The organism is Nostoc commune NIES-4072 (genome assembly GCF_003113895.1).
Lineage (GTDB): Bacteria > Cyanobacteriota > Cyanobacteriia > Cyanobacteriales > Nostocaceae > Nostoc > Nostoc commune.
The window spans coordinates 4,800,456-4,915,798 of sequence record NZ_BDUD01000001.1 but is presented as its reverse complement, the minus strand read 5'-3'; the positions used below and the strand labels follow the sequence as shown (position 1 = coordinate 4,915,798).

The 115,343-nt window shown below is 40.8% G+C and carries 103 protein-coding genes and 6 pseudogenes (1 of these 109 only partly in view); 51 read left to right on the top strand and 58 right to left on the bottom strand.

Annotated features, from left to right (window positions below; genetic code table 11):
- Positions 1–316 carry the 3' portion of a heavy metal translocating P-type ATPase gene (locus tag CDC33_RS21860; protein ID WP_109010652.1) on the top strand. The gene continues 2,012 nt to the left of window position 1, outside the view, so the window shows 316 of its 2,328 coding nt (coding positions 2,013–2,328); its start codon lies off the left edge, out of view; its stop codon occupies positions 314–316.
- A 19-nt stretch (positions 317–335) separates the two neighbouring features.
- Entirely contained in the window at positions 336–563 is a 228-nt protein-coding gene (locus CDC33_RS21855; protein ID WP_109010650.1) for a hypothetical protein, read from the top strand.
- Between the two features lie 173 nt (positions 564–736).
- On the opposite strand, the gene CDC33_RS21850 is transcribed toward CDC33_RS21855, so the two are convergent.
- Both CDC33_RS21850 and CDC33_RS38990 read right to left on the bottom strand, forming a co-directional pair.
- Complete coding sequence (locus tag CDC33_RS21850; RefSeq protein WP_109010649.1) at positions 737–1,171, bottom strand: heavy metal-responsive transcriptional regulator; 435 nt, start codon at positions 1,169–1,171, stop codon at positions 737–739.
- A gap of 163 nt (positions 1,172–1,334) precedes the next feature.
- Positions 1,335–1,475 carry a hypothetical protein gene (locus CDC33_RS38990; protein ID WP_181374102.1) on the bottom strand — a complete coding sequence of 47 codons (141 nt, stop codon included), beginning with the start codon at positions 1,473–1,475 and terminating at the stop codon, positions 1,335–1,337.
- Positions 1,476–1,519: 44 nt separating this feature from the next.
- Between CDC33_RS38990 and CDC33_RS21845 the strand changes: the two genes are divergently transcribed.
- The gene (locus tag CDC33_RS21845) at positions 1,520–2,608 is read left to right on the top strand and encodes an aromatic ring-hydroxylating dioxygenase subunit alpha (RefSeq protein WP_109010648.1); all 1,089 of its coding nucleotides are present in this window, start codon (positions 1,520–1,522) and stop codon (positions 2,606–2,608) included.
- A 929-nt stretch (positions 2,609–3,537) separates the two neighbouring features.
- Here CDC33_RS21845 and ebsA read toward each other — a convergent pair.
- Positions 3,538–3,918, bottom strand: a complete 381-nt coding sequence (ebsA, locus tag CDC33_RS21835) for a type IV pilus biogenesis protein EbsA (RefSeq protein WP_109010645.1) — start codon at positions 3,916–3,918, stop codon at positions 3,538–3,540.
- Positions 3,919–4,534: 616 nt separating this feature from the next.
- Between ebsA and CDC33_RS21830 the strand changes: the two genes are divergently transcribed.
- On the top strand, positions 4,535–5,941 hold the full coding sequence (locus tag CDC33_RS21830) for a glycosyltransferase family 2 protein (RefSeq protein WP_109010643.1): 1,407 nt from the start codon (positions 4,535–4,537) through the stop codon (positions 5,939–5,941).
- A 65-nt stretch (positions 5,942–6,006) separates the two neighbouring features.
- On the opposite strand, the gene dnaX is transcribed toward CDC33_RS21830, so the two are convergent.
- Entirely contained in the window at positions 6,007–9,348 is a 3,342-nt protein-coding gene (gene dnaX / locus CDC33_RS21825; RefSeq protein WP_109010642.1) for a DNA polymerase III subunit gamma/tau, read from the bottom strand.
- Between the two features lie 406 nt (positions 9,349–9,754).
- On the opposite strand from dnaX, the gene CDC33_RS21820 reads away from it, so the two are divergent.
- Positions 9,755–10,438 carry a hypothetical protein gene (locus tag CDC33_RS21820; RefSeq protein WP_109012666.1) on the top strand — a complete coding sequence of 228 codons (684 nt, stop codon included), beginning with the start codon at positions 9,755–9,757 and terminating at the stop codon, positions 10,436–10,438.
- A 188-nt stretch (positions 10,439–10,626) separates the two neighbouring features.
- The gene (locus CDC33_RS21815; RefSeq protein ID WP_109010641.1) at positions 10,627–14,466 is read left to right on the top strand and encodes a CHAT domain-containing protein; all 3,840 of its coding nucleotides are present in this window, start codon (positions 10,627–10,629) and stop codon (positions 14,464–14,466) included.
- 13 nt (positions 14,467–14,479) lie between these two features.
- Here CDC33_RS21815 and recR read toward each other — a convergent pair whose 3' ends face one another.
- Both recR and CDC33_RS21805 read right to left on the bottom strand, forming a co-directional pair.
- The gene (gene recR, locus CDC33_RS21810; protein WP_244919309.1) at positions 14,480–15,037 is read right to left on the bottom strand and encodes a recombination mediator RecR; all 558 of its coding nucleotides are present in this window, start codon (positions 15,035–15,037) and stop codon (positions 14,480–14,482) included.
- Between the two features lie 157 nt (positions 15,038–15,194).
- A complete protein-coding gene (locus tag CDC33_RS21805) occupies positions 15,195–15,545 on the bottom strand; it encodes a histidine triad nucleotide-binding protein (RefSeq protein ID WP_109010638.1) in 351 nt (116 codons plus the stop codon).
- Positions 15,546–15,891: 346 nt separating this feature from the next.
- Here CDC33_RS21805 and CDC33_RS21800 point away from each other — a divergent pair, with 346 nt between their 5' ends.
- The 4 genes from CDC33_RS21800 (at position 15,892) to CDC33_RS21785 (ending at position 20,148) form a co-directional block, all read left to right on the top strand.
- The gene (locus CDC33_RS21800) at positions 15,892–16,497 is read left to right on the top strand and encodes a Uma2 family endonuclease (RefSeq protein ID WP_109010636.1); all 606 of its coding nucleotides are present in this window, start codon (positions 15,892–15,894) and stop codon (positions 16,495–16,497) included.
- A gap of 186 nt (positions 16,498–16,683) precedes the next feature.
- On the top strand, positions 16,684–17,043 hold the full coding sequence (locus CDC33_RS21795) for a type II toxin-antitoxin system RelE/ParE family toxin (protein WP_109010635.1): 360 nt from the start codon (positions 16,684–16,686) through the stop codon (positions 17,041–17,043).
- A complete protein-coding gene (locus tag CDC33_RS21790) occupies positions 17,040–17,345 on the top strand; it encodes a helix-turn-helix domain-containing protein (RefSeq protein WP_109010634.1) in 306 nt (101 codons plus the stop codon). Before CDC33_RS21795 ends, CDC33_RS21790 begins: the two co-directional genes overlap by 4 nt.
- Before the next feature lie 856 nt (positions 17,346–18,201).
- Positions 18,202–20,148 carry an APC family permease gene (locus CDC33_RS21785; protein ID WP_109010632.1) on the top strand — a complete coding sequence of 649 codons (1,947 nt, stop codon included), beginning with the start codon at positions 18,202–18,204 and terminating at the stop codon, positions 20,146–20,148.
- A 709-nt stretch (positions 20,149–20,857) separates the two neighbouring features.
- Here CDC33_RS21785 and CDC33_RS21775 read toward each other — a convergent pair.
- From CDC33_RS21775 to CDC33_RS21765, 3 genes are all read right to left on the bottom strand, one after another.
- A complete protein-coding gene (locus tag CDC33_RS21775) occupies positions 20,858–21,742 on the bottom strand; it encodes a hypothetical protein (RefSeq protein WP_109010629.1) in 885 nt (294 codons plus the stop codon).
- Between the two features lie 73 nt (positions 21,743–21,815).
- The gene (locus CDC33_RS21770; protein WP_109012665.1) at positions 21,816–22,406 is read right to left on the bottom strand and encodes a DUF1517 domain-containing protein; all 591 of its coding nucleotides are present in this window, start codon (positions 22,404–22,406) and stop codon (positions 21,816–21,818) included.
- A gap of 334 nt (positions 22,407–22,740) precedes the next feature.
- Positions 22,741–24,315 carry a pentapeptide repeat-containing protein gene (locus CDC33_RS21765; protein WP_109012664.1) on the bottom strand — a complete coding sequence of 525 codons (1,575 nt, stop codon included), beginning with the start codon at positions 24,313–24,315 and terminating at the stop codon, positions 22,741–22,743.
- 67 nt (positions 24,316–24,382) lie between these two features.
- Here CDC33_RS21765 and CDC33_RS21760 point away from each other — a divergent pair, with 67 nt between their 5' ends.
- Positions 24,383–25,222 (top strand): prephenate/arogenate dehydrogenase, encoded by an 840-nt coding sequence (locus CDC33_RS21760; RefSeq protein WP_109010627.1) that lies wholly within the window; start codon positions 24,383–24,385, stop codon positions 25,220–25,222.
- A gap of 119 nt (positions 25,223–25,341) precedes the next feature.
- A complete protein-coding gene (locus tag CDC33_RS21755) occupies positions 25,342–25,632 on the top strand; it encodes a hypothetical protein (RefSeq protein ID WP_109010626.1) in 291 nt (96 codons plus the stop codon).
- A gap of 164 nt (positions 25,633–25,796) precedes the next feature.
- Here the strand turns inward: CDC33_RS21755 and tnpA are convergent, their stop codons facing one another.
- Positions 25,797–26,222: an IS200/IS605 family transposase gene (tnpA, locus tag CDC33_RS21750; RefSeq protein ID WP_109010624.1), complete on the bottom strand. Its 426-nt coding sequence runs from the start codon at positions 26,220–26,222 to the stop codon at positions 25,797–25,799.
- A 78-nt stretch (positions 26,223–26,300) separates the two neighbouring features.
- Between tnpA and CDC33_RS21745 the strand changes: the two genes are divergently transcribed.
- Complete coding sequence (locus CDC33_RS21745) at positions 26,301–27,647, top strand: IS200/IS605 family accessory protein TnpB-related protein (RefSeq protein WP_244919308.1); 1,347 nt, start codon at positions 26,301–26,303, stop codon at positions 27,645–27,647.
- 142 nt (positions 27,648–27,789) lie between these two features.
- Here the strand turns inward: CDC33_RS21745 and CDC33_RS21740 are convergent, their stop codons facing one another.
- The gene (locus CDC33_RS21740; protein WP_244919307.1) at positions 27,790–28,302 is read right to left on the bottom strand and encodes a DUF3122 domain-containing protein; all 513 of its coding nucleotides are present in this window, start codon (positions 28,300–28,302) and stop codon (positions 27,790–27,792) included.
- 655 nt (positions 28,303–28,957) lie between these two features.
- Between CDC33_RS21740 and CDC33_RS21730 the strand changes: the two genes are divergently transcribed.
- Positions 28,958–29,878, top strand: coding sequence for a polysaccharide deacetylase family protein (locus CDC33_RS21730; RefSeq protein ID WP_244919306.1), 921 nt, complete (start codon positions 28,958–28,960; stop codon positions 29,876–29,878).
- 630 nt (positions 29,879–30,508) lie between these two features.
- On the opposite strand, the gene CDC33_RS21725 is transcribed toward CDC33_RS21730, so the two are convergent.
- Positions 30,509–35,902 (bottom strand): translocation/assembly module TamB domain-containing protein, encoded by a 5,394-nt coding sequence (locus tag CDC33_RS21725; RefSeq protein ID WP_109010619.1) that lies wholly within the window; start codon positions 35,900–35,902, stop codon positions 30,509–30,511.
- A gap of 800 nt (positions 35,903–36,702) precedes the next feature.
- On the opposite strand from CDC33_RS21725, the gene CDC33_RS21720 reads away from it, so the two are divergent.
- From CDC33_RS21720 to CDC33_RS21710, 3 genes and pseudogenes are all read left to right on the top strand, one after another.
- Entirely contained in the window at positions 36,703–37,290 is a 588-nt protein-coding gene (locus CDC33_RS21720; protein ID WP_109010618.1) for a Uma2 family endonuclease, read from the top strand.
- A gap of 18 nt (positions 37,291–37,308) precedes the next feature.
- Positions 37,309–38,130 (top strand): NADP-dependent oxidoreductase, encoded by an 822-nt coding sequence (locus CDC33_RS21715; RefSeq protein ID WP_109010616.1) that lies wholly within the window; start codon positions 37,309–37,311, stop codon positions 38,128–38,130.
- A gap of 385 nt (positions 38,131–38,515) precedes the next feature.
- A pseudogene (locus CDC33_RS21710) lies at positions 38,516–38,791 on the top strand (collagen-like protein); the annotation flags it as partial.
- Positions 38,792–39,094: 303 nt separating this feature from the next.
- On the opposite strand, the gene CDC33_RS21705 reads toward CDC33_RS21710, so the two are convergent.
- Positions 39,095–39,655 (bottom strand): ABC transporter permease, encoded by a 561-nt coding sequence (locus CDC33_RS21705; RefSeq protein ID WP_109010615.1) that lies wholly within the window; start codon positions 39,653–39,655, stop codon positions 39,095–39,097.
- A 277-nt stretch (positions 39,656–39,932) separates the two neighbouring features.
- On the opposite strand from CDC33_RS21705, the gene CDC33_RS38985 reads away from it, so the two are divergent.
- Entirely contained in the window at positions 39,933–40,103 is a 171-nt protein-coding gene (locus tag CDC33_RS38985; RefSeq protein ID WP_181374101.1) for a hypothetical protein, read from the top strand.
- Positions 40,104–40,126: 23 nt separating this feature from the next.
- Positions 40,127–40,531: a DUF4112 domain-containing protein gene (locus CDC33_RS21700; protein ID WP_109010613.1), complete on the top strand. Its 405-nt coding sequence runs from the start codon at positions 40,127–40,129 to the stop codon at positions 40,529–40,531.
- A gap of 103 nt (positions 40,532–40,634) precedes the next feature.
- On the opposite strand, the gene CDC33_RS21695 is transcribed toward CDC33_RS21700, so the two are convergent.
- Positions 40,635–40,934, bottom strand: coding sequence for a hypothetical protein (locus tag CDC33_RS21695; RefSeq protein WP_109010612.1), 300 nt, complete (start codon positions 40,932–40,934; stop codon positions 40,635–40,637).
- Positions 40,935–40,978: 44 nt separating this feature from the next.
- A complete protein-coding gene (locus tag CDC33_RS21690) occupies positions 40,979–41,554 on the bottom strand; it encodes a TIGR04376 family protein (RefSeq protein ID WP_109010610.1) in 576 nt (191 codons plus the stop codon).
- A gap of 149 nt (positions 41,555–41,703) precedes the next feature.
- On the opposite strand from CDC33_RS21690, the gene CDC33_RS21685 reads away from it, so the two are divergent.
- Positions 41,704–43,212, top strand: a complete 1,509-nt coding sequence (locus CDC33_RS21685; RefSeq protein ID WP_181374100.1) for a DUF3131 domain-containing protein — start codon at positions 41,704–41,706, stop codon at positions 43,210–43,212.
- Positions 43,213–43,312: 100 nt separating this feature from the next.
- On the opposite strand, the gene CDC33_RS21680 is transcribed toward CDC33_RS21685, so the two are convergent.
- From CDC33_RS21680 to CDC33_RS21665, 4 genes and pseudogenes are all read right to left on the bottom strand, one after another.
- Positions 43,313–43,855: a Uma2 family endonuclease gene (locus tag CDC33_RS21680; RefSeq protein WP_109010609.1), complete on the bottom strand. Its 543-nt coding sequence runs from the start codon at positions 43,853–43,855 to the stop codon at positions 43,313–43,315.
- A 503-nt stretch (positions 43,856–44,358) separates the two neighbouring features.
- Positions 44,359–44,571: a CopG family transcriptional regulator gene (locus CDC33_RS21675; protein WP_109010607.1), complete on the bottom strand. Its 213-nt coding sequence runs from the start codon at positions 44,569–44,571 to the stop codon at positions 44,359–44,361.
- Positions 44,572–44,621: 50 nt separating this feature from the next.
- Positions 44,622–44,732 carry a winged helix-turn-helix domain-containing protein gene (locus CDC33_RS41530; protein ID WP_244919426.1) on the bottom strand — a complete coding sequence of 37 codons (111 nt, stop codon included), beginning with the start codon at positions 44,730–44,732 and terminating at the stop codon, positions 44,622–44,624.
- Positions 44,733–44,959: 227 nt separating this feature from the next.
- Positions 44,960–45,235: pseudogene (locus CDC33_RS21665) on the bottom strand (beta-eliminating lyase-related protein); the annotation flags it as partial.
- A 1,072-nt stretch (positions 45,236–46,307) separates the two neighbouring features.
- Here CDC33_RS21665 and CDC33_RS21660 point away from each other — a divergent pair.
- Together CDC33_RS21660 and CDC33_RS21655 are read left to right on the top strand one after the other, a co-directional pair.
- Entirely contained in the window at positions 46,308–47,090 is a 783-nt protein-coding gene (locus CDC33_RS21660) for an ABC transporter ATP-binding protein (RefSeq protein ID WP_109010606.1), read from the top strand.
- Between the two features lie 90 nt (positions 47,091–47,180).
- Positions 47,181–48,626 (top strand): MlaD family protein, encoded by a 1,446-nt coding sequence (locus tag CDC33_RS21655; protein ID WP_109010604.1) that lies wholly within the window; start codon positions 47,181–47,183, stop codon positions 48,624–48,626.
- A gap of 3 nt (positions 48,627–48,629) precedes the next feature.
- Here CDC33_RS21655 and CDC33_RS21650 read toward each other — a convergent pair whose 3' ends face one another.
- Together CDC33_RS21650 and CDC33_RS21645 are read right to left on the bottom strand one after the other, a co-directional pair.
- Entirely contained in the window at positions 48,630–49,226 is a 597-nt protein-coding gene (locus CDC33_RS21650) for a TetR/AcrR family transcriptional regulator (RefSeq protein ID WP_109010603.1), read from the bottom strand.
- On the bottom strand, positions 49,223–49,423 hold the full coding sequence (locus CDC33_RS21645) for a hypothetical protein (protein ID WP_219930053.1): 201 nt from the start codon (positions 49,421–49,423) through the stop codon (positions 49,223–49,225). The genes CDC33_RS21650 and CDC33_RS21645 overlap by 4 nt, the downstream gene beginning before the upstream one ends.
- A 116-nt stretch (positions 49,424–49,539) precedes the next feature.
- Here CDC33_RS21645 and CDC33_RS40600 point away from each other — a divergent pair, with 116 nt between their 5' ends.
- The 8 genes and pseudogenes from CDC33_RS40600 (at position 49,540) to CDC33_RS41365 (ending at position 54,925) form a co-directional block, all read left to right on the top strand.
- A complete protein-coding gene (locus CDC33_RS40600; RefSeq protein WP_244919305.1) occupies positions 49,540–49,905 on the top strand; it encodes a Tudor-knot domain-containing protein in 366 nt (121 codons plus the stop codon).
- A gap of 164 nt (positions 49,906–50,069) precedes the next feature.
- On the top strand, positions 50,070–51,188 hold the full coding sequence (locus CDC33_RS21630; protein ID WP_109010601.1) for a phosphotransferase enzyme family protein: 1,119 nt from the start codon (positions 50,070–50,072) through the stop codon (positions 51,186–51,188).
- Positions 51,185–51,724 carry a DOMON-like domain-containing protein gene (locus tag CDC33_RS21625; protein ID WP_109010599.1) on the top strand — a complete coding sequence of 180 codons (540 nt, stop codon included), beginning with the start codon at positions 51,185–51,187 and terminating at the stop codon, positions 51,722–51,724. Before CDC33_RS21630 ends, CDC33_RS21625 begins: the two co-directional genes overlap by 4 nt.
- Positions 51,725–52,140: 416 nt before the next feature.
- A pseudogene (locus CDC33_RS21620) lies at positions 52,141–52,302 on the top strand (DUF1902 domain-containing protein); the annotation flags it as partial.
- A gap of 56 nt (positions 52,303–52,358) precedes the next feature.
- On the top strand, positions 52,359–52,700 hold the full coding sequence (locus tag CDC33_RS21615; RefSeq protein WP_244919425.1) for an isoaspartyl peptidase/L-asparaginase: 342 nt from the start codon (positions 52,359–52,361) through the stop codon (positions 52,698–52,700).
- 185 nt (positions 52,701–52,885) lie between these two features.
- Positions 52,886–54,154 (top strand): ATP-grasp domain-containing protein, encoded by a 1,269-nt coding sequence (locus CDC33_RS21610; RefSeq protein ID WP_109010598.1) that lies wholly within the window; start codon positions 52,886–52,888, stop codon positions 54,152–54,154.
- Positions 54,155–54,333: 179 nt separating this feature from the next.
- Positions 54,334–54,786, top strand: a complete 453-nt coding sequence (locus CDC33_RS21605; protein WP_280524431.1) for a DUF72 domain-containing protein — start codon at positions 54,334–54,336, stop codon at positions 54,784–54,786.
- Complete coding sequence (locus CDC33_RS41365) at positions 54,746–54,925, top strand: DUF72 domain-containing protein (RefSeq protein WP_280524430.1); 180 nt, start codon at positions 54,746–54,748, stop codon at positions 54,923–54,925. The genes CDC33_RS21605 and CDC33_RS41365 overlap by 41 nt, the downstream gene beginning before the upstream one ends.
- An 83-nt stretch (positions 54,926–55,008) precedes the next feature.
- On the opposite strand, the gene CDC33_RS21600 is transcribed toward CDC33_RS41365, so the two are convergent.
- Positions 55,009–56,475, bottom strand: a complete 1,467-nt coding sequence (locus CDC33_RS21600; RefSeq protein WP_109010596.1) for an MFS transporter — start codon at positions 56,473–56,475, stop codon at positions 55,009–55,011.
- A 938-nt stretch (positions 56,476–57,413) separates the two neighbouring features.
- Between CDC33_RS21600 and CDC33_RS21595 the strand changes: the two genes are divergently transcribed.
- The 7 genes and pseudogenes from CDC33_RS21595 (at position 57,414) to CDC33_RS21560 (ending at position 62,629) form a co-directional block, all read left to right on the top strand.
- Positions 57,414–58,241: an IS982 family transposase gene (locus tag CDC33_RS21595; RefSeq protein WP_109006873.1), complete on the top strand. Its 828-nt coding sequence runs from the start codon at positions 57,414–57,416 to the stop codon at positions 58,239–58,241.
- Between the two features lie 295 nt (positions 58,242–58,536).
- Positions 58,537–60,309 (top strand): KAP family NTPase, encoded by a 1,773-nt coding sequence (locus CDC33_RS21590; RefSeq protein ID WP_109010594.1) that lies wholly within the window; start codon positions 58,537–58,539, stop codon positions 60,307–60,309.
- Positions 60,310–60,496: 187 nt separating this feature from the next.
- Positions 60,497–60,754 (top strand): annotated as a pseudogene (locus CDC33_RS21585) (FAD-dependent oxidoreductase); the annotation flags it as partial.
- A 295-nt stretch (positions 60,755–61,049) separates the two neighbouring features.
- Positions 61,050–61,205, top strand: a pseudogene (locus CDC33_RS21580) (high light inducible protein); the annotation flags it as partial.
- Positions 61,206–61,446: 241 nt separating this feature from the next.
- On the top strand, positions 61,447–61,623 hold the full coding sequence (locus tag CDC33_RS38980) for a hypothetical protein (RefSeq protein WP_181374099.1): 177 nt from the start codon (positions 61,447–61,449) through the stop codon (positions 61,621–61,623).
- 456 nt (positions 61,624–62,079) lie between these two features.
- Positions 62,080–62,211: pseudogene (locus CDC33_RS40595) on the top strand (SDR family oxidoreductase); the annotation flags it as partial.
- Complete coding sequence (locus tag CDC33_RS21560) at positions 62,183–62,629, top strand: serine hydrolase domain-containing protein (protein ID WP_369694337.1); 447 nt, start codon at positions 62,183–62,185, stop codon at positions 62,627–62,629. The pseudogene CDC33_RS40595 and the gene CDC33_RS21560, both read left to right, overlap by 29 nt.
- Positions 62,630–62,832: 203 nt before the next feature.
- On the opposite strand, the gene CDC33_RS21555 is transcribed toward CDC33_RS21560, so the two are convergent.
- From CDC33_RS21555 to CDC33_RS21445, 23 genes are all read right to left on the bottom strand, one after another.
- Positions 62,833–63,945, bottom strand: a complete 1,113-nt coding sequence (locus CDC33_RS21555) for a glycosyltransferase family 4 protein (RefSeq protein WP_109010590.1) — start codon at positions 63,943–63,945, stop codon at positions 62,833–62,835.
- An 85-nt stretch (positions 63,946–64,030) separates the two neighbouring features.
- The gene (locus CDC33_RS41980) at positions 64,031–65,464 is read right to left on the bottom strand and encodes a glucose-6-phosphate isomerase (protein ID WP_109010589.1); all 1,434 of its coding nucleotides are present in this window, start codon (positions 65,462–65,464) and stop codon (positions 64,031–64,033) included.
- 76 nt (positions 65,465–65,540) lie between these two features.
- Entirely contained in the window at positions 65,541–66,467 is a 927-nt protein-coding gene (locus tag CDC33_RS21545) for a glycosyltransferase family 2 protein (protein WP_109010587.1), read from the bottom strand.
- Positions 66,385–67,587: a glycosyltransferase family 4 protein gene (locus CDC33_RS21540; protein WP_109010586.1), complete on the bottom strand. Its 1,203-nt coding sequence runs from the start codon at positions 67,585–67,587 to the stop codon at positions 66,385–66,387. The genes CDC33_RS21545 and CDC33_RS21540 overlap by 83 nt, the downstream gene beginning before the upstream one ends.
- Before the next feature lie 128 nt (positions 67,588–67,715).
- Entirely contained in the window at positions 67,716–68,708 is a 993-nt protein-coding gene (locus CDC33_RS21535; protein ID WP_109010584.1) for a glycosyltransferase family 2 protein, read from the bottom strand.
- Positions 68,709–68,767: 59 nt separating this feature from the next.
- Positions 68,768–69,967, bottom strand: a complete 1,200-nt coding sequence (locus tag CDC33_RS21530) for a glycosyltransferase family 4 protein (protein WP_181374098.1) — start codon at positions 69,965–69,967, stop codon at positions 68,768–68,770.
- A gap of 68 nt (positions 69,968–70,035) precedes the next feature.
- The gene (locus CDC33_RS21525) at positions 70,036–70,875 is read right to left on the bottom strand and encodes a hypothetical protein (protein WP_109010583.1); all 840 of its coding nucleotides are present in this window, start codon (positions 70,873–70,875) and stop codon (positions 70,036–70,038) included.
- 85 nt (positions 70,876–70,960) lie between these two features.
- A complete protein-coding gene (gene hepA, locus CDC33_RS21520) occupies positions 70,961–72,802 on the bottom strand; it encodes a heterocyst formation ABC transporter subunit HepA (RefSeq protein WP_109010581.1) in 1,842 nt (613 codons plus the stop codon).
- A 96-nt stretch (positions 72,803–72,898) separates the two neighbouring features.
- Positions 72,899–73,609 (bottom strand): heterocyst development glycosyltransferase HepC, encoded by a 711-nt coding sequence (gene hepC, locus CDC33_RS21515; RefSeq protein ID WP_109010580.1) that lies wholly within the window; start codon positions 73,607–73,609, stop codon positions 72,899–72,901.
- Positions 73,610–74,192: 583 nt separating this feature from the next.
- Complete coding sequence (locus tag CDC33_RS21510; RefSeq protein ID WP_109010578.1) at positions 74,193–76,421, bottom strand: GumC family protein; 2,229 nt, start codon at positions 76,419–76,421, stop codon at positions 74,193–74,195.
- A 171-nt stretch (positions 76,422–76,592) separates the two neighbouring features.
- Positions 76,593–77,693, bottom strand: coding sequence for a glycosyltransferase (locus CDC33_RS21505; RefSeq protein WP_109010577.1), 1,101 nt, complete (start codon positions 77,691–77,693; stop codon positions 76,593–76,595).
- A 172-nt stretch (positions 77,694–77,865) separates the two neighbouring features.
- On the bottom strand, positions 77,866–79,179 hold the full coding sequence (locus CDC33_RS21500; RefSeq protein WP_109010575.1) for an NAD(P)H-dependent oxidoreductase: 1,314 nt from the start codon (positions 79,177–79,179) through the stop codon (positions 77,866–77,868).
- Positions 79,180–79,289: 110 nt separating this feature from the next.
- Positions 79,290–80,534 carry a glycosyltransferase gene (locus CDC33_RS21495; protein ID WP_109010573.1) on the bottom strand — a complete coding sequence of 415 codons (1,245 nt, stop codon included), beginning with the start codon at positions 80,532–80,534 and terminating at the stop codon, positions 79,290–79,292.
- Positions 80,535–80,625: 91 nt separating this feature from the next.
- Positions 80,626–81,183: a dTDP-4-dehydrorhamnose 3,5-epimerase gene (gene rfbC / locus CDC33_RS21490; protein WP_109010572.1), complete on the bottom strand. Its 558-nt coding sequence runs from the start codon at positions 81,181–81,183 to the stop codon at positions 80,626–80,628.
- 179 nt (positions 81,184–81,362) lie between these two features.
- The gene (locus CDC33_RS21485) at positions 81,363–82,235 is read right to left on the bottom strand and encodes a phytanoyl-CoA dioxygenase family protein (protein ID WP_109010571.1); all 873 of its coding nucleotides are present in this window, start codon (positions 82,233–82,235) and stop codon (positions 81,363–81,365) included.
- 49 nt (positions 82,236–82,284) lie between these two features.
- Entirely contained in the window at positions 82,285–83,292 is a 1,008-nt protein-coding gene (locus tag CDC33_RS21480; RefSeq protein WP_109010569.1) for a glycosyltransferase family 2 protein, read from the bottom strand.
- Positions 83,293–83,518: 226 nt separating this feature from the next.
- Positions 83,519–84,787, bottom strand: coding sequence for a class I SAM-dependent methyltransferase (locus tag CDC33_RS21475; protein WP_109010567.1), 1,269 nt, complete (start codon positions 84,785–84,787; stop codon positions 83,519–83,521).
- A gap of 109 nt (positions 84,788–84,896) precedes the next feature.
- On the bottom strand, positions 84,897–85,925 hold the full coding sequence (locus CDC33_RS21470; RefSeq protein WP_109010565.1) for an NAD-dependent epimerase/dehydratase family protein: 1,029 nt from the start codon (positions 85,923–85,925) through the stop codon (positions 84,897–84,899).
- Between the two features lie 432 nt (positions 85,926–86,357).
- Complete coding sequence (lhgD, locus tag CDC33_RS21465; protein ID WP_109010564.1) at positions 86,358–87,572, bottom strand: L-2-hydroxyglutarate dehydrogenase; 1,215 nt, start codon at positions 87,570–87,572, stop codon at positions 86,358–86,360.
- Positions 87,573–87,802: 230 nt separating this feature from the next.
- The gene (gene rfbF / locus CDC33_RS21460) at positions 87,803–88,576 is read right to left on the bottom strand and encodes a glucose-1-phosphate cytidylyltransferase (protein WP_109010562.1); all 774 of its coding nucleotides are present in this window, start codon (positions 88,574–88,576) and stop codon (positions 87,803–87,805) included.
- A 483-nt stretch (positions 88,577–89,059) separates the two neighbouring features.
- Entirely contained in the window at positions 89,060–91,228 is a 2,169-nt protein-coding gene (locus CDC33_RS21455) for a tetratricopeptide repeat protein (RefSeq protein WP_109010560.1), read from the bottom strand.
- A 56-nt stretch (positions 91,229–91,284) separates the two neighbouring features.
- The gene (locus CDC33_RS21450) at positions 91,285–92,067 is read right to left on the bottom strand and encodes a PP2C family serine/threonine-protein phosphatase (RefSeq protein WP_109012660.1); all 783 of its coding nucleotides are present in this window, start codon (positions 92,065–92,067) and stop codon (positions 91,285–91,287) included.
- 50 nt (positions 92,068–92,117) lie between these two features.
- Entirely contained in the window at positions 92,118–92,792 is a 675-nt protein-coding gene (locus tag CDC33_RS21445; protein ID WP_100898244.1) for a vWA domain-containing protein, read from the bottom strand.
- Between the two features lie 755 nt (positions 92,793–93,547).
- Between CDC33_RS21445 and CDC33_RS21435 the strand changes: the two genes are divergently transcribed.
- The 6 genes from CDC33_RS21435 to CDC33_RS21410 all read left to right on the top strand — a co-directional run bounded on the left by CDC33_RS21435 (position 93,548) and on the right by CDC33_RS21410 (position 99,908).
- The gene (locus tag CDC33_RS21435; protein WP_109010556.1) at positions 93,548–94,933 is read left to right on the top strand and encodes a response regulator; all 1,386 of its coding nucleotides are present in this window, start codon (positions 93,548–93,550) and stop codon (positions 94,931–94,933) included.
- 54 nt (positions 94,934–94,987) lie between these two features.
- Positions 94,988–95,188: a type II toxin-antitoxin system VapB family antitoxin gene (locus CDC33_RS21430; protein WP_109012659.1), complete on the top strand. Its 201-nt coding sequence runs from the start codon at positions 94,988–94,990 to the stop codon at positions 95,186–95,188.
- Positions 95,185–95,589 carry a type II toxin-antitoxin system VapC family toxin gene (gene vapC / locus CDC33_RS21425; RefSeq protein WP_109010554.1) on the top strand — a complete coding sequence of 135 codons (405 nt, stop codon included), beginning with the start codon at positions 95,185–95,187 and terminating at the stop codon, positions 95,587–95,589. The genes CDC33_RS21430 and vapC overlap by 4 nt, the downstream gene beginning before the upstream one ends.
- Before the next feature lie 449 nt (positions 95,590–96,038).
- On the top strand, positions 96,039–96,533 hold the full coding sequence (locus CDC33_RS21420) for a hypothetical protein (protein WP_109010552.1): 495 nt from the start codon (positions 96,039–96,041) through the stop codon (positions 96,531–96,533).
- A 461-nt stretch (positions 96,534–96,994) separates the two neighbouring features.
- Positions 96,995–99,445, top strand: coding sequence for a phenylalanine--tRNA ligase subunit beta (gene pheT, locus CDC33_RS21415; RefSeq protein ID WP_109010550.1), 2,451 nt, complete (start codon positions 96,995–96,997; stop codon positions 99,443–99,445).
- Positions 99,446–99,638: 193 nt separating this feature from the next.
- Complete coding sequence (locus CDC33_RS21410; RefSeq protein WP_100898250.1) at positions 99,639–99,908, top strand: YciI family protein; 270 nt, start codon at positions 99,639–99,641, stop codon at positions 99,906–99,908.
- On the opposite strand, the gene CDC33_RS21405 is transcribed toward CDC33_RS21410, so the two are convergent.
- Complete coding sequence (locus CDC33_RS21405; protein ID WP_109010548.1) at positions 99,883–100,233, bottom strand: hypothetical protein; 351 nt, start codon at positions 100,231–100,233, stop codon at positions 99,883–99,885. The genes CDC33_RS21410 and CDC33_RS21405 overlap by 26 nt on opposite strands.
- A 209-nt stretch (positions 100,234–100,442) precedes the next feature.
- On the opposite strand from CDC33_RS21405, the gene CDC33_RS21400 reads away from it, so the two are divergent.
- The 3 genes from CDC33_RS21400 (at position 100,443) to CDC33_RS21390 (ending at position 102,117) form a co-directional block, all read left to right on the top strand.
- Positions 100,443–101,237, top strand: a complete 795-nt coding sequence (locus CDC33_RS21400; RefSeq protein ID WP_109012658.1) for a Tab2/Atab2 family RNA-binding protein — start codon at positions 100,443–100,445, stop codon at positions 101,235–101,237.
- A gap of 303 nt (positions 101,238–101,540) precedes the next feature.
- The gene (gene mazE / locus CDC33_RS21395) at positions 101,541–101,771 is read left to right on the top strand and encodes a type II toxin-antitoxin system MazE family antitoxin (protein WP_109010547.1); all 231 of its coding nucleotides are present in this window, start codon (positions 101,541–101,543) and stop codon (positions 101,769–101,771) included.
- A complete protein-coding gene (locus CDC33_RS21390; RefSeq protein ID WP_109010545.1) occupies positions 101,758–102,117 on the top strand; it encodes a type II toxin-antitoxin system PemK/MazF family toxin in 360 nt (119 codons plus the stop codon). Before mazE ends, CDC33_RS21390 begins: the two co-directional genes overlap by 14 nt.
- Before the next feature lie 139 nt (positions 102,118–102,256).
- On the opposite strand, the gene psbA is transcribed toward CDC33_RS21390, so the two are convergent.
- Positions 102,257–103,339, bottom strand: a complete 1,083-nt coding sequence (gene psbA, locus CDC33_RS21385; protein WP_109007839.1) for a photosystem II q(b) protein — start codon at positions 103,337–103,339, stop codon at positions 102,257–102,259.
- A 259-nt stretch (positions 103,340–103,598) separates the two neighbouring features.
- On the opposite strand from psbA, the gene CDC33_RS21380 reads away from it, so the two are divergent.
- Positions 103,599–103,964, top strand: a complete 366-nt coding sequence (locus CDC33_RS21380) for a VOC family protein (protein WP_109010544.1) — start codon at positions 103,599–103,601, stop codon at positions 103,962–103,964.
- Between the two features lie 116 nt (positions 103,965–104,080).
- Here CDC33_RS21380 and CDC33_RS21375 read toward each other — a convergent pair whose 3' ends face one another.
- The gene (locus CDC33_RS21375) at positions 104,081–105,361 is read right to left on the bottom strand and encodes a hypothetical protein (protein WP_109010542.1); all 1,281 of its coding nucleotides are present in this window, start codon (positions 105,359–105,361) and stop codon (positions 104,081–104,083) included.
- A gap of 52 nt (positions 105,362–105,413) precedes the next feature.
- A complete protein-coding gene (gene murG, locus CDC33_RS21370; RefSeq protein WP_109010541.1) occupies positions 105,414–106,487 on the bottom strand; it encodes an undecaprenyldiphospho-muramoylpentapeptide beta-N-acetylglucosaminyltransferase in 1,074 nt (357 codons plus the stop codon).
- A gap of 85 nt (positions 106,488–106,572) precedes the next feature.
- Between murG and CDC33_RS21365 the strand changes: the two genes are divergently transcribed.
- Positions 106,573–107,412: a DUF8623 domain-containing protein gene (locus CDC33_RS21365; RefSeq protein WP_109010539.1), complete on the top strand. Its 840-nt coding sequence runs from the start codon at positions 106,573–106,575 to the stop codon at positions 107,410–107,412.
- A 138-nt stretch (positions 107,413–107,550) separates the two neighbouring features.
- Positions 107,551–108,324, top strand: a complete 774-nt coding sequence (locus CDC33_RS21360) for an SDR family oxidoreductase (protein WP_109010537.1) — start codon at positions 107,551–107,553, stop codon at positions 108,322–108,324.
- A gap of 166 nt (positions 108,325–108,490) precedes the next feature.
- Here CDC33_RS21360 and CDC33_RS21355 read toward each other — a convergent pair whose 3' ends face one another.
- The 3 genes from CDC33_RS21355 to CDC33_RS21345 all read right to left on the bottom strand — a co-directional run bounded on the left by CDC33_RS21355 (position 108,491) and on the right by CDC33_RS21345 (position 110,575).
- Positions 108,491–109,264, bottom strand: a complete 774-nt coding sequence (locus CDC33_RS21355) for a hypothetical protein (protein ID WP_109010536.1) — start codon at positions 109,262–109,264, stop codon at positions 108,491–108,493.
- 340 nt (positions 109,265–109,604) lie between these two features.
- Positions 109,605–110,261 carry a hypothetical protein gene (locus tag CDC33_RS21350; RefSeq protein ID WP_109010534.1) on the bottom strand — a complete coding sequence of 219 codons (657 nt, stop codon included), beginning with the start codon at positions 110,259–110,261 and terminating at the stop codon, positions 109,605–109,607.
- Positions 110,262–110,326: 65 nt separating this feature from the next.
- On the bottom strand, positions 110,327–110,575 hold the full coding sequence (locus CDC33_RS21345; RefSeq protein ID WP_109010533.1) for a helix-turn-helix domain-containing protein: 249 nt from the start codon (positions 110,573–110,575) through the stop codon (positions 110,327–110,329).
- 362 nt (positions 110,576–110,937) lie between these two features.
- Here CDC33_RS21345 and CDC33_RS21340 point away from each other — a divergent pair, with 362 nt between their 5' ends.
- Positions 110,938–111,120, top strand: coding sequence for a hypothetical protein (locus CDC33_RS21340; RefSeq protein WP_109010531.1), 183 nt, complete (start codon positions 110,938–110,940; stop codon positions 111,118–111,120).
- A gap of 54 nt (positions 111,121–111,174) precedes the next feature.
- Here the strand turns inward: CDC33_RS21340 and CDC33_RS21335 are convergent, their stop codons facing one another.
- The 3 genes from CDC33_RS21335 to CDC33_RS21325 are packed head-to-tail and all read right to left on the bottom strand — an operon-like array spanning position 111,175 to position 112,040.
- Complete coding sequence (locus CDC33_RS21335) at positions 111,175–111,366, bottom strand: DUF6887 family protein (protein WP_109010530.1); 192 nt, start codon at positions 111,364–111,366, stop codon at positions 111,175–111,177.
- A complete protein-coding gene (locus tag CDC33_RS21330) occupies positions 111,363–111,614 on the bottom strand; it encodes a DUF6888 family protein (protein WP_109010528.1) in 252 nt (83 codons plus the stop codon). Before CDC33_RS21330 ends, CDC33_RS21335 begins: the two co-directional genes overlap by 4 nt.
- 18 nt (positions 111,615–111,632) lie before the next feature.
- Positions 111,633–112,040 (bottom strand): hypothetical protein, encoded by a 408-nt coding sequence (locus tag CDC33_RS21325; RefSeq protein ID WP_109012657.1) that lies wholly within the window; start codon positions 112,038–112,040, stop codon positions 111,633–111,635.
- Between the two features lie 152 nt (positions 112,041–112,192).
- Here CDC33_RS21325 and CDC33_RS21320 point away from each other — a divergent pair, with 152 nt between their 5' ends.
- Entirely contained in the window at positions 112,193–112,465 is a 273-nt protein-coding gene (locus tag CDC33_RS21320; protein ID WP_109010527.1) for a hypothetical protein, read from the top strand.
- A 97-nt stretch (positions 112,466–112,562) separates the two neighbouring features.
- On the opposite strand, the gene CDC33_RS21315 is transcribed toward CDC33_RS21320, so the two are convergent.
- From CDC33_RS21315 to CDC33_RS21305, 3 genes are all read right to left on the bottom strand, one after another.
- Entirely contained in the window at positions 112,563–113,057 is a 495-nt protein-coding gene (locus tag CDC33_RS21315) for a hypothetical protein (RefSeq protein ID WP_109012656.1), read from the bottom strand.
- Between the two features lie 358 nt (positions 113,058–113,415).
- Positions 113,416–114,516, bottom strand: coding sequence for a D-alanine--D-alanine ligase family protein (locus tag CDC33_RS21310; protein WP_109010525.1), 1,101 nt, complete (start codon positions 114,514–114,516; stop codon positions 113,416–113,418).
- A gap of 123 nt (positions 114,517–114,639) precedes the next feature.
- A partial coding sequence (locus tag CDC33_RS21305) for a hypothetical protein (protein WP_244919303.1) occupies positions 114,640–115,343 on the bottom strand: 704 nt, incomplete at its 5' end.

The window sequence follows — 115,343 nt, the reverse complement described above, 5'->3', positions numbered from 1 at the left end:
TGTGGGAATTGCTATTGGGACGGGAACAGATGTAGCGATCGCAGCTAGTGATATCACCCTCATTTCTGGCGATTTGCAAGGAATTGTCACAGCAATTCAACTTAGTCGCGCCACCATCAACAATATCAGGCAAAATCTCTTCTTTGCCTTTATTTACAACGTTATTGGTATTCCCATTGCGGCTGGAATTTTGTTCCCCATCTTTGGTTGGTTACTCAATCCAATTATCGCCGGGGCTGCGATGGCTCTTTCTTCGCTCTCTGTTGTTAGCAATGCCCTCAGATTGCGTAACTTTCAACCAAAAACTATCTCATAATTTCAGGATAATTTCGGAAATGTTCAGTAAAAAAATGCTTTGGGGAAGCCTTACAGCTTTAGTGCTTCTCGCTGGAACATCACGTGTAGCATTAGCAGAAATGCCAGCCCACTCGCCAGAGCAAAACAGCCAATTTCACCGGATCGAGCAACCTTTGGGGTTGAAAGTTGGAGTTGCGATCGCAGGTTTAGCCTTGATTGGACTAGAGTTGTGGTGGTTTCTTCTTTATAAAAGTCCTGAGTCCTAGATGAGGAACAAAAAAATTGCTTGATTTTTTAATTTTTAATTCCGCCTTGCCTAGCATTTTTTCAAGTTTAAATTGATGGATAAACAATTTCGTAGTAAGGACTTTAGCCCTTATTTTATAAACACTAAAGTGCTTACTACAAACACTAAAAACTATTACGAATTATAAATTATTTAATTCCGCGCTGCGGTACTAGTGTTTTGAATGATCGGACAAATTGTATCTTCATGCTGTCCGCCCGTATTCTTCCAGCCTGAAAGTAATCCCTTTATTTCAGATCGTAAAGTTAACAACTGATCAATTTGATGATCAATTTGCAAGAGCTTCTCTTCGAGCTTTTCTTGAATTTCACCACAAGGAGTTTGTCCTTGGTCATACACCTGAAGAATATTTCCAATCTCCTCTAAGCTAAGACCAAGATTTTGTGCCCTTTTAATGAACGCTAAACGAGTCAGCACATCCAATGAAAACTGGCGGAAGCCTCCCTCTGTTCGTTTTGATGATTTAATTAAGCCTAAACTCTCGTAATAGCGAATTGTTCTAATGGGGATTTTGCTTATATCTCTTACCTGACCAATTAAAAGCAGTTTTGTTTCCTGAGTTAACACGGCATATTTTCCCAACTATTGTAATTATTATTACATATTTTTCTATTTATCAACTCATTTGAGAGTTTAGCAAAATGTTAGCGTCAGTAGTTGAAATTTTGATCTAATTAGAGATATTACTAAGTTGTGATTTTTCAAATATCTATTTTTAATGGATTTTAGCTTACATAGTCTGAGATTTAGCTAGCATAATTTTAACATTTTCAAGAAACTTAACTCGATATTTTGTTTCTCTAATTTGCTCCATTGATTGGGTAACTGTTTGTCCTGGTACTGAAAGTAACTGTTTTATTCTAGTTCTCATGTTACTTCTAGATTAACAGCTTCACCTCAAGTGAAACCATAAAAATGAATCTCAACTCGCAGACTTTTAGCTCAAGCCGTAAACCTAAAAACTTCAATAATCCAGAGCATTTTATTGAGGGATGGTATTGGATAATACCCTCTCGAAATCTGCGGGTAGGTCAAGTAAAACCTGTCACGATTTTGGGCAGAGAACTAGTGATTTACCGTGGTAAAGACAAAAGAGTGGCTACCTTTGATGCCTACTGTCCACACATGGGCGCTCACCTTGCTGAAGGAAAAGTTGAGGGTAATGCACTACGTTGTTTTTTCCACCACTGGAAGTTTGATGCTGAAGGAATGTGTATTGATATTCCATGTTTAGATACACCGCTTTCCTTGAAATTACAAACTTGGCCCACTGCTGAGAAGTACGGGATGATTTGGGTTTGGACTGGAGAAATCCCACAACAACCTCTACCTTTTGTTCCAGAATTGGAACAAGAAGAGTGTGATGTCGCTATCCATTCTCACTTTTTAATGAACTGTCACCCCAGTGTGGTGATGATTAATGCGATTGATGCTCAACACTTTAATACAGTTCACGAACTACCAATAGAAATTATTTTTGACGGACAGGAACTGAACGAAAATGCAATTATTTTCAGTAATATTACACCTATCAAAGACAATCCCTTTTTCATTAAGCTCATTCGTCTTTTCTACAAAAAGGCCATAACTTACAGTGTTTGCTATTGGTACGGGAGCATTGTCATTGTGACGCTTGGCCCCGATTTCTTCCATGTCCACATGATGTTTGCAGTTCGCCTCCACGAAGGCGGAAAAGCTGAAGGACAAATCTTATTGCTTACTAAGAAACGTAAAGGATTTTTTGGTTGGTTAAGCAATCGAGTTGTGTTATGGCTGACTAAGATTGCAGGTAAGTTCTTTCTTATGGGTGATATTAAGATTGTCCAAACAATTAAGTTCGATTTCAAAACTCCCCTCAAAGTAGATCAGCCAATCATGCAGTTCATTAACCATGTTGAAAAACAGCAATCCCTAATGTGGGGAACTTGGCAAGAAGCGCGATCGCGCGATGTGGAGAGCAAGCCTAAGCGTGAGAGATGGCAAGATAAAATGAGCAATGATTAAGATCATGTCTATGTGCCCAGAATTCCATCAGGCTGGTCGATCAATTAAATGCACACGAAATCATAGCATTGTCAACAATCTTTGCAACAAATGAATCGGCTTTAGGGGCGTACAGATGTACGTCCCTAAAATGTGGATATAGCAGGTATTTTGTCAAATGGTATAACAATTAATAAAAGTTCAACAAAATTATTTTGAACTTTTAATTTATTTTTTACTGGGCTAGAAAATAAATAAAAAGAAGTGGCAAAGCCACTTCCTAATTCCCAGGTAGAACCTAAGTCATGAGTATAACCATTACAAAAATTTGAAATAGTATAAACAAACACGAATTAACTTAATATCTATGTTTTCCTTATTTTCTAGGTTAGGAAATCCTGATTTGCATCAGTCAAATAACTGTATATTTACATAGCCTTATAATTGCAATGCAGACTCAATTTGATCCAGTTTATTGCTAAGATGTGCCAGTTTTGCCTCTTCGCCTGAAGTGCGTCTAGTTTGGGAGCATCCACTTTTGGAAGAAACATAACTTTGATACTCCTAAAACCCTACTATATGGTTCATCTAAAAAAGTAGATCCGCCGAAAGTGGATGCTCCCTCTAGTTTTTGTTGCGATCGCCATCGTGCCATCTAATGTGTGTATGGTATAGGAATCCGGTTTGATTTCTGAAAATATCCGTAGGATGTGTTAGCGACAGCGTAACGCATCAAACCCTTGATAATAGTGCGTTACGAACTCCGTTCTAACACACTCTACAACACCTAATTTTGTTCAAAAATCAAATAGTAATCCTATAGTTAATACAGAGCTAGAAGCTAACCCTACTTCAACTACTTGAAAACCTAGAGTCATAAATAACGTGAGTTCGATGGAACTAAAAAATCGCAGGAGGTAGAGCAGGTAAATCTTTCGGGGAAATGTTAATCAATCGTCTATACGCAGTAGTTTGCGATAAAACGGTTGTGAAAAATCGGTCGCACGATGACGTTTATAGTTATCCATAACTTCAATTAAAAAATTAATAAACTCGAAACTAGCCATCATCAGTTCGTAACTCAGGTCAGCATTGCCATCAAACTGGATTCGGCAACGGGTTAAGTCTGAGGGTAAAGTCGCAACATTCCAAGAGGCAACAAAGGGAACATGTTCACTGGCTTCTATCTTTCGGTGTCCCTCCAAGACCCCTTTTTGATAAAGGCTAATGGCAAGAGGTAAAAAATTGCGTTTAGTGCCCTGAATATAAGGTAAATAAACACTGGCTTGTTGTTGAGTGGCAGGTTGGAGTTGGAGTTGGTCAATAGACATTGTTAAATATGCCAACTGGGGATATTAGTGGATGTTAGTAGTATTCCCAAAAGATGTATCTAAAGCACATAGTGATGAATGGGGAGTGTGAAAGCAGGAAGAAAGTTTCTCTCCTCTGCACCCTTCCCACTGATCCTCTGCCTCTTCTGTTCTATGCCCAAAAATGAAGTTACTGCTAAGAAATATTAAAATTTCGGTTAGAATAGGGCTGCACTAACTTTTATCGACGTTAGGGAAGATAACACTAAAATCCCCACTGTAAAGTGGTGGATGTTATTATTGCTGTTTCTCCCAACAACCAGCTGTTGTTACCTTGTTATTACTTTGCCCAAATCGGAGTTCTCATTGAAGAAATTCCCACTCTACAAGCTTCCTAGCTAAATGGCTATCAAAGGAATCAAGCCTCTGTCTAAGAGTAGCAAAGGTGGTTAATGCGAGGTAATTACGCAAAGTAGCGGTGACAACAAAGGTAGTCCCACCGGCTTTTGGCTTAGGGATAGCGGGTATTGCAGTTTGCCCATTCCGATTAATATCGGGAAAAGTAGATTAGGGATATTTGTCCGTAAAATTACTAACTGTAGACAAATACTGGTTTTTGAATCAAGCAACCTAACCTATGCCAGCGAATTCCTGGCCCGAAGAAGATTCTTATCAAGAGCTTGATCCGCTCAACTCCTTATTGTCTGACCTATCAGCAAATGAGGAGTCAGTATTAGAGACAGATCCTGTGTCTCTAACACCCCGGTTTCAAGGTCGTAGACGCAAAGCGGCTCTAGTCTTGACTATCGTCTGGAGTAGCACGATCGCTCTACATTTAGTTTCTTGGGCTTCTATATTTATTCTAGGACTGACCACCATTCTAGGATTTCATGCCTTGGTGGTAGTGTTTACTAAATCCCGTCGTTATCCAAAAGAAATACAGGGAGATTTACCCTCTGTATCTGTATTAGTAGCTGCGAAAAATGAGGAAGCGGTAATTGCTAAATTAGTTAAAAATCTTTGTAATCTGGAATATCCAGGTGGGCAATACGAAGTATGGATAATTGACGATCACAGCAGTGATAGCACACCACGTTTATTAGCAGAACTTCAACAGAAACACGAGCAACTGAAAGTATTAAGGCGTTCAGCAGAAGCTACTGGTGGCAAATCGGGGGCGTTAAATCAGGTATTGCCTCTGACAAAGGGCGATATTATAGCAGTATTTGATGCTGATGCCCAAGTAACACCAGATTTACTGCAACAGGTAATACCTTTATTTCAAAGAGAAAAGGTGGGGGCGGTGCAGGTGCGAAAAGCGATCGCCAACGCTAAAACAAACTTTTGGACTAAGGGTCAAATGGCCGAAATGGCACTTGATACTTGGTTTCAGCAACAGCGAACTGCCCTTGGTGGCATTGGCGAACTGCGCGGCAATGGTCAATTTGTCAGGCGTTCAGCCTTGGAAAGCTGCGGTGGCTGGAATGAAGAAACCATTACCGATGATTTGGATTTGACAATCCGCTTACATTTGGATAAGTGGGATATTGAGTGTGTTTTCCATCCAGCAGTGCAAGAAGAAGGAGTGACAAGTGCGATCGCACTTTGGCATCAGCGCAACCGTTGGGCAGAAGGCGGTTATCAACGCTATTTAGATTATTGGGATTTAATTCTCAAAAACCGGATGGGAGCGCGCAAAAGCTGGGATTTGCTGATTTTTATGCTGATTATGTATATCTTACCCACAGCAACAGTCCCAGATTTATTAATGGCGATTGCTCGTCATCGTCCACCCATGTTAAGCCCCATCACAGGCTTGTCCATTTCTATGTCGATGGTAGGGATGCTTACAGGTTTAAGGCGCATCCGTCAAGATCAGAAATTTTCACCTTCTACATATTTTCTGATGCTGGTGCAAACCCTGCGTGGCAGTTTATATATGTTGCACTGGTTAGTCGTTATGAGCAGTACTACTGCCCGCATGTCGGTAAGACCAAAGCGGCTAAAATGGGTGAAAACTTTACATACTGGGAATGGGGAATAGCTCCTTTAGGAATTAAAAATTAAAAATTAAAAATGCAAAATTATTTTTGGTAATTTTGCATTTTTTTATTCATCATCCACCTCTGCTTCCTCTACCCACTCAGGTGTAGCCACAGAATCGGAGAATTCTGGGAAATCATCTGCAAAACGGATAATTTGTCCGTTGAAAAATTCTGCTAGACGTTGAGCTGCGATCGCTACTTCGTCAGGTTCCCAATCAGGTACGGGTGTTTGCTTTGGCGGCACAGGTGAAGTTTGCACCCCATGAACATTCACCCCATTTCCATTTACACCATTTCTATTTGCCCCATTTCCGTTACTTGCTGCTGAATCGGTTTTTAATGGTGCTGGTGGTGGAGTTGCTGGCTGTGGTACTGGTGCTGGAGGCGAAATTTGCTGGTTATAACTGGGAGTTGGTGGCTGCTGAGGGCGAGTAGAATCTTTTGGGAGAGAATTTTTTTTGGCTGAGGTAGAGTTTGAAGAAGTTCCTTTTTCTATATTTATCTGGATTTCACGCTGGAAAGTCTGCTGGAAAGCTGCCGTAATCATCGGTAGATAAGATTTTCCCTTGTCATACCATGCCTGTTTGATAGCAATTCGAGCCACAACACCATCGAACTCGATGAGTTGGCTCATTTGACGCAGCATTTCTTGCCTTGATTTTGGCTGGAGGTTAGCAAGCACCTGTTGCCAAACTTGAGTTAAGTCGTATTCTGCTTCTTCAACAACTTCTGAAGTTACTGGTTCAACGTTCGTAGGTGGAACGGGTACAGATTCCGGTTCTGGGATTGGTGGTGAAACTGAGTTAGCAGCCGAATTGTGATTTGTTTGCCGTTCAACTGGAGAAGATGAAGTAACAGACTGATTTTGGGCAGCCGCTACATGATTGTTTGCAGAATTATGATTTTTTTGCGGTTCAGCTATTGGTAAAGAAGAGACATTTTGGGTAACTGCTGGAGAATAGCTTGGAGATACAGCAGGTGTGTTAACTCGCTGCATGACACTTGGGGCTTGTGGCTGAATATTCGTCGCACTGGGTAACAATCCTAGTAATGTTACTTCCAACCACAAACGCGGCTGGGTGGTATTTTTAATTTGCACTTCAGCTTCTCGCAAGTGTTTTTGTCCTGCCAAAATCACGCTCATATCGAAGTATTGAGCAAACTCAATCAGCGCTGTCCAGGTTTGCTGAGTACAAGCAACCAAATCGTGGCGATTGGGTGCGGTTTTAGCAATGAGTAAATCCCGGTAGAAGGCGGCGAGATTTTGCAGAAGAGTTAGCGGTTCTCGACCACGATCTAGAATGTAGTGGGTACAGTCTAGAACTGCTTCGGGTTTATCTTGAGCGATCGCATTTAAAAGCGCCAGCAAATCCTGTTCGCTTACTGTCCCCACTAAATCCCAAACTCGATCCGGTGTCACAACACCTGCTAATAAACCTAATTGATCGAGCAAACTTTCGGCATCTCGTAACCCTCCTTGAGAAAGTTGGGCTACCAGGGTGACAGCATCGGGTGAAATATGAATGTTTTCAAAAGAAGCGATCGCACTTAAATGCTTTACCATCGCCTCTAACTGAATGCGTCTAAAATCAAACCTTTGACAGCGTGAAATAATCGTTGGTAACACCCGTTGCGGGTCTGTTGTCGCCAACACAAAAACTACGTGTCTGGGTGGTTCTTCTAATGTTTTTAGTAACGCGTTGAATGCCTGGGTACTGAGCATGTGGCAATTATGCACTAAAAGTCCATTTGCCACAAAATTATGATTATCTGCTACTTCAATGTCATAAACTCGCTCAACCCCAGCGAGGTGAACAGATTCGACTGTCTCCAAACTTGTAATCCATCGCGGAGATGGAATATTGTTTAAGGTCTGCCAGCCATTGTCTACTGGTGCTTGCGCCCATCTGGATGTAGTGGTATGTTTTGTCTGTACTACTTCTGGTATAAAACTTTGTTGCGGCTGAATATCCCATTGCTGTAAGCCAACTGGCGATAAGTTGATTTTCTGCGCCAGAGAATCCTTCTGTATGCAATTGAATTTGTGGACTTCCTTGTGGACTGAGACTGAGTGAGCCATCATCCATGTACCACCAAGCAAGCCCTTCTGGGGTAATTCGATTAAGCCAGTCCATAGAGACGAGCTTTTTATCCCTATTTGGCTTAACGATGTCAAAGACATCTTTGAGTTGGGGATGACAAGCTGTGTTACAGGTAACTGATATGTTTCCGTATCCTTTGTTAGCTGTAATTCGCAGTTTTGGACGCAATTCTTGAAGGCGATAGGCTTTGTATTCCAACCATTCTTGCTGTTTTTCTGCGTGTGTCCAACACAATCTGGGGAATCTGCTGTATTTATTGGGATAACTGATAGAGCAATCTCCAAGTAAGGTTCCGTAGATAAGTCCAAGTGCATTTGGCTGGATAACTGCCGCATCTGCAAGGAACTTTTCTGTTCTAAGTTTCCAGATTCCGTGTCCTTTTTTATATGGATGTTTTTCCCAGCGAGACTGGATGCTGATGATTCCTCGGCCTTTTTTTTGTAAAAAGGTTGGGATATCGAGCTTTTCTCCACACCCGCAGGCACAGAAAGGTCGGAGTAATTCAGCTTGTTTAAGGATAGATTCCAGGTCGTATGATTTTTGCCTAGATGTATTGCCTTTAAACTGGTGTCCGCTAACAAATCTCCGGGTACGTCCGTCGATACCAAATTTGTAAATGAGGATGCCGCATCCACATTGACAGGGGATAGTATCTTCACTCCTTCTTTTACGTCCTTTGCTTGTAGCCATCCCTGGTTTGTCCTAATTAAGTGATTACCCGTACATCTAATTTCTCGGTTGGTTGTCTTGATAACCAGGGTTTGCCGTTCTCCTTGATCTAACCACCTAACAACTTTCTTGAATTCCCACTTACTTAATAAGTCGTTGTAGCTCAGAACCTTCTTATCTTTAATTTTGGGATCATCAATTCTTTGAAATCCCTCATCAGTCAAAACCAGAGAATCTCCAGTTAAGCATTCATCGATTACATAAACCTTATAGCGACACTGCACAGGAGCAAACTGAGCTTTTTCAATCAACTCGCGGATATTATCGACACCAGTGTTACTAGCAGCATCGATTTCAATTATGTCTAAGGCGTAGCCCTTGGTGATCCCCTGACAAACTTCACACACGCCGCAGGGTTCAGCAGTAGGCTTGTCACTTTTGAGACAATTAAGAGATTTAGCCAGAATCCGGGCACTAGAAGTTTTCCCCGTACCTCTTGGCCCAGTGAATAAATAGGCGGGGGCGATTTTGGATGTGCCGATCGCATTCGTGAGGGTGGTAGCGATCGCCTCTTGGCCCACTAGTTCAGCAAAACTCTTGGGGCGATATTTGTGGTGCAGGGGTTCGTAAGACATGGAAATATAGACTTCAATGCCTTTCAAAGTTAATTAGTAGCACCGAGTCGAGTTTAGGATTCAATTATTTTAGACTCTTGTACCTGCTTGGTTTGTACATATTGCCAGAGCTACCGCCCTCAACTAATGCCGTTAATTTTGGCACTCAGGAAAGCAAGTAACCAAAGCTTATCTTCTACTATGATTTCAATATCAAAGTATTGGAATTATAGCATATCATTTAGTACATTTGTTCTATCTGGGGGGAGTGGGGAGTAGGGAGTGGGGAGTGGGGGAAGCAGGGGGAGAATAACTAATGACAAATGACTAATGACTAATGACCAAAGAATTTTAATGACTGAACTAGCGCCATAGTCCAGTGCGATCGCTACAATCTTAGGATAAGCAAAACTCAATGGTGCAGCAGATGCTCAAGCGGCTATTTCAATGGCTTAAAAAGCTTTTTCAGAGCTTGTTCGGTGGAAAACAGACTGCCTCAAAATCTAGAGGAAATGTGCCAAAAGAACCAGCGCCACCCTTAACTGATACCGATCTGGAATTTCTTTTCAACGAACTGTTGCAAGGAGTACATCAAGCACGAGGGGAAGCGTGGGCACAAAAGTGGCTGCATAATATTGAACATCGCATCTCAACTGAAGACTGGGTTGAGTGGTTAAGGCGTTTTAGCGACAGATTGCTAGCATCACCTACACCCAATAATGAAATAGCTGCACGGTTAGTGCAATTGGGTGAGTTGAACATCGGAGAAATCGGAGATGTTGCCTATAGTATCGGGATGCAGTTGTTGACACGCAATCAAGGCGAACCAATTTGGGAATATGAAGGGCCAGATGCTTTTAGCACAATACCATCTGAGCCAACTGCCCCTATATCAGAGTCAGTAGATACCCCAGACAACCCCCCAGAGGGAGAATACCAAACTGTCACCCTAGAAGAGTTGTTTGTGATGTTGCAACAAGATGAAAACTTACGCCAGCAGATTGCTCAACAGCTTGGCGTTGAGACAGACGATCCAGAATTGCTTGTCCAAGCATTGATTAGTCAATTATATCCTGCTGGTCAATCGACTACAGAGCAAACAGAAAATTAACCACTTGGCATCAAGAGTCGAATCGGGGAATTGTAACGTTGTAATACTCTACTCTTGAAGTTTTGTATATTTTTTGCTAACCTGCGACGGAAGCCCTGTCCCGATCTAATGGATTTTTACGTAATTGATGATTTTTTTAACACAACGATGGCTACAATCTAGAAAAACAAAATCCAATAGTGTGGCAGATGCTCAGGCGGATATCGCAGTCGCTTAGAAGGTTTTTAAAGCGCCTCATTGCAAGTAAGCAGGCTAGTTCTCTCAAGGGTACGAGAGGACACAATCTGGTGGAGATGCTACCAGAACTAACCAATGCGGATCTGGAACAATTGTTTATCCAATTGTTAGAAGGCGTGCATCAAGCACGAGGACGACAGTGGGCATTGAGGTATCTGCAACGTCTAGAAAATCGCATTCCGGCTGAACGCTGGATAGACTGGTTGGTAATGTTTGGCGAAAGCTTGCTAGCTTCACCGACACCAAATCCGCTTTTAGCAACAAAGATGGTGCAATTGGGGGAACTTGGTGTTGGCAGAATTGGAGATGTTGCTTATGACATTGGCATCCGCCTGATGCAAAACTCACCCACACAGATAGAGTATGAGGAGAATTATCCAGAAGAGGATTTAAAAATCACTCCTGGAGAAGAACTGATCCGCAATTTAGGCGAACAGTTATGGGAGTATGATGAACCAGATGTAATAGAAACTACTCCAGGTCTTGAACTGATCCGCAATTTAGGCGAGCAGTTATGGGAGTATGATGAACCAGATGTAATAGAAACTACAACCAATGAAGAAATTATCCCAACTTCGCCTGGGCAAGAGTTAATCCGCAGCTTAGGTGAGCAATTATGGGAATATGATGAGCCAATAACGTCAGCGCCTAAAAATGCCTCTTTTGAGGAAACATTCACCCAGAATTTAGAGGAACTGGTATTGAAGTATGAAAGGGAAGATGCCCAAACCACAATACCCGAAAATTTCCCTCTCCCCGCAGCAGAAGATTCAATCACCTCATTAGCCCAACTGAGGTTTGATGATGATGAAGTTGTTCAACGTACAACAGGAGCAAATCTCCTTTCTACGAGACAAAGAAGTGAATTAACAACTTCTCCCTCAGTGGAAACCTGGGATAACACTTTGACCAATTTAGAGCCAAATGTGGCTAATACATTAGATGAGTTGTGGGTGAGATTGGATCAAAGTACCAATTTAGTCCAGCAACTTGCTTCTAATTTGGCAGTTCAAAGCAGCAATTCCCCTGGTATAGTTGAGCGACATGGCGACGATCCTGTTACCCAGGCTCAAGGGTGGTTTTATCAAGGTCTAAGCCAAGCGAAAACAGGTGATTTGTTAGGCGCGATCGCATCTTATGACAAAGCCATCGCACTTCAACCAGAATTCTCAGAATATTGGTTTAACCGAGGCTTGACGCTGTTCCATTTAGAACGTTTTGATGAAGCGATCACATCTTACGAAACCGCCACACAACTGAAACCCGACTTCTACAAAGCTTGGTACAATCGCGGTGGAACTCTCGGAGAATTAGGATATTTTGAAGAAGCGATCGCTTCTTTTGACAAAGCCATAGAAATCAAGCCAGATTACCAAGAAGCGTGGTCTAGCAAGGGTTTGGCACTGTTGAAATTAGGTTGGCTACCCGAAGCTATTTCTAGTTATGACCAAGCCCTACATTTGGAACCAGAAGACCAAGAAAACTGGTATCACCGAGGTATAGCATTAGCTGTCAGCGAACAATTTGCAGAAGCGATTATATCTTACGACAAGGCGCTAGAAATTAACCCAGACTATCACGAAGTTTGGATAGACCGGGGTGTAGTGCTGTTTAATTTAGGAAGATGGTCAGAAGCGATCGCTTCCTGGGATAAAGCACTATCAGTTCAATCCGACTTCTACTTAGCTTGGTACAACCGGGGCATAGCCTTAGACAACTTAGGACGTAGACAAGAAGCGATCGCCTCCTATCAACAAACGATCGCCATTAAACCCGACTTCCACTTAGCTTGGTATAATCAGGCAGTAGCATTGTTTTATTTAGAACAATATGCCGAAGCGATCGCTTGTTATGACAACGCTTTGCAAATTAAACAAGATTATTGGGAAGCTTGGATTGGTCGGGGAACTGCGATCGGTCATTTAGTCAATGCTGAGGCATTGCAGATTTCGAGTAGTATAACAGCGACAAATCCCGCCTTACAACAGGGCGGCTACGAAGGGAAATTAGCCAGCTACGAGGAAGGGTTAAAGCATCTGCGGACAGACACCCATCCAGAAGGTTGGGGTAGATTGCATTTTGCGATCGCTAATACTTACTACGAACAAGGCAAAAAAAATACTAATCCTCGCGATTATTGGCGCAAAGCCGCATCTGAGTACCATCAAGCGCTGCTAACCCTCACACTAGAATATTTTCCCCTATTGCACCTAGAGGTTTTACAATCTCTAAGCAAAGTCCTGATGGGTTTAGGACAAACAACACAAGTTCAAGAATTGCTGCAACGCGGTACAGATTTATTGCGACAATTACTGAGTGAAGAAACTCGCTCAGACGAAAGTAAAAAACAGTTAGCCCTGAAATTTGTAGGCTTTGATCAATTAGCAGTTGATTTAGCCGTAGAGTCCGGTGATTTAGTTGAAGCCTGGGAAATTGCCGAACAAGGCAAAAATGCTTGTTTAAACTGGCTACTTTATGGCTGGAATGACAATATTTACTCGCCTTATTATGGCGCAATTCAACAACTATTCAATCCTACAACAGCAATTATTTACTGGCATATTAGTCCAGTTGCCTTACACACATTTATTCTCAAAGACCAAGCGCCATCACCGATCCTGCTATTTACACCCATGCAAGATACTGGGGCAATACCTTTAGGAGAAGACGCTATTCGTCTCAATGAATTACCTCTACCCGAAGCAGTACAACGCCTAATTGAATTTGAAACTTGGCTAGAAGATTGGCATCAACAATACCAAGAATATCGCACCACAGCCCAAGACAAAGAAAGTAAAAGCCAGCATTCTTGGCGAGTTGATATGGAACAGAAGCTGTCACAATTGTATGAAATTCTGAATATTTCCACAATTGCACAGGAACTTGAAGGTATCACCCAACTGGTTTTAATTCCTCACCGTGACTTGTACAGATTGCCAATTCATACCCTTTTCCATCTTCCTTCCCCATCGCCGGAAGAATTGCCGAATGTAGAGTCAAATTTCAGCGTTACCTATCTACCTAGTGCCCAAATAGGTTTATCAATAAGAAATGAAGATATCTGGCAGTGGCAAAATCAATTATTGCTCAGTGTTGAACATCCAGAAAATACAGCTTATCCCCCACTGAAATTTGCAAAACTTGAGTCAGAAGTTGTTAGCCAGATGTTCAATAATATCCAACGAATTCAAGGTGTAGAAGCCACGAAAGATATTGTTGAAAACGCCTTATTTGATAATTACAACATTTTTCATTTTACAGGTAATGTTATTAATAATTTGACTGAATCCAAAAAATCAGAATTAGCATTAGCAGGTGAAGACAAACTTACTTTAGATGAAATCTGTCAACAAAATCTAGCAAGTTACAACCTGATTACCCTCTCTGCTTGTGAAAACTTAACTACTAGCAACCACACTATCAGCAGCGAATATGTAAGTTTAGTGACTGGTTTTGTGAGTCAAGGCGTTCCTCATGTAGTAAGTACTCTCTGGAGTGTAGAGTCTTCAGCTAGTGCCTTGGTGATGATAGAGTTTTACCGACGATTACAGCCCAATAAATCAGCAGTTACAGCTTTAGCTGAAGCAACCCGATGGCTGAAAGAATTAACTGCTGGAGAACTAACAAAATGGTATGAAGATGTCTTGAATAATCTGCATCCTGAAGAAGTACGAATTCAAACTTATTTAGCGACACAACTATATAGAAATAGTAAAATGGCATCAGATAAAAATCTTTATAATCATGCTTACTACTGGGCAGCATTCACGATTACAGGTAAGCCGAATTAATCTTTAATTAAGCCTAATCTAACTCCCTGCGTCCTTCCAATGCCCTTGCCAGAGTCACCTCGTCGGCGTACTCCAAATCACCACCTACAGGCAAACCAAAGGCAATCCGCGTCACCTTGGTAAATGGTTTCAATAGCTGACCGATATACAGGGTTGTTGTCTCTCCTTCTACACTGGGACTAATTGCCAGAATTACTTCTTGAGGTTTTTGCTGACTCACCCGGCGCTGCAAAGCCAGTATAGTCAACTGTTCTGGGCCAATTCCATCAATTGGCGAAATTACCCCACCTAAAACGTGATATTTGCCTTTGTACTCGCGGGTTTTTTCCAGCGCAATCACATCGCGGGGATCTGACACGACACAAATAGTTTTGTTGTCACGATTGGCATTGCGGCAGATTTCACAAACAGGTTCAGCAGATAAGTGAAAACAAACAGAACACAAGCCTATCTGCTTTTTTGCCTCAATCAGCGCATGTGCTAAAGCTTCTACTTCTGCTTCTGGTCGCTTCAAAATATGCAAAGCCAGTCGTTGGGCAGATTTGGGGCCAACTCCCGGTAGGCGTTGCAATTGCTCAATTAACCGTGCTAAAGGGCGTGCGTAAACCGTTGTCTTGTCTCCAGTGTGTAATTACCTTAACTATGATGACATTCTTACAGAATTTTGGAAGGAAGCGTTTTTGATTTAGTGATGAATTGCGTCTCTAGACGCAATTCATCCAGCTTTATCAACCAGGAGGCCAGTTCAACTGCCGTCCTCCTAAAATATGCAGATGTAAGTGGTAGACTGTCTGACCACCATCATCACCAGTGTTGATAACAACTCGATAACCGTTTTCCAGTCCAGCTTCTTCTGCAACACGTTTGGCGGTTAACAAAAGATGCCCCAACAAAGCATGATCATGAGATTCAGCATCAGCTAGTGTGGGAATTGGTTTTTTGGGAATAACAAGGATGTGAACTGGCGCTTGGGGATGGATGTCTTTGAATGCTAAGGCTAAATTATCCTCATAAACAATATCAACGGGGATTTCCCGACGAATGATTTTGCTGAAAATCGTTTCTGTAGTTTCACTCATACAAATCTACTTAATCATCTGCTAAAGATTTTAAAGGTTTACTGTAGCGACTAGTACCGCAAGGCGGAAGTCAAAAGGAGCCAGTGCGTTGGGCGGCGAGCCGTTCTTGAAGCAACTGGCGTTCAAAAGTTCTGTATATCAAGGCTTTTGCTTGTTTAAAATAGTAGCTTGATTTACGCCCTGCTGTACTAGATCATTTACACAAAAAACTTTTGCAATTCTTATCATTACAAATGCATAGAAATAAAGCGGTGATGGGGTCGGAGTTTTCTCTTAAAGGGAGACGCTAAGAGCGATCGCGGTTAACTTATAATCAAAACAACTTGCCTTTAGGAGATTGACTTTCATGACATATATCTGCCCAAAAAGCCTCACTTTTGAAAATTTTCTTTCCCAATATCGAGACAATCCCCGCTATGAATTAGCAGACGGAGAACTAATTGATATGGAACCCACTGGGCCACACGAAACGGTAAGTGGCAAACTTGCAACCCAAGTTGGGATCTACCTTGTTGCAGAACAACTTCCCTGGTTTATTCCTCGCACTTGTTTAATTTATCCTTTTGCTGATACAGCTACAGCTCGTCGTCCTGATGTTGTAGTTCTTGATGAAACCGTTCTTGACCGTGAACCACTTTGGGAGCAAGAACCCGTAATTACTCTTGGACGCTCGATTAAATTGGTGGTGGAAGTCGTTAGTACCAACTGGGAAACCGACTATGCACGGAAAGTTGAAGAATATGCACTTTTAGGCATTCCTGAATATTGGATTGTAGATTATCGGGGATTGGGCGGTGTAGCATTTATTGGTAAACCTAAACAACCTACATTCACTATTTGTCAATTAGTTGAAGACACTTATACTCAACAACAGTACCGACTCAATGAATTAATTAATTCGCCACTTTTGCCGCGTCTTCAACTTCGCTTAGATGGCATTCTGCCTCGTTAAGTATTCAGTGCAGAAGAAGAGTGAGAAACGTAGGCGTAGCCCGTCGTAGATATCGCTTGTTTTAAATCTATTACCAAAAGTGCGATCGCCAAGTTTAAGAATATTTTTCTTTAATTGTCCCTAGACAGATATAGTCATAATATGAGTTAAAGGTGATATTATCTCTACAATATATGTCAGGAAACAATGTCGTGGGAGGTAGAGTTTACAAACGAGTTTGAAATGTGGTGGGTTGAGTTAGACGACAGCACCCAAGTTGCTATTGATGCAGCAGTAAGACTACTTGAGGCGCGGGGGCCAGAACTTCCTTTTCCCTACAGTTCAAAAATAAACGGCTCACGTCATTCCCACATGAGAGAGTTGAGGGTACAGCACAGAGGAGAACCTTATCGAATCCTTTATGCATTTGATCCCAGGAGAGTCGCCATTCTTCTTCTTGGAGGAAACAAGGGAGGGGACGATCGCTGGTATGAGGAGAATGTGCCAAAAGCAGATACATTGTATGACGAACATTTAGAGGAGTTAAAAACAGAAGGATTCCTATGAAAACGAAGCCATTTAAAGAACTTCGCAAAAAAATGACTCCTGAACAACTTTCAGAAAGTGAAATGCAAGCAAACCTTGCATTACTCAAGTTGACACTTTCCGAGCTTCGAGAATCCCTTGGACATACTCAAAGCGATGTTGCGAAGAATATGGGAGTGGTACAATCGGCGCTTTCAAAAATTGAGCATCAGGATGATATTCAAATATCTACGCTCTCTCGATACATTAAATCTCTTGGTGGAAGTCTGACAATAATTGCTCGTTTTCCTGAACAAGAAGTTGTGATTTCTCAGTTCGATTGAGATTTGACTGGCGATCGCATCTACACCTTCCATCATAGGCATTCGCAAATCCATCAGTGCCACATCGGGCTGATATTTATAGATGATTATTATTTTGAAAAAGATAATTCATCTAATACCAAAAGTTATATAGGAATCCGATTTGATTTGTGAAAAGATACGTAGGGTGTGTTAGCGATAGCTTAACGCACCAAACCCTTGATAATGGTGCGTTACGAACTCCGTTCTAACACACCCTACAATACCTAATTTTGTTCAAAAATCAAATAGTAGTCCTATAATTTTTTGAGAAAATTATAATGAGTCATATATATTAGGAAGCTAAACGAGTAGTTTGAAAAAATGCGCTTGCAGGGATAAATATGTACCTAAAATCACAGTTAAAGTCGCAAAGTATACTAGAAAGCACTCTCCCCGAAATGGAGAGGCTTTAAAACCCCCATTCTCTTATAGAGAAAACTCATTCGGTGGGTCAGGTTTACCAGGCTTACCAGGCTTAGATGTTACCAAAAAGACTTTTTAAACATTCTTTTAAAACAACCTCTTAGGACAAATTTACTAATTACGTAGCTGCCTTATTTAGCAACGCCCTTTTTTTAGAACTGATGCAGCTTGAAGGTGCAAAGGGTGCGAAAGGGTTAAGCCGAAAATATACGGCTACAGTATTGATCATTTATATACTCAAATCTGCAATTTAACTTGATACGCCAGACAGCAACGAACAGCTACGATAGATTTTGTAAATCGGACAGGATGCTTAACATACAATAATAGTGCTATACCTTTGTAGTTGAAAATTTTAATAAACCACAAAGGCTTAAAAATCACAAAGCCGATTGCAACACAACCGTATTTGATGGCTAAATCAATTGTTTCAACAAACCGACTCGGTAGCCAGTTAATCCAGTGGTTGCTTGAAGAACATCGATCAGAGAAAGAAGGGCCTTACCGCAAGGAAGAACCACATCGCCAGCATCCTTGGTGGCAGGTGATGTGCTTAACTGGTGTAGATTATTTCTCGACCCTTGGCTACCAACCTGGGATTGCAGCACTGGCTGCTGGCGCTCTTTCTCCTGTAGCTACCCTAATTCTAGTTTTGCTGACGCTCTTTGGAGCATTGCCAATCTATCGGCGCATTGCTGCCGAAAGCCCTCATGGTGAAGGGTCGATCGCAATGTTAGAGCGTTTGCTCCCTTGGTGGCAAGGCAAATTACTTGTGCTATGCTTACTGGGCTTTGTAGCAACTGACTTTATTATTACCATTACCTTGTCAGCTGCTGATGCCACAGCCCATATCATCGAAAATCCGCTTACGCCACATTGGCTTCACGATCAGACGATCGCAATTACCCTGATATTAGTTGCATTACTAGGCGCAGTTTTCTTGAGAGGTTTCCGAGAAGCGATAGGTATTGCAGTCTTTTTAGTGGGAGTTTATCTGCTGTTAAACTTCATTATCGTTAGCTTCGGTGTGTATCAAATTTTAACTCACCCAAATGCGATCGTTAACTGGCAGACTGCACTTTTTGCCCGTCATTCCAACCCTTTAATACTAGTCGGCATAGCTCTCCTCATATTCCCCAAGCTAGCACTGGGATTATCAGGCTTTGAGACTGGCGTAACCGTTATGCCCCTGGTAAAAGGTAGCAACAAGAACACTCCGCACCATTCCAAAGGTCGGATTCGGAATACACGCAAGTTGCTCACCAGTGCTGCTCTGATTATGAGCTTCTTTTTGCTTACCACCAGCTTTATAACCACTTTACTGATTCCAACCGCAGAATTTGCATCTGGGGGCAAAGCTAATGGACGGGCCCTAGCATACCTAGCACATCTACATTTAGGCGATGGCTTTGGCACAATTTACGATTTAAGTACTATTTCGATTTTGTGGTTTGCAGGTGCATCTGCAATGGCAGGATTGCTGAATATTGTACCTCGCTACCTACCACGCTATGGCATGGCACCCAATTGGGCACGAGTAACGCGACCTTTGGTGTTAGTCTACACAGCGATCGCTTTTGTTGTCACAATTATCTTTAGAGCAAATGTGGAAGCCCAAGGTGGGGCTTATGCAACTGGTGTGCTTGTGTTAATTACCTCAGCCGCCTTTGCCGTAACCTTATCAGCCCACCGTCACAGACAGAAGCGGGCAAGACTGGTATTTGCAATTATCACACTGTTATTTTTATACACCACTGTTGTTAATATCATCGAAAGACCAGAAGGCATTAGGATTGCTGGTTTTTTCATCGGTGCGATCATTTTTACCTCGCTGGTTTCTCGTGTTTGGCGCTCAACAGAACTACGAGCAGAGCGAATCGAAGTTGACGAACTAGCTGGTCAATTCATTGCCGAAGAGAGCCAGAGAGCAATACGCTTAATTGCTAATAGGTTCAATACGGGTGATGCCCTAGAGTATTTTATGAAAGAGAAAGAAGTGCGCGAGGATAACCATATTCCACCCAACGATCCAATTCTCTTTTTAGAAATTCAGGTTTCAGATGCTTCAGAATTTGCGGATGTGATCAAAGTAAGAGGAGTGCAAGTTGGTGATTACCGCATCCTCCGGGCTGAGAGTGCAGCAGTACCTAATGCGATCGCGGCTTTACTGCTCTATATTCGTGATCAAACAGGTAAAATTCCCCATGCTTACTTCGGCTGGGTTGAGGGCAACCCCATACAATATTTACTGCGTTTTATCTTGTTTGGGGAAGGTGATATTGCTGTAGTCACCCGTGAAGTACTCCGTCGAGCTGAAAAAGATCCCCATAAACGTCCTGGCGTTCATGTCGGCGGTTAAGTAAGAAAGGAGAGCAGGGGAGGCAAGGGGAAGAGAAAATTTATAGGGATTCTCATTTGAATCGGTACTGGCTAGGGACACGCCATTACCGTGTACCTACGAGTATCTGTGTTATCTAGATTGGGCTATAGTAAAGCTCATATAACTTCAGAAGTACTCACAATGAATCAGATACAACTGACTTTAAGTATTGTTTACCTGTTCATGACATGCTATTTTCTAAGCAATTGGTTAATCTTTTCCCTACGTCATCCTACTACTACTCCAGAAGATAAATTTTTATCAGGTGTGATGTTTTTGGTAACAACTATCTTCTGGCCTCTAATGATTCCGATGTCTTGTTTAGAAATGCTTCAAAAAAAGCAAATAGACTTTAATAAAATGGTTTCTTTTCTCTTAGCAATATTTGTATTTAGTATTTCATATTATTTGACTGAATAATTTATAATTAATCGTCAAAACTTGCGTATATAGGAGTCGTGTTTGATTTTTTTTAATCAGTATACTCCGAAAAGGCTTCTTTAATCCCTGTCTATCGTACTTCTCTGCGAGACGCTTTGCGAACGCGCACCACGCAAATAATTTTAAAAATCAAAGCGGACTCTATATATAAAGAGAAGCCGGAGGCTCACAAGCCAACCTTCCGACTTCTTTATCCAGCAGACTACCTTCACTTCTTAGGCAGTCTATTTATTGAATTTGGAATTTTTTAACGGCGTCTGCTGCCGAAACCAGTTGTTCGGCGGGGTGCTGAACTACGCCCACTGCCAAAACTACTACCAGAATTGCCTCTGGGTGAAGTGGCTCTGCCAGAAGGTCGTAAAGTGCTACCACCGAAACCAGAACCAGAAGGACGGTTATTACCTGTAGTGCTACGCGGTGTGTTGCGTATAGTTGAATTTCCCGGATACGATCTTCTAATTGTCCCTGTATTACGGAATGCAGTGCGATTTCTCACGGCTGCGGGTGGTGTATTATAGCGAGTTTGGTAGCTTTCAACTGCTTGGCCATAGCTTCCGCCATATCCACCAAAACCAGTTAATCCTCGGCCTGATTGATAGACAGGGGGTACATAATACTGAGGTCTAAACAACATACTACCAATTGCCTGACCAGCCAAGCTACCAGCTACAGAGCCAGCAAATGGTGCCCAAAAACTATTTTCTTGACGGACTACAACCGTCTCTTGTTGTCCGGTTTGAGGATTGGTTTTATTCTCGGTAACGTTGTGGACATACTCGATTTTAAAGTCTTCCGTCAAATATAAAATCGGTTGCCCTTTATCTACCTTTAGATAGGTCTTTTTACCTTGCTTGATTTCATCATCAGTTAACCGTGCCATTTGCAAATTTTCGGTTGCAAAGGTTGGGGGATTATTGTTAAGTAAAAACAAGCTGTATTCACCAGTTGCATCATCATAAGTAGCTTGTTGTATTTGATACTCTCCGTCACTTAGCTTCGTGTTACTAGAGGTTTGACTAACGTTCTTAGCTGGAGGAGTAGCTTCGTTTCCCCCACCACAAGCAACAGTTGTCATACACAAACTCAGAGCTAAAAAAACGGCTGTAAATTTACGTACTATGGTCATGATCATTGGATTATTGTCCTATCTCTGAGCTTAACAATTTATCGATGCGAGTAGTAAGTACGGACTACCCAACAACACATTATAAAGGAATCAATTCTGGGTAATATTGCAACAGTTGGTCGCTAGTGAGTTCATCGCCTAACTGTGCTGGCGAGAAATGTACTTGGATTGCTTTGAATTTATGTTTATAATGCAAATTTATCAATGCTTTCAAGCCTTCCTTGAGTGCTTGAACGTTAGAGAGATCAGTTTCCAACTCTGGTACTTCTCCTTCATAAGCTGCTGTAATCATCACAATGACATTCTGGGTTACAGGTATAGATAAAGGTTCATTCGATCTATCAGAATTGTAACTTGGTTCACTGAGATATCTTTGGGCAGAGTCAGTAAATAATTCATTCACGTAATCTCCTGCCTCGCCTTCATCAAAAAATACGTCACCTTCGTTAGCAGCAGACAGCCAATATTCATCGTATTGCAGTAGGGTTTGGCTAATTTCTACCAATCCTTCTCCCAAAACTTCTAAATCGCCATCGGCATCGATCGCATCTCGTCCAGCACTATTTAATACTCCCAAAATTGGTGCTACCTCGCCTCCCCCTAAGTGCAGAAATAGGCGCAAGACTACATAGCGAGTTCGACCGATCATTCTATTAAAGGTATCGCGCATTTTTTCCTCCATAAATTTGCTTTTTGTCATTTGTCATTGGTCATTGGTCAATAGTTTAATAACTATAGCAATCCTAAACGAGTTGTGAAAATTAATCGTTGAGGTAGGGAACAGGAAATAAGGATTTAGAAATGCACTTCGTTTTTTCACGAATGATTTAGGACTGCTATAATACCCAATGCAATATTTATCGGGTAAGGGTTGAGTCGTCCTAGATTCAGATCCCCCCGCCTACGGCGACCCCCTTAAAAAGGGGATTGGGGGGATCTGCAACTACTAATTGCGCTAACCAAGAAGTATTGATACCCCATTCCTAATGACCAATGACTAATGACTAATGACCAATATAGTGAAATCCTTTGACAAAATCTATAACCATATTTAACGAAGGCAATATATATTTTGTTGCTTCACTGGATATATAATCATAAGCTGAAGCATTCAGAGCAGAGCGATTAATAAATCTTTTGCCAAACTGGGGATTGTCATGAGCAATCAAAGTCTGGGCGCTGGAATTTGTTAAAATTGTTTGGGTTGGTGCTTTACAAAAATTTAACTTTGCAGCTACTTCGAGATTTTTTTTCATCTGTTTAATTGTTGTAGCCTGACTCATCGCTTGCTCTAGAAGAATATTTAATTCTTTAACGATATGGGGTGATTTTAGCGATTTTAAATTTTGGTTCGCAATAATTTCATTGTTAATCATTTCTACCATCCTGGAAATATTCTTTTGGGTAGATACCGCATCTAGAAAGGGAAGAATCGCAATGTAAGCAGTCGGAAATAATGCTTCGTCGCTATCTACATGAAATGTAAAAACAGTTCGACGGGGCCCACTTTCCATGCTTGGGGGTTGTTTCAGCGCCCGGTATTCCTGAGCAATTTGATAATAAGCGCCAGCAAGAGCAAAATTGGCTTCGTGTTCTATGGCTGCATCAACAATAATTCGGATTGTTGGCGGTGTCTCGTTAAAAAATTCTCGTGACTCTTGGGAATGGAAGTTTTGGATAATAGAGCGATCGCCTACCGGGCTAAGATCAACCCATTCACAAATCATGCCTTCGGTTTTTAAACCAAACCTAGAGGTGGCATAAAGCTTTGCCCCAGTTAAAGTTGATCCTGTTAAGTCAGCACCAATCCATTCCGCCCTGATTAATTTTGCCTGAGTTAAATCGGCGTGGATGAAAATTGTATTTGTTAAATTGGCATTGCTTAAATCTGCGCCAATTAAAGTAGCCCCGCTTAATTTTGCACCGCTCAAATCTGCCCACCGGAGATTTGCACCGCTTAAATCTGCCCACCGGAGGTTCGCCCCGCTCAAATCTGATCCGCTCAAGTTAGCATGTCTAAGATTTGCTTGTCTGAGTTCAGCATCTCGCAAATTTGCGCCGCTAATGTCACAACGACTGAGGTCACTGGCATTTAAGTTAGCCATCTCCAAGTTGGCTCCCGTCATGGAAGCGCCTTTCAATATGGCTTCACTCAAGTTAGCGTAACGGAGATTAGCTAGGCGGAGTGTCGCCTCTCGCAGATCGGCACTAGTGAGATTAGCCTCCAACAGATCGGCGCGGCTAAGATCAGCACGAATTAACTCGGCGCGGATCAATGAGGTTCCTTTAAGTTGAGCGCGGGCCAGATCCGCTCGAATCAAATTAGTGACGTTGAGACTGGCGTTATTCAAGATGGCGCTACATAAATTTGCGCCACTGAGTCTTGCTACATTCAGCTTAGTATTACTCAAGTTAGCTTCACTCAGATTCGCGCCGCTCAGGTTGACTATACTCAAATTAGCATCGCTAAGATTTACGCCACTGAGTTTTGCCCCACTCAGGTTAGCTTCCGCGAGGTCAACACCATTAAAGTTTAAGACTCCTGCCGCGTATTGTTCCAGTAATTCCTCTACAGTCATTGATGCTACCCCTTGGATGCCAACTTTAATAGTTGGTATCATAAAAAACGGAATGTCAAAATCAAAAATGAATATTGGGATTTTAGGACTGGGACTGATCGGCGGATCTTTGGGTTTTGATTTGCGATCGCAAGGACATCATATCTTAGGAGTCAGTCGCCGTGAATCCACTTGTCAAAAGGCAGTTGCTCTTGGCAGTGTTGATCAAGCATCTGTTGATCTGAGCCTATTGGCAGCCGCAGAGGTTGTATTTATTTGTACACCTCTAGGGCTTATTGTGCCCCAATTTAAGGAAATGATCGCTCATTTGTCTGCTTCTTGCGTTGTAACTGATGTGGGTTCAGCGAAAGCACAGATAGTCAAGGCGATTTCTCCCCTTTGGGATAATTTTATCGGCGGTCATCCAATGGCGGGAAGGACAGATAGTGGTATAGAAGCTGCACAACGAGATTTATTTGTTGATAAACCTTATGTACTAACACCGATAACTACAACTAAAACTAGTGCGATTACAGTTGTAGAGGAAATTGTGCGATCGCTTGGGTCTAAAATCTACTATTGTCAGCCTGAGCAACATGACCGCGCTGTTAGTTGGATTTCTCATTTACCTGTAATGGTCAGTTCCTCTTTGATTGCTGCTTGTTTGAGTGAAACTGACCCTGATGTTTTGGAATTAGCCCAAAAGTTAGCTAGTTCTGGTTTTCGGGATACCAGCCGTGTGGGTGGTGGGAATCCAGAGTTGGGTGTGATGATGGCCCGGTATAATCGTCAGGCATTGCTGCGATCGCTGCAACAGTATCGTCACAATCTCGATGAGTTAACTAATTTAATTGAGCAAGAAAATTGGGCAGCTTTAGAGCAAAAGTTGAAATCAACAGGAAAGGCACGACCTAATTTTGTTGATTAGTTTTAGGGTGCGTTACATTATTTACAACGCACCCAATACTACGTAGGTTTTGCCTAAAAAAGTACGTTTTATAGTCACCAAACCGATGTAATATACAGATAAATTTACAAAAATCAACAATGGTAGAACGCCCAATTAAGAAATCGGAACGTCAGGCTCAAGCAAGCACTGACAACAATTCCGAAAACACGGATTCTATACCTCCTATTGAATCCAACCCCAAAAGCTCAAAACCGAGCCGTAACCGTTCATCTGACAAGGGGAAAAAAGCATCTTATGGAGAAGAAAACAGGCAGCAGGGAAATCCTGCCCTAGCACGCGGGCCAAAACCTGTTAAACCTCCAATCAAAGTCCAAACAGAAGAACTTGAAACCGAATCAGAACCTACTTCTGAGGAGTCTCAAGAATAATATTACAAGTGTTACGTGTGATGTGGGAAGCTATCAGCGTATGAAGACTAGGATTTCTGACTTGAACAAAGATGTTGAGCGCAGTCCCCACCTAAAAATACTATAGAAATATCTACATTTTAGGTGGGGTGCAAGCGTTACCAGTATAAAACGCGCAGCAACAACTATTCCGGCTTTTCTTGATTCTGTACATACTCAATTAACCGGGACAGTGGTGCTTGTGCGCCAACGCTAATAATCGCATAAGAACTAGACCAAAACTGTGGTTTAGTTCCCCAGTAAAACTTAGATAAATGATCACTATACTCAGAGCGTAATCGACGCGATGTAACTGTTTTAATATTGTTCACTAATTTTGATAGGTCAACTGATGGGTGAGTTTCGAGCAGTGCGTGAATATGATCACCCTCTCCACCAAATTCGATTAACTCACACTCCCACTTGGTTAAAAGCTCTTTGATAATGATATTTATTCTATCTAGCATCTCAGCAGTTAGAGACGTTCTCCGAAATTTAGTTACTAGAACCAAATGATAAATAAGTCTGAATGCACTGTTACTGCGGGTTTTTAATGCCTGCTTCTTTTCCATTAACTAAGCAAATAACTAAGTTGACAACTATAGATAGTATCTGATACTATGACCTAAGTCAAGGTCGAGGCTAAAGTCATGAGTAAGAAAAAAACTAAGCGGCATGAATCTAAAAAACCGCCAGAACTAATCAGAACTGATGTTTGGGATTTAGTAACTCTAAAATCTGAGAAAGAGCAAATGCTTTTAACGATTGAGGAGTATCGTAAATACCTTTTACCATTGGTGATAATAGTAAATGCTCAATGGCTTAACCTGTCCGATATGACTGCAAAAGATAGGGTAAATGCTGTTGAGAGAATGATTCATAAAACAGCAGATAACCCTGATCCGAAGCATAGATATTTTCAATCAATTATTAAGCGTCATCCATCTCACCGCAAGTTCCCCAGTTATTTAAGACGGGCTGCAATTGCAGATGCTATTGGGATTGTCTCAAGCTTCCAAACTCGTTATAGAGAGTGGCAGAGTGGTATCAGGGCTAGAAGGAATGCGAAACCGCCAAGACTGACGGCAATGTGTAATACCTACCCAGCCTTATACAAAGGTCAACAGATTCGCTACAACTTAAATTACCAGACAGTCGATATTAAGGTTTGGAGCGGAACTGATTGGGTATGGCTTGGTGGAATTGAGGTAAAGCGTCATGGGCTTAATCGGCATTTAACAGATGGCAATGAAATTTGTTCACCTGCATTAGTGGTAAACAAAAACAAATGTCAGTTATCAATGCCAGTAAAAATTGACAAAATTAATCGGGAGGATTCTGATTATGTAGTTAGTGTTGATTTGGGCATTAATAACGCAGCAACTTGTGCGGTAGTAGGAAAGGACGGTACTGTAAAGGCGCGGAAATTCATTAATCTGGCTCGTGACATAGACCGTCGTAATCAACGCCGAATGATGATTGCCAAAAAGTCTAAGCAGACTCAAAATATTACTAATTCTAAACGAGAAAAAGGTTTCTGTAAGGGACTTTATCGCAAGTCCTCACACATTAATTTAGAAATTTCGCGTCACGTTGCTAGAAGTATTGTTGAGTTTGCAAAAACTTATAATGTCAAAGTAGTTGTGATTGAGAGCTTGGCTGGTTGGAAGGCGAAAGCTGCCAAGAAAGGTTCTTTGCTAAAACAGAAATTTCATCTGTGGTGTCATGCCAAAATCGTTGAGATAATCACAGATAGATGGGCTGAGTTAGGGGGACAAGTTCAAGCTATTAATCCTAAATATACCAGTGCTTATGCTTTTGACGGAAGCGGTAAAGTTAAGCGCGATAAAAATAATTATTCTCTAGCCAAATTTGCAACAGGCAAGCTTTATAATGCGGATCTATCCGCAGCCTACAATATAGGTGCTAGATATTGGTATTGCATAATTCAAGGTGATAAAGCCTTTTCTAGAGTGAACGCACAGCAAAAGTTCTAACGACACACTGAGAACGCCAGTAACTCTGGGAACGTTGAGAAGTCTTACAGCTTCTTAGCGAAAGAATCCCCATCTATAATCTCTGATTTAGATGGGGTGCGTTCAATGCTTTTAAATTAAACTTTATCATTAGTGGATAAAGTCAATCAATTTCTGTAACTAGCCATTGCCACTCAGTGACTACAGTGTTAGATATATTGAGAACCAATTGCTGTCCACTAGAGAGTGGCACATAGAGTTTGAGCGCATCAGCTGTTGGCAGTTTCGGTAAAATATCAGTTAAATTATATTCGCCTACATTAGGGACGGGTACATTTAGAGTGTATGCATCCGATGCATTTAGCAATCTTCCAGTTACTGTCTCAATCAACAATGGTTGGGGGTGAGCAATTTCAACAACACCTGGAAAAGCAACCAAGCGCAACCGCAACTCTTTTACCAGACTATTGTAATTCTGTTTGAACAGTAGGACTTGCCAAGCATATCCTTTTTCATCTTTGATAGATACTTGTGAGTGGTAGCGCAAAACACTAGGAGAATCATGGTGTTGACGCAGCAGTGCTTGTGCTGACTGCACACTCCATCCACATCCAGTTAATGCCAGAAACACAACTAGGACACAACACCAAAAATATTGTTGGAATTTTAGCTTCATGTAACACATTTTACAACAGCATTTAGGATCAGAGCCGGAGATGCAATGCCTTGCTGTTAACGACAAAGGTTTTTTTGTTTCAGCGCACGGGTAATGCGTTCTAGTAGTCTATCAATTCAACTTTGACGAAGAGATAAATTCTTCAACTTCTCTTCTTTCCTTCTTCCTTCTCTGCAATACGCTTTTTCCTCCCCCTACTCCCTGCTTTCCTGCCCTAAAAGCGATAAGATATTCTTTATTTGCCAGTCCCTTAGCTGATGTGTGGAAAGTTTTGTCCCCTTTTTTTCACCTACGGACTAGCATTTCTCTTGGTTACGGTTATACTGCCTTTATTGGTCGATTAAATCCACTGCGTATTGTTGTATCCAAATTACTAGTTATACTTTTGTACGAAGGCGGTCAATTAGTGCAAATTAAATTGAGATTTTCTTTAGCTTTAGCTGGGATGTTTCAAGGTATTTTATTCTTTGTATTATTTTAGCAAGATATATATATATTAATTTACATATTAATTTACAACCGAGTACGAGTGATGTAACAAGGAATTGGGGAATAAGAAGTAGGAGAGCAGGGTAGGCAGAGGGAGAGTAACTCTTGACTAATGACCAATGACCAATGACTAATGACTAATGACTAACATTTAAGGAGATTTAATGTGTTTAATCGGAAATTATCGCTGTTACTAAAGGTTGTAAGTATTATATTGGCTGTTGGTGTAAGTAGTGTAAGTATTAGTCTGCTTGTAGGCATAACTAGACTTGACCAACTATTGGGAATTCAAAAGCAAAAAAGCGACACTGCTAAAACGAGTTCAGATAGGGCAATGGGTGCATCAGCTCAGTCTATCACTCCAGCCACAGTCCAGATGAATGAAGTCCCAAAGCCTTTTGAGGGAACAATCATTTATCAAGCGAAACTAAAAGCAAATGAGAAAGTAATCGCCCTGACTTTTGATGATGGCCCTAGCCCCAAAAATACGGCGCAGATTTTAGAAATTTTGAAGAAAAATAATATCAAGGCGACATTCTTCATGGTTGGGCAAATGGTGAAATATTTTCCCCAAGTTGCCAAACAAGTAGCTGCTGATGGTCATGTAATTGGCAACCATACATGGCATCATTGGTATTTTCAAATGGATGGAGCCACTGCATCTAGTGAAATTGATCGTACAGCAGACATCATTTACAAGACCACAGGAGAGAAAACGACTCTGTTTCGTCCCCCTGGCGGCTTTCTGAATAATGGACTAGCCCAATACGCCAAAAACCAGAAGTATGCTGTCATGATGTGGTCAGAACAGTCGGGAGACGCTGAACGTCGTTCGCCTCAAGTGCCAATGCTAGTAAAAAATGTGCTAAAACAGGCAAAACCAGGTGCAATTGTACTGTTACATGATGGAGGCGGTAATCGTTCTAAATCTGTCAAAGCTTTACCAGAAATGATCGCAGGTTTGAAGGCCCAAGGCTATCGATTTGTAACGATTCCCCAATTGCTGGAAATGCAAGCCAAAGAAGAAAGTGCGGTAACAGCAGCATCATCTGTGACCACAAATCATGAACATCCAAATCATCAGTAATAAACTAGGGGTAATTACACCTCTAATTTTGCCGAGAATATTGGTATATCTCATTAATTTTGTTGGGTTCGTAGTAAGCACTTCAGTGCTTAAAAATCTAGGACTAAAGTCCTTACTACAAACTTTTTCACTTAACCTACTGCCATAAATTAAAAGCCTATTCTTGGTCATCTAAAATGACACGCTGATTATTGGGTTCAAATCTTTACATACAATCTAAAAGATTTCATAATGCGACACCTCATAAGCTTCAACCCTACGATCGCAAGCACACGCGATCGTAGGGTTTTTTATGTTGAATGCTTTTACCCCACATTCCGCAGTTCGTTTTGTCATATACAAATACTAAAAATCTTCTCCTAATATCCTAATAATAGTTGAATAGCAATGTCCACGACGGGCTGATACTGTTGGCGAAAGTGTTACAAACGCACGGACAAAAGTGTTACAACTCAAAGCCGCAACTACAGATTGAAGGTTTGAGCTTACGTAATACTTAATAAGACAATAATGTATTACATTCGCCAACAGTATCTGTTGCTACTCGCGCGCCTCGTTGTGCTGCAACTTTGGGAATTCCGATTGCACGTTCAGTTTATTTCGGCACTAGGAAAGTTGAACTGTATTTATCTAAAATCTAGTTTCATACTCAACTAGGAATTGATTTTCATCTCCTAAATTAGTCGAGCCTCGCATCAAAATTTCATCATTGAGTCGATAAAGCACGTTATAACGGAAAGACTCATCTGTAGATAAAGGCCGTGATAAAGAGGCAGAGAAATTTTTATTGATGTCAAATACACCCTCTGCTGATAAATTCAAAACTGAAGCTGTCCTTGTTTCATTACTAGTGGTAGGGGTGGGAAATATCCGAAATTCACTGAAACCAACAGCCTGTCCGATCGCAGTAATAGTTCCTTGCAAACCACCTAAAATAGTAGAGCTAGCGAAATTAGTCAGCCCTTGTCCTGCATCTGCTTGACCGAAAGAATTCAGAATCGAACCACCCAGTAAAGCAACTATTTCTCCCTTACTACGACTAGGTTCACTTGTCAACTCTAAATTGTCACCCAATTCACTAGCCGGGCCGTTAACCCTGGCTTGAACAGTAACGGTACGTAAAGTACCAAAGTTACTAGCAGAAACATCGCTGACTTCAGCAGACAATGGTGATTCTAAAGTTTGACTGTTCCTTGCTGATGTTTCCGGTACAATTGCGGTAAGTCGGACATCCAAAGTAGGGTCAAGTCCTTGACTTGGAGTAAACCGCGCAGTTTGTTCGTAGCCTCGCGCCAAGGTAAACTCAGTGGAAAATAAGCTAATTCGTCCTCCTGTCAGACGAATCACTCCTTTAGGAAGGGGCTTGGCTAATGTACCATTAATCGTCAAGTCACCTTTAGCGTCAAAGCTCAATAACGGCTGACTCAATGCGGCTCCTCCTGGTATAAAGTCGAGTGGTGACTGAGTGGTAACACGAATATTGTCGTCTAAACTTAATTTTAAATCTGCAAACTGTATAGGCAATTTGGCTGGAGTTACTGCACTAGCGTTAGTATCTTTAGTCACTGGGCTAGCATTACTCTCTGCCGTAGGTGTGACATTACTAGCAGCATTATTCTCTGCTGTAGGTGTAAGATTAACTTTAAACTCTTCTGTATTTATAGCGTTAGTGCTAGTTTGATTTGTAGCTGCTGATTTTGTCTTAGTAGTACTATTTCCAATGATTACCTGACCATCACTCAGCTGAATATCTCCACCAATTACAGGTTTTAGGGCTGTTCCGCGAATTACGACATTGCCACCTACACCGCCTTCATATAGTCCTGCAAGCTTAAAATTGAGTTTATCTGCTATTGATACTGTCAGGGGATTCGCTAGGGATTGCTGAGGATTAAGAATTGGCAGGATACCTGATGCATTTATTTGCCCTTTATTGTAAATGCCTTGAATACCTTGGACATTCACTGTATTCCCATTAAATTGCGCTGTCCCAGTGACATTCGTTAGGGGTTCAGATAAAGCTTCAGCGCGAAAAGTTGCATTGTTGAGTGTCGCATTTCCGTTAATAATTGGTTCGTTTAAAGTACCCCGAACGTTTAAGTCTACTTGTCCTTGACCGTCTACCCAAGCGACTTGATTGTTGGTAAACACATTTAAAAGTGCCAATCCTTCATTATTCACGCTAGCGTTGATGCTGATTTGATTGCTATCTGGTTGCACTTTAGCAAAAGGCAAAGCAGCAGGTATGCTACCTGTAATTGTAACTGGTTGGGTTCCAGTTACTAACAAAGTACTGTCAAAATTCAAGCGAGCATTGTTGTAGTCAAAATTCACCTGTCCTGTTTGCACAGGTTGCTTGTTGAGAGTCGCATTCGCTAACGCCACTTGCCCTTGGACTCTGGGATCTTGTAAATTACCTCCCAAGGTGGCATCAGCATTTACATTACCAGTGATATCTATCGGGTATTTTTCGATAAAAGGTTGTAAAAGCGATAGAGGTAGACTTGCTACATTCAACTTTCCAGATAGTTGCTCAGTTCCTAACTGTCCGGTAAAAGCTACCAGTCCTTGGTTTATCCCGACACTCAAGGGCGAAAGTGTGACGACACCATCAGCAAAATTGCCTTGAGCTACGACTTGATTAATCGAGTATTCACCCCATTGCCAATTAGCACCTTGGAAATTAAAGCCGACATTTAATCCAGATTTTAACGAACCATTAGCTGTAATTCCTCCGCTCAAAGTACCCGTTAATTCTGCAAGGGTGGGTAAAGATGCAGTTTCATTTCTTTCTTCTTGCTGTTGTTGTGCTACCAATCTTCTAATTTTTGAGAAATATGCTAGCTGTGTGAGCAAATCTGCATCGGGTAAACTGATAGCCTTGGTATCAAGTACCTCTGCCCCAGCTAAAGTTGGTAGCTCTAACCCAGTACCAAAGTCTTGAAAGTCGAAGATATTAAAAGTTTGTAAAAGTCTCTGGATTCTGGTTTGGTCAAAATTAGCTTGAAATTGAAATTGCGGGTTATTCCCTGGTTGCAGATTGCCACTGAGGGCGATATTGCTATCTCCAATTTGCAATTGACCATTAGATAAGCTAGCAGTACCATCGGCATAATTAATGGTGCCGCGAAATTCATCTGCTGTAATTCTTCCAATCCGAGGCTGGGCGATCGCAACGTCTCCCGCAATGCCATAATTATTCAGGTTGACAACTAAATTTCCCGATAGTTGCCCCGCCAAAGGTTTCAATTGATTGTTCGGTAAAAAGCCCCCAACCAAAGCTATAGGAAACTGTTGAGCGTTGATGATTAGGTTCTCTCCCTCAGTTCTTCCTGTGGTAACTGCATCATCTCGCTTAACTAAAAATGAAGTCGGACGATAATCTGCACCTAAGTTAAGAGCAATCCTATCTTGCTTCCCGGCTAATCGCAGAGTTGCCCCTTGTCCGCCTTGAAAATTTACGTTTCCGGTTAAAAGTGGGTCAAATGCTAAGTTACTAACTTGGAAATTCCGCAGTCGGATATTGCCAGTGGCTTGCGGTACATCTGGAGTACCTGTAACTTGTCCCTTAAAATCAAGTAACCCCGCTAGTTCTACATCACCAGGAATTTCAAAACCAGTATTTTTTAAGTTGAAATTCTGTGCCAGTACATTTAAATTAAATCCGGCAATTTGGGGTGCTACATTTGGTGGAGACTGAATAGCGATCGCACCATTAGCACTCAATCCTGGGGTACTTGCATTTTCAACTATAATCTGCTGTCCATTCCACTGAAATTGAGCCGTAAGGGGTTTTGCCAGCAGTGCTACCCCTTGGGAAAGGCGGATTTGCCCACCAGCGCGAATATCTGCAAGCTGAAAAGATTTTGTTGTGCCTGCTAACTGAATATTGCTATTGAGCCGTCCTCGCAGTTGTGGTGAGAAGCGATTGAGTTGAATTTGGGAAGCGTTGACAACTCCTTGCCAGCGTTCTTGTGCAAGTTGACCACTAGCTCTGATTGTCCCCCCTGCGACGTTCAAAACTGCATTGGGGAAAACAAGATTTTGTCCTTGTTTGGCAACAACAACTCGTCCGTTAATGGGATAGGTGGCTTTTGGCGCTTGCACCCGCGCTACTGTTTGGAGATTATTCAGAGTACCAGAAATATTAGCATTTGCTGATACATTTCCAATAGTGATGGAGGGTGAAGAGTTGTATGCTTTTGCGATCACATCTCCTGGTAAGTTTTGTGCTTGGACATTCAACGCTACCCTACCTTGGGGTGCAAGCTGAAGTTGACCACTAGCTGTTACTTGCCCTCCCACCTCTGGATTTGCTTGAACGCTAGCAACATTTACGTTTAGTGGGCTACCTAGAGAACCAGAAACCTTTGCGTTCGCAGATATACCTCCAATATTAAGCGGAGTTGAAATGCCGTAACCTTGAGCGATCGCATTTCCTGGTAAACCTTGAGCTTGAATACCTAAAGCTACTTGACCTTGAGGTGCTAGTTGAACTTGACCACTGGCGGTAATTCTTCCCCCTATTGGCGGCGTTACTTGCACACTGGAAACATCAAGTTTCAATGGTTGTTTGCCAAGTGAACCAGTAACTTCTGCTTTTGCTGAAATATTGCCAACTGCGATCGGTAGATCAACGCCGTAGCTACGCGCTAGTATATCCCCGGATACACCATCAACTTGAGCATTAAATGTTACGTTATCTTTGGCTCCGATATTTGCTTGACCGCCTCCTGTAATTTGACCACCTGCTGCGGGGACTATTTTCAGATTGGAGACAGCAATTTGAGAAGCAGTTTGAGATACATTCAAGCGGAAGTCAGTATTGACGGCTGTGAAGAGAACGCGATCAACTTGAATCGGTTTTGTATTGCTTAATGTACCGCTAACCACTGGTTGCTGTAGTGCGCCGCCTACCTTAATATTTGCTTGAACTTCGCCGCTAGCTGGGACTGACGAATTTACATTCAGCGTGTCTAAGATATTTTTTGCACTAACTGGTTTTATTTGGGCAGAGAGATTAAAACCTGTTTGGGTATTAATTGTTCCATTAGCCACAATAGGAACTTTGCCAAAGTTCGTATTTAGATTTTCTAAAGAAACTGTCTGACCTTGAAATAGAAATCTGCCATTAAAATTAGAAACTTGCTGAGGAATCTTGGGAATTTTAGCAACGATTTGATTAGCTGAAGCTGTTCCTGTAACGGCTGTTTCTGACAGTTTTGGTGGAATTTGAACCCCTAAGTCAGCTTCTATTCGCCCTGCTTGCAAGGCAATTGGCAACTCAATTAATCGACTTATATCAGATGCTTGTAAATTTTGTGCTTGCAGCTTGAGGTTAGTTTGTTGAGCTTTTGTTTGTGTCTCGCCAACAATTTTAACAGCACCTCCCCTAGCAAGTTGACCATTTATGTCATAACCAATTCGTTGATTTTGATCAAAAAATCGGGCAATACCACCAAATTGATTTAATATGACTGACCCTTTCGGTCTAGTTGCCCCAGAAGCTGGCGATAACTCTACATTCCCATCTTGAATTTGAAGTGTCTCCAACTCAGTTTGAATAGCACCTTTTCCTTCCCCAGCTTTGACTTGGGCTGTAACCCAGCGACCATCCTGATCCTGTTGGATGTAGACATTGGGTTGAACTAACGTGACATTTAATGCAAGTTTTCGGGTAAGAATGAGTTGTAAGGGCGAGAACTGCACATCTAAGGCTTTTGCTACTACCTGATCTGGATCGGTGGAAGTTGCTGGTATTGATAGAGAGCTAAATCTTAGACTATTTAGCGAAAAACGTTCAACCTTCCCTACTTTTACTGGACGCCCAAGCAATTGTTCGAGATTTTGCTGTACTAATGGCGCTAAATCTTTATATATGTAGCTTCTAGCCCACCAAGCACCGACTGCAATTCCAACCAGCAAAACGACACCGAGAGCCAAACTGGTACGTCCTAAGAGGAGGAGCCATAAACGACGATTAGGTGGTTTCTGGTTATTTTCTGAATTTGGAGAGTGCGTCATTATCGTTACAATACTTTTATCTGGAATAAGCCGAGAGACAGGCTGATACCGCAAGGCGGAAGTCAAAAGTCAAAAGTCAAAAGCATCTAAATTTTGAGCTTTATGGCTGCAATAAAACGATCAATTTATTTCCACCAGTCTGTGCTAATAGTAGTTTTATCAGCAGTCACAAGCAATATATCGAATAACAAATTATTACCCGAATTATTTTTTCTCGCCTTTCAATTTGGAGATTTAATCTAGAGTATGGTACTTAATTAGCACTTCCTCAATCTGAGCAGTAATTAAAGCTATTCTCTGCTTCACTAAATGATAAGTTTATAGTCATCCAAATAGTTGTTTGACAAATTATGCCTCCTTTCTGTTATGCAAAGTAGATGATTAGTATGTCTTTTCTCACAATATATATATTCTGAACAACTATCTTTTGTATGAAGAATTAATATCTTAAGATAGATTTTATTTGCTTAAAGATTATTCCTCAAACTTTAGACAAGAAAACATTGAATATTAAACTACTCCATGAGAACTCTTGTATATACAACGGTGGTTATAAAACTCAACCTTGTATAATCTTACCAACTAGTGATGACTTTGTTATCGTTTTATGTATGGGTAAAATACCCGTTACAAAATATAATTACGAACGTAAAGCCAACTCTTAGAGAGGCTGCGCCTTAAGCGTAGATACTTTTTTGCTATCGTTTTACAAAAAAATTTAGCGATCGCAAGATGGGTAAGAGCCAATGGATACAAATGGTAAACTGGAAAGTACATAACAGTTAAATCGGTGATGTCTCATGAACGTTGTCACACCAAAGCGATTTACTATTGACGAATATCATCGGCTGATTGAACTGGAATTTCTCAAGGAGAGCGATCGCATCGAGTTGATTCGCGGAGAACTCATTCAGATGGTAGCCAAAGGCACACCTCATACATTTTGCACAACTCGACTTTGTAGACAACTGGATCGATTGCTGGGCGATCGGGCTGTTGTGCGTTGTCAAGAGCCAATCATACTACCATCAGATAGTGAACCTGAACCAGATGTGGCAATCACACGAGGAAATGAGACTGACTATCTTCCCCATCATCCCTATCCTGAAGATATTTTTTTAGTGATTGAAATTTCGGACTCAACCCTAAATTACGACCAAACAACAAAGTTAGAAATCTACGCAGAAGCCGGAATTTCTGATTATTGGATTGTCAACTTAAATGTTCGCCAAGTTGAGCGTTACAGCCAACCGTATCAAAATGCTCAAGGTGAATTCAATTATCTTAGCAAGCAAATATCTTTGCCACATCAGTCAGTAGTGATTCCTCAATTTGAAGATGTCTTATTAGACTTGAGTCGGATTTTTCCCACGGTTGTAGGTGGTTAGTCGTAGGTTGAGCAAGAGTTGGGTTCAGTTATTGTGGGTGGTACAGTCAGCCAAGTAATTAAATCAAATCATCCTCAATTTCAAGTTAGGGATTTTATTCTTAGCAATAACGGTTGGCAAACTTATGCTGTATCTAAGGGTGAGACACTGCGTAAACTTGATCCTACTCAAGCACCTTTATCGTATAGTCTAGGTGTATTGGGTATGCCAGGTCTGACTGCTTATGCTGCTCTACTTGATATCGGTCAACCAAAAGAAAGTGAAACTGTTGTGGTTTCGGCCGCTTCTGGTGCTGTCGGTGCAGTAGCAGGTCAAATTGCCAAAATTAAAGGTGCGCGAGTCGTGGGAATTGTCGGAAGTGACGATAAGCGGGATTATATAGTTAAGGAATTAGGTTTTGATGTTGGTATTAATCGCAAAACTCAAGAACTTGATGCAGCCCTCAAAGAAGCTGCTCCTAATGGCATTGATGTTTACTATGACAATACAGCAGGCGCAATTTTAGAAGCTGTGTTGCAGCAAATCAACCTTGGGGCAAGAATTCCATTAGTAGGTTTGATTTCGGAGTATAACGCTACATCTACTCCATCAGGGCCTAATTTAATGCCGCTACTAATCAAACGGGCTTTAATCAAAGGTTTCTTAGTTGGTGATTATCAACATCGGTTTAATGATTTTTTGCGTGATGTTTCTGGATGGTTACAGTCTGGTCAACTTAAGTATAGAGAAGATGTAGTTGTTGGTTTAGAGAACGCTCCTCATGCATTCATTGGTTTACTTCGAGGTGATAATTTTGGCAAGTTGATTGTTAAGGTAAATGACGATCCAACAACAGCTTAATAAGTTATTAAGCTAGGTATATAATAATTTCACACAAATCAGTGGTATGAAAATTGCCAGATTCTTAACTACAGAATATGGCAATCAGTGGAGAAGTTACGAGTAAAAAGATCCCCGACTTCTTGAAGAAGTCTGGGATCTGAGCCTTTCAAATTATTTCCAAATGGGCGAAAATTTCGACATATCACTGGATAAAAGGGAGCAAATTGTTGAAAGCCAGCGTCAGGAGTAGATAATTCAACTAAAGTTTTAGGTGTAACTAGATGCACACTGCTTTTAGGAGTAAGCTGCCACTATTGCTGACATTCTGCTTATTTACTAGCTTTTTACCTTCCTCTGGTTCAGTTTTATGTCCAGCCGTTGCTTCTGACGAATACTATAAAGTAGCCTTAATACTCAATTTCGCGTAAAATTCCGCGCACAAGATAGTTTGCACAGTTTTTCTGGCTACAAAACTGAATATGAAGGTGATATTCCCAACGAACTTGTGACTCGTGACTACAACCGTTTTACTCTAGCTTTGGGTAAACTCAAAATTCCTGATGAAGCTTTACGCCCTGGTGTCAACGTTGATATTGAAGTCGTAGCAACTCGTTCTTTGGGAATACGTTCTGCGAAGCAAACTATTAGCTGGCAGGGTGCAATCCGCAAGCCTAGATAAAGAAGAGTCAGCACAATTCGCAATTCGCAATTCGCAATTCGCAATTAAAGCCCACGGATAAATCCGGGGGCTTGAACCAAGCAAAGTTTAAAATTTATCTATCCATAAATAAATTTAGGGGCTTGTACCATCAAGGAATAATTGGTCAGAAAACATAATTCAGAAATCAGAATACTCCACCCATGTTCGCGTTGCGCGTAGCTTGCAATTCTTACAGAGTACGCAGACAGAAGACAGACTCGCTACTGCTGCCCTATCATGCTGAATTCTGACTCCTGAGTTCTGAATTCTTCTTTATAAAATTTAGGAAGATTTTTTCCCATCTGAAACCATTTGCGAGAGAATATAGGCTGCAAAATCTAGTAATTGATCCAGCATAAAGCCAATGATACCGATGTAGAGGATCTCCTGAATTATGTAATCGGCATTGCCAGCTTTATAAGCATCCCACAAGGTAAAGCCAAGTCCTCTTGGGCCGATTAACATTTCTGTAGCAATAACTATAAACCAGGCTACCCAAATGCTAACTTTCAAGGCGTGAAATAGATGAAATATAGCTACTCTAAAGTTCTTATTCTGTCTATGAAAATGCCGCATCCCTATTGCCGTGTTAATAATCATCGTCCAGAGAGTTCCTAAAAAAACTACTATAATAGCAGCCGATTCGCTCTCTTGAAATGCTATTAGGCTAAGAGGTAGCAAAGCTATAGGCGGGATACTATGTGGTATTTGAAATATTAGCCTAAATAGCTGATAAATCATGCTATTTAGACCTATGAAATATCCAATAAAACTACCCAATACAACGGCTGGAATGTAACCGACAAATAATCGCTGTAGGCTAACTAAAATGTCTAAAAACATATTATTCTCTCTGCCTCAGTTCTCATAGAAAACATTTGGGAAATACTGTGGCAATAACACAAAATAGGAATAAAAAAGTGTCTTTTATTACACGTCATCTTTGAACATCGTAAGACTCTTGAGATTTTTTCCTCCTTGATGGCTAATCAAAAACTTAAGTATTCTTACGATGTGCTAATAGTAATACAAAGAAGAGGTAAAACTTGGCTTTACTAAACCTTATCAGAAAAATAAATCATGATTAGTAAATTAAATACAATTTCCAGAATTTACTTGCTTGATAATTGTACTAATACCAATTATTAATGAAGCTGCACAAAATCAAGCTTGGTCAGACTTGGGACTTGAGCAAATTGTTTGGGAGCAATCTCATAGCGTCAGTGTGGGTAGTCCACTACCTTTTCTTTCTGACGGTACAGGACAAATAATTAGAAATGGTGCAAATTAAGAATAGTGTAAATATCAAAAATTATGGACGCTGCTAAACGCCTTGCTACTCTCAATCGCATCCGCAAACTCAGCCGTCTGATGGATACATCTATACGCATCCCTCTAACAGGTTTTCGCATTGGAATAGATCCAATTATTGGTTTGGTTCCAGGTGCTGGTGATTTAATCAGTACAGCATTTTCAGCTTACATCATATTTTTAGCTACCCGTTTTGGCATCCCACGTCAAGATTTAACCAAAATGATTTTTAATGTTGGTTTAGAAGCAGTCGTTGGTACTGTGCCTTTAGTGGGTGATTTATTTGATGCTTTCTATAAGTCTAATATTCGCAATTTGGCTATTTTAGAGCAACATTTGACAGTCGTTGAACCAGAACTCAAAGAAGTGTCTGATGAACTTTATTCTGATAAGTTCAGGCAAGTTTAAGTTAGTCGTCATAGCATCACTAATCTTGTCACTGCCTGTTGTTTATCAATCTTTGAAAGTTCTTAGATAAAGGAATTTGAGTTTTATCTAATAACGCTTTTAACTACCAAAGTTTGATACCCTGTTGGTTGAATAGATTTATCAACAACTTTTTAAATATGCCACTTAGGATACCAATAAGAGGAGCAGGAACAGTTAGGAGATATCGGCGGAAAGTTTTGACATCGAAGGACCAAACGGGCAACTCATCAGTCATAGTGTACAAGGCACGTAGCTGCTGAATTTTTTCAGATTTTTTCTTGAAAGCTTCTGTCTCTTCAGCCAGACTAGTATAAATTCCTGAATACTCTGCTCGGAACTGTCGAGCAATTTTATGTAAAGACTCTTCTTTAGCTCTTTTCATCCCGCTATGTGCTGCCAGCAAGACTAATGACCAATGACTAATGACTATTTTCCTAAATTCCGCTTCATTTGTTCTAACTCATCCTGAGTTTCCCAGCTACGGAACTTCTCTTCTAAGTCATCAAAGCCACTAGAATAACTACTAGTTTTATTCGACCAGCCGCTAGTTTCAAAACGCTGCTGGGTTTGCGCTTTAGCACGGGCTGTCTGTGCTTCGGCTGCTTTAGCTTGCACTTCCTGTCGCCGTTGCTGAATTTTTCGTAGTAGTTCCTGAGATTGGTTAATGCGTTCTTTCAGCCCTTGCATGTGTCCCCAGCGCTGATTTCCTTCGCGCAACAGGGCTGCTTCTCGTTCACCTGCTGCACTTGCCAAATCTTCTCTGCCAGCGTTTTTGGCTTTTTGAATACGGATATGCCAACGCTGAATTTCTTGAGCAGTGGACAGAATTTCTTCTTGCGATCGCTTCTCTTGTACTTGTAAATCTGCGATCAGCTTTAATGTGCCTTCTTCTTGCTCACGCAGCTGTTCTAGCAGCGCCTCTAACTCCAAATGTGGATTGTTACGCAAGAATTCTTCTAAACGGTTTTCTAGAAACCGACTCAAATCATCAAATAATCCCACTGCTAGAACTCCAGAGATTGGGTGCGTGACTATTTTATTGTAGTAGTCAGGTGAACTTCTGAGTGTTAGTTAGATTTAAAAATTGGGAAGAATGTATTTGGTGAAAATACGCAAGCAACCCTAACCTACAAGATAAGGCTTTAATCAGTATGAGTTCTGATTTTCAACCGCCATCTAAGAGTTTGTCCATACTAGCTTCGGTTGGAGGAATCGTTACCGGTCTAATAGCGATCGCAATTTTAAATGTTTGGTCTAAGCAAGTTCCCAAAACTTCTCTAGAAAAACCTGAAATATCAACATCCCAAACAGTTGCACGGCAACCGCAGAAACCCCAACCCCCTGTATCTTCTGCTAAAGAACCTGAAATAGTTGCCAGTCTTGATGCGAAATCCGTAGTTTTACCAGGTCAGCCCATTCCTAAGAATCAACTAACTGTATCAATAATTCCATACATTGCTCCTAGAGTTGGAAAACTGACCCCAGACGAAACGACAACTGCCCGTCAGGCTTGGTCATACTTCCAGCGCAACTGGAACGATGAAACTGGTTTAGTCAATTCCGTTGATGGCTTTGCCTCTGTCAGTATGTGGGATCAGACAGCAGCGATCGCAGCTTTAGTCAGTGCTAGAGAACTCAACATAGTGCCTGCGGCTGAATTTGATGCCAAAATGAGCAAAATGTTGAAAACACTGGCATCTATGCCTTTATACAAAGGGGAGCTACCCAACAAAGTCTACAATGCAAAAACCCTTGTACCCGTTAATTATGGTCAACTAGAAAAACGCGAAGAAATTGGTTGGTCAGCCATAGATTTAGGACGGATGGCAATCTGGCTGAAGATTATTGGGGCAAAGTATCCAGAAATGCGGCTAGAAACAGAAGCAATTTGGCAACGTTGGCAAGTCAAGCGTCTGACCAAAAATGGACAAATGTACGGTACTGCCGTTATCAAAGGCAAAGAACAGTACAATCAAGAGGGTCGCTTGGGCTATGAAAATTATGCTGCCTACGGTTTAAAGCTTTGGGGCTTGGATGTTACACAAGCATTGGATTATCAATCCCATACTGCTTTTGTTGATCTTTACGGACAGGGAGTTCCTTATGACCAACGGGACTTTAAAAACTCTGGAGCTAATAACTACGTTCTTAGCGAACCCTATATCTTAGATGGTATAGAAACTGGGTTTCAAGCTTTGCCTAAAGTTTATGCCGATCGTATTTTAGCTGCTCAAGCAGCGCGTTATGAAGCGACAAAACAATTAACTGCCGTCACTGAAGACAACTTAGATCGCCCCCCATACTTTGTTTACAGCAGCTTGTTTGTCAACGGAGAACCTTGGGCAACCATCGCAGATACCAGAGAAAAACACAACGATTTGCGGTTTCTCAGCGCCAAAGCTGCGATCGGCTGGTATGTGCTTTACAATACTACTTATACTAGCCAGCTATTTGATTTTGTCCAAGCTAACCTTAAATCTAAAGATGGCTGGTATAACGGCTTTTATGAGTCTCTGCGTCAGCCGAATAAAACTCTTACTGCCAACAATAATGGCGTGATTTTAGAAAGCTTACTGTATAAAAAGGTCGGACAACCGCTCACCGTTTGGGCAGGAGTTAAAACTCAGAAGTTAACCCAGAGGGCTATCAAAACACCGTAAGTTACAGCTAAGATTCTCAAATAATAAAAAAACTGGCGTTGCATATCGGAAGAACTATACCTATATAAATCTATTCATCACTGGATTCAGCAACGCCATCCTATGGCAAAAGTCTTTGAACGGATATTGAAACATCCGCAAACGCTAATGGTGTAACTGTTCCTTGCTTAATAGTATATTCTTCAACATACTTACCATTTTGAGGGTTTCTGAACACAATCATTTGTTTAGCAGATAAACTTAAAACCCAATATTCTTGAATTTCAGCCGTCGCATAAATCGCAGCCTTGATCTCCAAGTCCTTGTTTAAACTTGTGTTGGCAACTTCTACAATCCAGAAGATATCTTGAGGAGCAGGATGGCGATCGTTGTAGGATGATTCTGGAAGTCGAACAATTGCAATATCAGGTTCGGGTTCCGAGTCGGATAATGTAATGGGCCCATTGAAGCGGACATCAGCTTTACCTGATAGCAATTCTTCTAAATATTTTACACCTCGTTTTGCTGTGGTGTAGTGAATTGGGGTTTCTGGACTCATCTCAACGATTTCGCCTGCTAGCAATTCCAGATGACGACCACGCAGAATGCCCGCCTCAACCATGCGGTGATAGTCGTCTACAGACCATTTAGCCAGGGTTTTCATAGCAGAATTGCTCACATTCTTGTGATAGACCTAGTTCAATTTTAAAAGTTGCTAGACTGCGTTTGTGACACTATGACCAAATTTATTGACCCTGCTACAGTTCCCAAGTGCGGGTCTTATCTTTATTTTGCGATCGCACTCCATCTCAAAAATCATCAGCGAGCGCAGGAGCAATGTCCAAAGTGGTCATAACCGCAAAAATGATAAAAAATGTGCGCGATCGCTATTTTAACCTCTAGGAGATTTCCAACAAACTTGTGGGGTATTGTTTATTTCAAAGTCCCTAAGTCTTTAAATGAGCATGATAATAGGGGGCATTTAACCCCCTCACTTGTTTTGTAATTAAGAGTCACTCCCACACCAGAATGGTTGGTGGGAGTACTTTTACTGACATCTAGATAGAACAGCAAAAACTATACAAAAAGATGATCATCCTTTAGTCCTATCTGTCAGGAAATCAGGATAGCAGATTTCTGAGATTTGGTGGCATATTGGGTCAATAGTTACTGTGATTTTGACCCACTGCCAACTGGTTTTGTTGACTCTGCTGTTTCCATCTCAGAGTTTTTAGCATTGTCAACCTCAAGAGTTCGGAGCAATTCTCTAATTACATCTGTTGCTGGCCTTCCTGTGGAAGCACAGTAGGATTGAAGTTTCTTCATTTCCTCGGTTGTGAGATTTACTGTCAGTCGTTTAACAGCCCATTTTTTATTCATGATCCTCTTTTGTCTTTAATATGTTCCTTTTTGCCGAAATCACCAAGTCATTAGGATTGTTCCCGCAGTGCATAACCTACACCACAGACTGTATGAATCACACGGTTTTTCTTCTTGTCTTTCAATTTTAGTCGCAGATAACCAATATAAACGTCAAAAATATTAGAATCACCTATGAAAACATAACCCCAAACTTTATCTCTTATTGTGGTTTCTAGTAAACACTTGAGGCAGATGTGAGAGGAAATATTCTAATAAGTCAAACTTTTTTTTAGTGTCTAAGTGCGATCGCTTGTAGTTATATTAGCCTATACCTACGAAGATGTAGCAGGTGGCGGGATAATCTCAAGACCATATTTTGAAGCAGCAGCCAAAGTAATTTCAATTAGGTTTCTATATGAGATGTTTCATGACAAATGACGCTATGATATGACTGGCAAAGAGCTGCTAAAGATAAAGAATTTGCAGCTGTACCATTAAAGGTAAAAAATACTTCACAATCAATTTCAAAGAGTTCCCGAAAATAATCTGTAGCTTTTTAAGTCCATTCATCATTTCCATAGGCTGGAACACTACCTTGATTTGCCATAATCATATATTCCAGAGCTTCTGGACAAATCCCAGAGGAATTATCACTTACAAACTGTTCTAATTGGCTACTCATCATGTCTACTTAAATTTTTATCAGTAATTCTTATAATACTAGTGAATAATTTTGATATTTGGCAACTTCAAAATTGACAGGAATGCTATTAATCTCTCAAATTATAGCAATTCTCATTGAAATAGGTATTGGCTAGAGACACGCCATTATCGTGTCTCTACGAGTATGTGTGTTCATCTGTGATTAATTATTTTTTCTGTACTTTACCTGTGCGGTAACCGCTATATCTAATAATGATGCTAAATACAAGAACTTAAAATATTAGGGCTATTTCATTCTCATCTATCCTGTCTCATAATGAATTCTGAGTCTAATAGCGAAAGTTGTCTAAAAATGACTGAGAAAAGTTTCAAGCCCATTAAAACGGACTTGAGCTAGATATAAGAGAGGAACTTTAGTTTTGAACGGTCTATATCTAGAACTAAATAGCCCTAATGAATCATTCATGAACAAAAATTCTGACTTACTTATTTAAAAATTTGTGAATCTGAATCTTTTGATTTTCACAACTTAAATATAATTGCTATCTCTTACGTCAACCTGTTAATTGTTTTTTCTGTAGTAGCTTTGCTGTGGGTATTTATAACAACAATCAGCATATTTATGCTAAATAGCTTATACTACTATAGGATTACTATTTGATTTTTGAACGAAATTAGGTGTTGTAGAGTGTGTTAGAACGGAGTTCGTAACGCACTATTATCAAGGGTTTGATGCGTTACGCTGTCGCTAACACATCCTACGGATATTTTCATAAATCAAACCGGATTCCTATATATGACTTTGCTGATACCCACAAAAACCAGAGTCTTAGTTCTTATTTACTGAGACCTTAATTTACTATAGTGCCTTCGTCAAGCTTGCGTTGAGGGAATTGTGAGACGTTAAACATTGCAAATAACTAAGTATTATGCTAAAAAAATAAATTTTATTAATTAAAATGTTAATCATATACTTGTACTGTACCATACAATGCCTGACCAATAACTATGACATCACTATTGGGCTATTTGTTATTTGTCATTAGCAAAGGACAAATGACCAATGACCAATGACCAATGACTAATAACTAATGACTGAACCATTGATTGAACTGAAAGGTGTTTCTAAGTCCTTTGGTAGCCATAAAGTTCTAGATAATGTAGACTTGACCATTTACCGGGGAGAAGCATTAGGGATTATTGGTCCATCAGGGACTGGTAAATCAACAATTTTACGGGTGATGGCGGGGTTACTTAGTCCCGACGAAGGAGAAATTTATGTGCAAGGAGTGCGGCGAGACGGTTTGATTGAGGATGGTGGCCAGCCGGTTGGCATTGGTATGGTGTTTCAACAGGCGGCGCTATTTGATTCGCTGACGGTGGAGGAGAATGTGGGATTTTTACTTTATCAAAATTCCAAGCTAACGCGATCGCGCATCCAAGATTTGGTAAAAGAAAAATTGGAGATGGTAGGTTTGCCAGAAATAAGCCACCTCTACCCAGCCGAACTTTCCGGGGGAATGCGAAAACGGGTAAGTTTTGCCCGTGCGATTATGTCTAACCCCGATAATCCTTCAGAAGGGCCAGAAGTTCTACTATACGATGAACCAACAGCCGGACTTGATCCCATTGCCTCAACAGTAATCGAAGATTTAATCCGCTATTTGCAATGTTTACATGGAGTTTGTAGTACTTATGCTGTTGTTACCCACCAAGACAGTACTATGCGCCGTACAGCTGATAGACTTATATTTCTCTATGAAGGTAGAGTGCAGTGGCAGGGTACAGTTAGTGAAACATACAACACAGAAAATCCTTTAATCAAACAATTTCTCAGTGGAAGTGTGCAAGGGCCGATTCAAGTCGTCGGTTAGAAAGTGAGGAGTTAAGAATCAGGAGCGATTAAATTCAACTCTTAACTCCTAACTTCTAACTCATAACTAATTATTGGGTGGAGGAAAAAAATGCGAGGTCTTATGACAAGCCGCTTCGCGTCTGGGCGAACATTTAGAGAAGGCTCTGTGGGATTGTTACTCCTGCTAGGATTAGGGGTATTTGGGTTACTCTTTTTGTGGTTAAATAGATTCACTCCTGCTGGGCGGTCATACAAAGTTATTGTGGAATTTGCCAACGCTGGCGGAATGCAAAAGGGAGCAACAGTTCGCTATCGAGGCGTTAAGGTAGGAACTATTTCCCAGGTTCGACCAGGGCCAAATGCCGTTGATGTAGAGATTGAAATTGCCCAAACTAACCTAATTCTCCCCCGGAATGTAGTGGTAGAAGCTAATCAAAGCGGATTAATTAGCGAAAGTATCATTGATATCACACCAAAAGCAACCTTACCTAGTGGGGTTGTGATTGCTAAACCCCTAGATAAAAATTGTGATCCCAGCCTGATAATTTGTAATGGCTCTCGGTTAAAAGGTCAGGTTGGCATCAGTGTTGATGAATTAATTCGCAGTTCAACTCAGTTAGCTGCTGCATACAATGACCCCAAATTTTATAGAAATGTCAATCGGGTTCTAGAAACTACCACAGGCGCAACAACTAGTTTTATTGAGCTAAGTCAAGATTTACAAGGTTTGACCAAAAGCTTGCGACAACAACTTAATACCTTTTCAGCTACTGCTAATTCAGTGCAGCGAGCGACAAACCAACTTAGTGCATCATCGAGTCAAACAATAAATAAATTTGGTGCAACTGCAACTCAAGCAAATCGTTTGCTCAACAATCTAGATAATTTATTGACAACAAATCGTTCTTCGCTGCTTGGCGCTTTGAACAATATCACCGAAACCAGCAACCAACTACGTGTTACAGTCAGTAGCCTATCACCAGCTGTGAATCGATTCACTCAAGGACAATTAATCAATAATTTAGAAACTCTTTCAGCAAATGCAGCGCAAGCCTCAGCTAATTTACGTGATGCTTCAAAAACTTTAAATGATCCAAAGAATGCGGTGCTGCTACAACAAACTTTAGATTCAGCACGAGTAACCTTTGAAAATAGCCAAAAAATTACATCTGATTTGGATGAGTTGACAGGTGATCCTACTTTCCGACAAAATTTGCGGCAATTGGTGAATGGTCTAAGTAGTTTGGTATCTTCTACACAACAGATGCAGCAACAAGTGCAAGTTGCTACTAATCTAGATTCGGTAAAAACTGCTGTAAGCAAACCAAATAATCTAATTCCTAACCCAGCGCCAACTCAAGAGCCGATGTCTAATGATAAGTCCCTACCCGTCTACGTAATTAATCCCCCACCTGCTAATTTTGGAAGTATCGACATCAACCCTGAGCCAACTCCAACCCCCAGTCCGTCTATCTCTAACTCATCCCAAGAAGACCTGTTAAAGCAGCTGCGGGAGTATGGTAAACAACGGGAGCAATTGGATACAGGAAAATAGTCCCTAAACCATTAACTCACCCACCACAAGACCAGCAACTATCAAGCGCCATACTTGGGCAAAATCCGTGTCGATGTCTGGATCGCTCCATTCGGATGCGTGGGCTGGATGGTGAAATCGAACCATCGCTTGAAAGACTGCCTTCGCTGCTACCTGCGGATCTGTTACCTTAAACTCTTTACTGGAAACACCACTCTCGACGATCGCAGCAACTTGGCTTACTAGTTCAGCAATGTGAGCTTGAACTACTCCTCGCGCCTCTTGAGCGATCGCAGAATAGGTTGCAAACAACTCTGGCTCGTTCAAAACTTTTTGACGTTTCAGAGTCATGAGTTGCTCAAACCATCGATGCAACCGTTCAATGGCGGAACCCTGTTCTTCGGCGATCGCTGCTAGCGGTGTAGAAACCCGATGCAACCACCGTTCTGCTACCGCATCGCGCAAGGCAGCCTTGCTGGGAAAATGCCGATAAATTGTGCCGTGGCTCACCTCTAAAAAGCGAGCCACATCCACGACTGTTGCCTTTGCCAGACCGTAACGACGCAAAACCTCTTCGGCAGCGTCGAGAATCCGCTCCGGTGTCAAAGCTGAATCATTCATCTCTTTTCACTGTCCAACATCCTCATTTGATCTGGAGTATAGCGATCACCAGCCACGGCATCTAGTGGCACTGCTGTCTCAATCCGGGCGAGATCATCCTGACTTAAGTGTAGATCCAGCGCACCCAGCGCTTCATTTAAGCGATCGCCTGTTGTTATTTTTTGGTTAGATCGGGGAATTCTATTAATACGATTCAATAATTCGTACAGCGTTAACCAGAGAAAGACTTTCTGTAGGGTAGCAACTAGTACTGGTTGTTGTAGGTTTACTTGAACAGTGTTGTAAAAATATTTAGAGTTTTGAGGCTCGGTTTATGGATAAATCAATTATTCAGTTGGTTGACGAATTACCAACTGACAATATCACTGTCAAAGTTTTAAAAGCTCTTGATTATGTAGCACCAAGTGAGTGGAGCAATTTGACAGGATTTGAAAATAATATTCGCAGCATTACAGGAGTTAGCGATGCTAAGGTGATTCAGAAAATCCGCGATCGCGATCTTCGCTCTACAGATGACAATGGATATGCAGTGGGTCAAAAAGTAAAATGTTGGGATGATGACCAAGAGGCTTGGTATTCCGCAACAATTGAGCAAATCCAAAATCAGCAATACTTCGTTCATTACATTGGTTATGACTCATCCTATGATGAGTGGGTTGATAGTGACGAAATTTCCTAACTGTTGAATTAGCACGGGGCCGGCGAAAGTAATATCTCCGATGGGCTATTCGGTGTTACGCCCTGTGCTAGCACATTTTAATTACAAATTATTTTGACACTTGCGCTACGATATCCCCTATTGCCTTTATGCAATGTATATGAGGAGTAGTACAGGTTAAAAACATGACAGAAGAGTTTAATACACAGCGTGTAGAGAATCTGGTGGCGATCGCAGAACAATTCGCTGGGCTAGGGAAGGTTACAGGCGTTAAAGCTTTTGGAAGTGGTAATATCAATGACACCTTCTTAGTAGATATAGATTTTTCAGAAGAACAATATTTTGTCCTGCAACGCATCAACACGCAGGTATTTCGGCAGCCACAACTGATTATGCAAAACATGCGTATCTTCACTGAGCATGTTCGCAATCGGTTACAACATACACCTTTAAATCGTCGCTGGGAAGTACCACGCGTACTATTAACTAAGGATGCTCTAGACTACTGTCGGGATGCAGACGGCTCCTTTTGGCGGGCGATTAGCTTTATTGAAGGTTCCCAGTCTTTCGATACTATGCGCGATCGCTCACACGCAAAAGAAATCGGTTATGCCTTGGGGATGTTCCACAATTTGATCAGCGATTTGCCACCAGAAAAACTTGCTGATACCCTTCAAGGGTTCCATATTACACCGCTTTATCTCCAGCATTACGAAGAAGTGTTAGCGAAAACTAGTGTGTGTCAATCTTCGGAAGTTAATTATTGTTTGCAATTTGTTAGCGATCGCCAAACCTTTGCACATATCCTAGAAAATGCCAAAGTTGAAGGCAAGCTACCCTTGCGTCTGATGCACGGCGATCCAAAAATTAATAACGTGATGTTTGATACTGCTACCCTGCAAGCCGTCAGCGTTATCGACCTCGACACTGTTAAACCCGGTCTGGTACATTACGACATTGGTGATTGCTTGCGATCGGGTTGCAATCCGGCTGGAGAAGAAACCGAGAATTGGCACAGTGTTTATTTCGATACCGACCTGTGTCAGGGAATCTTACAAGGTTATCTCTCGGTAGCAAAGGCGTTTCTGACTGAGAATGACTATGCATATATATACGATGCAATTCGTCTCATCGCCTTTGAGCTAGGATTGAGGTTTTTTGCTGATTATTTAGCTGGGAATGTCTACTTTAAAGTTAAACACCCAGAACATAATCTTGCCAGAGCGATCGTTCAGTTTAAGCTTACCGAAAGTATTGAATCGCAAGAAACGCAGATTTGCAATATTATTAAAGACATGAAATGAGCGAACAGATATTTTCCCTACAACCCTTTTCTTCTACAAAATCCTTACCTAATTTAAAAATCGCAGGTAATATTGCCAGAAATGGTAATCAACTTGCCATCCGCTATATGCTTGAGGGCAATTTAAAAGAAATTGCAATCGCTCCACCATCAAATACTCCATCACGCAAGCATGAACTTTGGGAAGACACCTGCTTTGAGTTCTTTCTTGGCATCAAAGATTCTGCACAGTATTGGGAATTTAACCTTTCCCCCGCCGGACACTGGAATGTCTATCGCTTTGATGGATATCGTCAAGGAATGCAAGAAGAAACAGCGTTTGAAAAACTACCGTTTAATGTTCAAAATCAAGCTGATGGTTTAATACTTGTGTTGGATGTAGATTTGGATAAAATCATCTCGGCAGAACAAGCTGTTGAACTTGGCATTACTACCGTTATTAAAAACAGAAATGGTGAGGTGACTTACTGGGCGTTAACTCATCAAGGTGTAAAGGCTGACTTTCATTTACGAGACAGTTTCATCCTTGAGTTTTGAGATATGGCTACTGCTACCACTATATCAGAAGAAGGCGGTAAACAAGTCACCCACTTGGATGATAAACAATTCAACCATTTGAATGAGTCAATTGTATGAAGTTAGTTTTTATAAATAAGGCAATCCTATTAGTATTCTACGCAAGCTAAAATAACCCCTATACCTTTAAGGTATGGGGGTTTTAGATTAGGTTTTTTGGTTATATTCTATTAAGTAAGAAGATTACGTATCACTATTTGAAATTGAATTATGTTTTTTAACTGTTGAGCAAGAGCGATGCCTACGGCGGCAAGCTACGCAATCCTATCTAAGTTGTGAAAATTCTAACCCGTACTGGCTATTAACTGCCTCAACATTTTTAGTTCAATTGTTTTAAACTTGAATTACCGTCGTAAATTTGTGTGTAGCGCTCGATCATGACACAAAACACATTGAAGGTTCATGCATTTTGGGATAAAGATGCAGAAGTTTGGGTGGCAACTAGTGAAAACGTGCCAGGATTGGTAACAGAAGCTTCTACGATTGAGTCTCTTACGCAAAACCTTAGAGAAATGATTCCAGAACTCCTTATTCTGAATCAAATTGTGCCTTATGATTATGTGGGTTCTATCAGCTTTGAATTAACTAGCCATGTATTACGAAGCAGCAACAAGGTCGCGTTGGTGACACTGCGCTTGTTGGCTGTGGTTTATACGCTGATAATAAAATCGGCGGTTGCTCAACAACAGGTGATGGCGAGTCAATTATCCCCGTGGTTTTGGCTAAAACTGCGATCGATTTTTTGAGTGAAGACAGACACCCAGAAGAAGCCGCACAGATGGCGATTGATACTTTGGTTTCTCAAGTTAAAGGTGAAGCTGGATGCATCCTTATAGACCGTCAAGGACGGGTTGGCTGGGCGTATAACTCATCACACATGGCTTGCGCTTATATGACCGAAGGACAAGACAAGGTGGCTGTCTTTACCAAGAAATAACTCATACCAATTCGTAATGGACTACGCTAAAGTAATGCGTAGTTAATGAAGCGAAACTACATCTGAGTTTTCAAGTTTGAATATACAGCTTTGTTTTTTCAAGTTGGTATTACTTGGAAATTCAGGAAACTTGTTTAATATAAACAACCTCATCCACAAAGGGATGCGGTTTCTCGGAGGAGTAGATGTCAAAATACGACTTTCATTATTTTCAAGGGAGTACTCTTTCTGATCTGTTTGCTCAAGATAGCACAGATGCATCTTACGGGTTTATTTTAAATTACCCTGCAACTGCAAGTTGGGCTGCTTACCCCAACCGGAAAAAATATTTTATTCAAGATGGCAGTAGTGAAGCCACCAAAACCTCCTTCGACAAGATTTGTCAGAAGGAACCTTGGAAAAATCTGGCTGTGTTAGGCGATCGCATTCCTGGAATTGTGATTATACAACCGCCAAAGTCGCTGCTTGAATACTGGCAAGAGCATTTCGGCTTCAGCCAGTCCAATATTGAAATGATGGATTGCTCGACTTATCTCGATGATCTTAGCCACAGCGAACGCTTTGACAAACTCATTAGTCTATTTCCCTTTGATCATCTCAAACCTGAAAAACACGCTGTTGATCCAGACACGCATTACCGCTTACTCAGTAAAGTAACCCTAGCCGAATTGGGAGTGCAATGTCCAAAATACGAAAGCTACAATCTGCACCAAGTAAATATCGAAGACATTCAGTTACCACAATACCCCTACTTAATTAAAACCTCCCACGGACTCTCAGGAGAAGGCACTTATATCATTAAAAGCGCCAGCGATTTGAACTATTGCTTTGAAGAAATTAGGAAATATCTCAATATTAAGTTGCTCGATACAATTATTGTCTCGGAGTTTGTCAAGAACGAGGTGCAGAATTACTGCGTACAGTTCTATGTCAACAAACTAGGAGAGATAACCCTTATTGGTACTACCAGCCAACTCGTCACTCCAGAAGGCAACTACTTAGGCGGACTGATTGACTACCGCAACACTGACATGAGCAAGTTCTTTGAAATGATTGCTAACGTTGGTCAGTATGCTCACAAACAGGGTTATTTCGGCATGATTGGTTTTGATGTGCTGGAAGACAAAGACGGAGAATTTTATGCGATCGATGCCAATTTCCGAGTCAATGGCTCGACTCCGTTGTGCTTGCAGCGTAATACCTTACTGGGACTAGGAAAGGGAGTAGCTAAATATTCCAGCGATTACCGCATGGAAGGTACGCTGGATTCAATTTTAACCACGTTAAAACCAGAACTAGATCGCAAGGATTTAATTATTCTGTCGGCTTTAGAGAAGATAAAATACGGAAAAATAAACACTGACATTTATGCGATCGTTACTGGAGAAACTATGCAGAAAATGCAGCATATCGAGCGTAAATTACAGAGCAAGGGATTACAATGGCTTCCTTAAACAGCACCACTATAGTGTAACTGAGGTACTGAATGAGTGAGTTGCAAATCGGTACTATTGGTTGGGTTTATAAGCATTGGATGGATATTTTCTATCCGCCACATTTGCCTAGTGACTAGCAACTTTCATTTTATGCCCAACATTTTGCCACTGTTGAAATTAATTTTTCCTTTTATCGTTTGCCAGAACGGTCTGTGTTTGAAAATTGGCGCGAACAAACACCACCTAATTTTGTTTTTACCGTCAAAGGTAGCCGCTATCTCACCCACATGAAGAAGTTAAAAGACCCGATAGAACCGCTATCTCGTCTGATGGAACGTGCATCTGGATTGCAAGAAAAGCTCGGCCCGATTTTATTTCAATTTCCTCATACCTGGCACATTAATCTTGAGCGTCTTCAGCCATTTTTGGAATTACTGCAAACTTACCCAAAACAAAAATTTACGGTTGAATTTCGTCACCCAAGCTGGTTGGTTCCCCAAGTTTACAAACTACTAGAAAGTGCAGGTGTAGCCCTTTGCTTACCTGTAAGCCCAACGGTTCCTCTTGATGTGTGTTTGACTACTCCTTGGACATATATCCGTATGCACAGTGGGCAATGGGATATTATGGGATATTGGCTACAGCGATGAAGAGCTATCTACATGGGCCGAGCGTATCCGTTCATTTCTGACGCAGGGGATTAACGTTTACGTTTACTTCAATAATGACCCCAATGGACATGCTATTCGTGATGCTCATAAATTGTATATTTTGTTGGGATGTTGTTGAAATAAGTATTAATCTGAACTTAATACTTAATATTAGAGGCAGTTAAGAAAAGGCAAATCCTGCCCCTATTAATAGTTAAAAACCTATTCCTTTACTTCAATTAGATTGGGTGACTGCCTAATAGGAAACAAGACTCGCATTAGCTGACTGACTGGTACTGAGCGCTGCTCTTGAACAAAAGCCAAAAACACAAGTGCAGCCATTCTTAATAAGCCTGAGAGAACAAACAGCCCTAACAAACCTTCGATAAAAGGTAGAGTCGTTAGAAAGCTACCAACACTGATACCCATTGCTCCAGTTATACCAGCAACTGCACCTGCGATCGCAAAGTAAGTAGATTGATAACGCACCGGCGATATTCCCATCATCAGATTGTTGGTACACAAATCAATTGCCGCCCACGTCCCGCCAGCTAGTATATGCAACAAAGGTAACCAGATCCAAAAAGAAATTTGATCGCTTCCAACTCCCAGCCACAGCAGAGGTGTCACCGCCACCAAGACTCCCACCAATAGCAGTAACGGACGATTCCCAATTCGGTCGGCTAGTTTCCCCCACAAAAGCAGCATTAACATGTTCGCACCAGTTCCTAAACCGTGATAAATCGTTACCACACTAATATCTATATCCAGGTTATCTAGCATATAGAGGTTAAAGAAGGGAGCGCTGATGTTAACAGCAAAGCACCAAATACTCAGGTAAAGTACAAACTTGCAAAAATTAGCATCTTTGAGAAAGCTAAAATCTATACCATGAGACTGGGGTTGGAATGTGTCTGAACCTGTGGCTGTTAAAAGCTGCGGGTTTACATCAGTCATCCAGAACTGACAGATTTGACTGATTAGCCCTAGCAAAATTCCTAGAACCAACATTGCACCATAGCCTTGAAGTGTTCCACCAGGCCAAACCGATACTGCTAAACCTAGCAACGGCACACCAATAAGGTTAGTCAAGCCGACAATGCTATTGCGAAAGCCAAAATATCGCCCCCGCAACCGTTGAGGTACTAACACAGCAGACCACCCAAGCCAAGGCGCACGACCGAAAGCTTCAATAATATTACTTAGCAATAAAATTGCCAATGTCAACTGTACTACTTGGTATCCAGCCAGATGAGATGAACTAACCAGCACAATCGCTGGCAGAAGAATCAACCACACCAACCGCGATGGGATAAAGATAGATATGAAATACCATCGAAAGCTGGTAGTTCTGTTTACCAAATATGCTCCCAGTGGTTGAAGCAGATTCACCATCTGAGGAATAGCGGCGAGCAAACCAATTTCTACTGGCCCAGCACCCAACTCTAGCAAGAAATTACTGAGCAACGCGCCGCCGATGACACCATAAAAAATCGTAGCAAACAGACTCTCATAAGTTAACGCTGTAAGGCTTGTGCGAATTTCTGGCTTAGAAATTTTCAAAAACAGTTTCGGAGTTGGAAAAAGTACCGTCTCTGTTAATGCCCTATCCTCTAAAATTTCTTGAATCGGGACAGGGGGAAGAGAACTAGCTTCTACTGAAATGTCATCTTCTTGGGACTGAACCATATTATCTAATCAATATTTAAAGAGTTAAATTGTTATAGCTACTATTAGCCACAATTAGTAAAACTTATATAATATTTCATCAATAAGCTTTAACGCATTGCAATTCCTTTATTGTCGAAAGGCTAAGGCGTGTTCTCAAACTACTCGTTTAGCCTCCTAAATTTTTAGATGCCTCTAAATCCAAGCCACTTGCTCTACTTGGAGAGATACCAGACGCTCGTTCGCCCTTGGCGTCTCCTCTTCTCCCAAAGGGAGAGGCTAGCGCCTGCCATAGGATACCCGAACGCGAATTTATCTTTAGGAGAAGGGCTGTAAGGAGAAGACCGCAAGACCGCATTCCCTTAAAAAGACTTGATTCAGAGTCTCTTAAAGCCCCCCAATTTATCGGGGGGTTGGGGGATCTAAGACTTTAAAAACACGCCTTAGTTCATAGTAAGTATTGACTATAGATTGCTTTCGCAGAGAAGACAGGCATATAGCTACGCTTGAGCTTCTAATCAAAAAAGCCAATTAATTGACATAAATTTAATTCTATGTATAGAGATTGCGCTAGAAACTTGTTTATATAAATATTTTTAGCAGCTAATGAATATTTTGTGGAGAGAAAATAATTGATATTTCCCAAATTCACTCTTAAGAATTAATACCTTTGCAAAGGAATCTTAAAATTTAGCTGGCACTAGTACACATAGACATAAATGATGCTGAATTATAACCAATAATCAGGATTGGGGTTGAAGTTGAACTTCTTTGAGTACTTTTACTAGATGAGATGGAGATAGAATTTCCACTCCGACGCTGTTTGTTTATTTAACCTGCTAGTATACAGCGATGCTAAATAACTAATAACCCAAGTTGCTAGTTACTCTTATGGGCGATCGCTTTGGGACAGTAAAGCAATAAAATGCCCTCCAAGAAGAGAAAATTAGGAGGGCTAAATGCTAAACGAAATAATTTCCATATATGCTATCATAGACGACCTGTTAAAGGCGATTGGGCATAATGAAGATTGTCGTCGAGAGATGAATGACGCAGAAATTATTACAACGGCAATAACATCGGCGATGTTCTTTAATGGTAATCATAGTAAGGCTTGTACCTATATGAAAGAACATAAGTTGATATCTAATATGTTAGAAAAGTCACGATTTAACCGGAGATTACACAGTGTCTCAATGTTAATCAACGACTTGTTTCATCAAGTGGGAATGGCACTGAAGGAAATTAGTGATTCCACTGAATATCTTTTAGACTCGTTCCCAGTGCCCATCTGCGATAACATCCGTATCTTTAATGTAAAAATAATACAGTCGGCGCAGTATAGAGGTTACATCGCATCGAAAAAACGATATTTTTACGGGGTTCGAGTTCAGTTATTAACAACCAAAAATGGTATTCCTGTCGAATTTGTGTTTATGCCTGGTAGTGCCAACGATGTACGTGCTTTAAATGCCTTACCCTTGAATCTACCACCTGGTAGTGAAATTTATGGTGATTCAGCTTACACCGACTACACGATTGAGGATGACTTGGAACAAACAAGTCACATTTCTTTAAAAGTCATGAGGAAAAAGAACTCCAAGCGTCAAGACCAGCCTTGGAATCAATATATTAAACAACATACTCGGCATTATATCGAAACTGTGTTTAGTAGTATCACTTGTGTTTTTCCAAAATCAATACATGCAGTCACTTATCAAGGGTTTTTACTTAAGCTACAAGCATTCATTTTTTCTTTTACTCTTCAACAAGCTTTTATTGAATAAGTAATTTATACAACTAATAGGCATTTAAGTAGCTGAATGCTGGCAACAATGGCATCGGCACGTTGGCGCTAGGCACCAACTTTGTTGTACGCGATCGCATGAATTGAGTGATAACAAGTGCATATCAGTCGATAACCAGCAACTTGGGTTAATATGGAACCAATTGCATAAGCCTTGAGGAAATTATTTACTAGAAATTTCTATCGTGAGGTATCATTGCTCATTCAACTGAATGTGCAACGATGGGCTATGGCCCCGCCAGAGGCGATCGCAGTACGAGTAATCAAAATTTTTTATGGCACAGACGGAAATTAACGATATATCGGCAGATAGCTCCTTAGTTGATCCAGAAAAAGACTTACTAGGACATGCGAACTTTGCCAAGTATCTAGCGGAAAGTATTTGCAGAATGTCTTATCCTGAAGGTTTCGTTATTGCAGTTTACGGTTCTTGGAACTCTGGCAAATCTACATTATTAAACTTTGTAGTTCACTATCTTCAGCAAAAGCCAGAGGAGGAGAAACCAATCATCGTTCCTTTTAATCCTTGGTTATTTTCTGGACACCAAAATATTACAAGGCGATTTTTTGACCAACTAAAAAATGTTTTAAGCCAAGAGTCATCTGTGCCAAAAGGTTTGAAGGAGAGAGTAGCTGATTTTGCCGCCGTTATTTCAGACATTCCTCTACCCTATGCTCAAACTGGCAAGGCATTAGTAGCATTATTGGACGATAAAGACAAGGAAGCTGGCGAATTAAAAGAAGAAGTAGAAGACACGTTAGCACAGCAGCAACGGCGAATAGTCATAACAATTGACGATATTGATCGGTTGGCTGCGGAAGATATCAAGCAGTTATTTCGTATTTTTAAAGCAATGCGAAATTTTACTAATATTGTCTATCTTCTGGTTTTTAATAAAGAAGTTGTAATGAAAACAATTGCAGATACTAAAGAAATATCTGAAGAAGCATACTTAGAACAGATTATTCAAGTTAGTTTTGAGTTACCTAATCCTGATAAAACTTCACTTCGCAGGTTGCTTTTTGAAAAGCTGGATTATATATTTTCTCAAACCTCAAAACAACAAATCAACCAAACTCGCTGGGGTGATATTTACTTTCAAGGAATAGAACACTTTATTACTAACATCCGCGATATTACTCGTTTTATTAACACTTTAACGGTGACGTATCCAGCAGTAAAAGATGAAATAAACCCTGTTGATTTCCTTGCCATTGAGTCTTTGCGAGTCTTTTGCCCAAAAATTTATAGTATAATCCATCAAAATCCTCATATTTTTGTAGGAGAGGTAAACCTTTCAATAGACGAACTCAAAAATCTTCTGAATACCTGGATTGCTCAACTGCGAGATGAAGACAAGCAGCCCGTTAAAAACCTACTAATACACCTTTTCCCTAAGTTAAAATTCATTTTGGGTAATACTTCTCTAGATGAAAAGCAATTGGAATGGCGCGAACAGCTACGTGTATGTAGTTTAGAAATATTTCCTATTTACTTTCGTCTGTCATTATCAGCAGGTGAATTGTCTAATATTCAGATAAAAATCATCCTTGGTTTAGTTGAAAATATAGATAAGTTTAGAAATTATTTGATAGAACTTACTAAACAAAAACTTCCAAACGGCACAACGCAAGCCAGGGTGTTTATAGAACAGTTAGAAAATTCTACTGAAGAAATTCCTGTGAATTATATCCCTTCAGTTGTAGAAGCTTTGTTTGATGTCAGCGAGCAATTATTATCTCAAGATGATGAATCTCATAGCATTCTTGCTTTTAGCAATGAAGTTATCATTAGTCGTTGTATCTCGCAACTCTTGTGTCAAATTAATGAAACATCACGGTTTGAGTTGCTAAAAAAAGTAATTACCCAAGGGAAAGCGTTACCAATAATTAATCATGAAATTGCAATATTAAAAGAGCAACAAAGTCAATATGGTACAGATAAATCTAACTATGATGAGAAATGGCTTGTGAATGCACAGCACCTCAAAAAACTAGAAGAAATGACTGACAGCATAGAGGTAAAAACTGATACTAACTATGAATAATATAAAATTTGGATTTATTTATAGTGTTTCTTGGTTCATACAATAAAGTTGGTTAAAAATAAATTTACTTCTTGGTGATAAAAACACTACTACTAGATATATAAATATTCTATAACCCACGAAAGATTTAGATATCTTCAGCACTTTCTAATATCGGGGAATATACTTTAATCCTCACAATGTACTCATGGAATCGTATGACGTTGTAATTATTGGCGCTGGTCATAATGGCTTAGTTTGTGCTGGCTACCTGCTAAAACCTGGTTACAGCGTTCTGTTATTGGAAGGGCGATCGCTCCCCGGCGGCGGTTCTACAACTGAAGAACTTATGCCTGATGAAGCACCTGGTTTTAAATTTAGTCCTTGCGCGATTAACCATCTGTTTATTTTCTTAGGGCCAGTCATCCAAGAGTTGGAACTGCATAAGTACGGCTTGGAATATCTTTTTTTACAAGTTTATTGGCATTGCAGGTCAATGCAATGGCATAACGAGTCGATGCAATGGCATAACGAGTCGATGCAATGGCATAACGGGTCGATGCAATGGCATAACGAGTCGATGCAATGGCATAACGGGTCGATGCAATGGCATAACGAGTCGATGCAATGGCATAACGAGGTTTTCGAGACGCGATAAATCGCCGTCTCTACAAGTGTTTTGGTCTTGTCTGAATTGTATTGCCATAGGACAGGAATTTTTTATAAAGCGACAAGTCTAATTATCTACTGAAGTTAAAGCCTATAACGGTGTCGATCGCAATGCTTGGATTATTGGGTGGAATCCCCAACAAGAGTTGTGGAATGGGCGTTTAGCGATGATTGGCTTTGTTTCTTACGTACTTTGGGATTTGGCTGGCTATAGTTTAGTACGTGATGTACTCCACTTGGTTCGCTAAATCTTCGCTTATATTTATCCCTCCTTGGGGAAATCAATAAAGAAAAACTTAGTAGCCCGAACAACAACAGTTTCTAGAAAGAGTTCACAAGAAGCTTGATCTGCCGATTTGTAATCAAGGGAATGAAAGTCAGATTTAATTACATCTACTTATTTCTACCTTTTTTGTTAATCCTAAAGCTAGATGTAATTTTTAGGACTAAAGGCGAAATTGTAATAAATAATCAAACAAGATAAGAACCATGACAACTGACAACGTAACCAATTCTAACAACACCGAACGCACGATACTTGAAGGTGGAAGTAAAGAAGCTCTCAATAAAAAAACCTCTGTGCAATTTCTACTTAGCACAACTTTGGGAGTTATAACAATTATCCTAGCTGCTGTAAGTGCTTATTATGGGCTTATTCGGTTTTAATCGGATTAATTGAAGCAGGATATTCTTGTTTTTTGATGACATTGAATAATTTCAGATATAATATGAGCCTCAGCAAAATATATGGTAGTGCTTTTAGTTTCTGAAAAACCCTTATTTGGGTAAAAGCACTGCCATATTTTTCTAAGGCTTGAACTTTCATTTTTCTCATCCAAGATGTTATCAAAAAACGATGCACGAGTCTATCGAAATAATCGAAAGGAGTAACTGTGAACATGGGGTTTGAAAAGCGGCAAAATGACCTAGTTTTGCCGAATTACCAAGCGCAAGATGCAGTCACTTAGCTTTGATACCCAATTGTGGGCACTTACCCCAAGTCGAGCGTCCTGAATTATTTACTGACGCATTGAACCAGTTTCTTGCTTATCACCTTTGATTAGGGGCTGGGAAACAATTGTTTTAATCCCGAATCCCCATTTTTTTTAAGGAGTATCACTTATGAAATTAAAGCCAATCAATCAACAAGTCGTTTCCGTCGTTGGAGCCTCCAGTGGTATCGGACGGATCACAGCTGTTGAGTTTGCTAGACGCGGGGCAAAAGATGACAGCTTATCTTCAAGCATGTCTGGCAAATCGCTACTTCATGGGATCGGTATTGGTTGCCCGTGCAGGTGAAATACTGTTGAGTGCAGGCTACGGCATGGCTAACCTGGAACATGATGTTCCCAATACACAAAAGACAAAGTTTCGCATCGGTTCCATTACCAAGCAGTTCACCGCGACAGCAATTCTGCAACTTCAGGAGCAAGGTTTGCTATCGGTGCATCAAAAGATTTCAACTTATTTGCCCGACTACCCTAACGGCGAGCAAATTAGCATCCATCAACTCCTCAATCACACTTCAGGGATTCCTAACTTTAATGAACTTGATAACTTCGAGCAGATAACGAAAATCAAAGTAACCTTAGATAATTTGATTGCCCGGTTTAGTGGTGAACCACTAGAGTTTACGTCAGGTGAACGCTCAACGCACATTCTTAGTAGATGAGACAGGCAAGGCATCAGGTGTAATACTACATCAAGGTGGACTAGATCGGGGTGGAGGAGAGCGTATGGCAACTAGAGTGAATTAGAGGTACGTTTAGTTCTATGAGGGCTAACAAAACATTGCTGCACTGTTTAAGAATCATCTATCCAGAGGCTGAAAACGAGGTTTTAAATTCTCTCCTTTTTAAGGAGAGTGAGGGAGGATCAAGCTTTAGCAGAACGAAGTACACTAATAAAGTTTTGAGCATAATTCTGCGTTGAGAAATCGAGAGCGCGTTGCCTGGCGGCTACTCCGGCACTTTGGGCAAACTCTTGCTCGTCAAGATAGCGGAGAATTGCGATCGCTAACTTCTCTGCATCACCGTAAGGTGTTAATAATCCATTCATGCCATCGGTAATAATCTCTGTCGGGCCGCCTGCATCACCAGCAATCACAGGTTTACCCAGCGCCATCGCTTCAATAATCACAATTCCAAAGGGTTCTTTATCCGAGGCATGAACGAATACATCCATCGCCTGCACCCACTCTGGAATATTACGCTGTAAACCAGCCATAATTACTTGCTCTTTCAAGCCCAAGGAGGCGATTTCAGCTTTTAAAAAATCCTCATAATCTGGTTCTAAATCGTGCTTACCGCCAACCACTACACAATGAGCATCAGGATACTTCTGTAAAATTTTTGGCATCGCTTGCACCAATACGTGCATTCCCTTCCATCGTTGCAATCGCCCAACAATTCCAATTAACGGCCCGTGTAAAGGTAAGCCTAGTTTTCGCCGTGCTTCTTCTGGAGACGGCAAAGCATTAGGCTCAAATCGGTCTAATGCAACACCAGGATAAACTAAAGGTGTTGGTCTGTGGGGCCAAATCTCTGCCTGTGCTTGCTTGCCATCTTGGGAGAGGGTGATAATTGCACGCGCTGGGATTAAAGTAGCGATTCGTACCAACCAAGTTTTATCGCTAGGCACTTCTAGCTGATACCATACAGCAGGTAAGCCCGCCAGCATCGCCGCCAAACCTCCAGATATATGCGTAATCCACATCCAATTGACAATTATATCTGCACGTTCGCGGCGGGCGATCGCAGCTATCCGAAAAACGGCAGCAATAAAACGGTAGATTTGGCGTAAACGTCCACTTTCCACAACTCGCGCATCAATACCAAGGGACTTTACTTGCTCAACCATCGGGCCGTCTTCTAAAAATATCACCAGCCACTCAACACCAGCATTACGCCCTTGCTGTACCAAATCCCAAAGCATCATTTCACCGCCACCTCGTTGCTCGGCCAGTGGCATTACAATAATTGCTTTCATAATATATTAGCCCTATTTAAGTTGTAAGATTTTGTTTTTAACTAACTACAAAAAATAATTTGCATCCAGTCAAATATTTTCGTGTTTATTCATAATTCTTTTGATGTTGATAATACTTGTGTCCTGCCATAGCCATAGCTAAAAATCCCCAAAGAATCATCCCTGCCACACTTAACATGCCGCTACCGATAATTAGCTGTGTGGAAGAACTGATACCAATAGCGCGGGCAGCACTAATAAAACTATCAAAACGACCTTCACCATAACTGCTGACACTGATAATTAAAAAAATTAATCCACCCATATAAAAGATGGCTCCAAACCAACCAAGGGTAAAAAACATATCTAAAATGCCACTATCAATAACCACTACTTCGATTTGTCCAGTTTTTTCGTTAACTTTCCAAATATTTCCTAAGCCATTACCTAGACCATTAGAAAGGGCTAAACCAAGGTTTTTATCGTAACTTCCCGATCTATCTTTAAAACTGTTATCTTCTTCAAGGTTAGAAAATGTTTCCAAACGGGCTGCTACAACACCAGCAATTGGTTCAATGGTTGTCAATGGCACAACACAAATTGCCATCACCACAATTATGATGATTAAGCGCATTTGAATGCGGGTTTTGACTGAACCCACGATCATAATTATTCCTAATAACCAGCCTCCCCAATTAGTACGTGCTTGTGTCAACAGGAAGGACAAGTAACCAACAACTGAAGCAGGAAAAATTAAGTTTCCTGAACTAGTAAATAACAAGAGCAACCCAGCTTGCATGACGGAACCAAAGGGGCCGACTGAGTGCAATGTACTCCAGACGCGCATTCCGAAAGGTACAGGGTTTCCAGAACTCATGAATAGTTTTGATTGGATGAGCCAGTACCTATCCCACTCAGGAGCTACCACAAATTGATATACGCCATAAGCTCCTAAAATTAACACAGACCAGAGAAATGTTCGCTGAATATTCTGGCGATAGCTGGGATAATCTCGCCAGTTGATAAATAAGTGAAAAGCGAAAATAATCGGACTAAGCCAATCCATCAGCCCACGTGCTACAGGGATTGGTGGGTTATAAATCAGACCGATTAGAAAGCCATAGAAGACTCCGATAAAAGCCAAAACAAACGGCAAGCCCCCTTGACGTGAGGCGCGGGGAAAGTGTCGCAAGAATGTTGCAATAGTTACAAATACTACCAAGTATGGTGCTATAAGCATCTGACGGGTAGCGTCCCAGCCCACGCGATAGTCAACCAAGCGGGTAGCTAAGGGCGTGAGAAACCAGATCCACCAAGTAAAGCTGATGTAGAGAATGGGATGCCGCAAGTATAAAAATATGGCTACTACTAAAGCCATCACCGGATAAATTAGGCGCAATGCAGCAGTCGCACCAGCAAAATAGCAAACTACAGTTAGTAATATAAAGCCTGCGATCGCCATCCAACCCTGTTGCGATCGCTCTTCGGGAGAATAGCTTTCTTGTAAAAAACTATTGAAAAGTATCTGTCTAGAATTCATTCAATTTTAGATTTTAGATTTACACATAAAAAATCCCAAATGGAATAATCAGTCTGCAATGACCAATGACAAATGACTAATGACCAATGACAAATTGTTTATATCCTTGCCAACGTCCCCGCCAAGATGCCAGTAATTTTTTCCCTGCCAACTGCCCTTGGCTAGGTAAAAATCTCAGCCATTGGACGAAACCCAAGCTATCGCATGTACCCACAAATACTGCCCATAATAAAAATATAATTCGGCGGATAAATGGCAAATGCTCTAATAAAACTAAGGTTTCATTATGGACTAAATTAATAAAGGCAATTTCGTTAAAATTATTTCGCTGATCTTCATCAAAACGTTGTGCCGGATAGTGATCTACAGCAACATTAGGATCGTAAATTATCTTCCAACCAGCCCGTTTTAATGTCAGAGTGAATGCCATTTCAAAATGTACCTGCGCTCCAGTACCGCGCATCCGCTCGTCAAAGCGCAGTTGTCCAATTGCTTGGGTACGAAAACTCATGTTTACGCCCTTGAGAATATCGACTTCGCGGGGTTCTCCTACTCCCAGGTGATGGTTGCCAATCACTCGGCCAAACCACTGCAACTGTCCCACTACTGGGCGGGATTCGTCTTCTAATTTGCTGCCGTGGTATATCCAATCACGCCCTCCCAGTCCGCCGAGATGGCTATCACAGGTAAAGTAAGCGGCGATGCGCTCTAACCAATCTGGGTGAGGTGCAGCATCATCATCAGTAATGGAAACGATATCACCCTCCACTGCTGCTAGTCCGGCGTTGAGGGCAGCTACTACTCCCGGTTGTGTGACTTTCACAGTATGCAATGGCAAATTGGGCGCGTTTAATTGCGCCAAGAATTCCCAAGTTTCTGCATCCGTGTCACGGACAACTACTATCACCTGATCAACGGGTTTAGTTTGCTCCTGTAGCGCCAAAAGGCAGCGTGATAGGTCTTGTGGACGGCGATAAGTCGGTATCAGAACGGTGTTCCGCATTATTGCTTAACTCCTCGAATAGATCCACATAAGTTTGTGCCATAGTAGTCCAGCTATGTTTTTCTGCCACAGAGCGAGCTGCTTTGCCCATTTGCTGTATGAGGGCGCGATCGCTCACCAAGGACATCAACGCCACAGCCAAAGCATCAATATCATCTGAGTCGGATAAGACGATGCCACATTCTGGTGTCACCAACTCTCCGCCTCCGGTAGCTGTGGCAGTAATTACAGGCAATCCTGAAGAAAGTGCTTCTAACAATACGAGGCTGCAAGCTTCGTATCGGGAAGGAAAAACAAATAAATCTACTGCTTGCATAATTTGGGGGATATCACGGCGAAATCCCACAAAATGCACGCGATCGCTTAACCCTAAAGATGCTGCTAATTCTGGGAAAGGACTACCTTGGGTGTGTCCCACCACTACTAAATGTAAATCTGGAACTTTCGCTAAGGCGTGCAGCACCGTATCTAAGTTCTTTCTAGGTGTGCGGATATCTCCGGCGAACAATGCTAAGGTGACATTCTCCGGTAAACCTAATTTTTGGCGGTCGCTTGCACCAGGGGCAAACTCTTCTAAATCAACGCCATTGACAATTACACGAATCCGAGAACGCGGCACACCAATGTTAACTAATTCCTGCGCTACCTTTTCCGATACCGCTACGACAACCTGCGCTTTTTGGAAAGCCTGTTTTTCCCAACGGGCATTAAAAGCCGTAAATAGCCATTGATATAAACCATACAAATCTCGGCGGTTGCGGGAAATATGAACAGGCGATCGCAACCATGAACTGTGGACAAAATGTACAGCATTTACATCAGCCGCAGCCAGGTTAATTGCGCCATTGACTTTAACTAAATCAATCTTAGAGCGATGTTGCCGTAACCAATCTGCACTCTTTTGGGCAAATATGAAATTCCGCACAAATTCTGTCGGATAGCCTTTGACTGGAATTGAAATCCAATTAACTTGACTATTATCTTCTAGTTCTGATGCGACTTCACTAGCCAATAATGTCAATTCATGACCACGACGAATTGCTTCTTGAGCTACTTCGTAATTTACCCGCCCTTGACCATCACCTTTTTTGATTTTATGAGTAACAATACAAAGTTTCATATACTACCTTGCTTGGTAAAATAAGCTGAAACAAAGACGCAAAGTAAAACTCTTACTTTTATTACCTTTGTGCCCTCTGCGTCTCTGCGGTTCGTTAAAAAATCTACAATTAAGGCAAGATTATTCTATCATTTAGAGATTTCTATTAATTTGTCTGCGAAAAAACGCGGAGTAAAACTAAGACTTAGCGCCGCTATAGTTCGCACATCAAATCTTTGTTGATTCAATGCCTGCCAAAAATAAGGGCGTGCTGCGGCTATCTGTTCACTTCGTAGTAAACCAATTCCTAAAGTTGTATTAGCTTCTAACCATTTCTGTTGAAAGTAACTTTTAAATTGCTGTAACCGAACGTCTTCCATAAAGACTTGATAACAAAACATTTCGCTTTTAGCTTTGCGGATTTTTGCCTGCATATCTCGACTACCACTGAGCATAGTATCAGTTTGCTCATGGGCACGATATCGTGTCAATCTCTCTGGATAATAGTAAGCACCGTAACCAGATATACAACAGAGATAAGTTAAATATAAATCCCACATTCCGCCAACTTCTGAGGGCATACTATCCCAATCGATAATATTATTACGAATCACACAAGAGGCAGCAGTAGGTATGCTTTTATCTACCAATCCAATTTTGTAAAAAGGTTGATGAATTCCTTTTGCTAGTTTGTCTCGCTTATAACCGCGTGTATTTTCTTCAGTTCCAGCATGATTAATTATGCTATCTGCATCTATGATATATTGGTCGCAAAAAGCAAGAATTAACTCAGAATTTGCTTCTAAAGGTGGTACTAGCTTTGCTAAAAAATCTTCATTCCAGATATCATCATCATGAAGACTAGCAACATATTTACCTCGCGCCATCTTGAAGCCATGCTGCTGATTAGCAATCATCCCAACATTTTGCTGATGTCGCCAAAATCTGATGCGTGAATCACCAAAAGATGCCACAAGTTCTTGAGGATTTTCTGGGCTACAATTATCAGAAACAATAATTTCGATATTTTGATAACTTTGTTTAACAGCGCTAGCGATCGCTTGCTTGAGATACTCTGGTCTATTATAGGTAGGGATAATAACGCTAACTAAAGACTGTTGAGATTCTTGAGACGATGACATAGTTTTTTCCTTTATATTTTATAGGTAAAAAATGGACAATTTGCTATACCAAAGTAAGCTTATTTCACTTGAGAAATGCTATATATTTTTTTCGTAGAAGGAAATTCAGCTATTGTTTTTGCATAAATTGTTCGGAGATTATTCACATGAGCATTCATGGTAAATTCTTTCATTAATAAAGCATGACCTTGTTCGCCCATGTATCGGCTTTTTTCATAATCCCCATACAAATCATGAATCGCATCAGCCAGCTTTTTGATATCATTACCTGGAACAAGAATACCTGTTTCTCCATCTCGCAAATGTTCTGGAATACCTCCGACTGCACTACCAATTACAGGTCGATAACGAGAGTATGCCTCTAGAGTTACAAGACCAGCAGGTTCAGGCCAAACGCTAGGGAAGATAACTGCAAAACACTGTTCGTAAAGGTTATTTAATGTGTTGCGATCGCACCAACCATGCCAAGTAATTCGGTTACTTAATCCGAGTGTATTTGCTAACCTTTCTAAGCGTGGTCGTTCCCAGCCTTCACCTGCAATATCAAGTTGAATTTGCGGATTTGTATGTATTAAAGTTTTGAGTAACCATTCCAGACCTTTATCAGAAACAATCCGTCCAACAAACAAAATTCTATGATTTTGATGGATATCTAAATTCAAGGGTGCAGTAGTTATTTTTGGTATAGAAATACCACAGTGTAAGGTTACAATTCTCTCAGAGTTTACACCGTTTTTAATCAACTCTTGACGCACGTATTCGCTATTAGCAACAAAAGTAATTTTTACTTTTTTTAAAGCATCTAATAACTGATGAGTATTTTGAAGTTCTTTAAGAGTTCTTAACGGTCTACGACTACCACATTTATCTGCTAATTTACCCCAAGTACAACCTAAGTAAGAGAAGTTGCGATCGCAGATTGTTTGCTGTCCAGCTAAATACTTTGTGCCACTAGGACAGTACAATGAGTGATTATGAACGCTGAAAACCGTAGGACACTCGCCTGTAAGCTGCAAAAGTAAATCTGGGCTGTGGAGGTGCAGCAGCTTAAACTGGCTTTGGTCAACATTCTTAAGCGATTTTATCACGCGATCGCTAACTTCAGGTGGTCGATGTTCAAACAGAGAAGCTAAATAAGTTTCAACACCTCCGCCCTCGCCTACATCGAAATTGGAGCATTGATAAATCAGGTCTTCTTCAAAAATACCTTTGTCCAATTGTTCATCATTTCGCTTGGCATCATTGATTGAGTTAATCATTAACCACCATGTTTTACGTTATTACTAACTGTATTCCTCATCTAAATAGAGGTTTAAGTTCATCAAAATTATATGCCAACATTAAACCAGAGCTTATGTCTAACATCACTCACATAATGTCTAAGAGCAATGTTTTTACTTGCAGATTTATCTGGATAAATGAACTGATCTTCTACATTGAGAACATATTTATTTGTGCATAAAGGCTCACCATGATTGTGATGCATTGTCAAATGGACAATTGTTTGCTCAGTAAAATAAGTAGGAGCTTCTTGAAGGTTTGCTAAACGTTCGATAGCAAAAGTCCAGTCAAATTCATGCCTAAAGAATATAAATCCACCATTTACTGGATTTAATTTTTCAGAATCATCATAAATAATGCGATCGTCTAGTGACATGGAACAATCAGGTAGATAAAGAGAATATTTATTGTCCGACTTACTCAAATCAATTAAGTCAATCCCGCCGGGGAAAAATAAAATATCTGAATCAGTGTAAATCGTAGCTCCATTAACCGGAATTGACATTAATGCCGACAATTTTCTGCCCATTGGATGCAGTTGGGCATAATCAAGAACACATTGAGGTAAATCCGTTCTTAGAAAGTTTTGTAAAAGTATTACCTGAACGCAGGGATGGACGCGGCGGAGTAAATTACAACTAGACTCAGTGTAACTGCCATCAGAAACTATAGTGAATGTATCTGGAATACCAACATGACGAATAAATGAGCGAATACTTGCCACTTGTTCTGGCAAATCGCGTTCACATGATAAAGCATAGACACTTATCGGAACTTGCCGAGTTTGTTTGATGGGGATGCTGACAATCTGAGAAAGGGCTGCTTTATATAGGGAACGATTAAATCTACCTTGAAGTTTAGCAGTATGATAGCCTATGTTTACCATTTATTTTTCCTAGTTATATAAATAATTTAGTAGTGAAACTAATTCGTAATTTGCCAATTAAAAATTACGAATTACTAACTACGAATTACGAATTATAGTATTGCATCTGGTGATATTCCCAAAGCTTACCTTTACGTCCGAGTAATTCTTGATATTTGCCCTGTTCTACTATTCGTCCTGCTTCTAACACTACGACTTTATCGGCTTTAGCAATAGTAGAAAGACGGTGAGCGATCGCAATTACTGTTCTACCCACAGATAGCTTTTCTAATGAATCTTGAATCAAGCGCTCTGATACAGAATCTAAAGCACTAGTCGCTTCATCCAAAATCAAGATTTCTGGGTTTCTTAGTAACGCCCGTGCGATAGCAATTCGCTGTCTTTGTCCTCCAGATAATCTAACACCCCGATCTCCCAATTGGGTATTAAAACCTTCAGGCATTTCTAAAATAAATTCCAACGCATTGGCTAATTTAGCAGCTTCTTGAATTTGCTCATTAGTAGCTTGTGGAGTACCATAAGCAATATTTTGCCAAACATCAGTATTGAAGATAAAAGTATCTTGACTGACAACAGCTATTTGACGACGAAGAGAATTAATTTCAAACAACCTGATATCAAGTTCATCGATATAAACATTTCCCTCTGTGGCATTATAAAATCGGGGAATCAAATCAGCAAGAGTTGTTTTACCAGCACCAGATGCTCCGACTAATGCTGTCATTTTCCCCTTTTCAATGGTTAGGGTAATATTATGCAACACTAAATTTTTGTCATCGTAACCAAAATCAACAGATACTAAATTTATTGCTCTTTCTAAAGCTTTAAACTGAAGTGTTCCATTCTGAAAATAATTTTTATCATCACTTTTTAGCAGATTTTTAATGTTGTCTGCCGAGCCATGTAGAGTATTGAGAAATGCTCTCGTGCCATTAATATCTTGAACAAACGGGATAAAGCGAAATAAGACAAAGAAAAATGTTAGCAAAGAAGCAACTTGTAGCGTTCCATTACTAACCAGGCTAGTGAATGCCAAAATAATCATTCCCACCAACACCGTAGTAGCTACCCCTTCGGCAATTGGTTTGACAAGTGTCCAAGTGAATACAACTTTAGTTGTAGTACTTACTACCTTGTCACTGGCTTTATAATAACGCTGGCGCTCAAATTCTTGAGTACCACAGGAATGAACTGTGCGAATGCCATTAATAAATTCTATGGCTGTTGATGTAAAATTAGCATTAGCAGTTGTCATGCCAAAACTTGATTCTCTGACTCTGGCATTCAGATTAGATAAACCTACACCTAAAAGTGTAAATAGTAGTGCTGAAATTACAGTTAGTTGCCATGATATCAAAAACATGGAAATCAAGTAGACAAGAGTTGTGATTCCTCTAGTTATTAAAAAGGCTGCGCCACTGAAACCCTGTCTTATCCTTTCAATTTCTGTGGTTATTGTGTTAATTAGTTCACCAGAACGAGTTTTGGCAAAGTAACTTAAGGATAAAGATTGTAACTGTTCAAAAATTTGCTTACGTAAGCGATCGCCAAAATGCAGTTGAGATAATTCAGTATAAACTTGTCCAAAGTAATTGAAGGCAACACGTAACCAAGTACTTAATAAAATCAGCGAAGATACTCGATATAAACGATTAATTGCTGATGTATTCGCCCCCAATACTAAATTGTCAAACCATTCTATTCCTGTTTGGACAGGTTGAGCATTGGGACTAGTTAAGCTTTGCAAAAATGAAAGTAAAAAACCAATACTGACACCTTCAAAAGTTGCCGCCAGAATTGAGAATATCAAAGCTAAAATTACAATCTTGCGAAAGTGCTTAAATTCTCGCAATAGCAAATAGTTGTCCTGCCAGAAGCTAGAAGCTTTAAGCAGACTACGAAGTTGTTGAGTAAATTGGAAATGCATGGATTTTATAATAGTTTGGCAAGGTAGATAGACCGCTATAGTGCTTTAGCCTCAGTGCGGTAGATGAAACAATCAATTACCTACCGCACAGATAAATTACAGTGTTTGGCTATCTAGATGTAACAGGTGAGACTGTGCTTCTACTTCCCACGAAGCTTTAATTTCTGGTAATTTATTTAGCTGTACTGCATCTTCTAAAGTCCAACAACGAGATCTGGTTAAACTCATGTCACCTCGCAGCACGTTAAATAACTGGGGCAGATTATCGAGGCTGTATTTACCCATCCAACGCCCTAGCGCTGTAGTGTTTTGCGTGCGAAACCTGATTACTCGAAACAGTTTACCCCGTTCTCCAACACGCCACTCACGGCAAAAAAGCGATCCTGGCGAGTAAACCTGCATTAACACAACCAATCCCAACATGACTGGACTTACTAATAGCAGCAACACCAAAGCAGCAATCCAATCGATTAGTCGCCAGAAGGGTTGGTTAGACAGTTTATTGCTAGCGGATATGCTTAGGAATATTGGCTTTTGAGCTTCTTCACATGCATCTGCCCAAAACCTGAGCAAAGCCTCGCCCAGTTTGGGATCTATACTTACTAAACTTACTGGAGAATGTTGTAAGCATTCTACTAGCGATCGCTTACTATTTAATGAAGGCAAATATGGTTGTTTAACTTGTCCAAGCGGCTTCACCAACAGCTTACCCCGTCGCCACTGGAGTGTGCAGTACCCACGATTATCTTGGTGTTCCTGGGTTACATCATATAAATTCTCTAAAGTTGGAATTATTGAAGTTGTCATAATGTCTTTGGGTTTATACAGGAGTGAATTACTGAGGTTTATCAAAGGCTATCAATGCCAAAGACCCAAATCCGAATCTTGTTGTAAGTCCAAAAATTTGGAGATAATTGAGGGCAAAATATGTTATTGCTATTTGCCACTCAGAATTCTGCTGGTGTAGAGATGTACAAATCAACGTTACTATCAATATTCATGAGCAATCAGTATTTTCCGGTAACTACTGACAGTAGAAAAATGTAGAGGTAAATTACCCATGAATCTATATCGACGTTTAATTGCACTGAGGTGTTTATTGTATCGATATATTTAATAAAACCAGTCCCCTGTTGTCTTTTAGCCTTTATGAAAGTGCTTTAATCTCTAGAATATAAGAGTATGTAGAAATAGCGATCGCTCAAATAAATTCTTTATTTACTCTTTAAAGAGCCAGTGATTTCTCTGATAACCCATAAAGATAGCATAAATATACTGAAATTTTCCTGATAGCAATAAAATTAAATTTTGTTTATAAAAGAGGCTAGAAACGAGAAAGATCCCCGACTTTTCTAAAAAGTCGAGGATCTTTCGTCGCTGTACTAACTACTTACTTTTCTACAGCTTGCCGTAGAGCTAATTGCTGTTGTTTTACATAAGGTACGTAATTACTACTAGAGTTGGATACACCATTAGCTACAACTCCAATCAGATTTAACTTACTTAACATGGCTGTAGCTTGATTAAGCTGACTTCGCGTCACAATACCAATGCTTGCCACCATAACCACGCTACGACAAGATGATGCGGTGAGCATAGCATCCACCAAACCGAGAACTGGGGGAGCATCTATGAGTACCAAATCATAGTTTTCCTCAAATGCTGCCATTAATTCCATCATCCGAGGAGAACTCAACAGATTAGCTGGGTCAGCAGGTCTGGGGCCGGCGGTCAAAATATCGATGTAGGCGGAACCTGAGTATTGAAGACTAATCTGGTTGGGTAAAGTTGCATCACTAGCCAATAGAGTTGAAAGCCCCTGTTCATTAGGAAGATTCAATTGTTCGTGCAGATTGGGATCGCGTAAATTGGCATCAATCAGCAGTACCCTTTTGTGTAAACGGGCAGCACTCATCGCCAAACCCAACGCCAAAGCTGACTTACCCTCATCGGGTAAAGCTGAGGTAATCATCAAAGATTTCAAGTTAGCAACAGTATTTAAAAGTTCAATGTTTTTGTAAATCAGATCCAGCGATTCCCAACGCGGTGGAGATTGCAGTACCTGAATTGTCCAAGGGGCGAGAACTTCTGGCTTACCAAAGGGCAGCTTGATCATTGATTCTCTGGGTTTGGCTGGCGGTAATTTGGGAGTTGTCCCTAACAACGGCATGGCCATTTGCTTTTCCAACTCAGCAGTAGTGTGAACTGCATCATCAGCCGATTCTCGAATAAAGGCAGCAATGCCTCCTAACATAAACCCAACCACAGCACCTAACAGCAAGTTCTGTTGAAGATTGGGGCCTAATTGTCCACCTTTTTGAGGTTCTTCCACAACTTCCCAATTAAATCCACCCTTGGAAAGTTCTTGCCGCAATTGCTGTTCTGCTCTTAAAAGCTGCTCTAACCTTTCACGGCTAAATTGTAACTGCGGTAGCATCCGATTGTAATAAGCTAAAAGAGGCGGGAAGCGTTTGATTTCAAAACGCAACTCGTTTTCTTTTTGGGCCAAAGTTTGATCGCGAGCGGTTAAAGCAACTATAGTTGTCTGCGTTTCTACCAATTGACCAGCTAGGCTGAGATCAATTTGGCCAAGCTGTCCTTTTTCGAGAAGAGAGTCTCCATTGGTGAACGCGCCAGCAGACTTTTCGCCTAAAGTTCTTCCTACCTCTTGTTGCAATAATTCCTTCTGGCTTTGAAGCTGTTCTTTGAGCTTCTGTACACTCGGAGTTGCATCTGTAAAACGTAAGCGTTCTTGTGCTAATGCCAGCTCGCTTTTTTGAATTTCGTTCAGTAAGCCTTGATAGCGAGTAGATTGACTCAGACGAGAAGCAACTAGAGCATTTTGAGGGGAACGGTTAAGTTGTTCTTCTAAAGATTTTTGGCGTGCTAATGCTTCGCCATATTGAGCACGAGTTGTTTGTCTTTCTTGGGCAATATTATTTAAAGCTGTCTCAATCGCTTTGGCCTGTGACTCTGGATCAATTAAATTCTGATTTCTGCGGAACCTTTGTAAATTTGTCTCAGCCGCGTTTACTTCTTCACTGGCTTTACTTAACTGTTCCCTAATAATTTGCAGACCTTTTTGTAAACGCGAATTCTGTTGTTCTTTGTTATATTCCACATAAACTTGTCGAATTGCGCTCAGAACTTTTTGTGTTTTTTCTGGATCTCCAGCAGTGTATTCAACTTGGAATATTTTAGTAGCAACATTATCTTCTTTGCTCCTTAATTGAGTTAACACTAAGGAAGCTTTAATTTCAGCTACACTTATATCTGGATAATCTGACTGAAGTTTATCAACTGCTTTTTGGATGAGTCCTGAACTCTGCATCAAGTTAAGCTGAGTTGCAGTATCTATGACCACATTAGAGTCAGTAAATTGGTTGTCTACACCCCCTCCTTCTGTTTTTCCTTGATAGTTAGGTTCTACTAGCAGTTGCATGGAACTTTTATAAGTTGGCTTGGTTTTAAAAGTTACCATCCCTGCAATAGCAATAGAAGTAATTAATACTGTTAGAAACCAAGGAAACCTTCGCACAAATACGGCAAACAATTGTCCGTAGCTTGGTTCAGTTTCCGAAGCTGGAGTTATCTGAGGATTTAGACTAGTTTGAACCACTTTTATTATCCTTGTCTTCAAGACTTACGCTAAGAGATTCTCCAAAAATACCTATTCTTCTTTTTACAAACCGCCTTCGCCTTAGCGTCTCGTTAGAGAAGGACGCCAAGGACGCCAAGAAGGACAGAGAAAAATAAATAGGTAATCTTATAGGGGGAAAAGATTAGGGAATCAAATGAATATTTGATGCACACCACAAGCTTGGTTAATGATTTGCTCAACTTTACTAAAGAAGGCATTTTCTGAAAAGTTTGTTACTGCATGGTTACGGATGCGATCGTAATCCCAAGAAATGCCATTGGCTTCTAGTAATGCAATTTGTAGAGATTCGGGTGTTTGCCTTTTGAAAAAGACTCCGGTTTCACCTGGTATTTGAGTATCTAATACTCCACCTGCACCATAAGCGATGACTGGTGTACCACTAGCATTAGCCTCTACTGGAACTAATCCGTAATCTTCTAAGGCTGCGACAATAATAGACTTGGCTTTAGAAAACAAGTCTTTGCGGGTTTTATCACTTACGTGTCCCAAGAACTCAATATTTTTTAATGCTTTGGATTTTAACCGAGCAAGTTCAGGCCCATCACCTGAGATTAATAACCGCCATCCTAACCAGTTAAAAGCTTCAACTATTATATCAAGGCGCTTATAGCTGATCATCCGGGCTGAGGCCAGATAATATTCTTCTTTTATATCAGAAAAAAGAAATTTACTAGTATCAATTGGATAGTTTACCATCATTGCCTTTTTGCCATAAATACTTTCAATACGGCGGGCAACAACACTAGAATTAGCAATGTAAAGGTCAGGTTCCTGTGCATATTTCAGGTCTACCTTTCTCATTACTTGAAATATTTGTTCGATTAAAGGAGCAAAATATCTATAGTCTCCGTATTCTCTTAAATAGGTTGCTGTATCCCATAAGAAACGGGTGACGTTATGACAGAAGCAAATGTGGCGGGCATTGGGATTTTTTCGTACTGCTTTGGCGAAGCTGGTGCTACTGCTAATAATTAAATCGTAGTCTTGCAGATCCAAGGCACGAAAGGCAGGAAAATATAGAGGAGCCATTGACCTAAAATATTTTACTGCACCAGGAATCTTTTGCAAAAAGGTTGTGTTTACTATGCGATCGCCTAGATCAATAGTTTTTTCTGGATCGTACAGAGATGTGAAAATATCTGCTTCGGGATAGCGCTTACAAAGCAGTTCAAACACACGCTCTGCCCCACCTCGCTGGGTTAAATAATCGTGGACTAGAGCAATTTTCATGAATTTGACCTAAAGTTTCGATCAGGTTTATTTCAACGCTCCCCAGCAAGTTATTATCAACAACTTTAGTGTCCCGCAGTATCACTCCTATCCTCTTCACGAAATTCTGGCGACAAATATATAGGGGCGTACAACTAGCTGTACGCCCCTACAGCCGATTCATTTGTAGCTATTACCCAACTGCTACTAAGATTTTTTCTGAGGCGAAATAAGTATTTTGCTCAGTTCTTAGTTGGTCGCAGAGTCTGCCTTCAGGTAATTCTACATCCTCATAAGTGAGGACTTGATCCTTAGAAATATCTCGTTTGAGGCGACATCCTTCAGCTAAACCAATTGGTAGAAGATTTTGCTGTTGGACGATGGGGGAATTTTCACATTGTCCGTAGGTCATGTAGTAGCCGATGCCATCTAAGGTTTCTCCTGCTTTCAGGTCGATTTTGGCAGTGGTGACAACATCTACTAGCGAGCCTGCTAATGGAGACATAACCGCATCACCAAATAGGACAGCCCGCGCTACGGACAAGGGAACTTCAAAATGACAGAGGTGATAAGGAGTATAGAAGCTGTAAAGTGGGCCTTCGCCTAATTTGTATAAGTTGAGATAGTGCTGTTGCTTGGGGTCGTCATGAGTGGCAAATACATATACGCCTGGGCCAGGTTTTGCTCCAACTACATAATCGACAATGCCGCCCAGTTCTTTGAGTTGTTCAACATCATATATATGGGCCATTTCATCGACATAACCGTTGAAGTCATATCCTAGCATTCCCCGTTTGGCGACTTTCATGCCTGTGGCATTGGCAACGATCGCTTGCTCAAAGGAAATTTTGGTTCCGTCGGCAAAGCTAGCCACCATGTGGGGCTTTTGACCCCAACGTTTAGCAAATCCTTCCTGGGTGGTGGGATTGCGATAGGGGTCTTGGAGTCCTTTAATGTTACCGCACAATAACGGAGTTAGACCAATGCTTTTTACAAAGCGGTAGAGGTTCATTTGCACCCCTGGCTGATCGCCATCACAGGCGCTGAGAATCACACCTGCTTTGTCAGCATAGACTTTGAGGATGGGGCCAATGGTGCCGTCGAGTTCAGCATTCATCATAATCACATGCTTGCAATGAGCGATCGCTTCCATAACGATGTGAGCGCCAAATTCCACTGCACCTGTGACTTCGATTAATGCATCGATGCCCTCAGCCCGACACAGTAACTTAGCGTCTTCTGTGACTGCATACTTACCATTAGCGATCGCATCTTCTAATTCGCTGACAGTTGCAACAACTTGAATATCTTCAATTCCTGCTTCCGAATAAGCTTGTTTAGCTGCATCAATCTGACGATTGGAGATAGCAACTAACTCCATTCCTGGCACTGAATTGACAATTTGGTTGGCAATTCCTCGACCCATAAAACCAGCACCAATCATTCCCACCTTAATAGGATTTCCTGCTGCTGCACGGGTTTGTAAGGCGCGATCGATAATAATCATGAACTAAACTCCTTTTTGGAACTGTTGGTTGTGATACAAATTCTCTATAAACTTGCACTTAATAATCTTTTACTAGCTAAATATTAAGTACATTTTCATGGGAATTAAGATTAGCTATGGCTAATAACTGGTTCTTTGCTAGACGCTATAGAAGCAGTCTGTTTTTTCTGGCTGTGATTTTCGATAATTTGCTCCACAACATTTCTGTAAACTTGGGCAAACTTTTCTTTTGTATGATTTGCTCTTGCATATTCCCAAGCCTGACGAGACATCACCTTTAAATCTTTTACAGGTAAATTGGAAATACTTTTAACTTTCGCCTTAATTTCGTCAACCGAAAGATTATCAAAAATCACACCAAAATCGTGAACATCTACACCAGATTCGTAGCTCAAAATCGGAATTAACCCGGCTTGCAAGCAACTAATTACTGCTCCTGACTGCCCTTCAGAAACGGAAGGATAAACAAGCCCTAGACAGTTATTTGTCACCTCTATAAAGTCAGGGCTACTAACATCAATCCACCCATAAGTATGGATGTTAGGCATTTCGTACAGTTCTTTATAGAAAGCTTTTTCAAATTCTTTGTCATTACTTACCGGGCCACAAACTGTTAAATGGTATTCCGGCATTTGGGCAAAGGCATCTAAAACTAAATCTAATCCTTTGAGGACTAAAGCACTACCACCAAACCAGAGAAAACGCTTTCTTACCGCTTCAAAATCTTTCTTGTCGGGATAAGGATAAACGACAGGCGAAGAAATTGGAATGCGATACATCGGTTTATTGGCATACTTGAATGTATCAGTTGTGAAATCGTTACCCAACACAATCGCGCAATCGGCATATTCAATTCCCAAGTTAGGAACTTCAAATCGCTGTGGTTTTAAGGTGATACCTTTGCGCCGTTGTAGTTCTAGAAGTCTGTTGCATTCTGCTGCATTGCGAAACACCATATTCGCAATATCAACGTGGAAAATCTTGATGCAATCCTTATTCAGTTTTGGTGCAAGCACTTCCATTCGATGACGGATATCAATGAAAAATGCGTAATCTTTTTGAGGAACGAATTTATCATTGTGAAATTGGATAACATCAACGTTATAGCCTAAAGTTAAAAAAGTTTGGGCAATTTGCCAAACTTCCCAGTACCAAGTATGGTCATTAGGCATTGGCTGACCAGGTTTTAAGAGGAATGGTTCAATTCGATAAGAAAGAAGTACATTTCCTTTGGAAGGCTGCTTAGGCTTTAGAGAGACAACCTGTAAGCTCTTAGCGTAATTAATGCGAGCTTGGACTTTTTTGGAGACAAAAGAGATAGTATTACCGACACGAGATAGAAGATTATTTGGCATTTATTTCTACCTTAATTAATTATTGTATTACCTCAGAAAAGCAGCCAGTATATTCTACAAGAAACACCTGGCGTAAAGAAAGAATCTATAGTTATCTGGAAGCTGTACCGCCAACAGTCATCATTCTCAACAAAGGCCAATTTAAATCTTTCTCAGATATTTCAGTTACATCTAGAGGCCAATCAATGGCAAAGAATGGGTCGTCATAGCGTAAACCTCTTTCATACCCTGGCGTATAAAATTCGCCCACTTGATATATAACTTCAGTCTCATCTGTGAGTGCTTGATAGCCATGAGCAAACATTTCTGGAACATACAAAGCGCGGCGGTTTTCTGGAGTTAGCTCTACACCAATGTGTGATAAAAAGCTAGGAGATTCTGGACGCATATCAATAATTACGTCATAGATAGCACCTTTAGTACAGCGAATTAATTTCGTTTCTGCTGCTGGCAGAATTTGATAGTGCATTCCCCGGATAGTGCCTTTTTTATAGTTAAAAGACAGGTTACATTGGGCAACTGTTGGCTTTAATCCGTGTGCTTCAAATTCTTGAGCGCAGAAAGACCGAGCAAAAAAACCACGGTGGTCTGGCTTTTCTTCTAAATCAATAATAAATGCGTCTTTGAGTGCAGTTTCAGTGAAAATCATTTGATTGCTTTGAGATGAATGTTGAGTAAATAAAATAAACGAACCGCAGAGACGCAGAGGGCACAGAGAGATATTTTGTATTAGTTATAAACCTACAAATTGGGTGCAACTTCTTTGTCTTCCTCTGTGTTCTCTGTGCCTCTGCGGTTAATTAAATTAGATATTCTTCCGGCGCGTTTTTAATTTGATACTTTAACTGCATCAGATGCAGAACGTAACTCTGCTCTCGGATAAGTATCATCCCAGTATTGGGTGCAGAGGTCTGGTCTTTCAGGAGGATTGGCAGTGTAACAAAAGAATAGCGCTGACCGTTCTTCTGTGCGGACTGTGCCGTGATGCAAAGCATTTTTCGTATCTACAATAATTACAGTACCTGCTGGGCCTGGGCAGGATTTCCAAGCTGATTTGGGGATGACTGGTTTTACTTCTTCATCATCAATACCCATATAGCCTGACTTCCAAAGTTTGTAATAAAGTTGAAAATAACTCCAACTAAATAAGGAAGTTAAAGAGCGAGGGATGTATTCAAAAGGCCCGGTTTTTTGTTCTACATCATTCAAGTAAATGAATATTTTGATAATGCGACGGTCTTCAGCATCGCTATGCCATAGCAGTGTGCCAAACTGGTGTTTGCTAGGGAAATCTTTGCGTAAATGTACACCATGAAAAGCAATAGGAAGACCAATATAATTTTCGATGATGTTAAGAAGTCTTTTCTCGGTTCCCCAGGCATAAAATTCTGGTAAACCTGTTACTGTGGTAATTTGTGGTAATTTTTCGTCTAGATGATCGTTGTTAGGATTTTCCATCTGAGACAATTGATGATAAGCAGCTTGGAGCAGTTCTGAGCTAGAGTTTAACCCTAAATCTGCCAGTGTTGTGACGTAAACGCCATCTTTTTTAAGAGTCTTAAGAATGTTGCGTAGGCGTAGCCCGTCGTAGACATCGCTTCCTTCCAAAACTGGCAAATTCTTGCTATGCTTCCAAAGGGCTAGGTAATATTCAAAGTCAGAAGATAGTGTAGCTATTTTGCGTTTAATTGCACTAAACATGTCCTAAATCCTCCTTGTTGTGATACATATTTGTTAGGAATTTAATAGCTTACGGCTTATAAGTCCGCACTTCTTGAGTAGGTATTTCACTTGATTCTGCTAAAGCAAGTTCTTTAGAAACCATCACATCAAAAGCACACAAGCTGACTAAAGCCAAAAATGGAACTACTATTTTGATAGCGGACATCGGCCATCTTCTTAAAGCACCTAAGAAAACTTTCAAGTTGACTTCTTTACTGTTCTGTAAAAGCATCCGTCTACAAAACTGCTTGGAATATCCACTTTTCTCTAATTTCAAAATAACTTCGGGTATGTGTTTGTATTGCATTAACAGTGCAGATTTTGGTTCTTTCTGCCAATAACTCACACCAACAACACATTCCAAATAAGTATCTTGAGTGACGATCACTCTGCCATTAGCAGCACAATATCCGGCTAAATATGCTAAAGATATCCAGTTATTCTCAGCATCTGGCCAATCTTGCAGAGCGCGTTTTACTAAATCAGTGCGGTAGACAGTAGCAGTCAGAAAAATCACTGCGCCAACACTTTTTGAGAAACAATGTTCAAATACAGCCTTACCATCACCATCACCATCTTCACTATCTATATCAAACCAGCGATTACCAACAATTGTTGGTGGATGAACTGGTTCACCAGTAATTTGGTTTCGTCCAGAAAAGTTGAGGAACAATAATGATAAATCTTCATGTTGCTTGAGTTTGCTAATCACATAAGCAATAGCTCTATCTTGAATTGGGTCATCATCACCAATTGTCCAAACATATTTGGTTGTTGTAGAATTTAGGCAATACATAATATTCTTGACTACGCCTAAATTCTTGAAATTTTTATTCGATTTAAATGTAATATTACTAAGTGTTATTTGCCATTTCTGAATTACCTCCTGAGTATTGTCTGTTGAACAATTGTCAGAAACTAAAATTTCACAGTCGTCTTCAAAACCTTTAATAGCTTGAGCTAACCAAGTAAGTTGCTTATCTAGAAGTTGGGCACGATTAAATGTAGGAATGGCAATAGTCAACAGTTTATTCATATTAAGGTCTAATTTGTAGTTAAGAAGGTATTAAGCTGCTTCCCAGTCTAATGTTTTGTGGTTTAGCGGCAAAAATTTATAGTAGATACACCTTTTAATTACTCTTTAACAATTCTCAAAAAACAAATGCTTTGCTGTTTGTTTTCTGGAAATCATTTAAATATTGCCCATAATCACCCAGATAAATATAGTAATAATAGGCAACTTTTGGGTTTGTAATAAGTAATCACGACGCTATTAAAACCCTATCTTGAATAGGAGATGGGTAAATTTTAACTTCAGGAATTGGCACTACAAACTGTCCACCCCACTCGCCAATAAATGCCATTTGCTCCATAATTTCTTCCTTGAGATTCCAAGGCAATATTAGGAGATAATCTGGTTTGGTTTCACGGATTTTATCTGGTTCAAAGATGGGAATATGAGTGCCAGGTAAAAATAAGCCCTGCTTGTAAGGATTGCAATCTACTGTGTAATCGATAAAATCTTTTCCAATCCCACAGTAATTGAGCAATGTATTGCCTTTAGCAGGTGCGCCATAACCAGCGATTGATTTACCTTCTGCTTTAGCTGTCAAAAGAAAATTTAATAGTTTGTGTTTTGTTTCTTTGACTTTTTCTCCAAATGTAATGTAAGTCTCTATGCGATGCAGTCCGGCGGCAATTTCTTTAGCTTTCAAATCTCTAACTCGTTGACTAATACTGAGATGAACAGCGTAGTCATGTTTGGCATAGATTCTTAATGAACCGCCATGAGTTGATAATTCTTCTACGTCAAAAAGTTGCAAGTTGTGTGCTGCAAAGATTTTTTCGATAGTCAGGAATGAAAAATAAGAAAAATGCTCGTGATAAATAGTATCAAATTGATTTTGCTGAATGAGTTGCAAAATGTGAGGAAACTCCATCGTCAAAATGCCATTGGGTTTGAGGATGAGTTTCATCCCAGCGATGAAATCGTTTAAATCTGGTACATGAGCTAAAACATTATTACCTATCAAAAGGTCAGCTAGTTTTCCTTGTATCACAAGTTCTTTGGCAGTTTCAACTCCAAAAAACTTGTTGATACTAGGAATGCCTTTGTCTTCGGCAACTTTAGCTATATTTGCTGCTGGTTCTATTCCTAAAACAGGGATTCCTTTTTCTAGAAAATATTGCAGGAGGTAGCCGTCATTACTGGCAATTTCAATAACTTGATTATGATGATTAAAGCCAAACTTCTCTACCATCATCTCGGTGTAAGCCTTGGCATGTTTTAGCCAACTTACCGAGTAAGAAGAAAAATAAGCATAATCGCTGAAAATGTGATCTGGTGTTTCAAACTGTTCTAATTGAACTAAAAGAGTGTCTTCAGAGACATAAGCGTGGAGAGGATAAAATTTCTCTGCATTATTTAGCTGCTCTGCTGTCAAATAAGCATTAGCTAAAGGTGACATTCCTAGATCAATAAAGGTTTGGTGCAGGGGTTGACCACTGAAACGACATTTTGCGATCGCCATAAACTTTAACTCATTAATTGCAAATAATTTGATAGATGGGATAAGTCCGAATCAACTTATTTGATTCGGAAACTTAGTTTATTTGTTCGCTGCTGCTAGGCTAATCTAACTACTTTTTATTCCAGAAAAAATCTTTGTCAATTTGCTCAGTACGAATCAGATACTCTAGTTGCCTTAAGCGGGTAAATCCTCTAAACAAGAAAGTATCTTCAGCCATGTGTATTTGACTGAATAAATCAAATAACTGCTGGGCACCAAGTCGGGCATTCCAATCACACTTAAATCCAGGTAGGATTGTATTGATTTTCTCGAAGGATACTCGATAGCTGCGGTTATCTGAACCGTTGTTACCAAAGGACAATTTACAATCTGGGAAAATATCAGCAATAATTTCTGCGATTTCTTTGACGCGATAATTGTTTGCTGTATCTCCCACGTTAAAGATTTGGTTATGTACAATGTCGCGTGGTGCTTCCAAAGCGCAGACTATTGCTTTGCAAATATCCAGTGCATGGACTAATGGCCGCCAGGGTGTACCATCACTGGTCATTTTGATTTGTTTGCTAGTCCATGCCAACCCTGCTAGGTTGTTTAAAACAATATCAAAGCGCATTCTGGGAGAAGCACCAAAGGCAGTTGCATTCCGCATAAAGGTGGGAGAGAAGTCATCATCAGCGAGTGGTCTGACATCTCTTTCTACGAGAGTTTTGCATTCTGCGTAGGCTGTTTGAGGATTAACAGGCGATTCTTCTGTGACATCACCTGCGGTAGCAACACCGTAGACGCTGCATGAAGACATGTATACAAAACGGCGCACACCCATAGCTTTAGCTAGGCTAGCTAGACGAACTGAACCTACATGATTAATTTCGTAGGTAATATTAGGTGCTAATTGTCCGGCTGGGTCGTTGGATAGTTCTGCCATGTGAACTATGGCTTCAATACCTTCCAAATCATCAGGGGTGATGTTGCGAATATCTTTGTTGAGGGTTTTGGGTGTCACTCCATTAGCGTTATACAACCAACCAACTTTATAGAAACCGGTATCTAGACCAATAACTTCATGTCCCCGTTCAATTAATAGAGGAGGTAATAATGAACCAAGATAGCCTTCTGTTCCAGTTACTAATATTTTCATCGCGGTTAATGCCTTTGTATTGATGAGTTAAATTAGGGGCGCACAGATGTTCGCCTTACTATGTGTTGCATCCGAGAGGGAAGCGCTTTTTCGTTTGTATGCAATAACTTGACCTCTCTCCAAACCTCTCTCCTAAGAGGAGAGAGGCTTTGAATCTTGCTCCCCAACGCTAGTAGGGAAGGGGTTGGGGGTTAGGTCTGTATTCGACTCAACCCAGAAGCGCTATATATAACTCGGCTAACATTCATTACATAGTTTGCCGACTAACTCATTGGGTAGCAGCACTCTATAGCGGTTCTTAATTGATGCACTACACTTTTTTCTTGGGAGATGGGTATCTTACCCGTCTCTTGTATTTCCAGGCTAGAAAAGATGTCCACTATACAAGATTCATCCTTTTATTCAGCAGCCCGGAAGTAATAACAATGTTATCTATGCGGTTACTGCAATATCTAGATGGGAAAGTCGGGGAATTTCCGCCACAAGCGCTTTACCGATTTCTAGAGAAGATGTGGCCGCAGGAGAAGGAGCATTGCAAACATGAATGGAGTTTTGACCGGAAACAATCAAAAAGTCGTCTACAAGCTTGCCATCGTTCATTAAGGCTTGAGCGCGAACTCCTGCATGGGTGGGAACTAAATCTTCTGCTTGAACTTCGGGAATTAGTTTTTGCAAACTTCTGGTGAAGGCTGCTTTACTAAAGGAACGAATGATTTCTTGAATCCCTTCATCAGCATGTTTAGCTGCCAACTTCCAAAAACCAGGATAGGTGATGACTTCAAGAAAATCCCGTAAGTCAAAGTCGGTTTTTTTGTAACCTTCGCGTTTGAGCGACAGCACCGCGTTTGGCCCTGCATGGACGCTACCATCAATCATCCGGGTAAAGTGAACACCCAAAAAGGGAAAATCTGGATTGGGAACTGGGTAAATTAGTGTTTTGACCAGATAACGTTTTTCTGGGGTGAGTTCGTAATATTCTCCCCGGAATGGAACAATTTTTGCTTGGGGTTCAACTTGACCTAATTTGGCGGTGCGATCGCTATGTAATCCAGTACAATTAATTACAAAGTGGGTTTCAAAGTTACCCTTGTTTGTTTGCAGTACCTGATTTTTACCACTTGGGGAGATTTTCAGAACTTTTGTATTCAGGTGTAAATCCCCACCCTGCTGTTGAATTAGCTCGGCGTATTTCAAACAGACTTGCTTGTAATTAACAATACCAGTTGAGAATACCCGAAGTCCACCTACACATTTTACGTGAGGTTCAATTTCTCTGACTTCTTCCGGGCTAATTCTCTTAACTTCTATGCCATTGTCTAAGCCGCGTTTGTAGAGATTTTCTAAGCGTGGTAGCTCTTGTTCTTCAGTTGCAACAATGACCTTACCACAAACTTCATGCTCAATTCCATGCTCTTGACAAAACTCTACCATAGAGCGAGAACCGTCACGACAAAATTTAGCTTTGAAACTCCCTGGCTTGTAGTAAATACCAGAATGAATTACACCGCTATTATTGCCGGTTTGGTGAAATGCCCATTGACTCTCTTTTTCTACTACTAAAATACGAGCATTGGGATAGCGTTTTCCTAAAGCCAGGGCTGTAGAGAGTCCAACTATTCCCCCACCTATAATTGCAAAATCATACATTAGGATTATTGTACTTGAAATTACAGTAAATCTATAAAGTCATTGGGCATTGGGCATGGGGCACTTGTACTGAGCGAAGTCGAAGTATTGGGCATTGGGCATGGGGCATTGGGCATGGGGCATTAATCAATAATTAATAGTTATTCTTCCCCTGCTCCCCCTGCTCCCCCTGCTCCCCCTGCTCCCCCTGCTCCCTCATCTCCCTCATCTCCCTCATCTCCCAACTCTTTTTACCAAACTTTCCAAGGAGCTTGAGTGCTTTTCCATAGCTCCTCTAGGTAGTTTTTATCGCGTAAAGTATCCATAGGTTGCCAAAAACCATCATGTTTGAAAGCCGATAGTTGTTCCATATCAGCTAGTTTTTCTAATGGCTCTTGCTCCCACACGGTAGAGTCATCAGCAATCAAATTAATTACTTCTGGTTCTAACACAAAATAACCGCCATTAATCCAAGCTCCATCACCTTCAGGTTTTTCCCGAAAGCTGGTAATTTTAGTTTGCTCATATCCTAAGGAAATAGCCCCAAAACGTCCGGCTGGTTGAACGGCTGTGAGGGTTCCTAATGTCTTTTGTTCTTTATGAAATTTAACTAGCTCGGTGATATTAATATTACTGACACCATCACCATAAGTAAAACAAAAAGTCTCACTACCAAGATGTTCGCTGATTCGCTTTAAGCGTCCGCCTGTCATTGTATTATCACCCGTATTTACTAAGGTGACACGCCAGGGTTCAGCATAACCAGAATGTACGTTCATCTGGTTAAATCGCATGTCAAAGGTAACATCTGACATGTGTAAGAAGTAGTTAGCAAAATACTCCTTAATTATGTAACCTTTGTAACCACAACAAATAATGAAGTCATTAATGCCGTGAGCAGAGTAAGTTTTCATTATGTGCCAGAGAATTGGCTTACCACCAATTTCAACCATCGGCTTGGGTCTGATACTAGTTTCTTCACTGAGGCGCGTACCAAGTCCTCCAGCCAAAATCACCGCTTTCATGCAATTACCTCGGAGATTTGTAGGGATATAATTATTTGACCGTGCCAATTTTAGATTCTAGATTTGCAATTTGGGATTAATGCTCGAATTTCACGAGCCTATGAGTAGATTTGCTCTGCCCATTTTCATAGCGGGGCATGTACCAAAAAACTCTTTTAATCGAAAACCCAAAATCTAAAATCCAAAATTGTTTGACTTTATCGACATGAAGAGGATGCACTTAGATAGAGAAAAATTGATTTCTTTTTTCTTTTTCTCCGTCAATAATCTAACTGTTATTTTCGGTAAAATCATGAAGGAAATATAAATTAAAATCTTTTCTATATAAAAGCTCTATGAATATCTAGAAATATGAAAATCAATTGTTCTTTTAAATAAAAATGTTACCCAATAAATAACTAGGGTTAGCGTTAGCTAACCCTAGTCAGGCTTGATTTCTGAAATTCAAACTAATAATATACCAGTAAAAAAACTTACTTGTTTTTAGTTAGTTTTTTGCAGATTACTTGAGCTTTGGAATAAAGGGTCACATTTGTTTTCTATGACTACACACATGTTACTGAGTGCTTGCTGATAATTATCCATATCATCTTGCTCAAGAAAAATTTTGGCAGATGCCTGTATATCCTCAACAGCTTTCGCCTGATTTTTGTTAGATTCATTACCGCCATATTGTGCTAGCTCATAGCGAACCATACCTCGTTTGAGATACACTTTTGCTAGTTTGGGGCTGATAGCTAATGCTTGGTTAAAATCAGCGATCGCTTGATGATATTCTTGCTCATAATTGCTGCTATATTGAGCAATTTGATAATAGACAACACCGCGTTGAAAGTAAGCTTCTGCTTTGGATACATTAAGCTTTATGACGTGAGTAAAATCTGCGATCGCTCTTTTGTAAGCTTGTTGAGATTCACCGCTATATTTAGCCATTTGGGTGCGGACAATCCCGCGTCTGATATAAGCTTCAATTTCATTACTATCCAGACCAATGGCGCGATTATAGTCTGCGATCGCTAGGTTATACTCTAAATCAGGATCGTTGCTATATTCGGCAAGCATATAGCGGGCATTACCCCGATTCACAAGAGCTTTGGTTTGATTGGGATTGATTGTAAGAGCTTGGCTATAATCTGCAACTGCCCCTTCGTAGTCTTTCATGTTATAGCGAGCATTGCCACGATTTACAATCGCTCTGGCATGTGTCGGTTCTTGTTCAATTGCTCCGGTAAAGCTGGCAATTGCTTTTTCATAATCTCGGTCTTTGTAAGCGGTATAACCTTGCTGATAGTAATCAGCGAAGCTGAGTTTGTTATTTGTCTGGCGAGACTTTAGTGTTTGTTGAGTGTAAGCATTTTGGGTAACCAACGGCTGAGTAAATTTAATCATTACATCCGCATATCCCAATAAACCAAAACCCAGCAAGCAACAAATAATCGGGTACAACTTTGACTTCTTAGAACGTTTATAAGATGCACCGCTTGGGGTAATTACTGGCTGCCAATAATTAGCCGAGTGCGGTGACATGGTTCGTTGTGGAAAATGCGGTGTCTGGGTGTAGTGCTTTTTCCGTTTGATTCGCGGTTGGAGATGTTCTCTAGCTTCTATAGCCCGATGTGATGGGAAGGGGTCGCGTCCGCCTAATCGCACGGTACGTTCACACCAGGGACAGCTACGTATATGGTTGTTGTAGCGATGCTGAGGATTTGTCGTGCAGGTAATTAGGGAATCTTCGGCTTCAGCAATAGCCGATAGCCAAGCCTGGGCACTGGGGCGCAACTGTGGGTTGTTGTGACCGTCTTCAAAACAACGGACAAATAGTTCTTGTAAGCTGGGATGAAGAATTTCCCAAGGGGGTGCAATGGGTGTAGGAAGGTAGGGTACGTAGCGCTTTTGGCTGTAAGTGAAATGACCCGATGCAATGCGGGCTTCGTAGGGCGGTGGCTCAATAGCACCTTGAAAAATTCCCGAAAATGGGTGCGTGCCTTCCATTAAGAGTTGAAATACCAGCACCGCTAACCCAAATAAATCGTGAGAAATTTCGCGATCGTGCTGGGCAAAAGTTTTATTCTGTAGTTCTGGTGGGGTAAACTCTGGTTTCCCTACTGGGCAGCGATAAACAACATTGCTGCTTGGGTCAAGTACTTGGAAGGAGTCTGTGTCTATCAAAGTCACCAGTGCTGTGTCACTGACGAGGATATTTGATTCGTTTACATCACCAATACAATATCCACTAGCGTGTAAAGCAGCAATTGCTGCCGCCAAGTTACGAGCCGTGCGGAGCAGGTACTGATAGTTGAATAGGGGGCAGTGTTGGCGACGGGTTCTGGGGTTGTAAAAGTCGATGATTGGACGCATCCCTTGAATGCGTGGCATCAAAAAGCCGAGGATGATATTTTTGCCATCTGCCGCCCGTAATAAATCCTCTGGCCAAGCGATAGAGATATGCCCTAAACTCGCCGTTGGATTTTCTGGCGGGTTAGCAAGCATCGCTTGGAGTTTATCAGCATGAGCAGTCGTTGGCTTATGGTAAATCTTTGCCACCAAGTTGTTATCGGATGGCACTGCATAAACACAAGCTTCGCCGCCACGTCCCAAACTGACATTGAGACTGAGGATTTCTTTTCTAGGGGAACAACGTAGTACCTGCATAATGAAATTACCGCTAACGGAGTTATTGTAAGATGTGAAACCTGTAAATTTTTTGCTTATGAGTTGTTGAATGCAGCTATAATGAGTGTCAAATCATCATCAGTGCGTTGCGTAATCCGTTCTGAGCGTAAAAACTTTACCAACTGCTCCTTCGCTTCTGTTTTATCCTCGGCATTAGCTACAAATTCAAACAGGGGAAAAAAGAAGGGTTTGTGAGGTTCGCCAACAACCATATTCAAAGCCAGCATTTGTAGTCCATCAGTGATGATGCCAACATTTTCTATATCTGTGCGCCAGACTCTCATCTGCGCTGTATCTAAGGCAGTAGGAGAAGTTAAAAAAGTAGTTTCGTTGATGTATTCGCCGCTATCAGGTATAGTTAGTGCCAGAAGGTTGCCCATGCTATCTTTTGCCACTGCCAAACCATCACCTATTTGCATTACAGCCACAACTTCTGGTGTGGCAAGCATCACAATTAAGGTAGTGGCTAAATCATGAGGCTGTTTGTCACAACTAGCCGCCTCATCATGCACAGCTTTTTTAGCAGCTAGTATGGCATCATTTAAGAGCGATCGCACTAATGCATCATCAGTCAAACTTTTCCGGGTGAGTCCAATGGTTGAAATGTTTTCTATTGCTGTCTCCACAGCAATCATCGCTCCCACTTTTCCAAGGCTAGCAGAACCCGCGCCATCTGCTGCGGCTGCCACTAAAACGTTATCTGATAATACTTGCCAGTGATGAGCATCCTGGCATAACTGATTGTTTTTTAAGTGACTTGTACCACATACAGACGCAGCCACAATCCGCCATTGAGCAATCTGTTTTGATATGTTCATAGATTTTTTTCCAGCAGCTAGCTGTGTAAACATCAAGCTGCGATTTTTTATTAAACAGTCCCCCAACCAATCGGCGGTAGTGCAACCTGTTCGTCCACCTGCGAATGGGAAACAGCTGACATACTAGTTGACAGCCAGACAAACATCTCGATAAAATTTAATCCTTTCAGCTTCAGAGGGGTACGCACAGCTATTTGATTTAAACGAGTCATATTCGCATTTTCTACACCTACTGTAAAAAATGCTACGCGCTTATTAGCCTCATCTCCCTGTAGGCGCTGGGATGCTTGCTCTACCACATTTTCTAACTCGCCTTGTGGTTCTCCATCGGTAATCATGAACACCCAAGGACGATAGTAAGCAATCCCATTGGCACGATACTGAGATTTCCGCTCTTGAATTATGTCTAAAGCTTTATGAATTCCTGCACCCATTGTAGTCAATCCCTGAGCTGTCAAAATCGGCGGATTGAATTGATCGGCAGTCACAAAGTCTTGTACTACATTGATATTACTATCAAATGTTACGATCGCTACTTCCACCCGTCTTGCAGCTAAGGAATTTTTGACTAATTCATCCTTTAAACTTAGTAAACCCTGATTTAAAGCCTCAATCGGATCTCCTTGCATCGAGCCAGATGTGTCTAATAACAGTACACAAGGACAACGTGGTTCTGGGTTCTCAGCAAATTCTACTACTTCATCAAGTCTTAATGTATCATCCATAACTTTTCGTGTTATGTTAAAGTTCAAAGCCTTATTTTCCTTTCTTGAGAGTATATAATTACAGCCGCCGAAGCGACTTACAGAATATAGTAGCTAGTGGTAGATGCTCTAATTTTTATTAAACAAATTTTTTTCATGAAGTTCTCTACATATTTAAGAAGAACTTGAGAACAGCTTAGTTTAGCAAAAAAGAGTTTATCAAAACGCAGCATTCCTTGTTGTAATGTATCTACCCAAAAATTATATCCATTAACCCTACAGTACAATAAATACGTAAACTTTCCTAGATAACTTTTTAAAGATTTTATGTAGAAAAATCGTTCTTTTACATAAAAGTAATTAACTATAATTGAGCTTCTTAGCTCTAGAAGTATAGCAGTGTAGCTGCGGAAACATGGAATCAAATTTACCTTTTTCAGTAAGTGGGCATAAATAAACATCATTATTAAGGTCTTCATTCAAGAGTTGTCGGTAGTTAGTAAAATCCAGAATTAACTAACATCTACTGATAGTCTAGCTAAGATAGGTATTTACGTTTATTCATACCCACTTACTTTGTTTTGAGATAGATAGAATAAGTAGAGTGTGCTAAATGTAACAAAAAATGTATAAGATTTACTAGTTTTAACATATATACATATTTTATAAAAAATATTTTGTACGGAGAGAAATATTACAAAGAAGAAAACATTTCATAGCTGATATTTTCAATTTACAAATGTTCGGTTGTTGATTCCGCAAAAAACTTAAGAAATATGAATAATTCCGGTGCATTCGCCAAACTACGTCCAATCAGTTTGTTAAGACAGTTATCCAATTGCTCCGACAGTACTTGTTTACAAGCATTGAGTAACTCAGTTTCTTGGTCGATTTACCTAGAACAGGGGAGAATAACCTACGCTACCCATTCAGTGGAACCCTTTGACCGGCTAGAACGTCATTTGCGTCGCCTCAGCCATCAAATTCCACTGCTTACCAGTGAGGTTCGTGTTCAATTACGTCTAATGTTTGAACCTGATTCATACACTTACTTAATTGAAGATGAGAGTAATTCAACAAGCCATCCTCCTGAATATCAGGCTATATCCTGGCTTGTTAGTCAACAATATTTACATTCTCCACAAGCAGCAGTGCTGATTCAAGAATTAGTTCGAGAGGTGATTGAATCATTTTTACTAATCAAACAAGGTACTTATGAATTAGCAGAACCGCTTGATATAATGCCAATATTTTGCAGGTTAGATGTAGAAAAAATTCTAGAACATTGCCAAGTAAGATTAAAAAAATGGCAAGCTTTTGTTCCTCAAATTTCTTCTCCATATCAACGTCCATATTTGTTGATTAACAGCAAAATTGAGGAAAAAGATTTAGCAAAACTCCAGCCAGATTTAACTAATTGGATGAAAGGTTTTAGCCTGTGTCATCTAGCCGTAATTTTGAATCAAGATGAAATCCAACTGGCTCACACTTTATACTCTTACATACTTAAGGGTGCGATTATCTTGCATGAAGCTGATCCACCTTATGATAAATTACCAAAAATATTTGAAGAGCAATCTTTTATCTCAAAATTCATTCCAAAGTTAGTTGATACCAAAAAAGAACCAAATACCATCGTCAACTTTTACCTAGATGTTTCTGAAGAGAATATAGTTCCTATCCAACGATTACCTCACATTTCTCCTTCTCTAAAAGAGAAATTTCAGGAGCCAACAATATCAAATAGCATAACTCCTCCTTCCCAAATAGTAGCGGCTGCTACTGTAACGGCACTAAAAGCTCACAAAATCGTTTCTGTAGATGATAGTCCCACAATTCTCAAAGAAATTAGCCGTTTCTTAGAAAACGAAAATTTTTCTGTAGTAACTATTAACGATCCAATAAAAGCCGTTTTGTCAATTATAAGGCACAAACCGGATTTAATTTTGTTGGATTTAAACATGCTAGGAATCGATGGTTATGAGTTGTGCCGGATTATACGAAATAATTCCATATTTCAGAAGACTCCTATCATCTTTGTCACTGGGAATAAAGGGGTTTTAGACAAAGTAAAAGCCAAATTAGTTGGGGCATCTGGCTATCTGACTAAACCGTTTACTCGCGCCGAATTACTGAAAGTAATCTTTATGCATTTGACTTAAATTAAACACTCCAATGAGTTTTTTATGCACATTGCTTTGTGGGATAATCTACACATGACTACTAATCTAGAAATTGACGAAAACTTAATTAAGGAAGCTCTCGAACTTGGTGGTCATCCAACTCAGGATGCCGTTATAGAAGAGGCATTACGAGAGTATATACAGCGTCGAAAGCAATTGAAAATTATGGAGCTATTTGGAACGATTGAATACGAGGATGATTATGACTACAAGCAACAGCGCCGAAGTCGATGAAAGTCATTGTTGATACTTCAGTCTGGTCTTTAGCTCTTAGACGTAATTATAAAGTTGATGACTCACCCTATGTTGCAGTGTTTAAAGAATTAATTACTGATGGTCGAGTTGCTTTGCTAGGTGCTGTCCGGCAAGAGATACTCTCAGGAATTCGTGACGTTAACCAATATAATCGGCTCAAAAATTATCTCCGTGCATTTTCCAATCTAGAGTTAAATATAGAAGACTATGAACTTGCTTCTGAGTTTTATAACATTTGTCGAAGCAATGGTATTCAAGGTGCAAACACAGATTTCCTCATTTGTTCCGCAGCTGCTCGGAGAAATTACACAATAATAAGCACAGATAAAGATTTTGAGAATTTCAGTCAGCATATTCCGATAACATTGTTTCAATTCTAGGTCTACGTTACTTAGGAACTTCCAACTAAAAAATATCCCATCCCTGCGGGACGCTACGCGAACGCTTTTAGGGCAGGGAGCAGGGGGAGAAACTAGTCGTGTTGAGTCCAGAAATTGGGATAAATTATTTTTTGGAGTTCCCTAACCCTGCACTCAAGCTAGAGATTTTAATATCATGCGATGTCTACGACGGGCTACGCCTATGCACTTAACAACCTAACAGATAATAATTGCTCAAAGTCTTGTAAAACCGTGGTAATTGCTCATCGCAAAAACCTCGGCTTGTTGAGAACAGAGAAAAAATAATGTCCCTTTTACATAATGTAATAATTACTAAACTATACAGTAATAATGCTAAAAAGTAAAACTAGAGTAAATCTTCAAGATAAATTAAGCAACGAATTCTTTGAAAAGCACTGATAAGAATTCTTGATTATGGAGTATAAACAATGAAAAGTCTAGTAAGCACAGCAGTTATATTAACATTTCTTAGTGGAGGAAATTGTCTTCCTAGCTATGGACTACTATCAAATATCAAGCCTTCAAGCATAGAAGTCCAATCAATTGCTCAAAATAACCATCAACAATTGATGGCTAGAGTTGGAACTACTTTAAATAGTCAGTTTTATCTTAAATATGGAAAGACAGCTTACCTACCCAGTGAAAATCTTGAAATCAAATTTTCAAAAGTTATCGAAGATTCTCGGTGTCCAACTAATGTAACTTGTATTTGGCAAGGGCAAGTTATTATTGAATTAGACATTATGAAAAATGGTAAGCAAGTTTCAACATTAACGCTAACCCTTATACCAGGTCGTGATCCTTTACCAATTCAATTTTCAAATAAATATTCAGTGACATTGATAGCGGTTTCCCCGTACCCAAGCGGACAGGCGATCGCACTCAAAGACTACATTGTTAAAATTGTTGTTAGCAAACCTTAGATGACCAACCTCTGACACACTTAAGAATTCAGCACTGGCTCAACGCTCCGCTACCGCTAACAGGAGCGGAGCCGGAGATGCTCCGCCTCCGGTCAGAAGTCAGAATTTAAAAGGAATCAAGTACGATTGGGAAATCCATGTATAAGGTACTATTCTGATTGTTTAACTATTCTGACTCTTAAATTCTTACTGACACACTTTTTTCTGAAACAAAACACCCGGATTTTTCACAAGCGAAAAATCCGGGCGTATGTAGTTTAACGTCAAAATCAACCAAATAAAATAATGTCTTACTTCCCTGCGTAGATACATTCTCAGTATTTACTTAGTTTTTACATTGCCAGCCTAACGTAGTAGGATTGTTCAAGTGAAAGGGTACGCCTTGCAGGACGAATAGCCATCGATCGCTTCTTGCACCCTAAAATAAGAGCAAAAGACGATTCCTAAAACAAGCACATTCCATGCGTATTTCTCTAAATTGGCTGCGCGAACTAGTAGAGATAAAACTTAGTCCAGAAGAATTAGCCGAAACCCTGACAATGGCGGGGTTTGAGGTTGAAGAGATTGAAGATCGCCGCACTTGGGCAAATGGCGTAGTTATCGGGAAAGTGCTTGAGCGTCAACCCCATCCCAACGCCGATAAATTAAGTGTTTGCCAAGTCGATATTGGTGCAAGTGAGAATTTAAATATTGTCTGTGGCGCTGCTAATGTGAAGGCAGATATATATGTGCCAGTGGCGACTACGGGTACTTACTTACCCAACATCGATTTAAAAATTAAACCTGCAAAGTTGCGTGGTGTCCCGTCTCAGGGCATGATTTGTTCTTTAAAGGAACTCGGTTTACCCACCGATGTAGACGGAATTCATATTTTTACCCAGGAAAATTTACCATTGGGTAGTGATGTGCGTCCTTTGTTGGGTCTAGATGATGTCATTTTAGACTTAACTGCAACTGCCAATCGCGCTGATGCTCTGAGTATGGTAGGCGTAGCACGGGAAGTAGCAGCTTTAACTGGTGGAAAGTTAAGCATTCCTAAACCCGGTGAAGTCTCTATTACCAAAAGTGCCGGAAATTTAGCTTTAAAAATTGCCGATACCCAAGCTTGTCCTGCATACATTGGTACAGTAATTGAACAGGTAAAAATTGCTTCATCTCCCGAATGGTTGCAACAGCGTTTGCGGGCTGCTGGGGTACGTCCCATCAGTAATGTAGTGGACATTACTAATTACGTTTTGTTGGAATGGGGACAACCACTGCACGCCTTTGATTGCGATCGCCTAAAATCAGTTGCAAGTAGTGAAAATTTAACCATCGGTGTTCGCTTCGCTAATGCTGGAGAATCCCTCAAAACCCTGGATGGACAAACTCGCACCCTATCAACCCAAAATTTGTTAATTACCGCAAACGACAGACCCGTTGCACTGGCGGGAGTTATGGGTGGAGAAGAAACAGAAGTCCATCAAGGGACTCAAAGCCTAGTTTTAGAAGCAGCTTTATTTGATTCCGTAGCAATTCGCCGTTCTTCCCGGAGTGTTGGGTTAAGAAGTGAGGCTTCTGGCAGATATGAACGGGGAGTTAACCGGGCTGAGTTGGAAATAGCTAATCGCCGCGCCTTATCCTTAATTAGCGAATTAGCTAGTGGAATTCTTGTCCAGCAGGAAATTGCCGACACCCGCCCCGACCCGTCTACCTGGAGTCGTTCTATCGCCCTGCGTTTAGACCGCGTTAATCAAATATTGGGGCCGATAGATTTAGGAGAGGATACAGGTGAACTGCGAGAACAAGATGTTGAGCGTATCCTGACTGCCTTGGGATGTCAGTTGACTCCTTCAGAAAAAGATACTAACCATCAACCTACATGGTCAGTTTCTGTTCCCCCCTATCGTTACCGCGACTTAGAGCGAGAAATTGACTTAATTGAAGAAATAGCCCGTCTCTATGGTTACAACAAATTCTGCGATACTCTACCAGAAAAAGCCGAAGCTGGCTATCTGCCTTTAGATGAGGAATTGATTCGCAAATTACGAGCTTTCCTCCGGGCTGAAGGATTGACAGAATTAATTCATTATTCTTTAGTCAAACCAGGAGAAGACAGAAATATAGTACTGTCAAACCCCTTATTTGTCGAATATTCAGCGCTGCGAACCGATTTGATATCTGGGCTGATTGATGCCTTTCAATACAATTTAGAGCAGGGTAATGGTGCTTTGAACGGCTTTGAAATCGGGCAAATTTTCTGGCAAGAAGAAGACGGTTTGCAAGAAACAGAAACCCTAGCTGGAATTTTGGGAGGCGATCGCACCATTGGCAAATGGTCAAAAAGTGGACGCGAAGAACCAATCACCTGGTTTGAAGCCAAAGGCATTTTAGAAAGTGTATTTCGCCAACTTGCCTTGCAGGTAGAATTTCAACCCGATCGCCGCGACGATCGCTTACATCCAGGACGCACCGCTTCCCTGTGGATTCGGGGTAACAGGCTGGGTATTTTTGGACAACTCCATCCCCAACTGCGACGAGAAAAAGGTTTACCAGATTCCGTTTATGTTTTCCAGTTGGATCTACAGGTGCTTTTAGATTCTTTGGGAGAAAATGAAGTTCTGGTTCCAACATTCCAGCCCTATTCTACCTATCCAGCTAGCGATCGTGACATCGCCTTTTTCGCACCCGTGAAAATCTCAGTTAGCGAAATTGAAAAAGTAATTACCAAAGCGGGCAAAGATTTGCTCGAATCTGTGGAATTATTTGATGAATATCGTGGCGAAAATGTCCCCGAAGGACAGAGGAGTTTAGCATTCCGCCTAGTTTATCGGGCTAGCGATCGTACTCTTACTGAGGCAGAAGTCGAACCAGTACACAATAAAGTCCGCGAAGCCTTGGTGGAAAAATTCGGCGTCAACTTGAGAAGTTAGTTATTGGGCATGGGGCATGGGGCATGGGGCATTGGAAAGAGGACTTGGGGACTTTTGAGAATTGGGGACAAGGGGAAACACTTGTTACAAGTTCTGATTTAAGTCCCCTTGTCTCCCCTGCCCCTGCTTCCCCTGCTCCCTTATCTCCCCACTCCCTACTCCCCATTCATTTTTTATTTGGAATTAATTAGCTATGCCTAAATATGTACTCTGGGGAACTTACTGCGAAGACGTTCTTGAAAAACGCGCCCCCCACCGTCAAGCTCACTTAGACGGATTAGCAAAACAGAAAGAATCCGGTGTGCTGATTACTATCGGCCCCACCAAAGATGTCACAAAAGTTTTTGGGATTTACGAAGCCGAAGACGAAGCCACTGTGCGCCAGTTAATCGAAAATGATCCCTACTGGAAAAATGGCATTTGGACTGAGTATTCTGTTAAAGAATGGATTCAGGCTTTTTGAATTGGTCTGGGGCATGGGGGAATCGGCTTGAACGTTGAGCCTTTTTACTCGAACGTTGAGCCTTTTTACTCAAACGTTGAGCCTTTTTACTCAAACGTTGAACCTTTTTACTCGAACGTTGAACCTTTTTACTCGAACGTTGAGCCTTTTTACTCGAACGTTGAACCTTTTTACTCGAACGTTGAACCTTTTTACTCGAACGTTGAACCTTTTTACTCAAACGTTGAACCTTTTTACTCGAACGTTGAGCCTTTTTACTCGAACGTTGAGCCTTTTTACTCGAACGTTGAGCCTTTTTACTCGAACGTTGAACCTTTTTACTCAAACGTTGAACCTTTTTACTCGAACGTTGAGCCTCTGAGCTTGAAACTTTCAGTTTTAACGAACTTTGGGGGTTTAAGTCCCCAGCAAGATAGGCAGCACGTTTTGTGTCGGGGTCTAAATCCCCGTCACAAAACGTAATTGCGAATTGCGAATTGCGAATTGCGAATTGCGAATTGGTTTAACTCTCCCCCATCTCCCCACTCCCCACTTATGAAAACTTGGCAAGTTGATTTTTATCGTCGTCCCTTACCAGATGCATCTGGACAAATTTTATGGGAGTTGTTGATTTGTGACGCAACTCGCAGCTTTCAGTATGAAGCTAGCTGTCTCCAGTCAGCAGCAAATTCGAGTTGGGTTGCTGCTCAACTTGAGTTAGCCGCAGGTGAAAAATTGCCAGATGTGATTCAGGTATTTCGTCCTCAGTCACTAAGCTTAATTGAGGCGGCGGGACGCAATTTAAGTATAAATGTTGAACCTACTCGCCATACTTTGGCGTTAAAGCAGTGGTTACAAGAAAAGCAATATCCCTCAACACTGGATAAACCACCCCCAGCACCATTACCAGAAAACCTTTGGGGAGAACAATGGCGTTTTGCGAGTTTAGCTGCTAGTGATGTGGAAACGATATTTAGCGATCGCCCCATTCCCATTTTGCACATCCCAGAACATCGCAAACCCATCAATTTGGGTTTGGCATCAACAGTACCCGTCCCCGGTGTAGTGATTTATGGTGGACGGCAATCGATGCGCCTAGCGCGGTGGTTGCAGCAAGCCCGTCCCGTAGGATTGAATTATATATCTGGCGCACCAGACGGCTTAATATTAGAAGCTGGCTTGGTAGACAGATGGATTGTTGCCACTTTTGAAGATCCAGAAGTTACAACAGCAGCCCAAGCATTTGAACAACGAAAAAAGCAAAGCCGAGGATTGCATTTTTTGTTAGTTCAACCCGATGATTCCGGGATGACTTATAGCGGCTTTTGGTTGTTGCGGGCAGAAGATTGATATTAATTGCCAAAAATATTTGTCCGCCTAATTTCTATAGCTAAAAAAATTAACTAAAGTGATGTCTGACTGCAAGGCACTACGTGTCTACGCTTTACTGTAATTTGTCTATATAGGTCAATACAGTTCAGATAAGACCAAAACACTTGTAGAGACGGCGATTTATCGCGTCTCGAAAACCCAATTTTGTACAATTAGCCCTTAACTGAACCGTATTGCTATATAGGTTAGGTGTATAGGTTTAGCAAATTTTAGTATGATGATAAAATCATACTAAATAGTAATACGAAAAATTAATTATAGATGCTCAAAGTCACAATTACCTTAGAAGAAGACATTCTGCAATTTGTAGATCAGTATGCACAAGGAAATCGTAGTGCATACATTAATACACTACTGGCAGAACACCGCCGCCAAATTTTGGCAGCAGAAATGATTGCAACCCTCAAGCAGGATGCTGAAGATCCAGAATATCAAGTTGAAATTGCTGCTTGGGATAGCCTTGCTGGAGATGGCATAGATGCCAGGGAGTAATTTAACTTATCGGCGAGGAGAAATACGTTGGGTGAATCTTGATCCAACAGTGGGGGCTGAAGCAAAAAAAATTCGCGCTTGTTTGATAGTGCAAAATGACATCATGAATCAGTATGGGTTGCTCACAATTGTCATGCCATTTCGACCCGGAAGTAAACAAGCCCCCTACGTTGTTAATCTAAAAGCAACACCAAATAATGGACTAGATCAAGACCGTTTTATTGATGTTGGGCAAATTCGTGCTGTTGACAATAGTCGTATTTTAGGTTTGGTAGGTGTGCTGGAGTCAGAGTACTGGGAACTTATTCATACAGCTTTAAATGTAGTTCTGGGATTTGTGGTTTAGGGGTATTAGGGAATAAAAATAGAGATTCAAGTGAGGCAAAGGCGATCGCTTTTCTGTAATAAGAATATTGCTTCTATATTTACGCTAAAAAGCGCCCTCCTTTTGGAAGAGCGCTTTTTAATTTAGTTAAACTTCAGAATTAACCGTTGATAGCAGGGGCGCTCATTGCTACAGGAGCAACATCACCAGCAGCCAAATCTAAGGGGAAGTTGTGAGCGTTACGCTCGTGCATTACTTCCATACCCAGGTTAGCCCGGTTGATTACATCAGCCCAAGTGCTGATCACGCGACCGCTTGAATCAATGATTGATTGGTTGAAGTTGAAACCGTTCAAGTTGAACGCCATTGTGCTTACACCCAAGGCGGTGAACCAGATGCCGATTACAGGCCATGCTGCTAAGAAGAAGTGCAGTGAACGGCTGTTGTTGAATGAAGCGTATTGGAAGATTAGACGACCGAAGTAGCCGTGGGCTGCAACGATGTTGTAGGTTTCTTCTTCTTGACCGAATTTGTAACCGTAGTTTTGTGACTCGGTTTCGGTGGTTTCACGAACTAGTGAAGAAGTTACAAGAGATCCGTGCATTGCAGAGAACAGTGAACCACCGAATACACCTGCTACACCTAGTTGGTGGAAGGGGTGCATCAAGATGTTGTGTTCTGCTTGGAACACGATCATGAAGTTGAAGGTTCCGGAGATACCTAAAGGCATACCGTCAGAGAATGAACCTTGTCCGATTGGGTATACGAGGAATACTGCTGTTGCTGCTGCTACTGGAGCAGAATATGCGATCGCAATCCAAGGACGCATACCCAAGCGGTAGGATAGTTCCCATTCACGACCCAGGTAGCAGAATACGCCGATCAAGAAGTGGAAGATTACCAATTGGTAAGGGCCACCGTTGTACAACCACTCATCTAGAGATGCTGCTTCCCAAATTGGGTAGAAGTGTAAACCGATGGCGTTGGAGGAAGGTACTACTGCACCAGAGATGATGTTGTTTCCGTATATTAAGGAACCTGCAACTGGTTCACGGATACCATCGATGTCTACTGGAGGTGCTGCGATGAAGGCGATTACGAAGCAAGCGGTGGCGGCTAGTAGGGTGGGGATCATTACTACGCCGAACCAACCGATGTAAATACGGTTGTTGGTGCTGGTGATCCACTCACAGAATCTATCCCATACGTTGGCGCTTGAGCGCTGTTGTAAGGTTGCTGTCATGGTTTTATAAGTGCGGTTAGTTGTTTATGAATCAGGCGGTAAAGTCTTTGCCTGTGAAACTACTTTACAATGCTTTACAATTTTTAATCAAGTTTTATTACTTCAGTAAACCTGATATACGTTATTAGCTTTACTTATATAATAGATTTATGCTGATGTCAGCGCCCAAAAGATAAAATAGAAAGGAGGATTGTTGTTATCGACTCTGAATAGAAAGTTGAGATCAATTTACTACCAAAATTAGGAGGGGAGGTGTGAGATGACAATTACTCTAAATCACACCATAGTGCCTGCATACGATAAAGAAGCATCGGCGAGGTTTTTTGCAAAGATTTTTGGTTTAGAGGTAGAGGTTCCCGTTGGTCACTTCGCTGCTGTGCATATAAATGATTCACTGACGCTCGACTTCGCCGACGCTGAAGCGTTCGAGCAACATCATTATGCGTTCCATGTCAGTGATGAAGAATTTGATACAATATTTGCCCGTGTGAAAGAGGCAGGTATTGAATACAGTAGCGACCCCATGCATAAAAATAAAGGACAAATTAACCACTGGAACAAAGGTCGTGGCTTCTATTTCTATGACATTGATGGCCACAACTTAGAATTGTTGACCCGTGCATAGATTTTTGAGATCAACTCAATGCATTAGACTCCAGAAATTAAATATACGTTACCCAGAACCCTTGTAGAGGTGTAGCAGTAGTACGTCTCTACATCCGTTTTTCACTCATATCTCTATTACTTCTTTACTAAAAAATATGCTGTAGCATACTCCGGCAATTGGCTGATATTCTGCCCAAATTCTTTTTTATTCTTAAATATACCTGCTAAAAAATCGAGTTGATAAAGATTGGGTAAAAAGGCTCCGCCTGTATCTGCGAGGACTCCCATTTGCAGATATTTGCGACCAGCTTTAGTATGCTCAATCACAATCACTTTGCCTAAACCGATATTTAAAACATCCCCAGCAAAAGTAACTCCGGGTTTAATAGATATTTTGGCATCTATTTTGTATCCATACCCTTTAATAGCATCAACTTCTCTAAAATACCAATAACGCTTTTGTGCTGTTGCTTTTAATCCGCGAATATAAGGCATTGCATTATTTCTATCTACATTAAAAAATGCCTTATAACCATCTGTAAAATTAATCAGTATCGTTCCTTCCATTATTGCTTCTTCTAAACCATTTCTGGTTAGATAAGCGAGACTTGTAACTTTTCCAAATTCTCTACCGCCTGGTTCATAAATACCTGATAAAACATCTTGCTTTGTATATCTAGTGTAAAACTTATCGTTATTAGAGTTGTCTTTTAAACTATAAATTGGTGTATTAAAAGTAGAGGTTTTCTTGCGAGAACCGGGGTGAGTAAACACAGCATATTTGGTAATTCTTAATTGTTTCTGTTTTTTGTCTTTTGGGTTATAAGCAGTCCATTTAATAACTCGAAAATTGGAATTGATAAACTTGGGGTCTTGTAAACGAGTAGCTCGATTATTAGCAATATCCTCCTTTAAGACAACAATCATGAAATTTAAAGTATTGATGACATCTGGAACAGTAACGCCTTGAGTAGCAAGCATCCCTGTACGCAGAATATCTGGGTCTTCTGAACTATAATCTTGAAAATATCTTCTAGTATTAACGAGAACGGTTAACAAATCTTTTTGATTGAAGTTAACCTTACTACTAGGTAGTTTGACTGGAGTTACAATTTGGCTGCCATTAATACTAAATTTATATTTTTTGAACTCATCGACAACTGGATAGGGTGCAGATGCGGCTAATAAATTTTGTTGAGATGAAAAATCATTTTGCTTGTCGAAAATTCGATTTGAGGTGAGAAAAATCTGTGATTTAAATGGGGTAAAATTTTCTTGCTGAGTAAAAAAATTATCTTGTTGGGCTATCTGTTTAGTTTTTAACTGAGTATATAAATGGCTACTGGCTAAACTGACAAGCAACAAGGCAGCACAACCTACTGTGATACGGAATTTTTGGTTAAATAAGATATTCATAACTTAAGGAATAAATTCCTATTATCTCTTAGTATCTTCCATTTTGAATTTTTTAAGTTTCTATCACCTCACGCACTAACTGCGCCAATTTTTCGGCACTATCGGGAACTGCGATCGCATGAGCTTTTTCTCCCATCTTTGCTAATTCATCTGGTGACTGCAACAAATTCAACACATTACTTTGCAATATTTGTGGCGTCAACTCTGACTGCTTTAGTGTTAACGCCGCACCAGATGAAGTAAATACGTCTGCATTATAAGATTGATGGTCTTCGGCAGCAAAGGGGTAAGGAATCAAAATTGCTGGCGTTCCGCACACTGCTAATTCTGTCAAGCTACCAGCACCAGAACGACTAATGGCAAGAGTAGCTCGTTGCAACAATGCTGCCATATTGTTGTAAAAAGGTAAGGCTATGTACTGTGGATGTTTAAGGCTATCTGCTTCCTCGTCGCGATCGCCAGTTAAATGTACTACATAAGCACCAGCATCAAACCAAGCCTTTGCAGATTCACGCACCAACTTATTAACCGCAACTGCGCCCTGGCTACCACCAAATACGACAATTAAAGGGACACCATCAGGAATAGCTAAATCTAAGGGTGCATCAATTGCCCCATCGAGGAATTGCGATCGCACTGGAGTACCAACACAGACATTTTTAGCACGAGGCAAATACTTAGCAGCTACTTCAAATCCCAAGGCTACTGCACTACACCAAGGGCCAAAAAAGCGAGTTACTTTACCAGGTATTGCGTTAGATTCGTGAAAAACCACAGGTAAACCAAGGGAACGCGCCGCAATGACGGCTGGCCCGGCAATGTAACCCCCTGTGGTAAACACCCCTTGAAAATTTCTCTGCTTCAAAATTCGTCTGACTTCTATAATCGAACCAGCCAGTTTACCCAAAATGCGAATAGAGGAAATTCCAAACCCTTGCTGAAACCCTTCAACTGCAATAGTATTCAAGGGATACTCTTTAGGGACAAGTTCAGTTTCTAGCCGATTGGGTACTCCCAGCCATTCGATTTGATAATCTGGCAATTTTTGTGCCAGTGCGATCGCTGGAAACAAATGTCCACCAGTCCCACTGGCAGCTATTAATAATCGTATCGGTGCGTTTGCCATCAAACCTCTACCGTTTAGCGTCTAGCTTAACTAAGATAAAACAATTTCCTTACTTTCTCTCATCAAATCAGTAAACTCTTAACCAATGACAAACATTATTACCGCCTTATTGAGACGACAACTCAGATTTCCAGCTAGTATCTGGCTAGTTTCATTCCTGCTAACCCTTGGTTTAACAAGTGGTTGGCAACGTACTCAAGCGGCGACACCACAACAGTTAGTCCAAGCTGGTACAGCCCAAAATGCACCAGCCGATGTGAAAAACCTGTTGACACAAGTTGATGCAGCCGCTAGTCAAGGCGATGTCAAAGGGGTGTTGCAATTCTACAGCCCCAATTTCACTCATGGGGATGGATTAAACCTGCAAACCCTGCAAAAGTCTTTGACTTCACTTTGGCAACGATATCCCAAATTGCAATACAGTACAAAACTGCTATCTTCAAAACCTGAAGGCAATGGAATTATTGCGGAAACTGAAACGAAGATAACTGGCTTACCTTCCGCTAACAATAATAATTCGACTCTCAATGCCACAATTAAATCGCGTCAGCGCATTGCAGGCGGAAAAATAGTCCGCCAAGACATTTTGTCAGAACGCACCCAAGTTACCTCTGGCAACAAGCCGCCCCAAATTGATATTAAATTACCACAGCAGGTGGTGGTTGGTCAGAAGTATAGTTTTGATGCGATCGTCCAAGAGCCACTTGGTGATGATTTTCTACTAGGAACGGCGCTAGAGGAACCCATACAAGCAGATAAATTTCTCAAACCTACATCCGTGGATTTGGAATTACTAACATCTGGCGGACTGTTTAAAACCGCACAAGCACCATCTACCCCTGGTAATCAGTGGGTTTCTGCTGTCATCCTGCGCGGTAATGGGATGACGATGGTAACTCAGCGCCTGCGAGTGGTGAAGAAATAGAGACGCAATTAATCGCGTCTGTACAAGAGTTAGGAGTAGAGACGCGATTAATCGCGTCTGTGATGATAAATTATGAACTATGAAACTTGTACTATTTCATAATTCATAACTATTAACTTCTCACTCCTAACTATCCTAATGACTTCGCTAGAAAATCAAATCATTTTAATCACTGGTGCAAGTAGTGGTATTGGTACTGCTTGCGCGAGGATCTTCGCTGGTGCGGGTGCAAAACTAATCCTAGCGGCACGACGACTGGAACGTTTGCAGCAGCTAGCAGATACTCTCGTTAAAGAATTTGGTATTGAAATTCATTTATTACAACTAGATGTGCGCGATCGCAATGCTGTAGAAGAAGCCATTTCTACTCTACCCTCTGCCTGGTCTGACATCGACATTCTCATTAACAATGCTGGTCTAAGTCGTGGTTTAGACAAGTTGCACGAAGGCAGCTTTCAAGACTGGGAAGACATGATTGATACTAACGTTAAGGGTTTACTTTACGTATCCCGCTATGTCGTTCCGGGAATGGTAAGCCGTGATCGCGGTCATGTGGTCAATTTAGGTTCCATTGCTGGACATCAAACCTATCCCGGTGGTAATGTCTACTGTGCTACCAAAGCTGCTGTGACGGCGATTTCTGAAGGTTTAAAACAAGACCTGTTGGGAACGCGGGTACGTGTAACTTCCGTTGACCCTGGTATGGTAGAAACAGAATTTAGCAATGTGCGCTTTCACGGAGATACTGAACGCGCCAACAAAGTCTACCAAGGAGTTAAATCTCTGACAGCAGATGATGTGGCTGATGTGATATTTTTCTGTGTGACGCGATCGCCCCATGTCAATATTAATGAAGTTGTGCTGATGCCTGTTGACCAAGCTAGCGCTACTCTAGTTAATCGGCGAACATGAAACCAATTCACAATTCGCAATGGGCTAACGCCCCGCTCCGCTAACGCAATTCGCAATTAAACCAAGCCCAACACTAGGAGTGGGGTTTCGACTTGTCTTGCGATGATACGGATTATTTCGCGCCACTTGCAATGTTTTTACCTTTTCCCTTCTTGATAAATAAAAATTAGGCGGTTTTAAAAAATCGAATAATTTCGCGGACATGATCGAGAAATTGCCCGTCGGTGGAAAGTTGCGCGATCGCATTTCTTCCTTCTCTGGCCAAACGCTCATGTTCAGTTTGATTTGTCGCCCGTAATTCTTCCAAGTTAGCCGCAATTCTGGCTAAATCTTTACGAGTTTCTTCGGCAAAGCGTTGTTGAGTTGCGGGTAATGAATAAGATTGTTCTGGGTTGAGTTGCTCCTCGAATGACTGGATTTTTTGTTCCAATATAGAGAAGCGATCGCGCAGTTCAACAATATCTTCGCGGGGATACTTCCATTCTTGGCGAATCATCGCTAACCGCGCATATAAATACTCATACGCCCGAATCGCTGGACGGAGAATTGTTAATAACAAAGCTGCACCAGAACTTATATATCCAACTGTACTAATACCAGTGGCAGCAAGAGCATAAAGACCAACGGCTGAGAATAAGTGTAAAGCAATGGCAACCCAGAGCGATCGCTTTGCCAACACTGTGACATACTTCACTTGTTTCTCATCGACTGGAATTTTTTTCTCTTTAGATTGTGCTGCTTCTGCTAAAACTTCTTTAGCTTGAAAATGCACATTCCACGGGACGGTAACAATTACCAACAACCACCAAAAGCTTGCACCACCAATTACCCAATCAAGAAAGTTACCAGCAGGGATATGCAACCATTGCAGTAAGCCAAAAGCTGTTAATACCACAACCACAATTCCAGCAATGGAACTGATGAAAAAGTTGATATACATTTTGCCCTGTCTCCAGTGAAACTATACCTCGATCATGACTATGCCACAGCAGTTATACGTAAATTATTGTGATAGTTTTTTTAATTGCACAAACTAATTTGGGGATGAGATAGCTAAACCAGGTAATTTGAGTATCTTTGTCACCTTTTTCCGAAAAATATTAACACAAATGCTTGTGATGCTTTTTCTACTTGCACTAGATCACTCCTCTGCGTCTCTGCGTGAGATAAAAAATACTTCGTATTAGCAATACCTTAGCCAAAAAAATAAGGGCGTTGCTGATTCCATGTATGAAAATTATTTTACAAACTATACAATTGATTAACTTTAAAATAAATCACTAAGATGGTTTTAAAAATTCAATAAGGAAAGTATTACCTTGTGCAAATCGAATAGTAATTTGCATGGTAGAACCTTCAGCATCTTCAAGATTTAGTGGTTTGCCAATTTCAAAATTTACTGGTTGTTGTTGACCACCATTCACCGCTATATTATCAGCATAAATATAAGTTCTATATAATGTATCTAAAATGGGATTCAAACGACCTTTTAAACCTTTAATGTATCCAGTGCTATCAGGAAAAATAACAGAACCAACATTTCCTCTATGTTCTAGTTTTTTTTGTGAATCCTTTTTTGGAGAAAAATTTCTAACTATTATGCCTGCAAAATTTGGATGTGCAACTAAAAGAGTATAATTTTGTTGGGACTTAATATTAAACTCAGCTATACCATTATTATCTGTCAAACTTTCTAAATATGTATTATTCTTACCAATTAATATTACTTGTGCATTATTAATAGGATTATTCTTAATATCATGAATAAATATTTGAGCAGATATAGTATTTATGGTTAATGCTTGTTTTTGAGAAAGTGGTTGAAATTTAGCTTTATTCTGAGTTGTATTAGCTGATATTGGTGAGTATGATAAAGCTAATGTATTGAGAATCAAGAGACTTGGTAAAAGCTTTAAAAAGAGTGATTGTATTTTCATCTTTTCCTTCACTAATTTGGTAATTTAATCTTATTTTACTTGCCCAGACAAAACTGATTTAGAAACTAATTCGACAAATACTTAGTCAATAAATCCTGACCCTTATCGCCCATCTTTTCCAACATCCCCTCAATCTTCTCCATCGCCAAAGGCGAGGGTTTAGAGCGTCCATTTTCCCAACGGTTAATCGTGGTATATGTCACACCGAGAGTTGGTGCAAACTGTTCTTGCGTAAACCCGAAGGCAAGCTGCAAATCATGAATGATCTGCCCCACCTCTGGCTGGTTGATAGCCAAGGGTTTTTTGATAGTCATTTAACTTCTAAACTTGATCCACTAGCCGATGCTATATTATTTGCTACATATTAACTATGCAAATTTGCCGTTTTCATCAGTGAATACGCGCATTTTGTGTTTTTATAGTAAAATTTATTGCTTTAACAAAGGAGGTTTTTTAAGTGAATTCTTAGAGTCAAAGTCGCACCGTTGAGGAAGCGAAATAGCCCAACATAAGACCATGCTTGATTATGAGGCAAAACGTCAAACTCCAGTCCAGACATATACTACAGTCAAAATTACTTCCACACAAACCATACAGTATTTTATTGGGTCAGTTTTTTGCCATCCGGCAAAAACAACTTGTAAAATCTTAGGAAGGAAAACGTATTTATGAGTATATGCTTCGTCCTTCGTGTTCTGATGCCAAGATACGGGCAGTTGGACACAGAGTCTACAACATTAATAGCGGCAAGAAAATAACCGAGGAAAAGGAAGATCGGGAAATTCTTGATCGTGAGGATAATCCTGGTAGCACAGCACTGAAGTATTACTGCCAAGCTATTAAGGCTCGTGGCTGGTAGTTATGGATGAATTGCAGAGAGAGGAAAGAAAAATCTTCTTTCCTCCCTTTGCTGCTATTTTTGACCTTGGTTAACCATCCTCTCTAATTCAGCCTCGGCTTCTTCAATTGACATTAGTTGTGGATTTGGATTCGCTGCGTGCAAGCGATCAACGTATGCGTGAAACGCTTCAGTGTTGTTAGGATTTTGCAACACGTAAGCTCGTAACTCGGTATCAGACATATCCGCAAAATTGGGCTGTATCATTTGGTAACGACCTCCCCGTTAGGATAAATTTCTATTTCTATTGTGTCTCCGACCAGCATAACTATACGCTTTGTCCTTTCGTCCATCCGCACTAAGTTAATTGGCCGAAGTAAATTGCTCATCCTCACCGACATCCGGTAAAAGCTTCGTAATTGTTCTGGTGTTGGCTCCAATTTCACCTCGTATTTAATCGTGTGCGAGTTGCGATCGCACTTTTTTAGGCAGCAGACAATAGACAAAGGTTGCATCTTTACTGTTCCCCGTCTCTATTGGATGAGATAGCTACGCCAAATTGATTGCGTATCTTTACTACCTTTTTCTGGAATTAGCGATCGCCAAGTTTTACCTTCTTGCTGAATTTGCAGGTAAACATCAAAAGGTTTTTTTGGTTGCGTTAAGCGCCGTTTTGGTAGCTTTACAATTAAGTCGTAGGTTCCCCGAACGTGGAAAGCTGGTAAATTTTCAATCGTTAGAGGTTCTTCCTGGGTAATTGCTAGGCGCTTGATTTCAAATCCTTGAAAATCTAGATCCAACTGCTGGCTAAGTTTTTGTTGAGTTTGCTCTAGCCCAAGTGCGATCGCTTTTTGCACTAACTCGCTAGTCGGTAGCAGTCCAATACTGCCACAAGCTGTCACTAGCACCAGCAATATTGCTGTTAAAACTAACCGCACTATGTTATTCACTGCCCGATCTGCTATTTTTATCCTTATCAGTTTAACCGGACAGACTGCTGCTTTTTCAGCATCAAGAAATTCCTTTGCTTTCCACGTTGAGAAAGATCCGGCTGATGGATAGCCTTGGCAGAAGGGGAGACGTTCGCCGTAGGATGCCCGTTCGCGTAGCTTTCTCAAAAGCTGCAATTGCTTATTCAAAAGCTGCGATTGCTTATTCAAAAGCTGCGATTGCTTATTCAAAAGCTGCGATTGCTTATTCAAAAGCTGCGATCGCTTATTCAAAAGCTGCAATTGCTTATTCAAAAGCTGCGATCGCTTATTCAAAAGCTGCGATCGCTTATTCAAAAGCTGCGATCGCTTATTCAAAAGCTGCAATTGCTTATTCATTTTGGTGTTTTCCGCACTTCAAAGCTGCGATCGCTTAACTGTTAATTAGCCTCTAGATATTAGTAAAGGCACGGTATAACCGCGCCTTAATTCGCAAAAAATATTATTTTGACAGGTTTTTGCTTTACAGGAAATTTAAGACTGGCGTAAAATTGCAGACAATGAACTATCTTTACGAAGATCCATCAAATCTGCTAAAGATTCTGTGCGCGTATCCAAGTGGTGCTTGTGTTCTGCTGGCAGAACCGTTACCAAATGTTTTGTTTTAGGTCGCGTCTGCATAACGGGCATCAGTTGTGACTGTGGCAAATAGATTGGTTGGCTCTTGGGAAGGCGAGGTTCCAATCTTGGGGAATGGTTCTGTGCCAAGCGTGCCTGATGACGGTTAACCAGTTTTTGGACTTTTTGCGGTTGCTTTGTCCGGTTGAGCATTCGGAAAATGAGCAAGCAACCACTACCACAGCTGAGGACGATCGCAGCTACCATCCATAAAGGTGTAGGATTACTATTCTCAGAGGGCGTATTGATTGGTTCTTCAACTATAACCGGGATTTTTTCTGGTTCTTCTTGTGTTACCTGTCCAGCATTACCTAAGCTGTACAGGGCAAAAGCACCACCACCTATAAACATGGCTAAACACCCGGTTAACAATAGCCAAGGATGATGTGCAACCAGATATATCAGAACGTTCGAGCTTCGTTTTAATCTCGATTTTCTGTTTGTCAGCTCTGGAGTGGCCCTTCTTCGTTGGGTTGGCTCGCGCTGTACACTCTGACTTTTTTCCATGATTACTTTCAGATTTGTACCCCTCTAGTCCATAAATTGTACTGGAGGAGTCAAGCATCAGGTATCCGTAACAAAGTTTCAGATTTAAGTAGCTTTTTTTGTAAAATACATGCTACTAAATCTGGCTAACTTTTGTCAAAGTTCTGTATTTCTTGTGACTTATCGTCGTAATAATCTGAAATCAGTTCGGTTATTTCGTCTGTCAGCTAGGAGAATGCCTTTCGATCGCAAGTTCAATTAACCGATCAACTAATTCTGGAAAGGACACTCCACTATGGGCCCAGAGTTGGGGATACATGCTAGTCGCAGTAAAGCCTGGCAACGTATTTATTTCGTTAATAAAAACTTCTTGTGTCGCTTCCACGTAGAAGAAATCTACCCTTGCTAACCCCGCAGCATCAACAGCTGCAAAAGCTTGCAAAGCCATATCCTGAATTTGACGAGCGATCGCATCTGGAATCGATGCAGGTATCAGGAAATCTGCCCGACCCTCTGTATATTTTGTTTCATAGTCATAAAAATCGCTGTCATAAGTAATCTCTCCAACGACAGAGGCTTGGGGTTGATCATTACCTAAAACGGCACACTCGACTTCTCTCGCTACGACACCAGCCTCTACAACTAATCGGCGGTCATAACTTGCAGCATTATCTAAAGCGGCTTCTAATTCTTGGCGCGATCGCACTTTGGCAATACCCACTGATGAACCCAAATTAGCCGGCTTGACAAAAGCAGGATAACCTAATGCTGCCTCAATTTCATCACACAGTTTCGGAAACACGCAAGGATTAGACCAAACTTGCGTTCTAGTTATTGCCTTGTATTTTACCTGTGGTAGTCCCGCTTGCTCAAAAGCCATTTTCATGGCAATTTTATCCATCCCCAGTGCCGAACCTAACACCCCAGAACCCACAAATGGGACTTGCATCAAAGTTAATAACCCTTGAATTGTCCCGTCTTCACCGTTGGGGCCGTGGAGAATGGGAAACCAAACATCTACTTGGGCAACTTGAGAGGGAGATTGCCACTTGCTGAGGGTTTGGGCTTGAGGGTTGGATGTGAGATTTCCAACAGATGTTGATTCTTCAGATTCCAGTAGCGGAGTGCCGGTTGCTAAAACCTTTTCGGGTGCTTCTCCGGCAAGAGTGCGTCCATCTTTTTGGATGTAAAAAGGCAGTATTTCGTACTTATTAGCATTTTGCTCTGCACTTAAGGCTTTAGCGATCGCCCGTGCTGAATTGATCGAAACTTCATGTTCTCCCGAACGACCGCCAAACAGTAACCCCACGCGCAGCTTTGCCATTTTCGGTTCCTCCACACTCCTCAAGCAGATAGCGTATCACAACCTACAAAAATTGCCATATTTTTCTATATTATTTTATTGGCTGTTGAAACCCTGTCTAGAACAACTCTCCTATTTGAGGCGTTAGTCAGCGATCGCCCATCTGACATAAGGACGAGAAGCCACTATACTTTTGTAAGTAATTAGGCGACTAGGTACATTAGATTTCCGTAAATCCACACGGAAATAAGCTTTTTTATTCTTAAATTCTACATTGTAGAAAGTATATTCTTGCCCTTGAGTTTGACCTACGCAAGAAGCATAATTACTGCGTAAAGGTGAAACAAATTCGACAAATCGCTTATTCTTAGATGAAACTAACTTAGTTTCATCTGCAAATTCTCTAGTATCTGCCACTACCGTATGTTCAGCACCGCCTTCATAAGGTAAAACAAACCACCACAGTCCAATTGTTTGAGGACATGTACCACTGCTACGTTGTATATTCAGTGTTACATTAGGTGCAGAAATCGGCCCTGGCTGTTGCTGTGGCGGCTGTACTTGCGCTGTAGCAGCTAAGGTTCCTACCACAAATAAGGGGCATAAAATAGTACCAAAACTTGTTAATTTTACTAAATTTTTCATAGAACCTCGCGGGATGTGGGAAACGAGCGCGTCTTTAGACCTGAGAGTGTCAAAACTTGGATCTTTTGAACGCACCCCAACTATATTGCAAGCAATTAGTTGGGGTGCGTTCAAGCCTACGGTGTACACACAAGTATGACTAGCACTATGTTTCAATTCTAGTAGTTTCGTAAGGTGCGTTATAGACACGCCAAAATAACAAA

Bases quoted from the DNA above. Each gene is read 5' to 3' on its own strand.
- CDC33_RS21855 (WP_109010650.1), top strand. From the start codon at position 336: ATGTTCAGTAAAAAAATGCTTTGGGGAAGCCTTACAGCTTTAGTGCTT.
- CDC33_RS38990 (WP_181374102.1), bottom strand. From the start codon at position 1,475: ATGAGAACTAGAATAAAACAGTTACTTTCAGTACCAGGACAAACAGTT.
- CDC33_RS21845 (WP_109010648.1), top strand. From the start codon at position 1,520: ATGAATCTCAACTCGCAGACTTTTAGCTCAAGCCGTAAACCTAAAAAC.
- ebsA (WP_109010645.1), bottom strand. From the start codon at position 3,918: ATGTCTATTGACCAACTCCAACTCCAACCTGCCACTCAACAACAAGCC.
- CDC33_RS21830 (WP_109010643.1), top strand. From the start codon at position 4,535: ATGCCAGCGAATTCCTGGCCCGAAGAAGATTCTTATCAAGAGCTTGAT.
- dnaX (WP_109010642.1), bottom strand. From the start codon at position 9,348: ATGTCTTACGAACCCCTGCACCACAAATATCGCCCCAAGAGTTTTGCT.
- CDC33_RS21820 (WP_109012666.1), top strand. From the start codon at position 9,755: ATGCTCAAGCGGCTATTTCAATGGCTTAAAAAGCTTTTTCAGAGCTTG.
- CDC33_RS21815 (WP_109010641.1), top strand. From the start codon at position 10,627: ATGCTCAGGCGGATATCGCAGTCGCTTAGAAGGTTTTTAAAGCGCCTC.
- CDC33_RS21805 (WP_109010638.1), bottom strand. From the start codon at position 15,545: ATGAGTGAAACTACAGAAACGATTTTCAGCAAAATCATTCGTCGGGAA.
- CDC33_RS21800 (WP_109010636.1), top strand. From the start codon at position 15,892: ATGACATATATCTGCCCAAAAAGCCTCACTTTTGAAAATTTTCTTTCC.
- CDC33_RS21795 (WP_109010635.1), top strand. From the start codon at position 16,684: ATGTCGTGGGAGGTAGAGTTTACAAACGAGTTTGAAATGTGGTGGGTT.
- CDC33_RS21790 (WP_109010634.1), top strand. From the start codon at position 17,040: ATGAAAACGAAGCCATTTAAAGAACTTCGCAAAAAAATGACTCCTGAA.
- CDC33_RS21785 (WP_109010632.1), top strand. From the start codon at position 18,202: ATGGCTAAATCAATTGTTTCAACAAACCGACTCGGTAGCCAGTTAATC.
- CDC33_RS21775 (WP_109010629.1), bottom strand. From the start codon at position 21,742: ATGATCATGACCATAGTACGTAAATTTACAGCCGTTTTTTTAGCTCTG.
- CDC33_RS21770 (WP_109012665.1), bottom strand. From the start codon at position 22,406: ATGCGCGATACCTTTAATAGAATGATCGGTCGAACTCGCTATGTAGTC.
- CDC33_RS21765 (WP_109012664.1), bottom strand. From the start codon at position 24,315: ATGACTGTAGAGGAATTACTGGAACAATACGCGGCAGGAGTCTTAAAC.
- CDC33_RS21760 (WP_109010627.1), top strand. From the start codon at position 24,383: ATGAATATTGGGATTTTAGGACTGGGACTGATCGGCGGATCTTTGGGT.
- CDC33_RS21755 (WP_109010626.1), top strand. From the start codon at position 25,342: ATGGTAGAACGCCCAATTAAGAAATCGGAACGTCAGGCTCAAGCAAGC.
- tnpA (WP_109010624.1), bottom strand. From the start codon at position 26,222: ATGGAAAAGAAGCAGGCATTAAAAACCCGCAGTAACAGTGCATTCAGA.
- CDC33_RS21745 (WP_244919308.1), top strand. From the start codon at position 26,301: ATGAGTAAGAAAAAAACTAAGCGGCATGAATCTAAAAAACCGCCAGAA.
- CDC33_RS21740 (WP_244919307.1), bottom strand. From the start codon at position 28,302: ATGAAGCTAAAATTCCAACAATATTTTTGGTGTTGTGTCCTAGTTGTG.
- CDC33_RS21725 (WP_109010619.1), bottom strand. From the start codon at position 35,902: ATGACGCACTCTCCAAATTCAGAAAATAACCAGAAACCACCTAATCGT.
- CDC33_RS21720 (WP_109010618.1), top strand. From the start codon at position 36,703: ATGAACGTTGTCACACCAAAGCGATTTACTATTGACGAATATCATCGG.
- CDC33_RS21705 (WP_109010615.1), bottom strand. From the start codon at position 39,655: ATGTTTTTAGACATTTTAGTTAGCCTACAGCGATTATTTGTCGGTTAC.
- CDC33_RS21700 (WP_109010613.1), top strand. From the start codon at position 40,127: ATGGACGCTGCTAAACGCCTTGCTACTCTCAATCGCATCCGCAAACTC.
- CDC33_RS21695 (WP_109010612.1), bottom strand. From the start codon at position 40,934: ATGAAAAGAGCTAAAGAAGAGTCTTTACATAAAATTGCTCGACAGTTC.
- CDC33_RS21685 (WP_181374100.1), top strand. From the start codon at position 41,704: ATGAGTTCTGATTTTCAACCGCCATCTAAGAGTTTGTCCATACTAGCT.
- CDC33_RS21680 (WP_109010609.1), bottom strand. From the start codon at position 43,855: ATGAAAACCCTGGCTAAATGGTCTGTAGACGACTATCACCGCATGGTT.
- CDC33_RS21675 (WP_109010607.1), bottom strand. From the start codon at position 44,571: ATGAATAAAAAATGGGCTGTTAAACGACTGACAGTAAATCTCACAACC.
- CDC33_RS21660 (WP_109010606.1), top strand. From the start codon at position 46,308: ATGACTGAACCATTGATTGAACTGAAAGGTGTTTCTAAGTCCTTTGGT.
- CDC33_RS21655 (WP_109010604.1), top strand. From the start codon at position 47,181: ATGCGAGGTCTTATGACAAGCCGCTTCGCGTCTGGGCGAACATTTAGA.
- CDC33_RS21650 (WP_109010603.1), bottom strand. From the start codon at position 49,226: ATGAATGATTCAGCTTTGACACCGGAGCGGATTCTCGACGCTGCCGAA.
- CDC33_RS40600 (WP_244919305.1), top strand. From the start codon at position 49,540: ATGGATAAATCAATTATTCAGTTGGTTGACGAATTACCAACTGACAAT.
- CDC33_RS21630 (WP_109010601.1), top strand. From the start codon at position 50,070: ATGACAGAAGAGTTTAATACACAGCGTGTAGAGAATCTGGTGGCGATC.
- CDC33_RS21625 (WP_109010599.1), top strand. From the start codon at position 51,185: ATGAGCGAACAGATATTTTCCCTACAACCCTTTTCTTCTACAAAATCC.
- CDC33_RS21610 (WP_109010598.1), top strand. From the start codon at position 52,886: ATGTCAAAATACGACTTTCATTATTTTCAAGGGAGTACTCTTTCTGAT.
- CDC33_RS21600 (WP_109010596.1), bottom strand. From the start codon at position 56,475: ATGGTTCAGTCCCAAGAAGATGACATTTCAGTAGAAGCTAGTTCTCTT.
- CDC33_RS21595 (WP_109006873.1), top strand. From the start codon at position 57,414: ATGCTAAACGAAATAATTTCCATATATGCTATCATAGACGACCTGTTA.
- CDC33_RS21590 (WP_109010594.1), top strand. From the start codon at position 58,537: ATGGCACAGACGGAAATTAACGATATATCGGCAGATAGCTCCTTAGTT.
- CDC33_RS38980 (WP_181374099.1), top strand. From the start codon at position 61,447: ATGACAACTGACAACGTAACCAATTCTAACAACACCGAACGCACGATA.
- CDC33_RS21560 (WP_369694337.1), top strand. From the start codon at position 62,183: ATGACAGCTTATCTTCAAGCATGTCTGGCAAATCGCTACTTCATGGGA.
- CDC33_RS21555 (WP_109010590.1), bottom strand. From the start codon at position 63,945: ATGAAAGCAATTATTGTAATGCCACTGGCCGAGCAACGAGGTGGCGGT.
- CDC33_RS41980 (WP_109010589.1), bottom strand. From the start codon at position 65,464: ATGAATTCTAGACAGATACTTTTCAATAGTTTTTTACAAGAAAGCTAT.
- CDC33_RS21545 (WP_109010587.1), bottom strand. From the start codon at position 66,467: ATGCGGAACACCGTTCTGATACCGACTTATCGCCGTCCACAAGACCTA.
- CDC33_RS21540 (WP_109010586.1), bottom strand. From the start codon at position 67,587: ATGAAACTTTGTATTGTTACTCATAAAATCAAAAAAGGTGATGGTCAA.
- CDC33_RS21535 (WP_109010584.1), bottom strand. From the start codon at position 68,708: ATGTCATCGTCTCAAGAATCTCAACAGTCTTTAGTTAGCGTTATTATC.
- CDC33_RS21530 (WP_181374098.1), bottom strand. From the start codon at position 69,967: ATGATTAACTCAATCAATGATGCCAAGCGAAATGATGAACAATTGGAC.
- CDC33_RS21525 (WP_109010583.1), bottom strand. From the start codon at position 70,875: ATGGTAAACATAGGCTATCATACTGCTAAACTTCAAGGTAGATTTAAT.
- hepA (WP_109010581.1), bottom strand. From the start codon at position 72,802: ATGCATTTCCAATTTACTCAACAACTTCGTAGTCTGCTTAAAGCTTCT.
- hepC (WP_109010580.1), bottom strand. From the start codon at position 73,609: ATGACAACTTCAATAATTCCAACTTTAGAGAATTTATATGATGTAACC.
- CDC33_RS21505 (WP_109010577.1), bottom strand. From the start codon at position 77,693: ATGAAAATTGCTCTAGTCCACGATTATTTAACCCAGCGAGGTGGGGCA.
- CDC33_RS21500 (WP_109010575.1), bottom strand. From the start codon at position 79,179: ATGATTATTATCGATCGCGCCTTACAAACCCGTGCAGCAGCAGGAAAT.
- CDC33_RS21495 (WP_109010573.1), bottom strand. From the start codon at position 80,534: ATGCCAAATAATCTTCTATCTCGTGTCGGTAATACTATCTCTTTTGTC.
- rfbC (WP_109010572.1), bottom strand. From the start codon at position 81,183: ATGATTTTCACTGAAACTGCACTCAAAGACGCATTTATTATTGATTTA.
- CDC33_RS21485 (WP_109010571.1), bottom strand. From the start codon at position 82,235: ATGTTTAGTGCAATTAAACGCAAAATAGCTACACTATCTTCTGACTTT.
- CDC33_RS21480 (WP_109010569.1), bottom strand. From the start codon at position 83,292: ATGAATAAACTGTTGACTATTGCCATTCCTACATTTAATCGTGCCCAA.
- CDC33_RS21475 (WP_109010567.1), bottom strand. From the start codon at position 84,787: ATGGCGATCGCAAAATGTCGTTTCAGTGGTCAACCCCTGCACCAAACC.
- CDC33_RS21470 (WP_109010565.1), bottom strand. From the start codon at position 85,925: ATGAAAATATTAGTAACTGGAACAGAAGGCTATCTTGGTTCATTATTA.
- lhgD (WP_109010564.1), bottom strand. From the start codon at position 87,572: ATGTATGATTTTGCAATTATAGGTGGGGGAATAGTTGGACTCTCTACA.
- rfbF (WP_109010562.1), bottom strand. From the start codon at position 88,576: ATGAAAGCGGTGATTTTGGCTGGAGGACTTGGTACGCGCCTCAGTGAA.
- CDC33_RS21455 (WP_109010560.1), bottom strand. From the start codon at position 91,228: ATGCAGGTACTACGTTGTTCCCCTAGAAAAGAAATCCTCAGTCTCAAT.
- CDC33_RS21450 (WP_109012660.1), bottom strand. From the start codon at position 92,067: ATGAACATATCAAAACAGATTGCTCAATGGCGGATTGTGGCTGCGTCT.
- CDC33_RS21445 (WP_100898244.1), bottom strand. From the start codon at position 92,792: ATGGATGATACATTAAGACTTGATGAAGTAGTAGAATTTGCTGAGAAC.
- CDC33_RS21435 (WP_109010556.1), top strand. From the start codon at position 93,548: ATGAATAATTCCGGTGCATTCGCCAAACTACGTCCAATCAGTTTGTTA.
- CDC33_RS21430 (WP_109012659.1), top strand. From the start codon at position 94,988: ATGACTACTAATCTAGAAATTGACGAAAACTTAATTAAGGAAGCTCTC.
- vapC (WP_109010554.1), top strand. From the start codon at position 95,185: ATGAAAGTCATTGTTGATACTTCAGTCTGGTCTTTAGCTCTTAGACGT.
- CDC33_RS21420 (WP_109010552.1), top strand. From the start codon at position 96,039: ATGAAAAGTCTAGTAAGCACAGCAGTTATATTAACATTTCTTAGTGGA.
- pheT (WP_109010550.1), top strand. From the start codon at position 96,995: ATGCGTATTTCTCTAAATTGGCTGCGCGAACTAGTAGAGATAAAACTT.
- CDC33_RS21410 (WP_100898250.1), top strand. From the start codon at position 99,639: ATGCCTAAATATGTACTCTGGGGAACTTACTGCGAAGACGTTCTTGAA.
- CDC33_RS21400 (WP_109012658.1), top strand. From the start codon at position 100,443: ATGAAAACTTGGCAAGTTGATTTTTATCGTCGTCCCTTACCAGATGCA.
- mazE (WP_109010547.1), top strand. From the start codon at position 101,541: ATGCTCAAAGTCACAATTACCTTAGAAGAAGACATTCTGCAATTTGTA.
- CDC33_RS21390 (WP_109010545.1), top strand. From the start codon at position 101,758: ATGCCAGGGAGTAATTTAACTTATCGGCGAGGAGAAATACGTTGGGTG.
- psbA (WP_109007839.1), bottom strand. From the start codon at position 103,339: ATGACAGCAACCTTACAACAGCGCTCAAGCGCCAACGTATGGGATAGA.
- CDC33_RS21380 (WP_109010544.1), top strand. From the start codon at position 103,599: ATGACAATTACTCTAAATCACACCATAGTGCCTGCATACGATAAAGAA.
- CDC33_RS21375 (WP_109010542.1), bottom strand. From the start codon at position 105,361: ATGAATATCTTATTTAACCAAAAATTCCGTATCACAGTAGGTTGTGCT.
- murG (WP_109010541.1), bottom strand. From the start codon at position 106,487: ATGGCAAACGCACCGATACGATTATTAATAGCTGCCAGTGGGACTGGT.
- CDC33_RS21365 (WP_109010539.1), top strand. From the start codon at position 106,573: ATGACAAACATTATTACCGCCTTATTGAGACGACAACTCAGATTTCCA.
- CDC33_RS21360 (WP_109010537.1), top strand. From the start codon at position 107,551: ATGACTTCGCTAGAAAATCAAATCATTTTAATCACTGGTGCAAGTAGT.
- CDC33_RS21355 (WP_109010536.1), bottom strand. From the start codon at position 109,264: ATGTATATCAACTTTTTCATCAGTTCCATTGCTGGAATTGTGGTTGTG.
- CDC33_RS21350 (WP_109010534.1), bottom strand. From the start codon at position 110,261: ATGAAAATACAATCACTCTTTTTAAAGCTTTTACCAAGTCTCTTGATT.
- CDC33_RS21345 (WP_109010533.1), bottom strand. From the start codon at position 110,575: ATGACTATCAAAAAACCCTTGGCTATCAACCAGCCAGAGGTGGGGCAG.
- CDC33_RS21340 (WP_109010531.1), top strand. From the start codon at position 110,938: ATGCTTCGTCCTTCGTGTTCTGATGCCAAGATACGGGCAGTTGGACAC.
- CDC33_RS21335 (WP_109010530.1), bottom strand. From the start codon at position 111,366: ATGATACAGCCCAATTTTGCGGATATGTCTGATACCGAGTTACGAGCT.
- CDC33_RS21330 (WP_109010528.1), bottom strand. From the start codon at position 111,614: ATGCAACCTTTGTCTATTGTCTGCTGCCTAAAAAAGTGCGATCGCAAC.
- CDC33_RS21320 (WP_109010527.1), top strand. From the start codon at position 112,193: ATGCCCGTTCGCGTAGCTTTCTCAAAAGCTGCAATTGCTTATTCAAAA.
- CDC33_RS21315 (WP_109012656.1), bottom strand. From the start codon at position 113,057: ATGTTTATAGGTGGTGGTGCTTTTGCCCTGTACAGCTTAGGTAATGCT.
- CDC33_RS21310 (WP_109010525.1), bottom strand. From the start codon at position 114,516: ATGGCAAAGCTGCGCGTGGGGTTACTGTTTGGCGGTCGTTCGGGAGAA.